Source organism: Lysobacter sp. HA18, from assembly GCF_054057595.1.
In genome coordinates this window covers 2846413-2959840 of record NZ_JBSRZL010000001.1, presented here as the reverse complement: position 1 = coordinate 2959840, position 113428 = coordinate 2846413, and the positions used below count along the sequence as shown (strand labels likewise).

The following is a 113428-nucleotide window of genomic DNA, read 5'->3' as shown; positions in this document are numbered from 1 at the left end:
CAGGTCGGGGGACATGGGCCGGGCTCTATGGGAATTAACCGACTATATAGACGATTAAGCGCAAAGGGCCAATCCCGTCACTGTTCGGTTTTGTAACCCGTTCCACGCCCGATGCCGTGTCGTTCCCGGCCGTTCGTTCCCCCATCACCCCGCTTGCCCCATAATCCCGCGCCTTCGATCAGTCATCGGGATCCACCCACGTGGTCAAGCCACTGCCGCGTCTGCGGCTCCAGGGTTTCAACAACCTGACCAAGGCGCTGTCGTTCAACATCTACGACATCTCCTACGCCGCGTCCGAAGATGAGCGCCAGCGCTACATCCAGTACATCGACGAGGCCTACAACGCCGACCGCCTGACGCAGATCCTGACGGACGTCGCCGAGATCATCGGCGCCAACATCCTCAACATCGCGCGACAGGACTACGACCCGCAGGGCGCGTCCGTCACCATCCTCATTTCGGAGGAGCCGGTGATCGACAAGAAGGATGCCGGCAAGGAACTGATCTCCGACGCCGTCGTCGCGCACATGGACAAGTCGCACATCACGGTGCACACGTATCCGGAAACGCATCCGGACAACGGCATCGCGACGTTCCGCGCTGACATCGACGTCGCTACCTGCGGCGTGATCTCGCCGCTGAAGGCGCTGAACTACCTGATCGAGAGTTTCGAGTCCGACATCGTCGTGCTCGACTACCGCGTGCGCGGCTTCACCCGCGACATCAAGGGCAAGAAGCACTACATCGACCACAAGATCAATTCGATCCAGGACTACCTGGCGAAGAACATCCGCAACCGTTACGAGATGATCGACGTCAACGTCTATCAGGAAAATATCTTCCACTCGAAGATGCACCTGAAGGACTTCGACCTCGACACGTATCTGTTCGAAGAGAAGTCGAAGAACCTCTCGTTCAAGGATCGCCTAAAGATCGAAGCGCGGCTGAAGCGCGAAATCGAAGAGCTGTACCACGGCCGCAACCTAGTCGATTGATCAGGTTCGCGACGCAAAGAAAAGGCCGGCATCTCGCCGGCCTTTTTCGTTGCGGTGATGTGTGTCTTCAGATGCGGTAGGCGACGGTCTTCATCACGTTCGACGCCGCGGCCATCAGCTGCGGAATCGGCATCGGCAGCACGCGCGCGCCTGCGGCTTCGGCGTCGTCGGCATGGCGGACCTCGTCGTCCTTCATCACTTCGAGGATCGCGCGGCTGCGTGCGTCCGCTGCGGGCAGCGACGCGAGGTGCTCGTCGATATGCGCTTCGACCTGGCGCTCGGTCTCGACGACGAAGCCGAGGTTCCAGCCGTCGCCGCGCAGGCCGGCCGCGAGACCGATCGCGTACGAACCGGCGTACCACAGCGGGTTGAGCAGGCTGGGCCGGCTGTCGAGTTCGCGCAGGCGTTCGGCGCACCAGGCGAGGTGATCGGTTTCCTCCTGCGCCGCGTGCAGCAGGTGCTCGCGCGTGCGCGCGTCACGGGCCACTGACGCTTGCCCGACGTACAACGCCTGCGCGCAGACCTCGCCGACATGGTTGATGCGCATGAGCCCGGCGGCGTGCCGGCGTTCGGCGTCGTCGAGCACGAGGTCGCCCTGCGTGGCGGCCGGACTCGCGCGCATCGCCGGCGGATCGCCTGCGACGGTTTCGAGCGCGCGCTGCGCGGTGTCGATCCAGCGATCGAGTGGCGAAAGGCGTCGGGTCTGCATGGGTGCAGTCTACCGGGGCGCTAGGTCCGGACTGTCGAGGTGGGCGGCGGGGGACCGGGCGAATGGCGCACGGACCAAGCGGCACTTGGCTGCCTCCGTCGGGCGGGCTGCGAGCTAGTGTGGCCAAGAGGCGGGCACGGCCGCCGCTCCCGGCGGCGTCTTGACGCGGCTTGCACAGGGTGGGGCAGGCCGGCTAGAATTCCGCTTCTTTGTTCGCGGGACTCCGGTCCCCCACAACGCGCGGCGAAGTTCGGAGGCCCTCCGGGGTTCCCAATCAGCCCGACCAGGCACCTACTCAAGAGTTTTGTCATGAAAACCTTTATCGCCAAGTCCGAGACCGTCCAGCGCGACTGGTATCTCGTCGACGCTTCCGGCAAGACCTTGGGCCGTCTGGCCTCGGAGCTCGCCCGCCGTCTTCGCGGCAAGCACAAGCCCGTCTTCACCCCGCACGTCGACACCGGCGACTACCTCGTCGTCGTCAATGCCGACAAGATCGCGGTGACCGGCAACAAGCTGCAGGACAAGAAGTACCACCGCTTCACCGGCTACGTCGGCAACCTCAAGACCGAGTCCCTCGCCCAGGCGATGGAACGTCATCCTGAGCGCGTGATCGAGATCGCCGTGAAGGGCATGCTCCCCAAGGGACCGCTGGGCCGCGCGATGTACCGCAAGCTCAAGGTCTACAAGGGTGCCGAGCACCCGCACGCCGCGCAGCAGCCGCAGCCGCTCGATATCTAAGGTCCGACGAACATGGCAACCCAGCAGAATTACGGCACCGGCCGCCGCAAGTCCTCCACCGCCCGCGTGTACCTGCGCAAGGGCGACGGAAAGATCACCGTCAACCAGCGTCCGCTCGACGAGTTCTTCGGTCGCGAGACGGCGCGCATGATCGTGCGCCAGCCGCTCGAACTGACCAACTCGACCGACAAGTTCGACGTCGTCGTGACCGTCGCCGGCGGCGGCATCACCGGTCAGGCCGGTGCGATCCGCCTCGGCATCTCGCGCGCGCTGGTCGAATACGACGAAGCGCTGAAGACCGACCTGCGCCGCGCCGGCTTCATGACGCGCGACGCCCGCGAGGTCGAGCGTAAGAAGGTCGGCCTGCACAAGGCACGTCGCGCCACGCAGTTCTCGAAGCGCTAATCGCGCTTCGCAGGATGCTGACGGGCTTGCCGTCAGCATCCACCGCGTTAGAATTTGCTCCATAGCCCCGTCGCCAAGCGGTAAGGCACCTGACTCTGACTCAGGCATTCGGTGGTTCGAATCCATCCGGGGCTGCCAAACACGGCTGAACAAGCCAACCGAAGACCCGCCGCGTGCGGGTCTTCGCGTTTTCGGGGTCAGGAGCCGCCATGGTTGCCCGCTTTCCACCGCCCGTCGTGCCGCTGGACGTCGCCAGTGAGCGATTGCGCGAGCGCGGTTATGCGGTGGTCGACGCCGATTCGATCGCGACGCTTGCCGGTTCGCGCATCGATGCATTGCGCACGATCGATACGTCCTGGAATTCGCTGCCGCCCGACACCTATCTGCGCGACGGCGGTCGTTATCGCTATCGCCGGCACTCGTGCTTCGTCGTCGACGGCGATTCGATCGCGCAGGCGCCGCATCGCGCGCACTGGCAACCGCTCGACTACAACGCGCTGCACGGCGGCATGCATCGCTGGTTCGAGCCGATCGGCGATGACGTCGCCAATGCCTCCGGTTTCGCCGGACTGCTGCACGGGCTCGGCACGCTGTTCGCATCGATCCGCAAAGAGCCGCGCTGGTTTGTCGAAGCGCACCAGTTCCGTATCGACACCGCGGGCGGGCTCGGCCGGCCCACGCCGGAGGGCGCACATCGTGATGGTGTCGATTTCGTCGCAGTCGTCATGGTTGGGCGACATCACATCAAGGGCGGCGAGACGCGCGTGTTCGACGCGAACGGCCCCGCGGGCGAGCGCTTCACGCTCGAGGAGCCGTGGTCGGCCCTGCTGCTCGACGACACGCGCGTGATCCACGAGTCGACGCCGATCCAGCCCGGCGATGGCGACGACGCTTCGGGTCATCGCGACACGCTGGTGCTCACCTACCGCGCGCACGCGTTCCAAGGCGACGACTGACCCGGCGTCGCGCGTTCCGGGACGACCGTTACAATTGAAACCATCGCGCCGCGGGCGCCCGTCTCTGGAGCATGCGATGAAGCTGGGATCCCTCAAGGAAGGCGGCCGCGACGGCACGCTGATCGTCGTTTCGCGTGACCTGTCGCGCGCGGTTCGCGCCGACGGCATCGCGCCGACGATGCAGCGCGCGCTCGAGGATTGGTCGAACACCGCGCCGCGCCTCAACGCGCTGTACGAGTCGCTGAATGCCGGCACCGCCGACGGCGCGTTCGACGTCGACATGGCCCAGCTCGCCGCGCCGCTGCCGCGTGCGTATGAATTTGTCGACGGCTCGGCGTACCTGCCGCACGTCGAGCGCGTGCGTCGTGCGCGTGGCGCCGAGGTGCCGCAGAGCTTCTACGTCGATCCGCTGATGTACCAGGCGACCAGTGCCGGCTTCTACGGCCCGCGCGATTCCGTGCGCGTGCCGAGCGAGAGCTACGGCATCGATCTGGAAGCCGAAGTGATCGTGATCACTGATGACGTGCCGATGGCGGCGACGCCTGACGAAACCGCCGCGCACATCCAATTGATCGGCTTGGTCAACGACGTCTCGCTACGCAACCTGATTCCGGACGAGCTCGCCAAGGGCTTCGGCTTCCTGCAGAGCAAGCCGCGTTCGGCGTTGAGCCCGGTGTTCGTCACGCCGGATGAGCTCGGCGACGCGTGGCAGGGCAACAAGGTGCATCTGGCGATGGTGACGCATATCAACGGTGCATGGTTCGGCGCGCCCGAGGCCGGCGTCGACATGCAGTTCGACTTCGCACAGCTCGTCGCGCATGCCGCGAAGACGCGTCCGCTGTCGGCTGGCACGATCGTCGGTTCGGGCACGGTGGCGAACGAGGACACGTCGCTCGGTGCGTCCTGCTTCGCCGAACGCCGCGTGGTCGAGACACTGGAGCAGGGCAAGCCGTCGACGCCGTTCATGTCGTTCGGCGACACCGTGCGCATCGAGATGATCGGCCGCGACGGCGCGAGCGTCTTCGGCGCGATCGAGCAGCGCATCGAGCCGCATACCCGCTGAGGCAGCGCGGACGGCCGGCACGCCGCCTTCGCGCCGGCCGGTTAAGGTGGCCCTCTGTCTTCGCGGAGACGTGTCGTGAGCGAACCGCTGCGGCTTTATTCGTACTGGCGATCGAGCGCCGCGTATCGCGTGCGCATCGGGCTGGCGCTCAAGCAGCTGGCGTACGAGATCGTGCCCGTGCACCTGCTGCGCGACGGCGGCGAGCAGCACGCTGATGCGTATCGCGAGACCAATCCGCAGGAACTCGTGCCGGTGCTGCAGCATGGCAACCGGCTGTACCGGCAGTCGATGGCGATCCTCGAATACCTCGACGAGACCTGGCCGGAACCACCGCTGCTTCCTGCACTCGCGCGCGATCGCGCCCGTGCACGTGCGCTGGCACAACTCGTCGCCTGCGACGTGCATCCGCTCAACAACCTGCGCGTGCTGCAGTACTTCGAGCGCGAATGGAACGTGCCGCAGGCCGAGCGCGACGAGTGGGTCAAGCACTGGATCGTGATGGGACTCGAGGCGATGGAAGCGTCGCTGATCGATCATCCGGCGACCGGCGAGTTCTGCGAAGGTGACATCCCGACGCTCGCCGACTGCTGCCTGGTGCCGCAGCTCTACAACGCGCGACGTTTCGGCGTCGACATCGACCGCTGGCCGACGATCGCGCGCATCGAGACGGCCTGCCTCGCGTTGCCGGCGTTCGACAACGCGCGACCGGAGAAGCAGCCCGACTGTCCCGAAGCGCAGCGCGCGTAGCTCGACGTCTCCATCGATGAAATAAAAACGGCGGCCCGAAGGCCGCCGTTTTCGTATTGCACCGCGAACGCGTCAGAGCGCCGGGTTGTACATGTCCGCGTACGGATCGTGCTCCGCGCCCGCGCCTTCGGAGAGACGGAACTTGAGCGCGAGGCCGTCGCGCGAATCGGCCGCGCGCAGCGCGCTTTCCATGTCGACGCGGCCTTCCTTGTAGAGCCGGAACAGGCACTGGTCGAACGTCTCCATGCCGTCTTCCAGCGACTCTTCCATCGCCTGCTTGATCTCGTGCACCTGACCGCGACGCATGAGGTCGCGCACGTGCGGCGTGTTGATCAGCACTTCGGTCGCAGGCAGGCGGCGGCCTTCGACACCGACCACGAGACGCTGGCTCACCACCGCCTTGAGGTTCAGCGCGAGGTTCATCAGCACGTTCTTGTGCGCGGGTTCCGGGAAGAAGTTGAGGATGCGCTCGAGCGTCTGGTCGGCATTGTTCGAGTGCAGCGTCGCCAGGCACAGGTGGCCGGTTTCGGCGAAGGAAATCGCCGCTTCCATGGTCGTCGCGTCGAGGATCTCGCCGATCAGGATCACGTCCGGCGCTTCGCGCATCGCGTTCTTCAGCGCGTTGTGGAAGGTATGCGTATCGAGACCTACCTCACGCTGGTTGACGATCGACTTCTTGTGCTTGTGCAGGAACTCGATCGGATCCTCGATGGTGAGGATGTGGCCGGCCATGTTGCTGTTGCGATGGTCGATCATCGACGCGAGCGTGGTCGACTTGCCCGAGCCCGTGCTGCCGACGATGAGCACCAGCCCGCGCGGCGAGGTGATGATCTCCTTCAACACCTGCGGAAGCTGCAATTCCTCGATCGACGGGATCACGTTCTTGATCGCGCGGATCACCATGCCGACTTCGCCGCGCTGCTTGAACACGTTGACGCGGAAGCGCCCGGAGTCGGGAATCGCATATGCCATGTTGAGCTCGAGGTTCGTCTCGAACTCCGGAACCTGGCCTTCGTCCATCAGCGAATAGGCGATTTTCTTGACCATGCCCGAAGGCAGGCCTGTATTGCCCAGCGGCTGAAGCTTGCCTTCCACCTTGATGTAGACCGGAGCCCCCGTCGTCAGAAACATGTCCGACGCATTCTTCTCCGTCATCAGCTTCAGGAAGTAGCCGATGTCCATGCAATCTCCTTTGTATGGCAATGCAGGTTTGCGCCGGTACAGCCGGCATGGCCACAATGACCGCGCGTCCCCCAACGCCACGATCCGGGTCCCCAATGCGTCCAAGCTTCGCATATCCGCGCAACGCGCTTCTTGCTGCCGTTCTCACCGTGGCACTCGGAGGTTGCGCGACATTGCCGCCCCCGACCGGCGAGCTGACGGCGGCCCAGCAGGCGGTGGCGCGGGCGGCACAGGCCGATGCGGACCAGTACGCAGGCGCCGACCTGGCCACCGCGCAGCGCGAGCTGTCGCAGGCGCAGGCCGCGATGTCCGCCGGCAAGGACGACGATGCGCGCCGCCTCGCGGTGATGGCGGCCGCGGACGCCGACCTCGCGTCCGCACGCAGCCGCGCCGCCGTAGTCGCAGCCGCTCGCGCTCAACGCCAGGCCGAAGTCGCCGACCTGCAGGCCAAGCTGCAGGTCGACGCCGATACCGCGGCTCCGCTTCCGATGGCCCCGGCCGACGCCACCGGCAACTACGCCGGCCGCCTGCAGGCGCTAGCCGCCGATCCGCGTCTCGCCGACGCCGCGCCGCTCGAACGCTCGCAGGCGCAGCAGGCGGTCGACGCACTGGTGACCGTCAAGACCAAGCAGCGCCCGGCCGCCGAGGCACTGGCCGAGCGCCGGGTCCGCGCCGCCGAGCTGGCCGCTTACGCCCAGGCCATGCAGCGCGACAGCGACCGTCTCGAGCGTACCTATTCCGAGCTGCAACTCGAAGCCACCCGCCGGGAAGCCGCGGCCGCCCGCGCCGAGGCCGATCGCCTGCGCATGGAGGCCCAGATGCAGGCCGAGGAAACCGAGCGCCTGCGCCAGCAGGCCGCCGAGCAAGAGCAGGCCCGCGTCGACGCCGAGACCGCATTGCAGGGCGCGACCACCGCCCAGGTGGCCAAGCTGTCGGCCGCCCGTGAGAAGGAGCTGAAGCTCGCCCGCGAGGAGGCCGAACTGGTCGCAGATGCCAAGCTCCCGCCGATGAAGCGCGACCTGCGCGGCGAAGTCTTCACGCTGGCCGGCGATGCCTTCGCATCCGGGCAGGCGACCCTGACCGCGGCCGCTTCGGCCAGCCTGAAGGCGCTCGCGCACTACATCGACGTCTCGCGCGCTGCCGCCGTCCGTATCGACGGCTACACCGACAACCAGGGCGACGCCGCGGCGAACGAACAGCTGTCGCAGCGCCGCGCCGCCGCGGTCCGGCAGGCTCTCGCCGCGGGCGGTGCAGGCAGCGTCCGCATCGATGTCGCGGGCCACGGCGCGGCACAGCCGGTCGCTGACAACGGCAGTGCGGCAGGACGCGCGAAGAACCGCCGGGTCGAAGTGGTCCTCACGCAGAAATAGCGCGTTTTTAGCGGGTTTAACGGCGTTTTCGCATCGCCTTCAGGCACGTGACGACCGGCTGTCGGCCTCGTCCCAGTGCTGCTTGCCGGACCCGGAATGCGGGAGTACGGTCGATTCGTCGGAGCCATTTCCGCTCCGTCGCAACGCCGGGTCGCGCACCGCCGGCAACTCCAAGCGGGCATGCGGCCTGGCCATCACCGTCTCCGGCGGTCGATGCCGCCGGATGCATGTGCCGAGGAGGTTTGCATGTTCGAAGAACGGTCCGCGAACGAGCTCGACGGGCTCATCAACGCCCATCCCGAGTTCAAACAGCTCTATCAGCGCCATCAGGATCTCGACCGTCGGGTCATGAATGCCGAACTCGGCATCAGTCCCGTCGATGACCTCGAACTCACGCGGATGAAGCGCGAAAAGCTCCACGCCAAGGACCGCCTGGTCCGACTGGCCGACACGCTGCTTCACTGACGGGTTCGCCGCGCCGTCGCCAGCGCACGTTGGCGACGGTCGCCGGGCCGCTAACGCGCGGCCGGTAGAATGGCGCGATTCCCGGCAGCACGGATCCGCCATGCCTGTACATCAGTCTGTTCTCGAGTTGATCGGCGCGACGCCGGTCATCAAGGCCCAGCGCCTCGACACCGGCGTCTGCGAGCTCTACCTGAAGCTCGAGAGCCAGAACCCCGGCGGGTCGATCAAGGACCGCATCGGCCTCGCCATGATCGAGGCCGCGGAAAAACGCGGCGACATCAAGCCCGGCGACACGCTCGTCGAAGGCACCGCGGGCAACACCGGTATCGGCCTCGCCCTCGTCGCGCAGCAGAAGGGCTACAAGCTCGTGCTCGTCGTGCCGGACAAGATGAGCCGCGAGAAGATCTTCAACCTCAAAGCGATGGGCGCGCAGGTCGTACTGACCCGCAGCGACGTTGCCAAAGGTCATCCCGACTACTACCAGGACATGGCCGCGCGCATCGCCGCGGAAACGCCCGGCGCGTACTTCATCAACCAGTTCGGCAATCCGGATAACCCGTCCGCACACGAGTTCGGCACCGGGCCGGAAATCCTTGCGCAGATGGCGGATGTGGGCGGCGTCGATGCGATCGTGTTCGGTTGCGGCAGCTCCGGCACGATGACCGGCCTGTCGCGCTGCTTCGCCGAGAAGTCGCCGCATACCGAGCTGGTGCTGGCCGATCCGGTCGGCTCGATCCTCGAGGAATACATCAACCGCGGCACGCTGTCGGAGAAGTCGGGCAGCTGGATGGTGGAAGGCATCGGCGAGGATTTCCTGCCGCCGATTTCCGACTTCACCCGCGTCAAGAAGGCGTACGCGATTTCCGATCGCGAGAGCTTCCTTACTGCACGCGAGTTGCTGGAAAAAGAGGGAATTCTCGGCGGTTCGTCGACCGGTACATTGCTCGCCGCTGCGCTCAAGTACTGCCGCGAACAGACCACGCCAAAGAAGGTTCTGGTGTTCGTCTGCGACACGGGTAACAAGTACCTGTCGAAGATGTACAACGACTACTGGATGCTCGACAACGGCTTCATCCAGCGCGAGCAGGCCGGCGATCTGCGCGACCTCATCCTGCGCCCGTATTCGCAGCGCGATACCGTCGTCGTCGGCGCGAACGACCTGCTGGTCACCGCATACCAGCGAATGAAGCTTTACGACGTCTCGCAGCTGCCGGTGATGGACGGCGACGAACTCGTCGGCATCGTCGACGAATCCGACGTGCTGCTGCACGTGTACGGCGACGAGCAGCGCTTCCGCGATCCGGTATCGACCGCGATGGTCAGCAAGCTCGACAAGATCGACGTTCGATCCCCGATCGAAGCGCTGCTGCCCGTGTTCGATCGCGGGCACGTGGCGATCATTTCCGACGGCCCGCGCTTCCTGGGCTTGATCACGCGTATCGACCTGTTGAATTACTTACGCCGACGCGTGCAGTGACGAGCCCAGAGGCGCGACGGTTCGTCGAGGCGAAGGCTGTTGTTGTCGCAAGTCGAAATGTGAAGGCCGCGGGCCCTATGTGAATTGGGGCCGGCTAACCGGCCGGTGGTAGAATCGTCGGTCGCCGTAAGGACCTCGCGACCGTATGCAGAACGACCGACCCACGCCCGGATTGGGCACGCTCGCCATTCATGCGGGCCAGTCGCCGGACCCGAGCACGGGTGCCGTGATGACGCCGATCTACGCGACGTCCACCTACGTGCAGAGCAGTCCCGGCGAGCACCAGGGCTTCGAATATTCGCGCAGCCATAATCCGACGCGCTTCGCCTACGAGCGCTGTGTCGCCGCACTGGAAGGCGGCACGCGCGGCTTCGCGTTCGCGTCCGGCCTCGCCGCGACGTCGACGATCCTCGAGCTGCTCGACGCCGGCAGCCACGTCATCGCGATGGACGACGTCTACGGCGGCACCTATCGCCTGTTCGAGCGCGTGCGTCGTCGCAGCGCCGGCCTCGATTTCAGCTGGGTCGACCTGACGGATCCGGCTGTGTTCGAAGCCGCGATCCGACCCGAAACGCGCATGGTCTGGATCGAGACGCCGACCAACCCGCTGCTCAAGCTCGTCGACATCGAAGCGATCGCCGCGATCGCGCGCAAGCGGGGCTTGATCATCGTGGTGGACAACACGTTCTGCTCGCCGATGCTGCAGCGCCCACTCTCGCTGGGCGCGCACATCGTCATGCACTCCGCCACGAAGTACCTCAATGGCCACTCCGACATCGTCGGCGGCATGGCGGTGGTCGGCGACGACACCGAGATCGCCGAGCAAATGGCATTCCTGCAGAACGCCATCGGCGGCGTGCAGGGCCCCTTCGACAGCTTCCTAGCGCTGCGCGGCCTCAAGACGCTGCATCTGCGAATGAAAGCGCATTGCGAAAACGCGATGGCGCTTGCGGAATGGTTGCAGTCGCATCCCGCGATCGAACGCGTGATCTATCCGGGTCTTGCGTCGCATCCGCAGCACGAACTCGCCAAGCGTCAGATGGACGGCTTCGGCGGCATGGTCACGATTTTCGTGAAGGGCGGGCTCGAGGCTGCGAAACGTTTTTGCGAACGCACCGAGTTGTTCGCGCTCGCCGAATCGCTTGGCGGGGTGGAGAGCCTAGTGAACCATCCAGCGATCATGACGCATGCTTCGGTGCCGCCTGAGCGTCGTGCGCAGCTCGGGCTATTCGACAATCTCGTGCGGTTGAGCGTGGGAGTTGAGGACGTCGCCGACCTCAAGACTGACCTCGAAAAAGCACTCAACGGGTAAGCGAGGATGGCGTTGAGTTACATCCTCGCCACCGCGCGCGGGTGGTTGCGAGACCTGCCCGTCGCGATGTCGGCATATCGACGTCTGCCTGAGGCGATCAGGATGGGCCTGTCCTCGACTTTCGCACGACGGATGGTCGCCGACCTTCGGTTTCCGCCACTTCCCGACCCGCGGGGCGATCGTCCGCCGTCGCGGACCACGTCGCGGAACGTCGACGATCGCGCGGACGGCGCGGGAGTAGGCGTCAACCTGTTCGCGTATTTCCAAGGTCGGTTCGGCCTGGCGGAGGCTGCGAGAAATTACGCAGATGCGCTCGTCGGCGCCGACTATCCAGTCGCACTGTGCGATGTGGACTTGGACCTGCCTCACGACTTCGGTGAAGATCGACTGTTGGCGCATTGCGCCGACACAGCGCCATTTCCTGTCAGCATCATTTTCGTCAACCCTGACTACTTCGACGAAGCCGTTGCACACATCGGTAGCGATAGGTTCGAAGGCACATACTTGATCGGGTGTTGGTTCTGGGAGCTCGAGCGCGTGCCGGACGCCTGGTTAGCCGCCGTGGCGCGCGTGGACGCAGTGATGGTGGCTTCGGAATTTGTAGCGTCAGCGTTTCGTCGCATCACGACGAAGCCGGTGTTCATTGTCCCGCTGCCGTTGACGCATCGGCACGACAGTGGACTCGTGCGTGCGGACTTTGCGTTGCGCGATAACTCATTCCTGTTTCTTGCAAGTTTCGACTTCAACTCGTGGATCGAGCGCAAGAATCCCGCGGCAACGATCGCGGCGTTCCAGAAGGCTTTTCCCGGTGGCGAGAACGTGCAGCTCGTCCTGAAAACCAGTAACGGCGAGCGACACCCGGAGGCGTTGGCCCAGTTGCTCGTGACAGCCGGCGGCGACAGCCGCATTCTGATTCGCGACGGCGCGATCGCGGGGGCGCATCTCGCTGCCTTGCAGCGCTGCTGCGACGCGTATGTGTCACTCCATCGTGCGGAAGGCTTTGGCCTTGGCCTCGCGGAGTGCATGTCGATCGGAAAGCCGGTTATTGCGACTGCGTGGTCGGGGAACCTCGAATTCATGACATCTGAGAACAGCTGCCTCGTCGACTACCGGCTGGTGCCGGTACCCGACGATCACTACCTGCACACGAAGGGACAGCGGTGGGCGCAGCCCGATATCGCCCAGGCGGCGACCTTCATGCGCACGCTCTATTACGACCGGAGTGTCGCTCGCACATTGGGCGAGCGCGCGCAACGGGATGTCGCGGGGCTTCTCTCTGGGAGCCGTGCGGCCAAGACGATGATTGATTGGCTGGACGCGCGTGATCGCGCCTCTGCAGGGGCGTTGAATCGATGAAAGAACTCGTTCGCGCGATATGGGCATATCGCTTTTTCGTGGTTTCGTCGATTCGGAACGAACTGAAAGCGCGCTTTGTGCGCAGCAAGCTCGGTGGCTTGTGGATGATTATCCATCCGCTCGCACAGGTACTAATCTTCGCCACGATTCTGTCCGAGGTCCTCTCTGCGAAGCTGCCTGGAATCGACAACAAATATGCATACGCGCTGTACCTGATGGCCGGCACGCTCGCCTGGAATCTGTTCTCTGAAACGCTCGGTCGTTGCATGACATTGTTTATCGACAATGGCAACCTGATGAAGAAAATGGCGTTCCCACGCATCTGCCTCCCGTTCATCGCTGCGGGAACGGTCCTAGTCAACAACCTTCTCCTGCTGCTGGCGGTGTTCGGTGTTTTCGCCGTGCTCGGTCATCTCCCCGATTACCACGCGTTGTGGCTACCGCTCCTCATGTTGATCACGCTGGCGCTATCGCTGAGTCTGGGCATCATTCTTGGCGTTCTGAATGTTTTCATGCGCGACATCGGCCAAGTGGTGCCCGTCGTTTTACAGGCGCTGTTTTGGCTCACTCCGGTCGTCTATCACCTCTCAATCTTGCCCGCCGGCTACCAGCGTTGGTTCCGTTTCAACCCGCTCTACGCTTTGGTGACCAGCTACCAGAACGTACTGGTGTTCGGGACGCAACCGCTCTGGCATTCGCTCGGCATCGTATTCATCGGATCATCCACACTCGCCGTGATCGCGCTCGTTCTATTCCGTAAGGCGAGCCCAGAATTGGTAGACAGCCTGTGAGCGGGCGGCTCTGCGTCAAAGGTGTCGGCAAGGCGTATCGACGCTGGTCGAGCGAGTGGCTGCGCGCCGCGTCGTGGTTCGGTGTTCCCGTGCGTCCGATTGAGGAACAGTGGGTGCTGCACGACGTCAGCTTCGAGCTCGACCCCGGCCAGACAGTCGGCGTCGTCGGACAGAACGGGGCAGGCAAGAGCACGCTCCTGAAGATCATCACCGGCACCACGCAGCCCACGTCTGGCGCGGTGTATCGCACCGGCCGTGTGGCGGCCATCCTCGAGCTGGGTATGGGTTTCAACTCCGACCTCACAGGGCGCCAAAACGCAAAGCATTCTGCAGGGCTGATGGGCTACACCGCGGCCGAAATCGAGGCCGCGATGCCGGAGATCGAGTCATTCGCCGAAATTGGCGAATACTTCGACGAGCCCGTGCGGACGTACTCCAGCGGCATGCAGATGCGCGTGGCCTTCAGTGTCGCTACCGCATTTCGTCCCGATCTGCTGATCGTCGACGAAGCGCTTTCCGTCGGCGACGCCTACTTCGCGCACAAGAGCTTCGACCGCATCCGCCAGTTCCGTGATGCGGGCATCTCGATCATGCTGGTCACCCACAGCATGTCTGACGTGCGCAGCATTTGCGACCGCGTCATCCTGCTCGACAAGGGGCGTGTGCTGAAGGACGGCCCGCCGGACGAGGTCGTTGACTATTACAACGCAATCATTGCCGAGAAGGAAAACGCAAAGCTCGACATCGAGCAGCGGCGCGCCAAGAGCGGGTGGATGATGACGCGCAGCGGCACTGGCCAAGCCCGAGCGGCGTCGCTCGTGCTGCACGACGCGGACAGCGACAACGAAGTGGCCGTCGCACGCGTGGGGCAGCGCTTAGTACTGCGACTCTGCGCGCAGGTCAATGAGGACATCCCGCGCTTGGTGCTTGGCTACATGATTCGCGACAAGCAGGGGCACGTCGTTTGGGGCAGCAATACTTGGCACACACGCCAGGTCGTCGAACGCCTATGCGCTGGCGAGACGGTCCAGTTTGACCTGACCTTTGATTGCACGCTTGGCCCTGGTTCGTATTCGGTCTCTCCCGCGCTGGTTAGTTCCGACACGCACCTCGCGGACAACTTCGAGTGGGTCGACAACCTGCTCGTGTTCGAGGTGATCAACGCGGATCGTCCTGTTTTCATCGGATCGAGCTGGCTCGACGCGACGTTCGGCATCAAGCGCAACCAGAGTGAACGCTGACATGCAGTACCGCATTTCCCACGCGCAGAATTTCGAAGACGTGATGTTGTGGCGCGCGTTGTCAGGCGTCGCGCAGGGGCGTTACATCGATATTGGCGCCCAGAGCCCGGACATCGACTCGGTGAGCCGCCTGTTCTTCGAGGCTGGGTGGCGCGGCGTACACGTCGACGCGTGCGCGGACTACGCGGAGCAACTACGCGCTGCTCGCCCGAACGACACCGTCGTCGAGGCCGCCATCACTGATCACGATGGCACGTTGCGCTTCCACGAGATCACGGGCACTGGGCTGAGCACTTCTTCTGACGCCATCGCGAAACGCCACGCCGAGGCGGGGTTCGCAGTGCACGACACGGAAGTCAAGGCGATGACGCTGGACTCGCTGTTCGAACGCGTGGGCTCTCGGGAGATCCATTGGCTCAAGATCGATGTGGAGGGGAGCGAGGCAAGCGTGCTGCGTGGATGGCGCACGTCACCCGTGCGCCCGTGGATCGTCGTGGTGGAGAGCACGCGGCCGCTAAGCCAAATTCAGTCGCATGAAGAGTGGGAGCCATTGCTGACCGACAAGGGCTATCGCTTTGTGTGGTTCGACGGGCTCAACCGATTCTACGTCTCGTCCGATCATCCCGAGCTTGCAACAGCGTTCACCGTCCCACCAAACATATTCGACGACTTCGCGCTGAGCGGCGAGGCCAACGCGCCATTCGCGCGCGTGGTCGCCAGGCAGCGCGACGAAGCGCAGGCGCAAGCCGAACGTGCGCGCCGCGACGCTTCGCTTGAGCGCGCTGAGGCTGCGCATCAGCGCGAGGGGCGCGAGATGGACCGTCAGGCTGCTTCTGCCGCGCTCGCGCGGGTGCACGCCGAGGCCGAGGCGTCGTTGTCCGCGGCACGGGCGGACGCCGAAGCCGCGCTGGCTGCCGCAAACGTGCACGCCGAAGCGGCGTTAGCTGCGGAGCGGGAGGGCGCGCAGGCACGTTTCGACGCGCTTCGTAACGCTTCGATGATGCGCGAACAGCAGATGTCGTCACAGCTGGCGGCGGAACGCGAAGAGCTTCGTCGGACGCAGGACTTGTTGCATAGCACCCGCAGTCGGCTTGAGGAAGCCCGCGTTGAGGCGCATCGCTGGTGGAGCGCCGCAGAGGCGCTGCGCGCTGAGCGCGACTCGCTGCTGCGCAGCCTGTCGTGGCGGCTTACGGCGCCTCTACGCGCGGCTCGGCGTCTGTTGTCAGATCCCCGTAATGCATCGCGGATGTACGCACGCCGCGGGTTGTCGTTCGCCATGCGCCGCGTGGTGGCGTCGTCCCATCGCAGCAAAGTGCAGAGCCTGCTCGGCCGCATTCCAGGAGCGCGCGATCGCATGCGTGCAATCGCAATTGCTGACGGTGTGATTCCGGGTGAGTCGAAGGCGGTGGTGTTCCAGCCGGCCCCAACGTCGAGGCATCCCGGACTGTCAGCCGAAGCACGTCGGGTGCACGCGCGCCTCCGCGACGCGATGTCGGTAAGGAACTGATGCGCATCGTCATCGACCTGCAGGGCGCGCAGACCGGCAGCCGCTTTCGCGGCATCGGTCGCTACTCCACAGCCTTGGCTGAGGCGACGGTTCGACAGGCTGGCGAGCACGAAGTGTGGTTGCTGCTGAACAACCTGCTGCCCGACAGTATCCCGCCTTTGCGTGCTCGGTTCGGGGCGCTGATGCCGCCCGAGCGCATCGTTGCGTTCTCCGCACCGGGCCTCACACATTGGGACGTCGGTGACCCTTGGCGCCGGAGGGCGGCGGAGCACATTCGTGAGTCGGTCCTAGCCGGGCTGCAGCCCGACATCGTGCACGTGTGCAGCCTGTTCGAGGGCGCGCAGGAAGACGCGGTCATCTCCATTGGCCGAGGCGGCGCTCACATTCCAACGGCGGTGACGCTGTACGACCTCATTCCGCTGCTCAACCCTCAGGAGTACCTCGGGTCCGGATGGGGCCGGGACTGGTATATGGATCGTGTTGCGAGCCTGCGCAATGCAGATCTTTTGCTGTCGATTTCTGAACACGCGCGCGACGAAGCGATCATGGCGCTTGGCGTCCCCGCCGAGCGCATCGTCAACATGTCGTCGGCCGTATCAGACGAGTTTCGGCCGGTGCCAGTCGACGAAATTCTGGGCCAACGCCTTGCGGCACACGGTGTTCGCACGCCCTATGTGATGTACAGCTGCGCGTTCGAGTCGCGAAAGAACGTCGACCGGCTGCTGCACGCCTTCGCCGCGCTGCCCGTTGGCCTCGCCGGCGCGCATCAGCTCGTCATTGCGGGCAAGGTGAATCCTGTCGAGCGCGAGCGTCTGGTGAGCCTAGCGGGCCAACTCGGTATCGGTGAGCGCTTCGTGCTGCCCGGTTACGTTGAGGACGACGACCTGATCCGTTTGTACAGCGCAACCGCGTTGTACGTTTTTCCGTCACTGCACGAAGGCTTTGGCTTGCCTGCGCTAGAGGCAATGGCCTGCGGTGCGCCGACCATCGGCTCGGGCACGACGAGCGTGCCGGAGGTCATTGGCCGCGAGGATGCTCTGTTCGATCCGACGGACGTGCCGGCAATGACCGCGCTGATGGCGCGTGCGTTGTCGGATAAGGATTTCGCCGACAGCCTGCGTGCATTCGCCCCGCAACAGGCTGCCCGCTTCTCGTGGGACGCCAGTGCGCGCGTCGCAATCGACGCGTTCGAGCGCTTGCACGCGGAGCAGGTGGCAGCGGGTAGGCGCGTCGTGAACCCGCATTTGTCGACTGCCCGCGGTCTGGAAGACCAGTTGCAGGCGATTGCCAGCATCGCCAGCGGGCACGAAGTGCCCGACGACGACATCGCGCAGGTCGCGGTTGCGCTCGCGCATAACCGCGTGACCCTGGAATCGATCGACCGCGGCTCACCGTTGCCCGAACACATCGCATGGCGCGTCGAGGGGCCCTTCGACACCAGCTACAGTCTCGCGCTGGTCAATCGCGAACTCGCGCGCGCGCTCTCCGATGCTGGGCATGACGTCGCCTTGCATTCGACCGAGGGCCCCGGCGATTTCGATCCGGACTCCCGGTTCCTGCGTGCGCGGCCCGACATCGCCGCGTTGCATGCGCGCGCGGCGTCAATGCCCGCGCCCGCGGCGGACGTTTCCAGCCGCGATCTGTATCCGCCGCGCGTGGCCGACATGGTCGCGCCTCTCAACATGCTGCATTGCTATGCATGGGAGGAAACTGGTTTCCCGCACGAATGGGTCGATGCGTTCAATCGCCACCTGGACGGCATTACGTGCCTGTCTGTGCATGTCGAAAAGGTGCTGATCGACAACGGTGTCGGCGTGCCGCTCGCCGTCGCTGGCTGCGGAACCGACCATTGGGAGCGCGTCGTCGCTGATCGCGCGAGCAAGGCACCAGGCAAGGCGTTCCGATTTCTGCACGTGTCCTCGTGTTTTCCGCGCAAGGGCGCTGACGCACTCTTGCAGGCGTGGGGTCGCGCGTTCCGGGCGTCCGATGACGTCACGCTCGTAATCAAGACCTTCGCCAATCCGCATAATCGCGTTCACGACTGGCTGGCCGATGCGCGTCGCGGTGATCCAGGGTATCCGGACGTTGCCATCATCGAGGAAGACCTCGACGACGCGCACCTGAAGGCCCTTTACGAGGATTGCCATGCATTGGTTGCGCCCAGCCGCGCCGAAGGCTACGGACTTCCGCTTGCGGAGGCGATGCTGTCCGGCCTCCCCGTGATCGCAACGGGATGGAGCGGGCAGCTCGATTTCTGCAACGCAGATACTGCGTGGTTGGTCGACTACACGTTCGCGGCGGCTGAAAGCCATTTCGAACTTGATGGCTCGGCCTGGGCGAATCCGGATGTCGACGACCTTGCGCGGGTCATGCGCGCTGTTTACGTCGCGACGCCTGAAGAGCGGGCGGCAAAGAACAACGCTGCAGTTTCGCTGTTACGCGCTTCGCACACGTGGCCAGCCGTCGCCGATCGCCTGGTCGACAGTGCTCGCACGTTTGCCGAACGTCGTGGTGCATCGCCACCCCGGGTGGGCCTCGTGTCCAGCTGGAACACGCGATGCGGTGTTGCGACATACTCGGCGCACCTGTTCGCCGAGACCGATTTAGCGCCAACGATCTTTGCACCGCGTGCCACCGCCGTCCTTAAGCCGGACGACGCATCAGTGCTGCGCTGTTGGGAGGGCGAGTCGACGTCCCTCGACGCTCTCGCGGCCGGCATCGACGAGCACCAGATCGACGTGCTCGTCGTGCAGTTCCAATACTCGTTCTGGGATTTCCCCACGTTCAACGAGTTTCTTAAGTGGCAGCAGGCTCGTGGCCGCACGGTTGTGGTGGTGATGCACGCAACGTCAGATCCCGGTGGAGAGCGAAAGCGCCTGAGGCTGCTTGCCGAGGGACTGCGTGGCTGCTCCCGGGTACTCGTGCATTCGATTGGCGACCTCAATCGATTGAAGGACATCGGCATCGTCGAAAACGTTGCGCTGTTTCCGCACGGTGTGCTCGACGCCGCGACGCGGCCGATCACCCCATTGGGGACCAAATTCACCCTCGCGACGTACGGGTTCTTTCTGCCGCACAAGGGGCTACCGGAAATCGTCGAGGCCGTCGCACTCCTCGCGCGCCAGGGACACGATGTCCATCTGCGCATGGTCAACGCGGAATTTCCGGATCCATCGTCACGCGAGCACATCGCTCTCGTTCGCAGCCGCCTGCAGGCGCTTGGCGTGCGCAACCGCGTGAGGATGGAAACCGAATTCCTCAGCGACGCGGAGAGCTTGGAAGCGTTGGCCGAAGCCGACGCCATTGTGTTCCCGTATCAGCGAACCGGTGAGTCGGCCAGCGGCGCGGTACGCTACGGGCTGGCAGTCGGCCGTCCGGTTCTCGTCACGCCTATCCGAATTTTCGATGACGTCCGCAGTGCAACATTCTCGCTGCCGGGGACGACCGCTGCGGAGATCGCCGCCGGCATCGAGGCGTTCATGAGCGAACAGCGGAGAAGTACGTCTGCGTTCGAGGCCACGGCGGCGAAGGCCGCGCGCTGGCGCGACGCGCACCGCTACTCCCGCCTCGGCGCACGCCTCGAACACATGCTGCTGCAGCTGCACCGTCGCGCGGCTACACAACGGAATCCAAGGAAAACATGACGATGAAGAAGGCAATAATCACCGGCGTCACCGGACAGGATGGCGCTTACCTCGCCCAGTTGCTTCTAGAGAAGGGTTACACCGTCTACGGCACCTATCGGCGCACCAGCTCGGTGAATTTCTGGCGCATGGAGGAGCTTGGCGTTACCAAGCACCCTAACCTTCACTTAGTTGAGTTCGATCTGACCGATCTCGGCACCACGATCTCGCTTGTCCAGAAGACGCGGCCGCAGGAAATCTACAACCTCGCCGCGCAGAGCTTCGTCGGGGTGAGCTTTGAACAACCCTCAACTACCGCGCAGATCACAGGCATCGGCGCACTGCACCTGCTCGAGGCGATCCGTCTTATCGATCCGTCGATCCGATTCTACCAAGCGTCCACCTCGGAAATGTTCGGCAAGGTGCAGGCGGTGCCGCAGAAGGAAGACACGCCCTTCTGGCCGCGCAGCCCGTACGGCGTTGCCAAGCTCTATGCGCACTGGATGACGGTGAACTACCGCGAGAGCTATGACCTGTTCGCTTCCAGCGGCATCCTGTTCAACCATGAGAGTCCGCTGCGCGGCCGCGAATTCGTCACGCGTAAGATCACGGACTCGGTTGCCAAGATCGCGCAGGGAAAGCTCGATTGCCTGGAACTTGGCAATATCGACGCCAAGCGCGATTGGGGCTATGCGAAGGAATACGTCGAGGGCATGTGGCGGATGCTGCAGGCCGATTACTCTGACACCTATGTACTCGCCACCAATCGTACCGAGACCGTCCGCGACTTCGTGCAGATGGCATTTCGCGCTGCCGACATTGAGGTGCGCTTTGAGGGTGAGGCGGAGGCCGAGCGGGCGATTGACGTGAAGGGCCGAACGGTGATGCGGGTCAATCCGCAGTTCTATCGCCCCGCAGAAGTGGACCTGTTGATCGGCGACGCCACAAAGGCGCATACCGAACTAGGTTGGGAACCCAAGACCACGTTGGAAGAGCTCTGTGACCTTATGGTGCAGGCGGACCTGCGGAGGAATGAGCGTGGCGTCTCGTTCTGACCGTCGCGTCGCGCTGGTCACCGGGGCGGGAGGATTCACCGGGCGCTTCGTTTCGCAGGCGCTCACCGAAGCTGGCTTCGATGTCGTCGGCTGGACGCACGCCGGTGGTGCCGGCAACGGTCTGCGCTCGGTGGAACTACGCGATGCTGCGTCGGTGCGCGAAGCCGTTGTCGACGCCGCGCCGGACGTGGTCGTGCACTTGGCCGCCATTGCGTTTGTCGCGCATGGCGACGCAGATGAGTTGTATCGCGTAAACCTGATGGGCACGCGCCACCTGCTCGGCGCTCTGGCATCGCTCGAGGCAGTACCGCATAACGTCATTCTTGCCAGCAGCGCGAATGTCTACGGCAATGCCGAAGGCCGCCTCGGCGAGGACACGCCACCGTCGCCCCAGAACGACTACGCGGTCAGCAAGCTGGCCATGGAGCACATGGCGCACCTCTGGACCGACCGCCTGCCCATCACCATCACGCGACCATTCAACTACACAGGCGTTGGCCAAGGGGGCCGCTTTCTGATCCCGAAGATCGTGTCGCATTTCCGCGCGAAGGCATCGACGATCGAACTGGGCAATCTGGACGTGTGGCGCGAATTCAACGATGTGCGCGACGTGGCGCAAATCTACGCGCGACTGGCGGCGCGAGTCGGCAGTGGCGAAGTCTTCAACCTGTGCTCCGGCGTCGAACATTCCCTGCGCGACGTGCTCGTTCAGATGGAGACGATTTCAGCGCACGCGCTGGGCGTTCGTATTAACCCCGACTTCGTGCGCGCCAACGAGGTCTTCCGGCTTCGCGGAGATGATTCGAGGCTTTGCTCCGCGCTCGGCGCGCTGCCGCGGCGGCCGCTGTCCGACACGTTGCGCTGGATGTATGAAAGCGCAGCGTAAGAATTCACCGAGACCTTCTTACATGATCAAGACTCCAACCACGGGTCCACTCGCACGGTGTTTGCCGGCGTTTGCCCGCGCTTCCAAGGTCACGATCGCCGCGCTGCTATCGGTGAACGTGCTGTTGCTTGGATGGTTCATCGCTACGGGCTACCGGGGATATTTCCACAGCGACGCCGCAGCCAAGAGCCTGCTCGCGCAGGAGATGCTGCGCAGCGGCCGCGTGTTCCCGCCGGATTGGAATTACGTCAACGGCGATCTGATGGTGTTGTTCGGCCAGTGGTTCGTCCTGCCTTTCCTTTTGGTCATGCGCAACGGATGGGCCGCGTACGCGGTGAGCATGCTTGTGTCGGCGATCCTGATCCTGCTCTCCACATGGTGGGCCGCGCGTTTGGTCGTGCCGGGTCGCTGGCCGCGACTGGCGGTGCTCGCGATCGTGGCCAGCGGCTTGTCCGTCGTCACCACGGATAACCTCTTCGGCCAAGTCTCTTACGGCAATGTGCACTTCCTCGCTTGTTTCGTGCTCGTGCTCGCGTGGCGCGCCATTGTCACGCAAGGACGCGCGCGGGCCGTCGCTTCTGTTGGAGTGGGACTGCTGGCGGTTGGTCTTTTCTGGGGCAATCCGCAACGCGCCGCGGCCTCGCAAGGCCTGCCTCTTCTCGCAGCGTGCGCGCTGCACTTGGCGATGGCGCGCGACTGGCGCCAAGCCGCCCGTGACGTTCGCTGGCCAACGGCGGCGCTCCTCGCGGGCCTGATCGTCGGCAGCGGCCTGCATGCGTACACGCTGGCGCACGTACAGAACCATCTCGGCGCAGGCAACGCGCGCTGGCTGGACTTCAATGGCATGCAGGCGAACGCGTTCCATGCAATCCATGGCCTGCTCGCGCTGCTCGGCTGCATGCCAACGCCTGGGCGGGCGGTGGTGGGAGTCGTTGGTGCATGGGAGGCTATCCGTCTGCTCGCTGGTATCGGCGCGCTCGTACTCATGCCGGTAGCCATGGCCTGGTCGCTGCGCTCGGTCCGCCCGGCTAGCGTCCGCTTCTTCGGAGCCTTCACCCTCGTGTCGTTCGCGCTGGTGTTCGTGTTGCACGTCACGACGACGATCCCGGACATGGTCGATCCCGCAGGCTCGGCGCGCTACCTCGTGCCGCCGCTCTTGTTCTCACTCGTACTCGTGGCCGGAATGGTAATTGACGTCGCCGTCGCAGCCACTTGGCGCGGGCTGGGGGGCGGCACACTTCTGGTGCTCGCGGCGAGTGCGTTCACTGGCCCCGTGAGCGATGTTCTTCGCACGCAGCGCCCCGATCCGCGCGTGGCGCTGATCCACGCGCTGAAGAACGCCGGTCTTGTCGACGGCTACGGGACGTACTGGAATGCTGGTGCCGTGACCGTCCTCAGCGGTGATCGACTACACGTGCGCCAGATCTATCTTGAACACGGCCTGCCTGTGCCAATGCGGCACCTTGGGTCCAACCGCTGGTATCGACCTGACGGCAGGCGGGGGCCGACGTTTCTTCTGCTCACGGCGGAGGAGGCCAAGACTGTCGACTGGGCCTCCATGCAACGGTTCCTCGGCGCCCCGGCGCGCCGCTTCAGCGCAGGCTCCTACGAAGTTGTTGTCTACGCGCGCAACCCTGCGGAAGCGCTGCCGAATTGGAACGAGGACTTGTCGCATCCGATCTCGATCGTGATGTCCGGCGCGTCGCCGCACCAGGTCGGCCAGTACGACCAGCCGGGTCGCGCGCTTGTCGCGCAGGTCGGCGAGGTGGGAGCACTGCATTTCGGGCCGTACCTGCCGATCCCAGAAGGGCACTACGAGGCCAGCTTCGACGTGGAATGCGACAGGCCGGCGCCGGGGGGCTGCGGAAAGGTCGACGTCGCCGGCGAAGGCGGTACCGTCGTGTTCGGCGAAGCGGCGATTCCCGCGGGCGCGCGCGCGCGCGTGCTAGTACGGTTTGACGTCGCACGCTGGTTGAACGACGCAGAACTGCGCGTCTTCGTCGACGGTGCGGGAAGGGTTAGGCTTCGCGGAATCTCGGTGCGCCCGGTAACGGACGCCCGCTAGAGCGCTAAGAGCACCGCGTCCGCTGCCTCGAGGACGCGGTCGAGGTCCGCCTCCAGGCCCACCCACAAAGGCATCCGCACCAAGCGATCGCTCATCTCGTCCGTAACTGTCACCGAGCCGTGCGCCCGCGCGAATTCGCGTCCCGCCGGCGCGCTGTGCAGCGGAATGTAGTGGAACACAGTGCCGACACCACACTCCTTCATGCCGGCGATGAAGCGCGTGCGCACGTCAAGATTCGGCAATAGCAGGTAATACATGTGCGCGTTGTGCGTGCAGTGCTCAGGCACGATTGGACGACGCACTCGGCCAGCGCTCTCGTGCGGTGCGGCCCAGGCGTGGTAGCGATCCCAAAGAGCGAGGCGGCGCTGCGTGATCGTGTCCCCGGCCTCCATCTGCGCCTGCAGAAATGCGGCAATGATTTCGCCGGGCAGGTACGAGGAGCCAATGTCGACCCACGTGTATTTGTCGACCTGGCCGCGGAAGAAGCGGCTGCGGTTGGTGCCTTTCTCCCGCACGATCTCAGCGCGTTCAGCGAGCTCGGCGTCGCGCACGAGCAACGCGCCGCCTTCGCCGGAGATGATGTTCTTGGTCTCGTGGAAGCTCATCGCGCCGAGCTCTCCGATCGCGCCGAGTGGGCGGCCCTTGTAGCGCGAGTAGATTCCCTGCGCTGCATCTTCCACCACCTTAAGGCCATGGCGGCGCGCGATGTCGCAGATCGCGTCCATCTCGCATGCCACGCCGGCGTAGTGAACGACGCAGATCGCCTTCGTGCGCGGCGTGATCGCCGCCTCGATCAGGTGCTCGTCAAGATTTAGCGTGTCAGGGCGAATATCGATGAACACCGGTACGGCGCCGCGGAGCACAAACGCGTTCGCGGTGGAGACAAACGTATACGACGGCATGATGACTTCGTCGCCGGGTTCAAGGTCAAGCAGCATTGCCGCCATTTCCAATGCAGCGGTGCACGAGTGCGTCAGCAACGCCTTACTTGCAGACGTGTGCGCTTCGAGCCACGCATGGCACGCGCGGGTAAACGCGCCGTCGCCCGATAGGTGCCCGTTGCTGTGCGCCTGCGCAATGTATGCGAGCTCGCGACCGGTCATGAAGGGCTTGTTGAACGGGATCATCGGGTGCCTGCGACGATGTGGCGAGGGGTCACGTTGGCGGCGGATTGCATCACTTCGTGCACTCCATCACCGCGTGGGAGTAGGGGATATGCAGTAGGTCATGCCGGACGGCGAGGTGGCTTGAGGAGAACCCGTCCGGAACCAGCGCAAGGTAGCCCGCCGCGTCGCGAACGTTTTGCCCACGGTCCCTCGCAAGAATCGAGCGTGCGATCGGGGACTGCCCGGTTTCCCACACGCCGTCGACTGTCAACAGTCGGCCTCCTGGAGCCAGGCGCTTTGCGAGATTGGCCAGCAGCGCACGCGCGCCGTCATCATCCAGGTGGTGTAGCAGCCCAATTGCAATTGCCAAGTCGCATGGCGGGATCGCCTCGGCCGGTAGCGAGGTGATGTCCGCGCACTCGAAGCGCCCGCGATCGCCGTGCTTGGCGCGCGCTGCCTCGATGTAGTTCGGATCCAGGTCGAATCCGTGGTATTCGATGTCGCATGGGAGAAATTCGAGGATCTGCCCCGTTCCGCATCCGACATCGACGATGCGCTGCCCCGGCGAGACGCGGAAATGATCACGCGCCAGTCGGCGACGCGAACGATTAGCGCCGAATACCACCTGAGAGAAATCGTAGACGAAAGGGATCGAAAGGACGCGTCGGATGCCGGTGGTGACTTGGGCCATGACGAAATGTGCTCAGCCGTAATATGCGACGACGCAGATGCCGGAAACGATCAGCGCAGCTCCGCCGAGTTTGCCGGGCGTAAGCGTCTCGCCAAACACGAGTGCACTGGCCGCGAAAATGAGCACGAGACCTAATGCTGTGAAAGGATACGCGCGACTCAGTTCGAGTCGGGTAAGCGCCAGCATCCAACAGATGGATGCTACGAACGCCGCCGCGAGGCCTGAAATTACCCACGGCGACAGCAACAAGTGCAGTACGTAGGTCACAATGCCGCTGTCTCGTACTGGGCCGATACGCGCGACCTGCCACTTCAGCACGAGTTGTCCATACAGCGTCAGCGCTAACATCATCGCGATGTATACGTAGCCCATTCGTTCAACTCCGCTTTAGGAGATCGCTGTAGCACAGTACGCACAACGCGCCCTCGGCGTCGTGCACGGTTGCAACCGCGGGCACGTACCCGTGCGGTTCGCCACCTGCCGCGTTACGCACGCGCAGGCGGTAGGGGCGGTCAGGGAATATCGGGCTTATGAACACCAGATTTGCGCGAAGGAACAGCGTTCCGGGACCCGGCGTCTCGGTTCCAAAGATGCGCGACAGTTCGCCACCGACGAGCATTCCGTGCGAAATACGCGCCGGAAAGCCTGCGGCACGCGCCGCGTCGTCGTCGAAGTGCACAGGATTTGCGTCTCCTGTGGCGTCAGCGAAACGGGCGACCTGCATAGTGTCGAATTCGAGCGTGCGGTCGACCAGAGTTGCGCCACCGGCGAGCATCGCGTTTACGTGCCAGGTGTCATACGCGCGCACCAGGGCGAATCCTTCGCGCGCCCAGACTTTCTGCACCGCGTAGTTCCAGACCTGCGTGGAAACCTCCATGGTCGCGAAGCCGCGCTCGCGAAACTTCGCTTGGGTGTGTCGGACGAGGTCTCCGTACAGACCGCCGCCCGCGTGCGCGGGGTGCACCCCGTACAGCACGCCTTCGCATGAATCGGCGCCTTCGTCAAAGCTGCAGCACGCGAAGGCGACAATGACACCGCCACGACGTGCCACCCAGGTCACCCGGCCGGGCGAATCGCTCGCGATGTAGCCCGTCGCCCACTCCATGTACCCGGCGAGGACGCGCGCGGGATCGAACGTGGGATTGGCGTGGTAGTGGCTTACATAGCCGTCGAAAGCCGTGCGTACGAGCGAGGCAAGCGAATCGCGATCCGCCGAAGTGGCTTCAACGAACTCGAGATCACTGTTGCGTAACGCATTCGGCTGATACCTGCGCAGGTCGACGGCGTAGTACACGAGCGTATCAGCGTGAATTGTTTGCAGGCCATAGCGCGACAACCGGGTCCAACCACCCGTACCGGCGGGCGTCCGCACGATTGCGATGTCGACGTCTTGCGATACGAGCGTCTTGAAGAACAGGCGATCGTCGAGTTGGTCGCCGTGGCCCCGGAAAACCCGCATACCGAAACGCGCAGAATCGAGGGGTGACTGCTGGAGCGTTATCGGCTGCGTCATTGCACGACACCGCATGCGTCGGTGGTGTCCTGCACGATGTAGTAAGGGCGGCCCTTCATGTCGTTGAACAGGCGTCCCAAGTAGAGGCCAGTGACGCCGACACACAGAATGATGAGCCCGCCGAGGAGCCAAATGGACGCGATAATGCTGGTAAAGCCGGCGACCTGGACGTCACCCGCGGCATAGCGGTAGATGCTGCTCGCAGTGATCGCCATTGAAAGGGCAGAAACCACGATCCCCATTTTCACGACGAGCCGCAGCGGCTTGTCCGAGTAGGACAGCACGATGTTGAGGCCGAGTCTGATCAGCTTTCGAAGGCCGTAGCTACTACCGCCTGCGGCGCGTTCGGCGTGCCGCACGGGCACGCCTATTGGGTCAAATCCAGTCCACTTGACCATGAGTGGGAAGCAACGATCGCGCTCGGGCATAGCGTTCACCGTGTTGATGACACGACGGCTGAAGACGCCGAAATTGGCTGTGGTGTGATCCTGCCCAACGTCCGTCAAATAGGTGAGCAACCGGTAGAAAGCGAACGAACCAAGCCGCTTCAGGACTCCGTCCTGCCGTTCCAGCCGGCGTGCAAACACAATATCGTGGCCGCCTCGCGCAACCGAGACGAGTTCCGGAAGCTCTTCGGGCAAATCCTGGAGGTCGCAATCCATTACGGCGACCCATTCGCCCCGGGCGTGCTCGATGCCCGCTGCGATCGCGTAGTGCTGTCCGAAGTTGCGTGAGAGGCGCAGTCCTCTTACCTCGGGATAGAGAGCAGCTAGCTCTTGTATCCGCGCCCACGAGTGATCGGGGCTACCGTCGTTGACGAGCAACAGCTCGAGCTGCATGCCAGTTCGTGCAACTGCATCCCGAACACGCGTCACAAGTTCCTCGAGGCATGTGTCGCAGCCATAGACGGGCGACACGACGGATAACAGCCCCGGGACTGCGCAGTCGCCCCGCTCACCAGGGCGATATTTGTTAGTCATCGGAGTGGTCCGGATACAGGTGTCCGCGGAATCGCATACGCCAAGCGATTTGAGGGATCGTAACGTCGGGTTGCCAGATGCCGCGCATGGGCAGTCCGGATCGGATTGGCCCCCCATCAAGGGCGGCAGTGGAGAACGAAGGCGGCCGCGAACACTGTAAACCGCACAAGACTTCCGGTGGCTCGGCGCTTGATCCGTTCACGGCGACGCACCATTGTCGCGGCTGGTCGAACCGCGCACGCTGAGGGATTTGCGCTAAGCGGAACCAGACGCGCAGTCCGGTTCCAGCGCCGCTCCTGGTCCACATCCGATACGGACGTGGCTCGATAGGCGTCCCAAACACGCTGCGACGAGTCGCGTCAGTCGCGGAGGCCAGCCGAGGTCGCCTTACATTCTGACGTCACTGCTTCCTCGCAATTGTGTACGACTCGATCCGGACGGAAGCGCCTTCGGTAACTTCAGCGCGCAACTCGAGATCGCTCACTGCCTCGGCGACGGTGAAATCGAACTCGGCGATCGTGCCGCTGGACGGGACAGTCGATTTGACAACCTGACTGCCAAGTATTGACGCGGCCTTCGATGCAACCGCATCGAAGTGGACTTCCGCGCCGTTCTTCAGGCTCGGAATGCTGCCCTTCACGGTCGCCCGATAGGTTCCTGGGGCGAATGCGACATAGGGGCCGTACATCATGTAGCCAGGCGAACCAGTACTGGCGATCGCATTGCCGTCGATCTTGGCGACCGTTGGCTGGAACGGAATGTTGTCGGCAACGACATTTCGCGACAGACTCTCGACCGGGGAGTTCGCGGGTGTGCTGGCCGCGGCGTCTGGCTTCGGTGCATCAACGCTAGCTTCCGGCGCGCTGCCGTTTGGAGTTTCCCCACAGCCTGCAATTGCGAGCGAGGTGAGAAGTATTGCAGTTAGTCGGCTGCGTTTCATGGCGGGTCCAATGCGATGGGTACGGGCAGTATTTACTACACGAGTTGCTGAAGCTCGGGCAGGAGTTGGAACAAATCCCCCACCAATCCGATGTCCGCGATCTCGAAGATCGGTGAGTCGAAGTCCTTGTTTATGGCGACGATGGTTCCGGCGTCCTTGATCCCGGTCAGATGTTGGATTGCACCGGAAATGCCGACGGCGATATAAAGCTCCGGCGCAATGATCTTGCCCGTCTGGCCGACCTGCATCTCGTTCGGCACGTAGCCGGCGTCCACTGCCGCGCGTGATGCGCCGACGGCAGCACCGAGCTTGTCGGCCAGGTCGTAGATGATCTTGAAGTTCTCCGCCGAGCCAACACCGCGACCGCCCGACACGACGCGCTTAGCGCTCTGCAGGTCGGGACGATCGCTGGAGCCTGCCGCGAGACCGACGAAACGCGTATGCGTCGGCAGCGCGGCGTCGACGGTGATCGCTTCGATCGGCGCATTTGCGTCGCGCGTGGTTTCCGCAAACGAGGCAGTGCGAATGGTCGCGACGACGATTACGCCTTCCGGCGCTTCGACCGTCACGATCGCGTTGCCGGCATAGATGGGGCGCTTGAACGTGCGCGGGCCTTCGACGGCCATCGCGTCGGACACCTGCGGCGCGTTGAGCAATGCGGCGACGCACGGCATCAGGTCCTTGCCGAACGTCGTGCTCGGTCCGAACACATGTGTGTAATTGGCGGCGACCTTCGCCACCTGCGGCGCCAGCACCTGCGCGATCGGATTCGCATTCGCAGCGTTCGACACCGCCAGCACACGCGACACGCCGTTGAGCTTCGCGGCTTCGGAGGCGACCGCGGTCGCGTCGTCCCAAAGCACGAGCACGTCGATGGATTCGGGTGACAGCGCCTTCGCGGCGGTCACGCACTTCGCGGTGGAAGCGTTGAGGTGGCCGCCCAGGTGTTCGGCGACGATCAGGACCTTCGACATCGGAATTTCCTCAGGTAACGATGTTCCCGCGGGAACCTTCGTGCGAGGCGGTCGCGCGCTGCGCGGTCCGCCGGCGGTGCGTTACAGCAGGCCGCGCTGCTTCAGCGTGGCGACGAGCTCGGCGGCGTCCTTGACCATGATGCCCTTCGAGCGCTTGGCCGGCGCCGCGTACGAGGTGGTCTTCAGCCCCGCGCCCGCATCGACGCCCAGTTCGGCGAACTGCAGCGTCTCGAGCGGCTTGCTCTTGGCCTTCATGATGTCGGGCAGCTTGATGAAGCGCGGCTCGTTGAGGCGCAGGTCGGTGGTGACCACCGCCGGCAGGTCGACCTCGAGCGTTTCGAGGCCAGCGTCGACCTCGCGCGTCACCGTCGCCTTGCCGTCGGCGACGTCGAGCTTCGACGCGAACGTCGCCTGCGGACGGCCCCACAGCGTGGCGAGCATCTGGCCGGTCTGACTGGCGTCGTCGTCGATCGCCTGCTTGCCGAGGATCACGAGGTCGGGCTGCTCGCGCTCGACGAGCTTGAGCAGCGTGCGCGCGGCGGTCAGCGGGGCGACTTCGGTGCCCGCGTCGACGACCACGTGGATCGCGCGGTTCGCCCCCATCGCAAGGCCATTGCGGAGGTGCGGCTGGGCGTCCGCGGGCGCGATCGTTGCGACGATCACTTCCGTCGCGATGCCCTTATCCCGCAGGCGCAGCGCTTCTTCGAGCGCGATCTCGTCGAACGGGTTCGGCGACAGCTTGACGCCCTCGGTGACGACGCCACTGCCGTCGGGCTTGACCTGGATGCGGACGTTGTAGTCCACCACGCGCTTGTAGGCGACGAGGATCTTCATCGGGCGGGATTCCTGGAAACGATCGGGGCCGGTCGGGCCAAGACGGGAATTCTAGCCGACGGCCGTGGGCGCGGCGTTCAGGGCTGTCGGAGCCGCGTGAAATCGATCGGGTACGCTATAGCGCCTCGTGAAAGTGGAAAGCCCATGCTCCATCCCGTGATCCTGAGCGGCGGAAGTGGCTCGCGTCTCTGGCCGCTGTCGCGCCAGAACCAGCCCAAGCAATTCCTCGCCCTGATCGGCGACCGGTCGCTCTTCCAGGAAACCGTGCTGCGCGCCAGTCGCCTCCACGGAATGCAGGCACCGGTGACGGTCTGCAGCGAGGATCACCGGTTCATGGTGGGTGAGCAGCTTCAGGAAATCGACGTCGCAAATGGCGGGATCCTGCTTGAGCCCGAGGCCCGCAATACCGCGCCGGCTATTGCATTGGCGGCGCTTCACCTTCGGGCCCGCGATCCGGACGCCGTGATGTTGGTGATGCCAGCCGACCACCTGATCGAGGACGAGGCCGCTTTCCGCATCGCCGTCGAGCAGGCTGCGGGTGTTGCCGCCGAAGGCTGGTTGGTGACGTTCGGGATCAAGCCGGATTACCCCGAAACCGGATACGGATACATACGGCGCGGCGAAGCGGTCAGCGCCGACGTCTATCGCGTGGATCGGTTCGTGGAAAAGCCGGATGTCGAGACCGCCGAAGGCTACGTCGCAGACGGCAGTTACGCTTGGAACTCCGGCATGTTCATGTTCCGCGCCGATCGTTACCTCGAAGAACTCGCGCGCCTGCAGCCGGAAATGTTCGCAGCTTGCGAGCGCGCCTGTTCCAACGCGAAGCGCGACCTCGACTTCGTTCGCGTCGACAAGGCCGCGTTCGCGCAGAGCCCGAATGATTCGATCGACTACGCGGTCATGGAAAAGACTGGGCATGCAGCGGTCGTTCCAGTGAGTTGCGGCTGGAGCGACATCGGCTCGTGGTCATCGCTCTGGGCTGCGGCACCGCGCGACGCCGATGGCAATCGTTTCGAGGGCGACGTGCTGGCGATCGATACGCGCAACAGTCTCGTGCGCGCCTCCGATCGCCGCATGATTGCAACCATCGGCGTCGAGGATCTCGTCATCGTCGATACGCCTGATGCGACGCTGGTGGCACGCAAGGATCGCGTGCAGGACGTCAAGAAGGTCGTCGACCGGATCAAGAGCGCGGGGCGTCAGGAACACTTGTTCCATCGCAAGGTGTACCGCCCGTGGGGCAACTACGATTCGATCGACATGGGTGATCGTTTCCAGGTCAAGCGGATCGTCGTCAAACCGGGCGCAGCGCTGAGCCTGCAGAAGCACCATAAGCGCGCCGAGCACTGGATCGTCGTGTCGGGCACAGCGGAAGTGACGTGCGACGAGCGCGTGTTCGACCTCAATGAAAACGAGAGCACGTACATTCCCCTGGGAAGCGTGCATCGCCTGCGTAACAACGGCACCGAGCCGGTCGAGCTGATCGAAGTCCAGTCTGGTCACTATCTCGGCGAAGACGACATCGTTCGACTCGAAGATGTGTACGGGCGCTCATGATCAGCAAAGCAGACGGCGTTCGCGCCGCGTTCAAGGCTTATGACATCCGTGGCCGCGTGCCGGACGAGCTCAACGAAGATGTAGCGCGTGCATTGGGTGTCGCGCTCGCCGATCTGCTTGATCCAGGCGAGGTTGTATTGGGTCGCGACGTGCGCCTCAGCAGTCCTGGCCTCCAGGCGGCACTCGCCGACGGCCTTGCCCGAAAGGGGCGCAATGTCGTCGACATCGGTCTCTGCGGCACCGAAGAGGTCTACTTCCAGACGGCGCATCGTCACGCGGCTGGAGGCGTGATGGTGACGGCCAGCCATAACCCGATGGACTACAACGGCATGAAGCTGGTGCGGGACGGGAGTCGTCCCATCAGCGGCGACAGCGGGCTTCATGCACTCCGCGACGCGGTGATCGCCGGCGTTCCGATGCCGGAGCCTGCGGCTGGTAGTGTTCGGGTTGCAGACGACAAATCGGCATACATTGAGCATTTGTTGGGCTACATCTCGCCGGACGCATTGCGTCCATTGCGGATCGTCGTCAACGCCGGCAATGGCGGCGCGGGCGCGGTCATTGATCAGTTGCAGCCCCATGTCCCGTTCGACTTCGTATGCATACAACACGAGCCGGATGGTACGTTCCCGAACGGGATTCCGAATCCCCTCCTGCCTGACAGTCGGGCAGCGACCGCCAACGCCGTGCTGGAGCACGGTGCGGATTTCGGTGTGGCTTGGGATGGGGACTTCGACCGGTGCTTCTTCTTCGATTCGGATGGCCGCTTCATCGAGGGCTATTACCTCGTGGGGCTGCTTGCGCAAGCGCTGCTCGCACATCATCCGGGCGGGCGCGTCATCCATGACCCGCGCCTTGTCTGGAACACGATCGAAATGGTGTCGGAGGCCGGCGGCGTCCCGGTGCTGTCGAAAACCGGCCATGCGTTTATCAAAGAGCGCATGCGAGCCGAGGACGCTGTCTACGGCGGCGAGATGAGCGCTCACCACTACTTTCGCGACTTCGCCTACTGCGATTCCGGAATGATTCCGTGGCTCCTCGTCGCAGGGCTTATTTCGTCGACGGGAAGGTCGCTCGCAGATCTCGTCGAAGCGCGCATCGCGCGCTTCCCGTGCAGCGGCGAGATCAATTTCCGCGTCACCGATTCGGCTCTCGCAACCCGCGCGGTCATGAGTGCATTGGGCGGTGATCCTGCGCTCGACTATACGGACGGGCTGTCTGCCGACTTCGGCTCTTGGCGCATGAACCTGCGCAGCTCGAACACCGAACCGCTGCTGCGGTTGAACGTCGAGTCTCGCGGTGACGCCGGGCTTGTCGAAGATCGCGTCGGCCAGATCCGGCGTGCGTTGGCGACGTTTGCGAGCTGACCGAAAGTACGGTGTTCCTCCCTGGGGCAGCGGGCTAGACTTCCATTCCCTCGTTTATTGGTTCGGACGCCATGGCCCACTCCGGCACTCCGGCTAGCAAGGTCTACCCCGATGCGAAGACGGCGCTCGCCAATCTCGTCGCCGACAACCAGACGCTCGCCGTCGGCGGCTTCGGTCTCTGCGGCATTCCCGAGGCCTTGATCGCCGCGCTGCGCGATTCCGGCGTCACGGGCCTGACCGCGATCTCGAACAATGCCGGCGTCGACGGCTTCGGCCTCGGTCAGCTGCTGTCGACGCGTCAGATCCGCAAGATGATTTCGTCGTATGTCGGCGAGAACAAGGAGTTCGAGCGCCAGTTCCTCGCGGGCGAGCTCGAGCTCGAATTCAATCCGCAGGGCACGCTCGCCGAGCGCCTGCGTGCGGGCGGCGCGGGCATCCCGGCGTTCTTCACCCGTACCGGCTACGGCACGGTTGTCGCGGAAGGCAAGGAAACGCGCGAGTTCGACGGCCACATGTACGTCATGGAGACTGCGCTGCGCGCCGACGTCTCGCTGGTGAAAGCGTGGAAGGCCGACAAGGCGGGCAACCTCGTATTCCGCAAGACCGCGCGCAATTTCAATCCGGCGTGTGCGATGGCCGGCAAGGTCTGCGTTGCCGAAGTCGAGCAACTCGTCGAGATCGGCGACATCGATCCGGACCACGTGCATCTTCCCGGCATCTACGTCGATCGAATCGTCGTCAACGCTTCGCCTGAGAAGCGCATCGAACAGCGCACCGTGCGCGCCGCCTGAGGACTACGACATGCCCTGGACCCGCGACGAAATGGCGCAGCGCGCCGCACGCGAACTCACCGACGGCGCTTACGTGAACCTCGGCATCGGCCTGCCGACGCTGGTGGCCAACTACATTCCGGACGGCATGGACGTGTGGCTGCAGAGCGAGAACGGCCTGCTCGGCATCGGCCCGTTTCCGACCGAGGAGGAGATCGACGCCGACCTCATCAACGCCGGCAAGCAGACCGTCACCACGGTGCCCGGCGCGAGCTTCTTTGGCAGCCACGACTCGTTCGCGATGATTCGCGGCGGGCACATCGACCTCGCGATCCTCGGCGCGATGCAGGTCACCGACAAGGGCGACCTCGCGAACTGGATGGTGCCTGGCAAGATGGTCAAGGGCATGGGCGGCGCGATGGACCTAGTCGCCGGCGTCAAGCGCGTGGTCGTGCTGATGGAGCACACCGCCAAGAACGGCGAGCACAAGATCCTGCCCGAATGCACGTTGCCGCTGACGGGCGTGGGCGTGGTCAACCGCATCGTTACCGATCTGGCGGTGATGGACGTCACGCCGGACGGGCTGAAGCTCGTGGAGCTCGCGCCCGGCGTTTCTGTGGACGACTTGGCGGTTCGGACGGGTGTGGCTGTCGCGCCGCTTAGCGGCTGACGCAAACGGCTTGTAGCAGCGTTAGAGCGGACTTAGGGTAGGGGCGTCGGGCGAGCTCGGGGAGAGCCGCCTGCCCCTCCAATAGGGCTCCACCATGCGCAAGCTTCTGCCTCTCGTCGCCCTGGCCGCCGCGCTGGCCGGGTGTGTCGGCTCCGATCATCCGAATTCATCCAGTGCATCGGCGGCGAAAACCCCCGCCGCGGCTGTGCGGACCCCGCGCGGGGCCGCGACGGGGCTCGCTGCAATCCGCGCGCGCGTCGTGCATGGCGATCGCTACGCATCGCTTCCGGATCGCGGCGAGCTGCTCGCGTACACGGCGGGCGCGGCGGACTTCCGCACGCAGGCGTACACGTGGAAGCAGGTGCACCTGAGCGAGGCGCACGCGCTCGACGCGATTGGCGGCACGATGACCGTCGAGTCGCCGGATGGACATCTGATCCGCCTGCGCTATGACCACCACGTCGAACATCCGAACGGAGACTGGACCTGGGTGGGTCGCCCGGCAGGCGCGAAGCCCGGCACGGAAGCGCTGATCACGTTCGGCGAGAAAGCCGTCTTCGGCTCGATCCCGGACGGTGCGGGCCCGCCGCTGCGCATTATGCAAGCGAACGGCGTGTCGTGGATGGTTAAGACGGACGCTGCCGCGCTTGCATCCTTGCCCGCGGCACATCCATCGGGGACAGACGCTATTCCGATTCCGCATGCAGCCTCGCGTCCTGCGGCCGACGCAGCGTCGCCGGCGTCCGCTGCCGCCCCGACCAGTGCCGCGGCAAGTCCGGCAGCTTCGACCGCCGTGGATCTCGTGCTCGGCTACACGACCGGTTTCGCAGCGCGCCTCGGCGGCCAGTCGCAGGCGAATACGCGGCTCAACAACATGGTCGACTTCGCGAATCAGGCGTATCAAAACAGCGGCATCGACGCTCGAGTGCGGCTTGTCAACACGATTCAGGTCGATTACGCCGACAACACCGACAACGATCAGGCACTTTACGACCTGACCGGTTACGACTGCTCGGGAAGCGGCTCGTGCGTACGCCGCACGATTCCGGCATCGTTGCAGCCGCTACGCAATGCGCGCGACAAGTACGGTGCGGACCTGATGTCGCTCGTGCGGAACTTCGATAACACCATGAACGGAAGCTGTGGCGTCGGCTGGATCCTCGGCGGTGGACAGACGCCGATCGATAGCTCCGATGCGGCGTGGGCGATGTCGGTCGTCAGCGACAGCAACGGTCGTGGTTCGGGTTCGTTCCCGAGCGGCGGCTACGTGTGCCGCGACGAAACGCTCGCGCACGAGATGGGCCACAATATGGGCGCCCAGCACGATGTCGCGGCCGCGAAGGGCGACAACGGCGTGCTCGATGCGAATGAGTATGGTCGCTTTGCGTATTCGTTCGGCTACAAGACCGACGCGAGCAACGGCAATTTTTATACGGTGATGGCTTACGGCGATTCAGGGCAGAACGCGTACCGCGTTTTCTCGAATCCGCGGACCGCGACGTGCAGTCTTCCGGGCGAGGCGCCCCATGCGTGCGGTACGAGCGACGCGGACAATGCCCAAACCCTAAATCAGACGATACCGGTAATTGCCACGTTCCGAGGCACGGTTATCCCTGTAGTCATGCCGTCGGTCGGTGACGGAAACGCGGACGGCCGCGCTGACATCTTTTGGCAGTCGCCTGGCTCGCAAGCCTTTCAAAGCTGGCTGATGAACGGTGCAGCTTGGTCGTATAGCGCCGCGAGCAATGTCGGTAGTCAGTTTCGGGTGGCGGCAATCGGTGATTTCGATGGCGACAACCGCGCGGATATCGTTTGGTACGACACATCCAAAACGCAACTTTGGATGTGGAGAGCCAATGCCGACGGCTCGTATGCGGTGGTGTATCTCCGTTCATATCCTGCAGGCTGGGAGCCGGTAAGCGTCGCCGATGCAAACGGCGACGGGCGCGCGGACATCTTCTGGCACAACCCAGGCGCGCAGGCGCTCCAGATCTGGTACATGAATGGCTCGTCGTGGAATTACAGTTCCGTATATGCCATCGCCAGCCAGTATCGAATTGCGAGTACCGGCGACTTCAACGGCGACGGCTACGCAGACGTACTCTGGCGCGATACGTCCAACACGAGGCTCTGGCAGTGGCAGGCGCAAGCCAGTGGCGCGAGCTACTCGGTCATCTACATGCGCGACTATCCGCCGGGATGGAGCATCGTAGGGACCGGGGACCTCAATGCCGATGGTCGAGCGGATGTGCTGTGGCACAGCCCGTCACAGCAGGCCGTCCAACCTTGGTACATGCAAGGCGCGAGCTGGACTTATGGAACGGCCTCTTCCATTCCAAGCCAATACCACGTCGCAACTACCGGTGATTTCGACGGAGACGGCCGAATGGACATCCTTTGGGCCGACAGCACAAGCGTATGGAACTGGCTTTCGACCGCCGGCGGTGGGTTTTCGGTCAACTATCTTCGGTCCTATCCGAGCGGCTGGTATGTCTGGAATTACGGAGCACCAAACTACGGGGGCGGAGTGTACGGCGGCTTGTAGCGCGCCCGTTACGTTAGCGGCGGGACAAGTAGTTGGTAGAGGCTCCCACGCGTGGTTGCAATGACCGACGGTAGAGTTCACGTCGAGGCGCGCGCTGTTCCAGGTGCATAACGGTACGGTCCAGTGGGCCGTGCCCCGCCGGTGAGCTCTATCTCATAGCCCCTCTCTTGAGCGACATGTGCGACGAGCCGCTCAAGCGCATGCGCAAAAGTGCCATCGATTTGGCCTTGTTCTGACTCAAAGTCGGACATATGCAAGTCAGCTGCAAAGATCGAGTCCAAAGCAGCCAATCGAATCCAATACATGCTTCCTGCGGCAAATAGGCCCTGATCGCTAGGGGCGCGTAAGCCAAGGTGCGCGCAGACGCTCGCCGCCGCTTCTTGATTTCCGCCCCAGTGATCACCGTTGGGAATTGCATGGGCCCTTGCAATGATCATTCCCAGCGTGGAAGTCGAAGAGATTTTTGCATGCAATCGGCGCCCATTACCGTGCGATAGCAGTGTTTCGACGAGCTCCTTTCGCCACGCTTCACCGTCGCTGCGATGTGAAGATTTTTTCGTGTGAAGTTTAAGGACCGCGTCCTCCCCCTCGCTTCGTAGGCGCTGTGCAACTCGCAAGAACGGCAGCATGTCGCGCCCGCGATTGGGGCCCTCGACTATTTCCGCGTCTGTGAAGTGTTCCGCTGTGATGGCCCGTATTTCTTCTGCGCTATCGCTGCAACACGTGATGACTACGCGGGAGTTCGGCAATTCGTGCTGGATTTCGGTTATGAGGTCGGAAAAGACGTCCAGATGCCACGCATGGACAACAACGCATGGTCGATGGTGTTCGCGGCTTTTTGGGAGAGCGCTTCGAGTCGCGCTGAGGTAGGCATATCCGCGCGCAGCATCGGGTTCCAGATAGGCTGCTTCAGCCCACTCGTTCCAGGCATTGATGAAAACTGCCTTGGTTGGTTCGCGCGCGATGGCGCCGCGCAGCCAGTCGCGATATTCGCCCGGGCTACTATTAATGAATGCACGTCCTGCTCCGGGCCGTCGCGCTTCATTGTCCCAGCCGCAGGTCACACCCCGATAGAAGACGTAGTCAGCAGGCGGGCGGTTGATGAAATACTGGGTCAGCGCTCGCCAATCACGAGCTACACCGGCGAACTCAGGATTAAGCAGACGTAACCCAGAAGTCGCGTCCTTCTCAGTACCTAAATTCGGCGGAAACTCCACCGCCGCATCAAACCCGATGTCCCGCGGATCCGGTCTTTCGAACGACTGCACGTATGCGAGGTGGATTTCACCAACGCCATTCTCGCGACACCACGCGCGCCATCGCTCCGCTGTCGCTCTCGGGTCGGGTAACAACATCGGCCGATACAGCAGCAGCATCGGCTTGCCGTCGACGCGCAGGTAGCGTGGATCGCGCAGGTAGTCCGCGACGTATTCGATGAACGCAATGTCGTCTTCGGGCGAGTGCTTTTGTGCGATGAGGACATCGTCTTCGCGGCCGTCCCAACGACGGGTCCAGTTTTCGTTGGCCCAGCAGAGGCAATACTGGAAGTCGATCGACTTGTCGTTGAGCCAGTTCCGGACGGGCTCTTCCAGCAGCGTCTTGCCGCCGAACCAGTAGAAGTAGAAGCAGAACGCGGATAGGCCATACGTCTTCGCGAGCTTGGCCTGGTCGCGCATGACCTGGGGATTGCGCAGGTCGTAGAAGCCGAGGTCGCCGGGCAGGCGTGGTTGCAGGTGGCCTTCGAACTGCGGCAGCGCGCGCGTGACATTGCGCCATTCGGTGAAGCCCTTTCCCCACCATTCGTCGTTCTCGGGAATGGTGTGGAACTGCGGCAGATAGAACGCGACGAGCGTTGCTGGCAGCGGATCGGGCAGCGGTTCTTCGCTGTATTCGACGTAGCCAATGCAACGTTCGTCGGCGCGAACGCGCGGGCGTCGTTCGTAGGTGGACGACACCTGTCCTTGCGCCGGCAGCGGGCGGACTGTCGGGAACTCGCGAAGGAATCGCGAGCGGAGCATGTCACGCGTCGATTCTTTCATCGGCACCGCGCGGAACGCAGCGCGAAGTGCCTTGAACAGCGCGCTACGTGCGCGGCGGGAGACCGGTGGCGTCGTCATGATGTGCACAGGCCCGTCAGTGCGACGAACGCTGTCGACTTACCCATACCATCCCACTTGATCGACCGATTCGTCATCACGTCAAAGCATCTGGTAATTCGGACCCGATCCACCTTCTGGAGTCACCCAGTTGATGATTTCGTACGGGTCCTTGATGTCGCAGGTTTTGCAGTGCACGCAGTTCGCCGCGTTGATCTGCAGTCGACGGCCTGCGCCTTCGCTCGATGCGTCCTCGACGATCTCGTAGACGCCTGCCGGGCAGAATCGTGTGCAGGGGTTGCCGTATTCGACGGTGCAGCGGGTGACGCAGATCGAGGTGTCGAGCACCTTGAGGTGCACGGGCTGGTCTTCATCGTGCTCGGTGGCGGCGAAGTAGACGCCGGCGAGGCGGTCGCGCGGTGCGAGCGTGCGGTCGCCCCATTCGCGATCGGGTGATTCGTACTCGGCCAGTTTTTCCATCTGGCACCAGTCGGGCTTGTTGCGCAGCGTCCACGGCGACTTGCCGCGCGTCACGGTTTCCCACGCGGCATTGAGCATGCCGAACCACAGGCCGCGCTTGAATGCGGGCTTGATGTTGCGCACTTCGTGCAGCTCGGACATCGCGTCGGACGCACGCAGCTTCGCGTTCCAACCCTTGGGCGACAGTTGCGTCGCAACGAGATGTTCGGCAGCGAGCATGCCGGAGCGGATCGCCTGGTGCGTGCCCTTGATCTTCGGCACGTTGAGCAGGCCGGCGGTGTCACCGATCAGGATGGCGCCGGGCATTTCGCAGGTCGGCAATGACTGCCAGCCGCCGGTGACGATCGCGCGCGCGCCGGCGGACACGATCGTGCCGCCTTCGAGCAGCGGCTTCACCGAAGGATGGTTCTTCCACTGCTGGAAGGCTTCCCACGGCTTGTAGTTCGGGTCCTTGTAATCAAGGCCGCTGACGTAGCCGAGCGCGATGCGGCCCTTGTCGAGGTGATACAGGAAGCTGCCGCCGTACGTCGCGTTGTCGGCCGGCCAACCGAGCGTGTGCACGATCTTGCCCGGCGTGACGCGCTCTTCCGGCACCTGCCACAACTCCTTGATGCCGATCGAATACGTCTGCGGGTCGTGGTCTTCGTCGAGCTTGAACTGACGCACGAGTCGCTTGGTGAGATGGCCGCGCGCACCTTCGGCGAGCACGGTGACCTTCGCGCGGATGTCGATGCCCGGCGTGTAGCCCGACTTGTGCGAGCCGTCCTTCGCGACGCCCATGTCGCCGATGCGCACGCCCGTCACGGCGCCGCTTTCGTCATGCAGCGTCTCGGCGGCCGCGAAGCCCGGATAGATCTCGACGCCCAGCGCCTCGGCCTGCGGCGCCAGCCACGCGCACATCGCGCTCAGGCTGACGATGACGTTGCCGTGGTTGTTCATGCCCGGCGGCACCGGCAGCTTCCGTGCGCCGGTCTTGGACAGAAGCCAGAACTCGTCGTCGGTCGCCGGCACGCAGACCGGCGGCGGGTTGTCGCGCCAGTTCGGCAGCAGCGCATCAAGCGGGCCGGTCTCGATCACCGCGCCCGAGAGGATGTGTGCGCCGATCGTCGACGCCTTCTCGATCACGCAGACCGAGATCTCCGGATTCAGCTGCTTCAGGCGGATCGCGAACGCCAGGCCCGACGGCCCCGCGCCGACGGTGACGACGTCGTACTCCATCACGTCGCGTTCGATCTCGGGGGTCTCGTTCATGGGGCTCTCCGCGTGCAGACCGGTCATTGTCGCGGTTCGCGCCGTGCGAGCCAATCGGACGCCGCGAGGCGCGTGCTAGCGTCGCCGGATGCTGCGACCGCTTGTGCTCCCGGACGCCGACGTCCGCCTCAATCCGGACTGGCTCGCGCCGGCGGAGGCGGCGGCACTGTTCGACGCGCTGCAGGACGGGGTCGCCTGGGAGAACCACCCGGTCCGCCTGTTCGGCCGCGAGCTTCCCGCGCCGCGCCTGAGCTCCTGGGTCGGCGACGCGGACGCCGTCTACCGCTATTCCGGCCTGCTGCGCGCGCCGCACCCGTGGACGCCGCCGCTGACTGAGCTGCGCGACCGCCTGCGGTCCGAGCTGGGCGTCGACTTCAACAGCGTGTTGGCCAACCTGTACCGCGACGGCCGCGACGCGATGGGCTGGCATTCGGACGATGAACCGGAACTCGGCCCGGGGCCGGTGATCGCGGCGGTCAGCCTCGGGGCGACGCGAAGGTTCGTCTTGAAGGCGCGTCGCGGTGATACGCGCCTTGCACTCGAGCTACCGCCCGGCAGCCTGCTGGTCATGCAGGGCGCGACGCAGGCCAACTATCGCCACGCGCTGCCGCGAACCGCACGCCCGGTAGGGCCACGCATCAATCTGACGTTTCGCGAGGTGCGGGCGGTGCGTTAATCGAGTGGAGATGTCGATTCGGATTCGCGGACGTGCTGCATCCGTTCCGCCGCATCGACGCCCTCGGAACCGACGTCGGTCGCAGCGGACGAGCGATCAGCGCGTCAAACGCCTTCCGAAAACACACCCAGCGACCGCTCGCTCACCGTCAGCCGTTCGCATTCCCGATCCAGCTTTTCGTACTGCTCACCGAACGCGGCGCGAAACGCATCGAACGCCTGCTCGTCACACCAGCGATCGACGGTGACGTAGCGATCCGGCGACGTGCGGTCGTTCAGAAGCAGCGTCTCGACATGGCCGTCGGCTTTCCGGAAAAGCTGCACCCACGTGCCGTGCGGACCGTAATGACGTTCGAATTCGTTGTGCTGCCCGGGCGCGACGTGGAACTCCCAGATGTACGCGTAGCTCATCGTCGGCTCCGCCATCGAACGTCGCGCGAATCGCCTTTAGTGACGCCCGCTCATCGACATCAGCGTCCAGCCCGCGACGTCGCGATCAAGCTTCACCATCGCGCGATCGAACGCGTCGACCACCTGCGGCACCGCGGTGCTCGACGCGGGCTCGACAGCGATGAACGTGCGCGATGCGAGCACGTCGGCAGCATCCGGGCGCAGTAGCTTCGCGCTGACTTCGATCGTCGCCTGTGGCAGCGCGCCGCCGGCGTAATCGGCCTCGAAGCGGCGCACGTCCAGCAGCAAACGGTAGTCGCCGTTAATGCCGGCACCGGAACGCGCGGCGGCGCGCAGCTTTCCGGACTCCTCGAACGTGCGCAGCAGCGAATTGGTGAGCATCTCGGATGGACGCTGCGCCCATACGCCTTCCTTGTAGACCTGCAGTTCCTGCGGCGTCGGGCGTACCGCGATGCGCAGGCTGTCGTAGGGACGCGCGATCTGCACCGGTGCGATCGTCAGCTGCGCATCCACGTGTGGCCACGAAGCATCGGGTGCGACCGTCGCCATCGGAGCGAACTGCTGCGGCGGTTCTTTCTTGCCGCCGAGGATCGAACACGCGGGCAGCGCGAGCACCGCGGCGAGCGCGATCACGCGGGCAAAGGACGTCTGGGTCGACATGCGCGCACTCATTTGGGTTCGAATTCCTTCGGACGATCGCGACCGAGCAGGTAACTGGTCGGGCCGTTGTCGAGGCGGTCGGTGACCTGACGCAGGTCGCGCACCAGTGCACGCAGTTCAGTCAACGTCGGGCCGACCTGGCCGAGGCCATCGTTCGCGAAGCTGTGGATGGCTGCGCGATTCTCGTTGACGATGCCGTTCGCGCCATTCGCTGCCGACTGCAACTTGTCGAGCGTGCCGTCGAGCTTGTTGACGAGGCCCGGCAACTTGTTCGCGAGGTCGCGATCGACATCGTTGACGACGCCATGCGCCTGCACCAGCGTCGCATTGAGTTCGGCGCTCGATGCCTTCGCGTTGACGATGATCGCGCGCAGGTCCTCGCGTTCGGCCGCAAGCGAACCGGTCAGCTGGTCGATGTTGTTGAGCGTGTTCGACACATGCGCGACGTTCTTCTCGCTTAGCACCTGGTCCAGTCGCGCGACGAGCCGGTTCGCGGTGTCGGCGATGTTCTGCAGCGCGGACGATTCGGTGACGATCACCGGGATGTCGCGATGGTCGACCGTGACCAGCAACGGCGCGCGCGGACTGCCACCGGTGAGCTGGATGAAGGGCGGGCCGGTGATGCCGCTCTGCGACATCTTGGCGCGCGTGTCGGTCTTGATCGGCGTGTCGGACTGGATCTTCAGCGTCGCAAGCACGCGTCGCGGATCTTCCGGCGCAAGCCGCAGGCTTTCCACGGTGCCGACCGAGATGCCGTTGTATTGCACGGAGCTGCCTTCGGACAGGCCGGTGACCGGCTCGTTGAAGACCACTGAATATTCCTGCCAGTCCTTCTCGGACGAGTACTTCGCGGCCCACAACGCGAACAGCAGCAGCACCGCCGTCACGATGATGGTGAAGGCGCCGATGAGGACGTAATTGGCCTTGGTTTCCATGGGCGCGGTCCTGTGATGCGGTCAGTCGTTACGGGTGCGGTCGCGGCCGGCTTGGGCGGCGCGTGCGCGGGGGCCGTGGAAGTACTCGCGTACCCAGGGGTGGTCGAGCTGTTCGATCTCCTCGATCGGCGCGGTCGCGATCACCTTGTGGTCGGCGAGCACGGCCACCCGGTCGCAGATAGCGTAAAGCGTGTCCAGATCGTGTGTGATGAGGAACACCGTGAGCCCAAGAGCCTGCTGCAGCGTGCGGATCAGGTGATCGAACGCCGCGGCGCCGATCGGGTCGAGGCCGGCGGTGGGCTCGTCGAGGAAGAGCAGTGGCGGATCCAGCGCGAGCGCGCGCGATAGGCCGGCGCGCTTGCGCATGCCGCCCGATAGCTGCGACGGAATCTTGTCGACCGCGTCGGCGGGCAGGCCGGCGAGCTTCACCTTGAGCAGCGCGATCTCGCGACGCAGCGAATCGGGCAGGTCGCGGTGGTACTCCTTCAGCGGCACCTCCACGTTCTCACCGACGGTGAGCGACGAGAACAGCGCGCCGTCCTGGAACAGCACGCCGGTATTGCGTTCGATATGGCGCCGCGCCTTGAGGTCGCTGGTGCGTGCATCGACGCCGAGCACCTCGATCTCGCCTTCGTCCGGCGTGCGCAGGCCGAGGATCGATCGCATCAGCACCGACTTGCCGGTACCCGAGCCGCCGACCACGCCGATAATCTCGCCCGGCATGACGTCGAGGTCCAGCCCGTCGTGCACCACCTGGTCGCCGAAGCGATTGACCATGCCCCGCACGCGGACGATGGGGGAGGGCGCGTCGCGCGCGTCGTCGGTCGCGTCGTTCGTCGCCATCAGATGTCCATCACCATGAACCACAGCGCGGCGACGGCATCGAGGATGATCACCAGCGAGATCGCCTGCACCACGGCAGACGTCGTGCGTTCGCCGACCGACTGCGCGGTGCCTTCGACCTGAAGCCCCTCGAGACAGCCGACCAGCGCGATGATCATCGCGAACAGCGGCGCCTTCGCCAGGCCCACCCACATGTGGCGCACTTCGATGGTGTCCTGCATTCGCGCGAGGTACTGCTGCGGCGGAATGTCGAGCGCGTAGGCGCCGACAGTGAGGCCGCCAAGCAGGCCGGCGATCATCGCGACGAACGTGAGAAGCGGAAGCATCGTCAACAACGCGAGCACGCGCGGGATGACGAGCAGGTCGATCGGGTCCATGCCCAGCGTGCGAATGGCATCGACTTCCTCGCGGCTCTTCATCGCGCCGATCTGCGCGGTGAACGCGCTCGCGGTGCGGCCGGCGAGGATGATCGACGTGAGCAGCACGGCGAACTCGCGTAGGAACGAAACGTTGACGAGTTCGACGACGTAGATCTCCGCGCCGAAGTCGCGCAGCACGTTCGCACCGAGGAACGCGACCACCGCGCCGACGAGGAACGACAGCAACGCGACCAGCGGCGTCGCATCGAGGCCGACCTGCTCCATGTGGTGCACGAGCGCAATCGGGCGGAAGCGCGAGGGCTCCTTGATCGTGCGCACCATCTTGACCAGCACTTCGCCGAGGAAGGCGACCAGCGCCATCGCTTCCTTCGCGTTGTCCTGCATCGCGAAGCCCAGGCGCCCGAGCGCGGCGACGAGGCCGTACTCCTTCTTGCGCTTGGGACGTTCGTCGGCGACGTCCTCGATGGCCGCGACCAGCGCGCGGTGCTCGTCGCGGAACGCGAACGAATCGAACTCGACGCCACAGCGGCGCGACCAGCGCAACAGTTGCAGCACGCCCAGCGAATCGAGACGTTCGATGCCGCGTGCGTCGACCTGCTGCACCGGGCAGGGCGCGTCGGCGAGCGTGTCGCCGATCTGCACCGCATGTTCCAGCGTCCAATGCCCGCCGAGGCGCACGCCGCCGTCATCGGCGCCGGCGTCCAGGGTAGGCGGGCTTGTAGTGGGTTCGGTCATGCTCGCGGCGGAGCATACCGGCTCGGCCGTGCGGGGAAGGCATGCGATCCTTCACCCATGACCGCGCCCCTCAGCGAAGCCGCCTACGTCGCGCGAATCGACTTCATGGTCGAGCTCGCGTCGCGCCTGCACCGCTACGGCACCACCGCCGAGCGCCTCGAGGGCGCGCTGATCGCCGTGGCGTCGCGCCTGGGGCTCGACTGTGAACCGTGGTCGAACCCGACGGGCCTGATCCTCACCTTCGGCGATCCGGGCCGCGCGACCGGCCTGCGCGACATCACGCGCGTGCTGCGCCTGGAGCCCGGTGATGTGGACCTGCATCGCCTCGCCGAAACGGACCGGATCGCGGAAGAAGTGCTGGCCGGCACGCTGGACGTCGGCGACGCGCGCGTGCAGATGCGTGCACTCGACATGCCGCCGACGCGCACGATGCGCTATGCCGAAGTGGTCGCGTTCGGCCTCGCTGCCGCGGCGGTGGCGGGGCTGCTGCGATTGCCATGGCTCGACATCGGCGTCGCCGGACTCACCGGCCTGCTGATCGGCGTGCTCGACCTGCTCGCGGAGACGCATCCGCGCGTGCGTGCCGGCTTCGAGGCGCTGTCGGGCATGCTCGCGGGCACGATCGCGGTGCTGGTCGGCAGCTTCATCGCGCCACTGAACCAAAACACGGTGATCATCGTCTCGCTGATCGTGTTGTTGCCGGGGCTCGCGCTCACCAACGCGGTGAACGAACTCACCGGCCAGCAACTCGTGTCGGGCACTGCGCGTTTTGCGGGCGCGCTGACGACAGTGCTCAAGCTCGCGATCGGCGTGCTCGTCGCGGTCTATGCGCTGGAAGTGTTCGGGCTTGACCCGGTCGCGCATGCATCGCGGCCGCAGGCGGCGTGGACGGAATGGCTCGCGCTGGCGGTCGCGTCGTTCGCATTCGCGGTGCTGTTCCGCGCGAGTTACCGCGACTACCTGCGCGTGATGGGCGCCGCCGCGGCGGGTTACCTGATCTCGCGTTTCGTCGGCTCGACCGTCGGCAGCCCGGCCGGCGTGTTCATCGCCGCGCTGTCGATCACCGCCATGGGCAATGCCTACGCGCGCTGGTGGCATCGTCCCGGCGCGATCATCCGCGTGCCGGGCATCATCACGCTGGTTCCCGGTAGCACGAGCATGCGCGGGCTCCTGAGCCTGATGCAGAGCCAGGATGTCGGTGCCGGGCAGAGCGCGGTGCTTGCGGTGATGAATGCGCTTGCCGCGCTCGTCGCCGGCCTGCTGTTCGGCAACTTGCTGCTGCCGCCGCGACGCAATCTCTGACTCAGGCGTGGTGCGCCCGCCAGAGGCCGTAGCCCCACATCGCGACGAATGCGATCACGACGATCCAGATCCCGGCGATGACGACCGCCATGCCGCGACTCGCCGGCCGCGCCGCCACCTCCGCGGCGTGCGCATGCGAATCAGCTTTCACCTCGGCCGGCAGCCAGCGCATGACTAGCGCAATTCCGAGCGGGACGATCAGCAGGTCGTCGAGGTAGCCGAGCACCGGGATGAAGTCGGGAATCAGATCGATCGGGCTCAGCGAGTAGGCCGCGACGCCCAGAGCGAACAGGCGCACCGCCCACGGTGTGCGCGGATCACGCGCCGCGAAGTACACGACCAGCGTGTCCTGCTTGAGTGCGCGGGCCCAGCGGCGAATGCGCGAAATCATCGACATGGCCGGCAGGTTCCGGGCGCGGTGGTGAGCATTCGATGAGCCGCAAACGACGACGCCGGCACGTGGCCGGCGTCGCAAAACCGTGGTGCTGCGATCAGCGGATCAGGAAATCGTCGAGCACGCGGCCCTTGCTGGTATGCGCCTGCAGCCAGCGCGGCTGCTTGCCGCGACCGCTCCAGGTCTCGTTCGCGTTGTCCGGGTTGCGGTACTTCGGCGCGACCTTGGTGCCGGCCATCTTCGACGGCTTGCGCGTGCCCTTGGCGCGCGGCGCGGCGGCTGAGGACGTGGTGCCCGGGCCGCTGCGCGTGCCGAACAGTTCGCTGATGGAATAACCCTCCGCACGGGCAATCTGTTCGAGGCGGGTGCGCACCGTCGCGATCGGCTTGCGCTTGCTCAGCACACTGCGGCGCTTCTTGGCCTGGTTGATCAGGGCCTCGAGTTCCTTTGCCGACATGCTGTTCAGATCGACTGCCATGCTGCTGCCTCCAGTTACCGAAAAAGAAAATGGGCCGCCCGATCGCGGACGGCCCATCGTAACCATCGATATTAATCGCGTAAATGCACGCAGATAATCAGGCGCCGGTGACGCGCGCGATCGCGGCGTCGCGATCGAGCTGTTCGGCCTCGCTGGCGCGGCGGTGGCGGTATTCGTACGTGCCCGCCTGCAGGCCTCGCTCGGACACCACGATGCGGTGCGGAATGCCGATCAGTTCGATGTCGGCGAACATCTGGCCCGGGCGCAGGCCGCGATCGTCCAGCGCGACGTCGACGCCGGCCTTCTGCAGGTCGCGATACAGCTCGAGCGCGGCGTCGTTCACCGCATCGCTGTTCTTCGGATTGATGACGCAGACCACCGCCTGCCACGGCGCGATCGCGTCCGGCCAGATGATGCCGGCGGCGTCGTGGTTCTGCTCAATGGCCGCGGCGACGATGCGCGACACGCCGATGCCGTAGCAGCCCATCGCGGGCGTCGCGGCCTTGCCGGTTTCGTCGAGCACCGTGCACTTCATCGCCTCGGCGTACTTGCGGCCGAGCTGGAACACGTGGCCGACCTCGATGCCGCGCGCGATGCCGAGCGTGCCGGCGCCATCCGGCGACGCATCGCCTTCGACCACGTTGCGGATGTCGGCAATGAGCGCGGGTTCCGGCAGGTCGCGACCCCAGTTCACGCCGGCGATGTGGAAGCCGTCCTCGTTCGCACCGACGACGAAGTCCGCCATCGCCGCGACGTCGCGATCGGCGACGACGAAGATGTCCTTCGCCGGCGACACGGGGCCGAGGAAGCCGGGCGACGCGTTGAGGTGCGCGCGGATCTCGTCTTCCGTCGCGAGGCGGTATTCGGTCATGCCCGGCAGCTTGGCGAGCTTGATCTCGTTGACCGCGTGGTCGCCGCGCACCAGCGCGAGCACGAAGCGCGGATTGTTTTCGGGGTCGACACCCATCGCCGCGATCGACTTCACCGTGCGCGTGAGCGGAATGCCCATCAGCGCGGCGACGTCCTCGCAGGTCTTCTGCGTCGGCGTGTCGATCTTGCGCATGCCTTCGGTCGCGGCGGGGCGCGGAGCCGGCGCGGCGGCTTCGGCGCGCTCGACGTTCGCCGCGTATTCCGAGCCGGTCGAGAAAGCCAGCGCGTCCTCGCCCGAGTCGGCAAGCACGTGGAACTCGTGGCTCATCGCGCCGCCGATCGCGCCGGTGTCGGCGACCACGGCGCGGAACTTCAGCCCCAGACGCGTGAAAATGCGCCCGTAGGTGTCGTACATGTTGCGGTATTCGCGCTCGAGGTCCGCGTCGGTCAGATGGAAGGAGTAGGCGTCCTTCATCAGGAACTCGCGCGCACGCATCACGCCGAAGCGCGGGCGGATCTCGTCGCGGAACTTGGTCTGGATCTGGAAGAAGTTGACCGGCAGCTGCTTGTAGCTCGACAGCTCCTGGCGCGCGAAGTCGGTGATGACTTCCTCGTGCGTCGGGCCGTAGCAGTACCAGGCGTCCTTGCGGTCCTTGATCTTGAGCAGCTGGCCGCCGAATTTTTCCCAGCGCCCCGTCTCTTCCCACAGCTCGCGCGGCTGCACCGACGGCATCAGCATTTCGATCGCGCCGGCGTTCGTCATTTCGTCGCGGACGATGCGCTCGACCTTGCGCAGCACCCGCAGGCCCAGCGGGCTCCACGTGTACAGGCCGACGGCCAGCTTGCGGATCATGCCCGCGCGCAGCATCAGCTGCTGGCTGACGATGTCCGCGTCGGCGGGCGTTTCCTTGGTGGTGTGGAGATGGAACTGCGACAGGCGCATCGGCGGGATTTCACGCGCGGAAAGAGCGGCATTCTGCCACGCGGTGCGCGGCAGCCGGCCCGATGTGTCGATGGCATCGCGCGTCGCGCAGGGCGACGCGCGCGGATCAGCCTTGCTTGGCGGTCGCCACGCTGGTCGACGGCGCGTTGCAGTACAGCTCGACCTGGCCTTCGGCCACCTTCAGGCGCGCGGCGCGCTCGGCGGCGGTGAGTTCGCGGTCGGCCTTGCCGTCCTTGTCCTCGTCGACGCCGACCTTGCCGTTGCCCTGCAGCAGCGTGAGGTTGCTGCGCGAGTTGCTGCAGTCGGAATTGGCGACCGCCTTGGGCGCGGCCGGGGCGACCGGATGCTCGCCGAAGGTGCGGGCGGCCATCTTCTGCCCGGCCGGCGGAGCGTCGGCGTAGTGGGTCACGCCCTTGGCGTCCTTCCACGTATAGACCTGGCCGGCCACGGCGGGCAGGGCGGCGACGAAGAGGAGCGGGAGGGCGAGGCGGGCGAGGGTCGAGAGCCGGCGCATGTCGGCGTTCCAGTAGGTAAAGGGGGATCCCGGTCCGATTGCAGCACCGCCGGGGCGACGGGGCAAGCGATACACTGAACAAATGGAATCCATGCCACCGCCCGCGCCGGCCCGACCGCGCGCCCGCGGCATCTATCTGCTGCCGAACCTGTTCACGACCGGCGGCATGTTCGCCGGCTATTTCGCCGTCATCTCGGCGGCCCAGGGCCGCTTCGCGGACGCCTGCATCGCGATTTTCGTGGCGGCGATCCTCGACGGGCTGGACGGCCGGGTCGCCCGGCTGACCAACACCCAGAGCGAATTCGGCGTCCAGTACGACTCGCTGGCGGACCTGGTCAGCTTCGGCGTCGCGCCCTCGCTGGTCATGTACCACTGGGCGTTGTCCTCCCTGCGGCTGGACGGCGCGACCCCCGGCAAGCTCGGCTGGATCGGTGCCTTCCTTTACGCCGCCTGCGCCGCGCTGCGGCTGGCGCGCTTCAACGCGCAGGTGGGGCAGGTCGACAAGCGCTGGTTCATCGGGCTGGCCAGCCCCGCCGCCGCCGGACTGGTCGCGAGCTTCGTCTGGAGCTGCACGGAATTGCAGCTCGACCCGCGCGACCTGCGCTATGCGGCCCTCGGCGTCACCGTCTTCGCCGCGCTGCTGATGGTCAGCCGCATGCGCTACTTCAGCTTCAAGGGCGGCGGTCCGCGCAACGATCGCGTGCCGTTCCTCGCGATCGTGGTCGTGGTGGCGGTGCTGGTGGCCGTGGCGATCGATCCGCCGATCGTGCTGTTCGCGGTGTTCGCGTTGTATGCGCTGTCGGGCCCCGCCTACTGGCTGTGGCGACGCACGCGTCGCACCGTCGAGGTCGCGGCGTGAGCCTGCCCTGGAGCGCGCAGCAGATCGAATGGCTGCAGGCGATGGGCCTCGAGGTGTTGCAGCCTCCGATGGATGCGCCTGCGTCTATTCGGTCCGCGACGTCGTCGACTGATGTGCCGGCGGGGCTGATGCGCGCGGCACGCGGGGTCGATGTCGCATCGCTCGTCGCCGCGCAGGGGATGCCCCGCGATGTCGTAACGCGTCGCGCGTTCTGGCGGGCGCTGCGTCCGCTTCGCAAGGCGGCGCGTAGCGCATGAGTGCGCAGCCGTCCGCGAGCAGTCGTCCGGCGTCGCTGCGGCCGATGCGCGAGCAGGACGTGGATGCGGTGTTCGACGTCGAGCGTCGCGCCTATGAATTCCCGTGGACGGCCGGAATCTTCCGCGACTGCCTGCGTGCTGACTACCTCGCCTGGGTGCTCGACGTTGGCGGCTCGATCGCGGGCTACTTCCTGCTGAGCCTCGCGGCTGGGGAAGCGCATGTGCTCAACATCTGCGTAGCGCCGGAATTCCAGGGCCAGGGCCATGGCCGACGCCTGCTGCGTTCGCTCGTGCAGCTGGGCCGTTCGCGCGGCGCGCAGCGCATCTTCCTCGAGGTGCGACCGTCGAACCGCGGCGCGATCAAGTTGTACGACGAGGAAGGGTTCAACGAGATCGGGCGCCGCCCGCGCTACTACCCGGCGCGCGACGGTCGCGAAGACGCGATCGTAATGGCGATGGAGTTGTTGCCGCCGGAGTAGGATCAGCGCTCGGTCACCGCAACGGATCTGCCATGCGCCGCATCTGCCTGTACCTCCTTTCTGCCCTGATCATGCCCGGCCTCGCCTCCGCGGCGGTTCCCGTGCTGTCCGGCTATCCCAGCTGCGCCTACGATCGCGTCGGCAACGTACGCGCGTCCGACGGGCGTCGGCCGGACGGCAGTCCCGACGACGACAGGTTGCGCCTCGTGAACTACGCCAGCGTTTTCGGTCGCCTTTCAGATCAGGCGGAGAAGCTCGGCGCGAACGCCGTGGTGGCCAACACCCATGAGGCGGCGTTCTATACCAGCGGTGGCAAACGCTCTGCTCGTCCGGTGTATGTGTCGATCAGTGGTGGCGCGATCCGGCTGAAAGATCCGGAGAAATGCCACGCGGCCGTCATGAGCGCCGCCGCGATGCAGGAACGCGCGTTCCACGGCGACGTCCAGCAGATCTCGCTCGACCGCTCGCAACCGCCCACCAACTGACGGGCGCTGCGGGCGTCTAGCTCAGCCCAGCTTCGCTCGCTGCGCAGTAAGCGCGTCGCGCTGAGACGCCCAGTCGACCAGTCGCTTGCGTTCCTGCTCGACCACAGCGGCCGGCGCGTTGTTGACGAACGTGTCGCTCGCGAGCTTGCCCTGCGACTTCGCGAGTTCGCCCTCGGCGCGCTTGATTTCCTTGTCCAGACGCGCGCGTTCGGCGCCGAGATCGACCAGGCCTTCGAGCGGCACGAGCAGCTTGAGTTCGCCGACGACGCCTGCCGCCGATGCCGGTGCGGCGTTCGCATCGTCGATAACGTCGATCGTTTCCAGCTTGCACAGGAAGCGCAGCTGCGAGTCGAAACCGCGTGCGCGCTCGCGGTCGGTAGCGTCGCCACCGGCAAGCAATAGGGTGACCTGCTTCGACGGTGCGACGTTGAGTTCGCTGCGGATGCGGCGGACGGTCGAGATCACCGCCTTCAGCCATTCGACCGCGACTTCGGCCTGCGCATCGGCGTCCGGAAGTTCGGCAGCGCGTGGATACGGTCGAAGCATGATCGTCGTTTCCGCGATGCCGAGCTTCGGCGCGACGGCCTGCCACAGCTCTTCCGTCACGAACGGAATCAGCGGATGCAGCAACGAAAGCAGGCGCTCGAGCACGAACAGCAGCGTATGCCGCGTGCTGTTCGCGGCCTCGGCGTCGTCGCCGTTGAGCGCCGGCTTCGCGAGTTCGACGAACCAGTCGCAGAACTGGTTCCATGCGAATTCGTATAGCGACTGCGCGAGCAGGTCGAAGCGGTAGTCGGCGAAATGCTGTTCGGCTTCGGCGGATGCGCGCGCGAGCTGCGCGAGGATCCAGCGCTCGGCGTCGGTGGTCGGCTGCGGCACACCCGAGGCGCTGAAGCCTTCGGTGTTCATCAGCACAAAGCGCGTCGCATTCCACAGCTTGTTGCAGAAGTTCTTGTAGCCCTCGGCGCGGCCGAGATCGAACTTGATGTCGCGGCCGTGCGTGGCGAGCGCGGAGATCGTGAAGCGCAGCGCGTCGGCGCCGAACGCGGGAATGCCGTTCGGGAATTCCTTGCGCGTCGCCTTTTCGATCTTCGGCGCGTCCTTCGGGTTCATCAGGCCCGTCGTGCGCTTGGCGACAAGATCATCGAGCGAGATGCCATCGACGAGGTCGATCGGATCGAGCACGTTGCCCTTGGATTTCGACATCTTCTGGCCCTGCGCATCGCGCACCAGGCCGGTGATGTAGACGTCCTTGAACGGCACTTCGCCGGTGAAGTGGTCGGTCATCATGATCATTCGGGCGACCCAGAAGAAGATGATGTCGAAGCCGGTGACGAGCACGCTCGACGGCACGAAGCGGTCGAAGCCACGCTCGGCCATGAGTTGTTCGTTCGGCCAGCCCTGCGTGCTGAACGGCCACATCGCCGAGGAGAACCACGTCTCCAGCACGTCGGTGTCCTGCGTGAGCGGCATCGTCGCGTCGATGTCGTGCTTCGCGCGAACTTCCGCTTCGTCGCGGCCGACATAGACACGGCCCTGCGCGTCGTACCACGCGGGAATGCGGTGGCCCCACCAGAGCTGGCGCGAGATGCACCAGTCCTGGATGTTTTCCATCCAGTGGCGGTAGGTGTTGATCCAGTTCGGCGGGACGAACTTCACCGCACCGCTTTCAGCGAGTTCCAGGCCGCGCGCGCCGAGCGTGTCCATCTTCACGAACCACTGGTCCGTGAGGTAGGGCTCGATCACCTGCCCGGTGCGATCGCCGCGCGGCACCTGCAACTTGTGCGGCTTGGTCTCGACGAGCAGGCCTTGCGCTTCCAGATCCGCGAGCACGACCTTGCGCGCGTCGAAGCGATCGAGCCCTCGATAGTTCTGCGGCACGCCGGTTTCGTCGGCGAGCACGCCGTCGACGATCTTCGCGTCGGGCGAAAAGATGTTGATCAGCGGCAGCGAATGACGCTGGCCGACCGCGTAGTCGTTGAAGTCGTGCGCAGGCGTGACCTTGACCACGCCGGTGCCGAACGCGCGATCGACGTAGTCGTCGGTGATGACCGGAATGCGACGGCCGGTCAGCGGAAGCTCGACGAACTTGCCGTGCAGCGCGGCGTAGCGTTCGTCGTCCGGATGCACCATCGCGGCCGTGTCGCCGAGCATGGTTTCCGGGCGCGTGGTGGCGACGACGACGTAGTCGCGCATCTCGCGCAGCACTTCGACGCCGTCCGCGTCGCGCTCGACGTATTCGTAGGTGACGCCGTCGGCGAGCGGATAGGCGATCGACCACAGCGAGCCGTCTTCTTCCTCGTTGACGACTTCGAGGTCGGAGATCGCGGTCTTCAGCACTGGGTCCCAATTGACGAGGCGCTGGCCGCGATAGATCAGGCCTTCCTCATGCAAGCGCACGAAGGCTTCGCGCACCGCATCGGCGGCCATCGGGTCCATCGTGAAGACGCTGCGCGTCCAGTCGCCCGACGTACCGAGTCGGCGCATCTGCCGCTCGATGGTGTCGCCGGACTTCTGCTTCCACTCCCAGACTTTCGCGATGAACCCTTCGCGGCCGAGCGTGTCGCGCGATTCACCCTTGCCTTCCAGCGCGAGGTTGCGCGAGACGACCATCTCGGTCGCGATGCCGGCGTGGTCGGTACCCATCTGCCACAGCACGTCGAAGCCGCGCATGCGGTGGTAGCGGATCAGCGCGTCCTGCAGCGTGTGCTGGAACGCGTGGCCCATGTGCAGCGTGCCGGTGACGTTCGGCGGCGGCAGCAGGATCGAGTACGGCTCGCCCGTTCCGCGCGGCTTGAACACGCCGCTGGCCTCCCACTGCTGGTAGAGGCGCGTCTCGAACTGGGTGGGGTCGTAACCGGGGGCGAGGGACATGGCGGCGAACAGTCGGCGCTCCGCGGTGCGGAGCTATGAAAAATGCGGGTGCGGCGAAGTACGCCGCGCGGACTGCGCAGGATACCGGACCGGCTCTTGCGGTCGTCGCGTCAGCCGGACAGATCGCCCTGGTGGTACGGCGGGCCGCAGCGCCGGATGACCTGCAGGTTGGTACCGGCCGGGGTGATGCCCAACGCGCCGCCACCGAACTCGATGGGCGCTCCGACCCGATAGCGCCTTTCGCTGCCCTCGCGATGCAGGAAGTACCCGTGCTCGTCGTAGTCCAGGCGCGTGTTCTTCGACCACAGCACGGTGCGGATTTTCTGGTCGCTCTTCACCCGCACGCAGCCGTGATTGACGACCAGAACGCCGTACTCGCCGGCGGTCAGCGCGATGGCCTGCAGGCCGCGCGGCGGTGGCGCTTCCAACGGTAGAAGCGGTTGGGCGGGCGGCCCGTGCGTCGTGCACCCGGCCACCAGTGTCGCCACTAGAGCGATGGCGAGACGTGACTCCATGTCGTGTCTCCAACGAACTGCGGTGGAATGCGAAGCGCGCGGCTACGCGTCGCGCCTCACATATCGTGCTTCTTCAACTCCAGCCCGCGCGACTGGTACTGCTTCCAGCGCTCGCGCAGCGGCCCGCGCGACGACTCGTCGGCCGGCACGACTTCCAGCACGCGGTCGAACGCACCATCGACCGCCGCGTCGCGCAGGTTGATCACCAGCGGGCGCAGCGCGACGTCGGTATCGGGCGAGGCGATCAGCACTTCGGCTTCGTCCTCGTCTTCTTCCGCTCCGACGATCTGGTGCGGGATGTAGACCTCTTCGCCCATGTCCCAGAGCAGGTCGTCCAGCGCTTCGGCCTGCTCCTGCGAGCGCGCGAGCACCAGCGTGGGCAGGCCGGCGTCGAACGCCTTGCGGGCGAGCTCGCAGACCAGGCGCAGCGGCTCCGAGCGGAACCGCGGCGTGGTGATCAGGTAGAAATCGGCGCGTGCCATCGGGTCGTGACTGTCCGGATCAGGCCTGCGCGGCGCGATCCATCAGCCACTGCGACAGCAGGCCGACGGGGCGTCCCGTCGCCAGGCCGCGCTTGCCTTCGTCGTTGGCGACGCCGGCGATGTCGAGGTGCGCCCAGCGCTGGCCTTCGGTGAACCGCGCGAGGAAGCAGCCCGCGGTGATCGCACCGGCCCAGCGGCCGCCGATGTTGTAGACGTCGGCGAAAGTCGACTCGAGCTGCGTCTGGTACTCGTCCCACAGCGGCAGGCGCCAGGCGCGATCGAACACCGCTTCGCCGGCGTCGACGAGTTCTGCGGACAGGTCGTCGTCCTTGGTCATCAGGCCGGTGGCGTACTTGCCCAGCGCGATGACGCAGGCGCCGGTGAGCGTGGCGACGTCGACGAGTGCGGCCGGCTCGAAGCGCTGCGCATAGGTCAGGGCGTCGCACAGGATCAGGCGGCCCTCGGCGTCGGTGTTGCCGACTTCGATGGTCTTGCCCGACATCGAGGTCAGCACGTCGGACGGGCGATACGCGTTGGCGTCGGGCATGTTCTCGACCGCCGGCACCACCACGGTGAGGTTGATCGGCAGCTTCAGCCCGACCGCGGACACGAAGGTGCCCATGACCGTCGCCGCGCCGCACATGTCGAACTTCATTTCCTCGACGCCGCCCTGCACCTTGAGGTTGATGCCGCCGGTGTCGAAGGTGATGCCCTTGCCGACCAGCACGTAGGGCTTGGCGTCGCCCGCACCGGTGTACTTGAGGACGATGAGCTTGGGCGGGTTCGCCGAGCCGCGCGCCACGGCCAGCAGCGAGCCCATGCCGAGCTCTTCCATCTGCTCGCGCTCGAGCACTTCGCACGAACACTCGGCGAAGCGCGACGCGAACTCCTGCGCCTGCTGCGCGAGGTAGGCGGGGTTGCAGATGTTCGGCGGCAGATTGCCGAGCTCGCGGGCGAACTGCACGCCGGCCGCGATCGCGCGGCCCTGCGCGAGCGCCTGCGCGTCGTCGCTCGCCACGGTGAGGCGGGTCAGGCCCGGCTCGATCTTGGCGCGCGATTTCTCGCCGAGCGTCGCGGTGTAGCGGTAGGCGCAGTGGTCGGTGCAGGCCACGGCCTGACGCACGGCCCAGGCGGTGTCGCGGCCCTTCACCGGCACCTGCGGCAGCGTGGTGACGGCATGCGCCACCGGGCCTGCCTTGAGCGCGCGCGCGGCGTCGCCGACCGCTTTGATGTACTGCGGAACGCCGAACTTGGCCGAATCGCCGAGGCCGACGACCAGCACGCGCGGCGTCTTCACGTCCGGCAGGTCGTGCAGCAGCGCGGTCTTGCCCGCCTTGCCGCTGACGTCGCCGCGCTCGATCAGGGCCGACAGGCGCCCGTTGCTGGCGCGGTCGATCGCCGTGGCGGCCTCGCTCAGGGACTTGTCGGCGAACACGCCGACGACGATGCAGTCCGCGGCAACGGACGCAACGGCGTCGGAGGTGAGATCGAATTCGAGGGCCATCCAGGGTTCCCGGGGGTGTGAAAGGGGATTTACGTACAATCGCCGACCCTTGTGGGCCGCAGCCGGCAGTCGATGCCGGCCCATGATCCCGAACGCGCCGGAAAAGCGCCGCGACGGGCCGTTGAACGAACGACGAGTCTAAAACAGCCCCCGCGAATGCTGAAATTCGATCGCTACCTGCTCTCCGAATTCGTCCAGGCCGTGCTGGCGACCACTCTGGTACTGCTGATGGTGGCCTTCGGCGCGGTCTTTGCCGACGTCCTGCGCGACATCGCCGAGGGCCGCTTCCCCGCGGACATGCTGCTGCCGCAGCTGGGCCTGCTGTTCCTCAACTGGCTGCCAATCATCCTGCCGCTGGCGCTGATGCTGGGCCTGATGCTGGCGCTGGGCCGGCTCTACCGCGACTCGGAGATGCCGGTGCTGGCGTCGGTCGGTATCGGCCCGAAACGCATGCTGCGACCGCTGATCGGGCTGGTCGCGCCCATCGCGATCATCATCGCCGTCTGCTCGCTTTGGCTGGCGCCGTGGGCCGAGCGCACCTCCAAGCAGATGGTCAACGAGGCCACACGCAACCTGCTGGTCGCCGGGCTCGAGCCCGGCCGCTTCACGCCGATCGGCAGCGGCGGCGTGGTGTTCGTCAGCCGCATGTCGACCGACGGCACCCGGTTCGAACGCGTCTTCATCTATCGCCAGAAGAACGATCGCCTCGACGTCACCACCGCGAACGCCGGTCATCTCGAGGTCGACAACGACGGCCACCGCATCCTCGTGCTCGATAACGGATTCGAGGTCGAAGGCCCGCGCCAGGGCCCGAATCGCGACTACCGCCTGATGCGCTACCGCGCCAACGAGGCCGAGATGCCGGCATCGAAGGGTCGCTACGACCCCGATGACCCGCGCATGCTCTCGACGCCGCGACTGATCGCCGACGCACGCCCCGCCGCCAAGGCGGAGCTGCATTCGCGCATCGCGCCGCCGCTGCTCGCGATCGCGTTCGCGCTGCTCGCCGTGCCGCTCGCGCGCAGCTCGCCGCGCGAGGGCCGCCTCGGCCGCATCTCGGTCGGCTTCCTGATCTATCTCGTCGCCACGATGCTTTCGCTGGCCAGCGTCAACTGGATCACCCGCGGCAAGATCCCGGTGGGGCTCGGCCAGTGGTGGCTGGTGCTGCCGCTGCTCGCGCTGGGTGCGTGGATGTATTCGGTGGACGGTCGCATCCGTGCGCCGCGCCTGCGTGGAGCGACGCGATGAAGCCGTTCCCGAAGATCCACGATGTCTACGTCGCGCGCGCCGTGCTCGGCACCGTGCTGCTCACGTGGATGGTGCTGCTTGGCCTCGACGTGATGCTCGCGCTGGTCAACGAGGTCGGCGACATCGGCAAGGGCGATTACGGCTTCGGCAAGGCGGTCGCGCATGTGGCGTACACCGCGCCGCGTCGCGCGTACACGCTGTTCCCGACCGCCGCGGTGATCGGCGCGCTGATGGCGCTCGGCCAGCTCGCATCGTCGTCCGAATTGACGGCGCTGCGCGCGGTGGGCCTATCGCGACGCCGGCTCGGCGTCAGCGTCGCGGGCGCGGTCGCACTGCTCACGCTGCTGATGGTGTTGAACGGCGAGACGCTCGGCCCGTGGGGCGATCGCATGTCGAACATCGTCAAGCAGACGGCGACCAATCGCGACACGGTGGTGGCGCGCTACTCCGGCCTGTGGGCGCGCGAGGGTGAAGTCATCCTCAATGCGCAGGGCGGGCAGGAGCGCAGCGAGAACGGCAAGCAGTGGCTCGAATTGCGCGACGTACGGCTGTACGAGTTCGAGGCCGACGGCCGACTGAAGTCGATCTCGCATGCGGCCGTCGCCGAGCATCGCCCTGGAAGCTGGCTGCTGCGCAACGTCGAACGCACGCTGTTCGATGCGAAGTCCGTGCGCACCGAGACGATCCCGGAACAGCAGTGGGCCTCGCGCCTCGATACCGCCGCGCTGACGGCGGATCTCGACAGCCCGCGCTACCTCGCATCGAACGAGCTGCGCGACGCGATGGAATATCGCGAGCGCAACGGTCTCGACGCCAACGAGTTCGAAGAGCACTACTGGGGCCGCTGGTTCTATCCGCTCAACGCGCTCGCGCTATGCCTCGCCGCCGTGCCGTTCGCGTTCGGCACGCTGCGTAGTGGCGGCCTCGGGCGCCGGTTGTTCCTCGGCATCGTGTTCTCGCTCGGCTTCTGGCTGGTGCAGGAAGTCTTCGTCCGCGCCGCGCGTGCGTTCCAGATGGACTACCGCGTTGCGTATCTCGCACCGACGCTGCTGATGATCGTGCTGTCGGCGGTTCTGTTCAGACGGCGATCGGGGTAGGCAGGACCGCTTGCGCGGCACTGCCGCGCGGTCCTTGCGATAGACGAACACGCATTGCCGCGCGGGCGTCGCGAACGCACGCCGCGCTGCGGCGGGCCGGGCAAGTGTGTTGGTGACGACGCAAAGCATTTCCAGTTGCGGCGCCAACTCGCGCTGAACTTTTTACGCGCGCACCGACTTCAATGAACTAACCAACGGTCGAGCGATGCGTCGCCAAGTCTTCTGACGACGTCGCACGTTCAACGCTTCGCTATCCGCTCCACCCGCGAACCACTCGCGCGGTCATGCCACGTCAGCCGGTCGCGATCGAACCACGCCCACCAGAAGCCCATACCGCCGAGCAGCAGCGACGCCGTGCCCACAACGTAGCGTCGAACCAGCGCACGTCGATCGACAACGCCATCGACTCCGACGACGCGCAGCCGCCACGCACGCATGCCCAGCGTCTGCCCGCCGCGCGACCAGCTCACCACCGCGTATACGCCGGCGATCAGCCAGCACACGACCCACAACAGCAAGGCCGCCCACGACACCGGCCGCACGTACGCGCGCTCGCTGTGCATCACGATCGAATAGCCGACGTTGAACAGTAGCGACGTGACCATCCACAGCGCGGCCACCGCCCAGAAGTCGTAGAACAGCGCGAACAGGCGCCAGCCGATCCAGGGGCGCGCGGAAGAAGTCGATGCCATGCGATCAGGATAATGGCTAAGCTGCCGCGCATGGATGCGGATCGGGGAACGCGACGCGCCGGCGCGGTGGCCGCGCGGCGACAGGCGGCGAGGGCGCTGCCGGAACTCGGCGCGTCGGACGCGCAACTGATCGATCGCCATCTCGACGCGATCTGGGCCGAAACCGGCCTGTCGACCTCGTCGCGCGATAGCTACCGACGCGACCTCGCCGGTTTCGCGCGTTGGCGTGGACGCGACGGTGCACTCGCAGCCGCGATGCCCGCCGATCTCTCCGATTACCTCGCCAGCCGCGCGCGCGACGGTTACTCGCCGCGGAGCAATGCGCGACTGCTCTCGGCGTTGCGTGGCTTCTTCGCGTGGTGCATCCGCCAGCGCCTGCGCAGCGATGACCCGACCGCGTTGCTCGGCACGCCGACGTTGCCGCGCCTGCTGCCGAAAGCGCTCACCGAATCGCAGATCACCGCGTTGCTGGCTGCGCCCGACGTTGAAACGCCGGCCGGCCTGCGCGACAAGGCGATGCTCGAACTCATGTACGCGACCGGCCTGCGCGTCAGCGAGCTGGTCGGCCTGCCCGCGCAGTCGGTGAATCTGCGGCAGGGTGCATTGCGCGTCACGGGAAAGGGCAGCCGCGAACGCCTCGTCCCGATGGGCGAGGAAGCGCAGCATTGGCTCGAACGCTATGCCGCGACTGCGCGGCCGTTGCTCCTCGGCAAGGGACGCACGTCGCCGTTCCTGTTCCTCGACGCGAGGGGCGAAGCGCTCACACGCCAGCATTTCTGGTCGACGGTGAAACGCATGGCAGCGGTCGCCGGCATCGACCCCGCGCGCATCTCGCCGCACGGCCTGCGCCACAGTTTCGCCACGCACCTGCTGAACCACGGCGCCGACCTGCGCGCATTGCAGATGCTGCTCGGCCATAGCTCGTTGTCGACCACGCAGATCTACACGCTGGTGGCGCGGGAGAAGCTCAAGCAGCTACACCGGATGCATCACCCGAGAGGGTGACGGCAGGCCGCTTACGCGGCACTGCCGCGTGGCCTGCCGGAACGCCCGCCGCGCTGCGGCGGGCCGGACGATCGCCCAAGTCGAGTCGCGACAAGAAAATCGATAGCGATGGCGGCATCGCCGCGTGGCACGCCGAACGCCCGCCGCGCTGCGGCGGGCCGGAGTTCGCTGAAGCCGAGTCGCGAAAACAACATCGACAGCGATTGGCCGATGGCGTCGCGCGTCCTTTTCACGCCCGCCGCGCTGCGGCGGGCAGGGCGATCGCCCAAGTCGAGTCGCGACAAGAAAGTCGATAGCGATGGCGGCACCGCCGCGTGGCTCGCCGAACGCACGACGCGCTGCGCCGGACGATCGCTGAAGGCGAGTCGCGAAAGAAAAGCCGACAGCAACGGCGTACGGCCCGCGCGTCCTTGTCACGCCCGCCGCACTGCTGCCAAAGGCCCGCAATCCCGCACCCCACCACCCACTGAACCCCAAAATTCGTTCTCACGGCCGCTCCCCACCCGCATGCAACAATCCGGGCTCCCTGCTGCGTTCCCGGGTTCCGATGCGTCCTCTCCGTTCCTCGATCCTCCTCGCCGCGCTCGGCGTTGCCAGCCTCGCCGCCTGTGCGAAGGTTCCGTCGGACAGCACGACCGCGAAGGTCGCGACGCCGCTCGCACGCACCGCCGGCTCGACCGTCGAAGCCAAGCCGGCCGCCGGCACGCCCGACGCACGCGCCGTCGAGGCCATCCACAAGCTCGAACCGCGCGCGGTGGTCGAACACGTCGGCAGTGCGCCGATGCCGGGCTTCCGCGAGGTCGTGGTCGGCGGGCAGGTCGCGTACGTCAGTGACGACGGCCGCTACATGTTCGTCCCCGGCTCAGGCGGCGCGCTGTACGACACCGCCAAACAGGACAACCTGACCGAGGCCTCGCTCGGCCATCTGCGCCAGAAGCTTCTGCAGCAGATCCCGGCCAGCGACCGCATCGTGTTCTCGCCAGCGAACCCGAAGCACCGCGTCACCGTGTTCACCGACATCAGTTGCGGTTTCTGCCGCAAGTTCCACAGCGAGATCGCCGACTACAACCGCCAGGGCATCGCGGTGGAATACGTCGCCTTCCCGCGCGCGGGCATCGGCAGCGACGACTACCGCCAGATGGTGTCGGTCTGGTGCTCGGCCGATCGCAAGAAGGCGCTGACCGACGCCAAGAACGACCGCGCGGTGCCACAGCGCAGCTGCAAGAACCCGGTCGACATGGAGTACGACATCGGCCAGCGCGCCGGCCTGACCGGCACGCCGATGGTGATCGCGGCCGACGGCACGCAGCTCGGCGGCTACGTCCCGCCGGACAAGCTGCGCGAGATCCTCGACAAGATGGAGCCGGCCAAGCCGGCCGGCTGAACCGGGCGCCTGCCGCAGGCGGGTACAATGGCGGGCCCTGCCGTCGCACGGTCCGTCGGACATGATCGTCCTCGAGGGCGCCCCCGCCCTGTCGCCGTTCCGCCTGGAGCGGCTCCAAGCCCGTCTCCGCAGCCTCCACCCTGAGATCCGCCTGCTCGGCGCCCGGCATACCTACTGGGTGCTGCCGGAGCCCGGGGCGCAGCCGGACGTCGCCAAGCTCGGCCAGATCCTCGAGGCCGGCGACGCGTTCGCCGACCGCGACGCCTCCGCCGTCTCGCGCTTCGTGACGCCGCGCCTTGGCACGCGCTCGCCGTGGTCGAGCAAGGCCACCGAGCTGTTGCAGGGGGCCGGGCTGCCGGTGCAGCGCGTCGAGCGCGGCATGCGTGTCGACGTCGCCGGCTGGCCGACCGATGCCGCGACGCAAGGCGCGCTCGCCAAGGTGCTGCACGACCCGATGACGCAGTCGCTGCTCGATGCGCGCGAAGACGCGGTCGCGCTGTTCGAAGCACCATCACGCGGCGATCTCGAGCGCATCCCGCTCGACGATCTCGAAAACGCGAACACGCGACTCGGCCTTGCACTGGCCGACGACGAGATTGCCTACCTGCGCGAACGTTACGCCGCGCTCGGCCGCGCGCCGGCCGACGTCGAGCTGATGATGTTCGCCCAAGCGAACTCCGAGCACTGTCGGCACAAGATCTTCAACGCGACGTGGACCATCGACGGTGTCGATCGTCCGAAGTCGCTGTTCGGCATGATCCGCCACACCCACGCCACGACGCCGCAGCACACGTTGAGCGCGTACAGCGACAACGCCGCGGTGGTGGCGGGTTATCGCGCGAAACGCTTCCGTCCTTCCGGTCCCGACTTCACGTATCGCAGCGAAGGCGAAGTCGAGTCCGCGTTCTGCATCAAGGTCGAGACGCATAACCATCCGACCGCGATCGCGCCATTCCCGGGCGCATCGACGGGTGCGGGTGGCGAGATCCGCGACGAAGGCGCGACCGGTCGCGGCGGCAAGCCCAAGGCCGGCCTCGCGGGCTTCTCGGTATCGCACCTGCGCATTCCGACGCTGCCGCAGCCGTGGGAAGCGCCGCGCGCGCTCAACCCGCGCATGGCGCCGGCGCTCGAAATCATGCTCGACGGCCCGATCGGTGCCGCGGCGTTCAACAACGAATTCGGCCGGCCGAACCTGCTCGGTTACTTCCGTAGTTTCGAGTTGCCGGAAGGCGACATCGCGCGCGCCTACGACAAGCCGATTATGCTCGCCGGCGGCCTCGGCGCGATGGATCGCATCCAGGTACAGAAGCACGGCCTGCGCGACGGCGACGCCATCGTCGTGCTTGGCGGCCCGGCGATGCTGATCGGGCTCGGCGGCGGTGCCGCGAGTTCCGTTGCGTCCGGCGAAAGCCAGGAATCGCTCGATTTCGCCAGTGTGCAGCGCGACAACCCGGAGATGGAGCGTCGCTGCCAGGAAGTGATCGACCGCTGCGTCGGGCAGGGCGACAACAACCCGATCGCGACGGTGCACGATGTCGGCGCCGGCGGCCTGTCGAACGCGATTCCCGAGCTGCTGCACGACAGCGACCTCGGCGGCGTGATCGATCTCGATCGCGTGCCCAGCGACGATCCGTCGCTGTCGCCGATGCAGTTGTGGTGCAACGAATCGCAGGAACGTTACGTGCTCGGCCTGCCCCCGGAGCGCGTCGATGAATTCGCCGCGATCTGCCAGCGCGAGCGTTGCCCGTTCGCTGTGGTCGGTTATGCGACGTCGGAAGAACGACTCGTGGTCGGTCACGGCGCCACGCGCGAACGCGTCGCCAACGGCGAAACCGGTTGGGCCATCGACATCCCGATGGACGTGCTGTTCGGCAAGCCGCCGAAGATGCATCGCGACGCCGTGCATCCGCCCGCGCCGAAGTGGCCGTCGCTGAAGTGGGCCGGGCTCGACCTACGCGACGCGGGCCTGCGCGTGCTCGCGCATCCGACTGTCGCGTCGAAGAGTTTCCTCATCACGATCGGCGATCGCAGCGTCGGCGGGCTTACGGCGCGCGACCAGATGGTCGGGCCGTGGCAGTTGCCGGTGGCCGATTGCGCGATCACGTTCAGTGGCTTCGACACGCATGCTGGCGAAGCGATGGCGATCGGCGAACGCACGCCGCTCGCACTGCTCGATTCCGCGGCGGCCGCGCGCATGGCAGTCGGCGAGGCGATCACCAATCTCTGCGCCGCGCCGGTCGAATCGCTGGACCGCATCAAGCTTTCCGCGAACTGGATGGCTGCCTGCGGGCATCCGGGCGAGGACGCGTTGCTGTTCGACGCGGTCAAGGCGATCGCGATGGAGCTGTGCCCCGCGCTCGAACTCGCGATTCCGGTCGGCAAGGATTCGCTGTCGATGCAGGCGCAGTGGCATGCGGACGGCGCGCAGCAGAAGTCGGTATCGCCGGTGTCGCTGATCATCACCGCGTTCGCGCCGGTCACGGACGTGCGCCTGCAGTCGACGCCGCTGCTCGATCGCGAGGTCGACAGCGATCTGTGGCTGATCGGTCTCGGCGCGGGCAAGCAGCGCCTTGGTGGTTCGGTGCTCGCGCAATGCCATCCGCAGGCCGGTGGCGATGCCGCGTTTCCCGCGTTCGCCGGTGCATCCGAGCACGACGACTTCGGCGTGCCGGATGTCGACGACCCGCAGCGCATCGTCGAGTTCTTCGAACTCATCCGCGCTGCGCGTCAGGCGAATTTGATCCGCGCGTACCACGACCGTTCCGACGGTGGTGCGTTCGCCGCGTTCGCGGAAATGGCGTTCTGCTCGCGCACCGGCCTCGACATTTCGCTCGATGCCTGGGGCGACGACGCGTTCCGCTGCCTGTTCAACGAAGAACTCGGCGCGATCGTGCAGGTCGCGGTGGAGGATCGCGCGGAGTTCGCCGATCTCGTCGCGCAGCACGGGCTCATCGACTGCGCGCAGCGCGTCGCCAAGCCGACCACGTCGCCGCAGATCCGCGTGCGTCGCGACGGCGAAACGCTGGCCGAGTGGAGCTGGCAGGAACTGTTCGATGCGTGGTGGTCGGTGTCGCACGCCATGCAGCGCCTGCGCGACAACCCGGACTGCGCCGACGAAGAACGCGAGATCGCGCGCGACTTCGACGCGAAGGGCCTGGTGCCGAAGCTGACGTTCGATCCATCGGATGACGTCGCGGCGCCGTACGTCAACATCGCATCGCGTCCGAAGGTGGCGATCCTGCGCGAGCAGGGCGTCAACGGGCAGATCGAAATGGCGTGGGCGTTCGACAAGGCGGGCTTCACCGCGGTCGACGTGCACATGAGCGATCTGATCGCCGGGCGCGTCGACCTCGCGCAGTTCACCGGCATGGCGGCCTGCGGCGGCTTCAGCTACGGCGACGTTCTCGGCGCGGGCCGCGGCTGGGCGACCAGCGCACTCGAACGCGCGCCGGTACGCGATGCGTTTACCGCATTCTTCCTGCGCGAGGACACGTTCGCCCTCGGCGTCTGCAACGGCTGCCAGATGATGGCGTCGATGGCGCCGGCGATTCCGGGCGCGGAGTATTTCCCGCGTCTGCTGCGCAACCGCAGCGAGCAGTTCGAGGCGCGCCTCGCGCTGCTGCAGATCAACGAATCGCCGTCGATCTTCCTCAAGGGCATGGAAGGGTCGCGCATTCCGGTCGCCGTGTCGCACGGCGAAGGCCGCGTGCATTTCGACGACCCGGCCGCCCGCATGGCGATCGCGGTATCGGCGCGTTATGTCGACGGCGACGGCGAGCAGGCGTCGCAGTACCCGCTCAATCCCAACGGCTCGCACGACGCGATCGCCGGCTTCACCAGCCGCGACGGGCGCGTCACCCTGCTGATGCCGCATCCCGAACGCACGCTGCGCACCGCCAACCTGAGCTGGGCGCCGCGCGATTGGCCCGCCGATTCGCCGTGGCTGCGGATGTTCCGCAACGCGCGCGCATGGGTCGGCACGCACTGATCGACACGGAGATCGACATGGACGTCAACGCCGCACCGCCGACCGACTTCGACTTCGCATTCGGCGACTGGACCGTCGTCCATCGTCGCCTCGCCGCGCGGCTTCAGGGCTGCACGGATTGGGTGGAATTCCCGGGCACGATGTCGACGCGCCCGGTGCTCGGCGGCTTCGGCAACGTCGAGGACAACCTGCTCGACATGCCGGACGGCGCGTACCGCGCGATCGCGGTGCGTTCGTTCGATCGTGAACGCGGCACCTGGTCGATCTGGTGGCTCGATGGCCGCGCACCGGGTGACCTCGACGTCCCCGTCGTCGGCGGTTTCGAAAGCGGCGTCGGCACGTTCTTCGCCGATGCCGAACTCGATCGCCGGCCCATCCGCATCCGCTTCATCTGGACCGCGGTCGACCCCGAGCATCCGCGCTGGGAACAGGCGTTCTCGGCCGACGGCGGGCGCGAGTGGGAAACCAACTGGACCATGGACTTCACGCGCGTGAACGGCGCCGGTCGCGGCTGAGCATGGCCTCGGCTGCTACAGTCCGGCGGTCGTCAGGGAGGTGCGGGTGAACGCGGTCGTCGATCCCATCGAGGAACCCATCGGCGGAGATCCCGTCGAAGCGCGCGTCGTCGCGTTGCTGATCGAGCGCGGCCGTCTGAAGGACGCCGACCTCGCGCGTGCGCGTCGTCTCGAAGCCGAAACCGGCGGCTCGCTGCTTGCATTGCTCGGTCGACTCGGGCTGGTGTCCGAGCGCGACCACGCGGAAGCCGTTGCCACCGTGCTCGGCCTGCCGATCGTCGCAACGAAAGACCTTCCGGACCTGCCGCCCGAGAACGTCGCGCTATCGCCGAAGTTCATGCGGCAATTCCATCTCTGCCCGATCCGCGAAGGCGACACCGCGATCGACGTGCTGATGGCCGATCCGCAGGACGCCTACCAGCTCGACGCTTTGCGCCTCGCGCTGGCGCGACCGCTGAATTCCGTCGTCGGCCTGCGTTCGGAAATCGATGCGCTGATCGAGCGCTGGCACGGCCAGGGCCGCAGCGCGATGGGCGCGATCGTCGACACCGCGGAAGGCGAGGGCGGCGAACTCGACGACGTCGAACACCTGCGCGACCTCGCGTCCGAAGCGCCGGTCATCCGGCTCGTGAACCTGGTGATCCAGCGCGCCGTGGAATTGCGTGCGTCGGACATCCACATCGAGCCGTTCGAGAACCAGCTGAAGGTGCGCTACCGCGTCGACGGCGTGCTGCACGAAGGCGAAAGTCCGCCGTCGAACCTCACCGCCGCGGTGATCAGCCGCATCAAGATCATGGCGCGTCTCAACATCGCCGAGCGCCGCCTGCCGCAGGACGGCCGCATCCAGATGCGCGTGCAGGGCCGCGAACTCGACCTGCGCGTCAGCACCGTGCCGACCGCGCACGGCGAAAGTGTGGTGATGCGACTGCTCGATCGCGAGTCGATCGTGCTGAGCTTCGAGAAGCTCGGTTTCACCGACAACTTCCTGCCCGAGTTCCAGCGCGTACTCGACCAGCCGCACGGCATCCTGCTCGTCACCGGCCCGACCGGTTCGGGCAAGACGACGACGCTGTACACCGCGCTGAGCAAGCTCAATACGCCGGACGTCAAGATCATCACGGTCGAAGACCCGGTCGAGTACCAGATCGAAGGCATCAACCAGATCCAGGCCAAGCCGCAGATCGGGCTCGATTTCGCGCACGCGCTGCGATCGATCGTCCGACAGGATCCGGACATCATCATGATCGGCGAAATGCGCGACCTCGAGACCGCGCGCATCGCGATCCAGTCGGCACTCACCGGCCACCTGGTGCTGTCGACGCTGCATACCAACAACGCGGCGGGCGGCATCACGCGACTGCTCGACATGGGCGTCGAGGACTACCTGCTGACGTCGACGATCAACGGCATCCTCGCGCAGCGCCTGGTGCGTCGACTGGAACCGACGCACGCCGAGCGTTATCGCGCGTCGCCGGAAGAGATCGAGAAGTTCGGCCTGCGTCGGCTTCAGCCGCAAGGCGACATCTATCTCTACCGCCCGCGTTCGTCGGCTATCGCGCCGACCGGTTATGCCGGCCGCACGACGATCATGGAATTCCTCGTCATGAACGACGAGCTGCGTCGGGCGGTGATGCGCCATGCGGGCATGGGCGAGGTCGAACAGATCGCGCGCGCCGCCGGTATGCGCACCATGTACGAGGACGGCATCGCCAAGGCACTCGCCGGCGAGACGACCATCGAGGAAGTGCTGCGCGTGACGGAAGAGGCCTGATCAGCGCATGGCGCTGTTCCGCTACAAGGCGCTGAACCCACGCGGCGAAATGCTCGACGGCCAGATGGAGGCCGCGAGCGTCGACGAAGTCGTGCAGCGCCTGCAGGGGCAGGGGCATCTTCCCGTCGAAGCGAAACCGGCGAGCGAAGGCGGCGGCCCCGCGTTCTGGCACGGCCTGTTCAAGGCCAAGCCGTTCGCCGGCTCGCGGCTCGTGCAGTTCACGCAACAGTTGTCGACGCTGCTCGGTGCGGGGCAACCGCTCGATCGTGCGCTGTCGATCCTGCTCGAATTGCCGGATGACGAAGCCGCGCGCCGCACCATCGCCGACATCCGCGAAGCCGTGCGCGGCGGCGCTGCATTGTCGACCGCGCTGGATCGCCAGCACGGCGCGTTCTCGCGTCTGTACATCAACATGGTTCGCGCGGGCGAAGCGGGCGGCAACATGTCCGACACGCTCGCGCGCCTCGCCGACTACCTCGAACGCGCGCGTGCGCTGCAGGGCCGCGTGATCAACGCGATGATCTACCCGGCCATCCTGATGGTGATGGTGACGCTGAGCCTGCTGTTCCTGCTCGGCTACGTGGTGCCGCAGTTCGCACAGATGTACGAAAGCCTCGGCGCGCAGTTGCCGCTGTTCACCAAGATCATCCTCGGGATCGGCAATTTCGTTCGCGATTTCTGGATCGTGATCGTCGCCGCGCCGGCCGCGCTGCTGTGGTGGATCGAGCGCAAGCGTCGCGATCCCGCGTTCCGCATCGCGTTCGACGGCTGGGTGCTGCGACGCAAGTTCGCGGGCCTGCTCATTGCACGCATCGAAGTCGCACGCCTCGCACGCACGCTCGGGACGCTGGTGCGCAACGGCGTGCCGCTGATCACCGCGCTCGGCATCGGTCGCAACGTGCTCGGCAACCGCGTGCTCGCCGGCGACGTCGAAAAGGCGGCGGACGAGGTGAAGAACGGCGTCGCGCTGTCGACCGCGCTGGGTCGCGGCAAACGCTTCCCGCGCCTCGCGCTGCAGATGATCCAGGTGGGCGAGGAATCCGGCGCACTCGACACGATGCTGCTGCGCACCGCCGAAACGTTCGAACACGAAACGGGGCTGGCGCTTGATCGCATGCTCGCCGCGCTGGTGCCGATCGTGACGATGGTGCTCGCGTTCGTGATCGGCACGGTGATCCTCGGCATCCTCGTCCCCATGTACGACCTGACCGGGCAGATTGGGTAAAGGGGGCCTGTTTGCGCGGCACTGCCGCGCGGGCCTTCTTTACGCCCGCCGGACTGCGGCGGGCCGGGCCGACTTGGTGAGCCGCAGGCGAGCCTAGTCGGAGCCGATGAGGCAAAGCCGAATCGCGCCGCGTGGCGCACACGCGGTGACGTGCCAGAACGTGCCATCGCCGACTTCCACCAATGCCTCGTTCGGAACGATTCGATTGTGGACGGTCAACCGCGAACCGCGAACGCGGATGCGGATGCGGATGCGAGTTATCGGACTGGCCAGCTCACTAAGTTGCCTGTGCACAACCACCACCCGATCACTCCATCCGCCCCCGAATTGAAAAACCCGCGGGAACCGACCCGCATCCCAAAGGTCCATCCATTCAGCGTCCCCGCACGAAAAAGTCCTGAACAGCCCGGCCAAATTTCCCGCTTCACGTCACGAATTTGGTAAACAGTCGCCCTTTCCCCCGAAACCCTTCGCCATGCGCAATCGCCGTTCCCTGACCCGATCGCCCGCCCCGCGCGCCAGCCAGCGCGGCATGAGTCTCATCGAGATCATCATCGTCATCGTGTTGATCGGCGTGGTGCTGACCTTCGTCGGCAGCCGCATCCTCGGCGGCGCGGATCGCGCCAAGGCCAACCTCGCGAAGTCCGAAGTGCAGACGCTCGCGCAGAAGATCGACCAGTACAAGGAAGACGTCGGCAAGTACCCGACGTCGCTGTCCGACCTCGCGGCCGCGCCTCAAGGCGCGACGGGCTGGCTCGGCCCGTACGCGAAAGAGGGCGAACTTAAGGATCCGTGGGGCAACCCGATCAGCTACAAGGCGCCGGGCGATGAAGGCCACGCGTTCGACCTGATCATCCTCGGCAAGGACGGCAAGCCCGGCGGCACGAGTTACGACGCCGACCTGCGCAACGAATGATCCGCACCGCGCCACGTCGGACGGCAGGACCCGCCGCCCGTCGTGCGCGCGGCGTTTCGCTGATCGAAATCATCATCGTCATCGTGCTGATCGGCGTGATGAGCGTGCTCGCCGCGGCCGCGATGACCGGTGGCTTCAAGGGCATGCAATTGCGTTCCGCGGCGAAGGACATCGCCGCGCAGCTGCGCTTCACCCGCACGCGTGCGATCGCGACCGGGCAGGCGCAGCGCTTCGTGATCCAGCCACGCACGCATGCCTGGCAGGCACCGGACGGACGTCACGGCGAGATCCCGTCGACGCTGAAAGTCTCGTTCATCGGTGCGCGACAGACGCAGCCCTCGCCCGACGAAGGCGCGATCACATTCTTCGCCGACGGCGCGTCCACTGGCGGACGCGTGCAGGTCGCGCGCGACGCGGCGGCATGGAACATCGACGTCGCATGGCTCACCGGTGAAGTGAAGCTCGCGCAGGCGGACGCACGCTGATGCAGCGCCAGCGCGGCTACACGCTGATCGAAGTCGTGGTTGCGTTCGGCATTCTCGCGATCGCGCTGACGTTGCTGCTGGGCACGCTGACCAATTCGAGCCGCCAGGTGCGGTGGTCGGCCGATGCGGGACGCGCTGCATTGCTTGCGCAATCCATCCTCGACCAGGTCGACACCGACGGCCCGCTGCACGAAGGCGAGCGCGACGGCGAGCTGGAAGACGGCCGTTACCACTGGCAATTGCACGTGCATCGCTATCAGACGAACGCGCCGACGACGCAGCCCGTCGATCCGAACGCGCCGGTGCTGCTGGCGCTCGACCTGACCATGCAATGGGGCGACGGCGGCCCGCGCGAGCGTTACGAACTGCATTCGCTGCGCCTGGTGCCGGCGAATCTCTCCGGAGCGCCGCAGACGTGAAGCACGCGCGCGGATTCACGCTGGTCGAAATCCTGATCGCGACGGTGCTGCTCGCGCTCGGCCTCACGCTCGCGTTCGCAACCATCACCGGCGCGACCGGTGCCGCGCGTCGCGGCGAAGCGATCGCCGCCAGCAGCGAACACGTTCGCGCCGTGCAGGGTTTCCTGCGTCGTCGCATCGCGAGCGCGCGCGCCGTGCCGTTCCAGATCGATTCGTCAACCGGCCAGCCGATGCGTTTCGCCGGTGATCGTGAACGCATGCGCTTCGTGTCGGACCTGCCGGACTACATCGGTCGCGGCGGCCCGAGCGTGCACGACCTGCGCATCGAACGCATGCCGTCGGGCGAAGGCGTGCGCCTCACGCTCGGTCTTGCGGTCGTGCAGCCCGGCGATGCGACGCCGCATGTCGACCGCGATCCCGAAGTGCTCGCCGACAAACTGCGCAGTGTCGAATTCCACTATCGCGGCGTCGGCGAGGACGGCAAGCCAGCCGAATGGCAGGACGACTGGACGACGACGACGGAACAGCTTCCGTTGCTCGTCGAAATCCGCGTCACCGGCGAGGACGGCAAGCCGTGGCCGGTGCTCGACGTCGCGCCTCGCCTCGCTGCCGCGTACGCCACCGGGATCACCCGATGACGCGGCGGACGCGCGGCGCCGCGCTGCTCCTCGTGCTGTGGCTGATGGTGCTGCTGATCGCGCTGGTCGGTGCGTTCTCGCTCACCGCGCGCACCGAAGGCATGCAAGGCCGCGCGCTGGTCGACGGCGTGCAAGGGGATGAGATCGCGCGGGCCGGCTTGGAGTACGCGCTGACCCGGGTGTCGCAGGCCGATCCGCGCCAGCAATGGCGGCCCGACGGCCGCGTCTACAAATGGGTGTTCGAAGGCGCCGACGTCGAGATCCGCATCGTCGACGAGGATGCGAAGGTCGATCTCAACCACGCCGACCCGCCGTTGCTGGTCGGCCTGTTCACGGCGGTGGGCATCGACCGCCAGCGCGCCGAGAAGCTCGCGAGCGCGGTCATCGACTGGCGCGACGCCGACCAGCTCACGCAGCCGTCGGGCGGCGCGGAGGACGCGGACTACGCGTCGGCCGGCCGCGACTACGGCGCGAAGGATGCCGACTTCGAAAGCACGGCCGAACTGCTGCAGGTGCTCGGCTTCACCGGCGATGACTTCCGCAGGCTGGCGCCGTACGTGACGGTGTTCAGTGGTCGCGGCCGACCGGAGCCCGCGTTCGCGGCCGCGCCGGTGCTCACCGCGATGGGCATGGACGGCAAGGCGATCGTCCAGCAGCGCGACGCCTGGGATCCGTCGACGGGGCAACCGCTTCCGGCGATTCCGGGCGGCGAAAGCCTGCAGGCGTTCGGAAGCGGAACGTATAGTATCGAGAGCCGGGCCCGGCTTCGTGGCGGACGCATCGCCACGCTGGGCGCGGTAGTACGCACCGGGGGCAGCGCCATTCCGGGGATGGCCTACACACCGTTGCGTTGGGAGGAGGGGATTCCGTCACCATGACCTCGATTCTCGAGGGCCCGATGCGCGGCCTCGGGCGTTTCATCGCCCGTCTCGGCCCGCAGGCCACCAGCCTGCGTGGATTGCTCGCCTGGTGGGGCCATGCGCTCGCCGCGTGGCTGCCTGCGCGCGTGCGCCGCGCGCTGGGCGTCGATCGTGGCCGTCTGCTGCTGATGCCGCTCGCCGATGGCGAAGTGCGCCTGCAACTTCAACGCGAAGGCGAGCTGCGCGACCTCGGCCGGCTTCCCGCGCTCATCGATGCACCCGGTGACGATCCGCTCGCGACCGTGCTGAGCTCCGGCGCCGTCGACCTGCCGCGTTGGCTCGTGCTGCCCGCTACCGCCGCGCTGGTGCGACGCCTCGCTCTGCCCGCCGCCGCCGCCGAGCGTCTGCGCGACGTCGTGCGTTTCGAACTCGATCGCCAGACCCCGTTCGCCGCCGAGGACGTGCTGTACGACGCGCGCCTCGTCGGTCGTCGTCCCGATGGACAGCTCGACATCGAACTCGTCGCCGCGCCGCGCCTGCGCGCCGAACCGATGCTGGGCGCACTCGGCCCACTGGCCGGGCGCCTTGCCGGCGTCGACGTGCTCGACATCGACGGCACGCCGCGCGGCGTCAACCTGCTCGATCCGGCGGCGCGTCGTCGCCAGCGTGACCCGTGGCAGGTGTGGAACCGCGTGCTCGCCGGCGTCGGCATCATCGCCATCGCTTTCATGCTGGTCACGGTGCTCGACAACCGTCGCCAAGCCGCCGACCAGCTCGAGCAGGCCGTGCGTGCACGCAGCGGCCCCGCACGCATGGCCGCGCAGCAACGCGAGGCGCTGGTCGAACTCATCGCCGGCCAAGCCTTCCTCGACAAGCGTCGTGCCGAACGGCCGACTGCGGTCGAGGTCATGAACGAGGTCAGCCAGCGCCTGCCCGACGGCACGTATCTCGAGAAGCTCGCCATGGAAGGTGACCGCCTGACGCTGATCGGGCTCAGCAACGCAGCGCCGTCATTGGTGAACCGCCTTGAAGGCGCGCCGCTGTGGCATTCGCCCGCGCTCGCCGGCGCGCTGCAGCCCGATCCCGCGACCAACCGCGATCGCTTCACGCTGACGGCCGAACTCGGTCGCAGCGATGCGAAGACGACCGAGGCGTCGCGATGACGCCGGTCGTGACCGATCGCGAACGCTGGCTCGCACTCGGCCTGCTCGTCGCCCTGCTGCTGATCGCCTACGGCGTGCTGATCCATCCGTGGTGGACGGTGCCGATGCGCGAAGTCGGCGCACGCATCGAGCAGTTGCAGGAACGCGACGCGCGTCTTCGCGCCGAACTCGCGCAGGCGCCCGCCGTGCAGCGTCGACTGCAGGAAGCGCAGCAGCGCCTCGCGACGCGCCCGGGTTTCCTGTCGGAAGCCACGCCTGAACTCGCCGTCGCCGGTCTCGTGCAGCGCCTCGAGACGGTGGTGTCGCAGGCAAGTCCCGGCAATCGCAGCTGCCAGATCAGCAACCGCTCGCCACTGCAGAACGAATCGGGCGAGGCGTACACGCGCGTCGCCGTGCAGGTGCGCCTGCGTTGCGGCACGCCGGAACTCGCGGCGGTGCTGCATGCGCTCGAAGCCGGCACACCGCGACTGTTCGTCGAGAACCTCAACATCCTCGCGCAGCGCTTCTTCGGCGGGATGGATGCGAACAATCGCGACGGCGGGCTTGACGTGAGCTTCGACCTCGTTGGTTACCTGCGGCCCGCCGGCTCGATGGTCGAAGGCATGGCGGTTGCGCCGGTCGTGATGCCGGTGTCGACGCCGCCACCCGCGCCGATGTCCGCGGGCCCAGTCGTCGCGCCATCCGCCGGGCCGTCGGTGATGCCGAGCAGCCCGCCGCCGAATCCTGCGGACGTCGCGCCGCCGCCGCGGTCGATGATCACCGGTCCGTCGTTGCCGCCGCCCGCGCCGTTGCCGGTGCCGACTGCGCCGCAGGGCGCGCCGGCGGATTCGTCGAACGCCACGCCGCCATCGGGAGGTCCCGGTGCGCCTTGACCATGTCGCCCCGCGCACGCTGTTGCTCGGCGCGTTCGCCGGCTGGGCCGTGCTCGCCTGGGTGCTGGCGCTGGCTGGCATGGGCGGCCATCTGCCGGAAGGCAAGGGCGGCGCGATCGAGGGCAGCCGCATTCCGACGCTGCCTGCGAACGATGCATCCCCCGGCCTCGGTCCGATCGGCCAGTACGGCGAGATCGCCGCGCGACCGCTGTTCGCGACGGATCGCCGTCCGCATCCGTTCTCGCTCGTGACCGAAAACGGTCAGGCCGACGCGCCGACCGATTTCGACCTGGTGCTGACCAGCGTGCTCATCTCGCCGCAGGCCAGCATCGCGATCGTGCAGAAGCTCGACGGCACCGAGTCCTGGCGCGTCAAGATCGGCGACGCCGCGGATTCGCGGCCGAACTGGCGGCTCATCTCGCTCAAGCCGCGTAGCGCCGTGTTCGAAGGCCCCGAAGGCCAGAAGGAGCTCACGTTGCGCGTCTACGACGGCAAGGGCGGCAGCTCGCCCACCGCGTCGACGTCATCCGCGCCCGTCAACACGACGATGATGAATTCGCCAGCGCCATCCACGCCCGTGCCGCCACCGACCGATGCGTCGCCCGCGCCGGATCCGGCGCAGATCGAGCAGATCCGCCAACGCATCGAAGCCCGCCGCGAGGAAATGCGCCGGCGCGCCCAGAACGCCAACCCGCCCGCGACGGCCGTGCCGCCGCCGACGACCCGCTGAGTCCCGCGATGACCTTCCTGCCTGATTCCTCCGTCCTCCGTCCGGCGCTGCGCCATTCGACGACCGCATTCGCGATCGCATCGATCCTGGCCGGCTGCACCACGGTCACGCCACCCGTTGTCCGTCGCGATGGCCGGCTCGACGGCCCCGTCGCGGGCACCTCGTCGGCACCCGCGGGCGACACCATCGTCACGAACGCGAACGGCGTGACCACCGCACCGCTGCCCGCCCGCGACGAAGGTCCGCGCGCGCAGATCCGACGCGGCACCGGCACGGTGATCAACAACCGTGTCGCGAGTGCACCGCCGTCGCGCCTGGGCGGCAGCAGCGGCGCGGCGACGTTCAACTTCGAGGGCGAGTCGGTGCAGGCCGTGGTGAAAGCCATCCTCGGCGACATGCTCGGCCAGAACTACGTGATCGCGCCGGGCGTGCAGGGCACCGTGACGCTCGCGACGCCCAAGCCCGTCAGCCCCGCCGAAGCGCTGAACCTGCTCGAGATGGTGCTGGGCTGGAACAACGCGCGCATGGTGTACAGCGGCGGCCGCTACAACATCGTTCCGGCCGACCAGGCACTCGCCGGCACCGTCGCGCCGCGCACCGGCCCGGCGTCGACCGCGCGCGGTTTCGAAGCGCGCACCGTGCCGCTGAAGTTCGTGTCCGCCACGGAGATGGAGAAGATCCTCAAGCCGTACGCGCGGCCGAATGCGATCGTCAACGTCGACAACGCACGCAACATCATCACCGTCGCGGGCACGCGCGCCGAGCTCGAGAACTACCTGCGCACCATCGAGACGTTCGACGTCGACTGGCTCGCCGGCATGTCGGTCGGCGTGTTTCCGTTGCAGTCGGGCCGTGCCTCGCGCGTCGTCGCCGATCTCGAGAAGGTGTTCGGCGAGACCAGCAAGTCGCCGGTCGCCGGCATGTTCCGTTTCATGCCGCTGGAAGGCGCGAACGCGGTGCTGGCGATCACGCCGCAGGCCGCGTACCTCGACGACATCCAGCAGTGGCTGGAGCGCATCGACGGCGCCGGCAGCGAGCCGCGCCTGTACTCGTACGAACTCAAGTACATCAAGGCGAAGGATCTCGCCGATCGCCTGTCGGAAGTGTTCGGCGGTGGCGGTGGTCGCAGTGGTGGTGACACCGGCGCGCAGCCGTCGCTGATGCCGGGCCTGGATTCCACCGAACTGCGCGATAACGGCAACGGCTCCAGCGCGAGCATCGGCTCGACGCCGTCGAGCGACAACGGTATGGGCAGCACGGGCGGCACAGGCAGCGACAGCGGCGGCATGTCGTCGTCGCTATCGCTGGATCCGCGTCGTAACGGCAACGGGTCCGTCGCGTTCGATGTCGACGGCCAGCATGTCGGCGTATCGGCGGTCGACGAAACCAATTCGCTGCTGGTGCGCAGCACGCCGCAGGCGTGGGCGTCGATGCGCGACGTCATCGAACGTCTCGACGTCATGCCGATGCAGGTGCAGATCGAAGCGCAGGTAGTCGAGGTGCAGCTCAGCGGCGCACTGCAGTACGGCGTCAACTGGTTCTTCGAACAGGCGGTGAGCGATCCGACATCCGCCGGCGGCGCAGGCCTGCCGAACGCGGCGGGCCGCAACATCTGGGGCGATCTGAAGGGCAGCATCCGCCCCAGCAGCGACATCAACGGCAACGGCATCGTCAACCCGGGCATGGCGTGGACGTTCCTCGGCAAGAACGCCGCGGCGGTGATCAGTGCGCTCGACCAGGTTACCGACCTGCAGCTGCTGCAGACGCCGTCGGTGTTCGTGCGCAACAACGCCGAAGCCACGCTCAATGTCGGCAGCCGCATTCCGATTTCGTCGGTGACGGTCGATCCGGGCACCGGCACCGGCGGCGTCACCTACAGCCAGGTGCAGTACCTCGACACCGGCATCATCCTGAAAGTACGCCCACGCATCACGCGCGACGGCATGGTCTTCCTCGACATCGTGCAGGAAGTGAGTTCGCCTGGCACCGTCGCCGATCGCAACGGCAACGTGCGCATCGACACGCGCAAGGTGAAGACCGAAACCGCGGTGCAGAGCGGCGACACCGTGATGCTCGCCGGCCTCATCAGCGACGGCGTGCAGCGTGGTTCGTCCGGCTTCCCGGGCCTGAGCCGCATTCCGGTTGTCGGCGGCCTGTTCGGCAAGCAGAACTCGCGCACCGATCGCAACGAAGTCATCGTGCTGCTGACGCCGACCGTCGTGCGCAACCCGCAGGAAGTGCGCGACCTCACTGACGACTACACGCGGCGCTTCCGCGCGATGGAGCCGCTGCACCGCAAGCAGAAGGTGCGCGGCGGGATCGAGGTTCGCTGACACGGTGACCGACATCGCCGCGGCGGCGCATGGTGACGCCCTGCCCATCGTGGTGGTCCCGGTGGGCACCGACGATGCCGTGCTCGACGGCTGCCTCGCCGCGCTCGAAGCCACCACGCCCGCGCGCACGCGCGTCTGGCTCGCCGACGATGCGCGCGGCGGGCCGCGCGTGCGTGCGGTCGTCGATGCATGGCTCGCGACCACGCGCATGAGCGCCGACTACAGTCGTCGCCCGCGTTCGCTGGGCGAAGCGGCGCATCTGGCCGATGTGCTGCGTACCTGCGGCGATGCCGACGTGGTCGTGCTCGCGGACGATGCACGTCCCGCACCGGGCTGGCTCACGCGCGTGACGCGCTGCCTGCACGATGCGCCGCATGCATCGACTGTCACTCCTTGGAGCAATGCCGGCGAGACCGCTGCGTGGCCGCGGCTGGGCGACGTCACGCCGTTGCCAGACGACACCTCGCGTCTGGCCGACGTACTCGCCGAAGCCGCACTCGACCCTGCGCCACTGCCCGCTGCGGTCGGCCACGCAGTGCTGATTCGCGGTAGCGCGTGCCGCAAGGCCGGCGGAGTCGATGCGACGAGCTATGCATCGTGGTACGCCGCACTTATCGACCTCTGCCTGCGCCTGCAGGCGTTCGGCGGCAGCGACCTGCTGTGCACGCAGGCTTTCGTCGGTCGGCTCGACGAAGGGCATCCGGCCGACGGCGACCTCGATCGCGTCGCCGCGCGCTGGCCGCACTGGAACACGCGCCTCGCGGAATTCCTGATGGGCGATCCGTTGCGCGAGCAGCGCGAACGCATCGCTGAAGTGATCGCACAACGCGCAGGCGCTGACGCGCAGGCCGACCTGTTCGGAGTCGCGCCATGAGCGACGGCATCGCGGTCGTCGTCGTCACGTATCGAAGCGCGGAGACGATCGAGCTCTGCCTGCAACGATTGCGCGGCGCCGACGGCGTCACCGCGATCCGCGTGATCGACAACGCCTCCGACGACGGCACGCTCGCGATCGTGCAACGCATCGCCGCGGGCGAGCCGCGCCTCAAGTTCGTCGCGAATCCCGACAATCCCGGCTTCGCCGTCGCCTGCAACCAGGGCGCGCGCGATACCGACGCAGCGTGGATCGCGTTCGTGAATCCCGATTGCCTGGTCGAGCGCGACACGCTGGCGCGGTTGCGCGCGATCGCGACCGGTATCGCGCCCGCGCTGCTCGGTTGCGAACTCGTCGACGATGACGGCATTCCCGACGCCGCCGCGCGACGCCGCGATCCCGACTTCGCGCGCATGCTCGCAGGCGAGGGTACTGATCTCTCAATTGCATCAACGGGCGAACCGATCCAGCGCGTCGACGCGATCTCCGGTGCACTGATGCTGATGCCGCGCGCGCTGTTCGACGCTGTGAACGGCTTCGACGAAGGCTATCGTCTGCACGCCGAAGACCTCGACCTGTGCCGGCGTGTGCGTGATGCGGGCGGCACGGTCGCGATCGCGAACGGCGTACGCGTTATGCACGTGCGCGGCGTGTCGAGTCGCTCGCGGCCGTTCTTCGTCGAATGGCACAAGCACCGCGGGCTGTGGCGCTACTTCTCGCGCTTCGAGGCGCCACATCGCAGCGGACCGCTGCGTGCGCTGGTCGCCGTCGTCATCGCGACGCGTTTCGTCATCGCGTCGCTGCGCGCCTGGTGGCGCAGCGTCAGCTGATCACGGGCTCAGCTTGAACTTCAGCTGCAGGCCAAGCGTGTTCGGCGTCGAGCCGGGAATGCGCGGCAGGTAGATCAGGTTCATGCCGACGCGGCGGTATTCGATCTTCGCCACCAGTGCACCACCCGGAGCCGCATTGCCGTTGTTGTAGCCCGGATACCCGCTCACCAGCCCGACCATCGCACCCAGACGAACATGCTGGCCCAGCGACAGCGGCGTGTAGTGATACAGCGCGTACCACGAGTCCTCGTACACCGAGTTGCGGTAGTAGCCGACCGATGCACCATGCCGCGGCTGCCATTGCACTTCGACGCCGGCGCCGTAGTTGTTCTGGTTGAAGTGCTGGCCGGGGCCGAGATAGTCGTCCGCGCTTTCGAAGTGGTACGAGGCGACGTTGACGTCCGCCCACCATTCCGGCGAAGGCTTCGATGTCGACTCCTGCGCGAGCGCGGGCAGCGCGACGGCGAGAAGCAGCGGCGACATCCAGCGTGCGATGCGATGGGACATGGCGGGCTCCGTCGTTCCCAAGCACGCTAGCAGCCGCGACCGTGCCGCCGCCTCACGCGGACGCCGCGAAGCTGAATCAGGCCAGCGGGTACTCGTAACGGATGAAGCCGCGGTGCTCGGCGATGCGGTCGTACAGCGCGCGTGCGGTGGTGTTGTGCGCCTGCGTCAGCCAGTAGAGGCGGGTCGCGTCGCGACTGCCTGCATCGTCTGCGACGGCTTGGATCAGGGCACGGGCGACGCCGCGACCGCGTGCCGCCTCGTCGGTGAACAGGTCTTGCAGGTAGCAGGTGCGCTCGGCCCAGACCGTTGGGTGGAACAGGTAATGGACGATGCCGACGAGCCGGCCGTCGAGCTTCGCGCCGAGGCCGTGCACCGCGTTGTCTTCGAGCAGTCGCGCCCATGCGGCGTCGTATTCGGCGGGCGTGGTGGGCGTCGCGTAGAACGCCTTGTAGCCCTCGGCGAGGCGCTGCCAGTCGTCGCGATCGTCGGCGGTGAATGGCGCGATGACGACCGCGTCCTCCACGTCAGCGGCTCGCGTTGATCAGGTCACGAAGTGCGCGTGCAGCGTCGCCGGCCGCAGCCATGTAGTCGTCGCCATTCGATGCGTAGAGCACCGCGCGCGACGAGCTGATCATCAGGCCGGTGCCGTCGGGCGTCTTGGCGTTCGACACGACTGCGGCAGCGTCGCCGCCCTGTGCGCCGACCCCAGGCACCAGCAGCGGAACGTCCTTCACCAGAGCACGAACTTCGGCGAGCTGCTCCGGCCACGTCGCGCCGACCACAAGCGAAACATTGCCGTTCGTATTCCATTCCAGCGCCGCCTTCTCGGCGACGTGCTGGTACAGCGGTCGTCCTGCGACGAGCATGTCCTGCAACTCGCCCGCACCCGGATTCGACGTGCGGCAGAGAATGATGACGCCGCGATCGGCGCGATCGAGGAACGGTTGCAGCGCGTCGCGGCCGAGATACGGATTCACCGTCACCGCGTCCGCGCCGTAGCGGTCGAAGGCTTCCGTCGCGTAATGCTGCGCGGTGCTGCCGATGTCGCCGCGCTTGCTGTCGAGAATGACCGGGACGTCCGGATGCGCGGACTTGAGGTGCGCGATCAAGCGTTCCAGTGCGTGTTCCGCACCCAGCGCCGCGAAATGCGCGATCTGCGGCTTGAACGCGCAGGCGTAGTCGGCAGTCGCATCCGCGATGTCGCGGCAGAACGCGAACACCGCGTCCGTATCGTTCGCGAAGCGCGCCGGGAACTTCGACGGCTCCGGATCCAGGCCTACGCACACCAGCGTGTTCGCCTGCTGCCAGCGATTGCGCAATGCCCGCATGAAGCCCATGCCGATCTCCGTTTCAGTGCAGTACGAGGACAACCGCGACGGATACCACTGATGCAACGAGTGCCACGATCGCGCTCGCCTTCATGTCGAGCCCGAGCGCAAGCCGGAAGCCGAGTACATACGCGGCGAACAACACACCGGCGAACGCGAGCGTTGCCGCGGTCGCGAGGTGCACGCCGCCGGTGCCCAGTGCGAAACCCGAGAACGCGAACAGCACGATGACGGGCAGCAGCGAGGACCATGCGACTGCCCGCAACGAAGCGCCCCAACCGGGCGCTTCCTGCGCGACGGCGGCGGTCGAGAATCGCGTCGCCGTCGTGGTCGCTGCGATCCAGGCCGCCAACTTCGCCGCTGCTACGGGCGAGAACGCCAGCAGCGCGATGAAGGCGACGACCAGGATCAGCACCTGCATTACTTCAGTGCCTTGAACCGCAGGCGATGCGGCTGTGCGCCTTCCGCGCCGAGGCGACGCTTCTTGTCTTCCTCGTACTCGCGGTAGTTGCCCTGGAAGAACTCGACGTGCGAGTTGCCTTCGAACGCGAGGATGTGCGTCGCGATGCGGTCGAGGAACCAGCGGTCATGCGAGATCACGAACGTGTTGCCCGGGAACTCGAGCAGCGCGTCTTCGAGCGCACGCAGCGTTTCGATGTCGAGGTCGTTGGACGGTTCGTCGAGCAGCAGCACGTTACCGCCCTGCAGCAGCGTCTTCGCCATGTGCAGTCGGCCGCGTTCACCGCCGGACAGCGCGCTGACGATCTTCTGCTGGTCCTGGCCCTTGAAGTTGAAGCGCCCGATGTACGCGCGCGACTGGATCTCGATGCCGTTGATGTTGAGGATGTCGAGGCCGCCCGACACTTCCTGGAACACGTTGTGGTTGCCTTCCAGCGCTTCGCGGCTCTGGTCCACGTACGCGAGCTTCACCGTCTGACCGGTTTCGATCGTGCCCGAATCCGGCTGCTCCTTGCCGATGATCATCTTGAAGAGCGTGGACTTACCCGCGCCGTTCGGACCGATGATGCCGACGATCGCGCCCGGCGGCACCGAGAACGAGAGGTCGTCGATCAGCAGGCGGTCGCCGAACTTCTTCGAGACGTTCTTGAACTCGATGACCTTGTTGCCCAAGCGCTCGCCCGGCGGAATGAAGATCTCGTTCGTTTCCTGGCGACGCTGGTAGTCGACCGACTGCAGTTCCTCGATGCGCGCAAGGCGTGCCTTGCCCTTCGAGCGGCCGCCCTTCGCGTTCTGCCGCGCCCATTCCAGTTCCTTCTGGATGGCCTTCTGGCGCGACTTTTCCTGGTTCTCTTCCTGCTTGAGGCGCTCGTCCTTCTGCACGAGCCAGTCGGTGTAGTTGCCCTTCCACGGAATGCCGCGGCCGCGGTCCAGTTCGAGGATCCACTCGGCCGCGTTGTCGAGGAAGTAGCGGTCATGCGTCACCGCCACCACGGTGCCGGTGTAGCGCGCGAGGAACTGCTCCAGCCATTCGACCGATTCGGCGTCGAGATGGTTGGTCGGTTCGTCGAGCAGCAGCATGTCCGGCTTCTGCAGCAGCAGGCGGCACAGCGCGACGCGGCGCTTCTCACCACCCGACAGCTTGCCCACGATCGCGTCCCACGGCGGCAGGCGCAGCGCGTCGGCGGCGACTTCGAGCTGGTTCTCCAGCGTGTGCGCATCACCCGCGGCGAGGATCGCTTCGAGGCGTTCCTGCTCCTTGGCCAGCGCGTCGAAATCCGCGCCTTCCTCGGCATAGGCGGCGTAGACCGCTTCCAGCGCGGCCTGCGCGTTGATGATGTCGCCCAGGCCTTCCTCGACCGACTGGCGCACGGTGTGCTCGGCGTTGAGCTCGGGCTCCTGCGCGAGGTAGCCGACCTTGATGCCCGGCTGCGGGCGCGCTTCGCCGACGAAATCGGTGTCGACGCCGGCCATGATCTTGAGCACGGTCGACTTGCCGGCGCCGTTCAGGCCGAGCAGGCCGATCTTGGCGCCCGGGAAGAACGACAGCGAGATGTCCTTGATGATCTGGCGCTTCGGAGGAACGGTCTTGCTGACACCGTTCATCGTGTAGATGTATTGCATGGGGGCTCCGGTGAAGCACGGCGCGCCGGGCGCGGCGTGGGGCAGGCGACGGCCGCCTGCGCAGGGCAGGAGCCGTGGGATTCGGAATAGCCCGAAATTATAAGGCCGGGCGGGCCTTCGCGGGCCCGGGGAAGGGCGCCGCCGGGCTAGAATTCACGTCTCCCCATGCCCCTCCGGAGCCACCTGATGTTCGCTCGCGACGCCCGTATCGAAGGATTCGACCCCGAACTGGCCCAGGCGATCATGGACGAGGCCCGGCGGCAGGAAGACCACGTCGAACTGATCGCGTCGGAGAACTACGCCAGCCCGCGCGTTCTCGAAGCGCAGGGCTCCGTGCTCACCAACAAGTACGCCGAGGGCTACCCCGGCAAGCGCTACTACGGCGGCTGCGAATACGTGGACGTCGCCGAGCAGCTCGCGATCGACCGCTGCAAGCAGCTGTTCGACGCCGATTACGCGAACGTGCAGCCGCATTCGGGCTCGCAGGCCAACCAGGCCGTCTACTTCGCGCTGCTCAATCCGGGCGACACGATCCTCGGCATGAGCCTCGCTCACGGTGGCCACCTCACCCACGGCGCGAAGGTCAACCTGTCCGGCAAGATCTACAACGCGGTGCAGTACGGCGTCGACGAGAACGGTTTCATCGACTACGCCGAAGTCGAGCGACTCGCGCAGGAACACAAGCCGAAGATGCTGGTCGCGGGTTTCAGCGCGTACTCGCAGATCGTCGACTGGGCGCGCATGCGCGAGATCGCCGATTCGGTCAGCGCACTGTTCTTCGTCGACATGGCGCACATCGCCGGCCTCGTCGCTGCGGACGTCTACCCGTCGCCGCTGCCGCACGCGCACGTGGTGACGTCGACCACGCACAAGACACTGCGCGGCCCGCGCGGCGGCATCATCGTCGCGAAGAACGCGACTGAAGAACTGACCAAGAAGCTGCAGAGCATCGTATTCCCCGGCATCCAGGGCGGCCCACTGATGCACGTGATCGCGGCGAAGGCCGTCGCGTTCAAGGAGGCGCTGGGCGATGACTTCAAGGCCTACCAGCAGCAGGTCGTCAAGAACGCGCAGGCCATGGCCGAAACGCTGGTCAAGCGCGGCTACAAGATCGTCTCCGGCGGCACGCAGAACCACCTGATGCTGGTCGACATGATCGGCCGCGACGTCAGTGGCAAGGACGCGGAAGCCGCGCTCGGTCGCGCGCACATCACCGTCAACAAGAACTCCGTTCCGAACGACCCGCGCTCGCCGTTCGTGACCTCGGGCCTGCGTCTGGGCACGCCCGCGGTCACCACGCGCGGCTATCGCGAAGCCGAGTGCATCGCGCTCGCCAACTGGATCGCCGATGTCCTCGACAATCCGAAGGATGAAGCAGTGATCGAACGCGTTGCGGATGCGGTGCAGTCGCAGTGCGCGAACTTCCCGGTGTATGGAGCAAAGGCATGATCCGCATCCTGTTGCTCGCCGCCGTACTGGCACCCGCGCTCGCCGTTGCGCAGGACGCCGCCGCGCCCGTGGATGTGACCGGCGAGGACATCTCCTCGCAGCGCGACTACACCGATCCCGCGCAGCGCGATCGTCCGGTCGCCTGTCATGCCGGCGATCAGGAGCGTCATGCCGGCGCAACGCTCGGCCAGGTGTTCGGCGACGCATGGCCGGCGCCACCTGCCGCTGCCACCACGCGCGAGCGTCCGATGGTCGACCGCTGGGGCAAGCTCGTGATGCCCGACGGACTGGCGCCGAAGAACGTCACCGTCGTGGTCGCCGCGCTGGTCGGCCCCGATGGCCAGCCGCAGCGCGCCGAACCGCTGTGCACCACCGATTCGCACTTCGACATGGCCGCGGCGCGCACCGTGATGCGCAGCCACTTCACGCCGGCGCGTTACGACGGTGCGGCGTCGACCGGCGTCACCGTGGTGGTGGTCGACTACACGCGCGGCGGCCCTGCGGTGCAGGGCGCGCACCACGCCCGCTGATGCACTGCCCGTTCTGCCAGCACCAGGACACGCGCGTCATCGATTCGCGCGTGTCCGAGGACGGCGCGACGATCCGTCGTCGCCGCGTCTGCGAAGCCTGCGGCGAACGGTTTTCCACGCTCGAGACCATCGAGCTGAAGCTGCCGGCGATCGTGAAGAGCGACGGCCGGCGTGAGGCCTTCGATGCGCGCAAGCTGCGCACCGGCTTCGATCGCGCGCTGCAGAAGCGCCAGGTCGCTGAAGAACAGATCGAGGCGGCGGTGCGTTCGGTGGTGCATCAATTGCGCATGACGACGGAACGCGAAGTGCCGTCGCGACGCATCGGCGAGTTCGTGATGGGCGAGTTGCGCAAGCTCGACCACGTTGCCTATGTGCGTTTCGCGTCGGTGTATCGCGCGTTCGAGGACGTCGCCGATTTCCGCGAGGAACTCGACCGCCTCGAACGCGACGTCGCGCCGGCGGAAGGTCAATTGCCCCTGCTCGCGGATGACGAGCCGAAGCCCGAGAAGGGCCGCCGCCGTTGAGTCCGCGCGCGCCGCGCATGATGTTCGGCGCGCATGTCGCGCCACGTTCCAACGACGCCTACAACTTTTCGGCGAATGCGACGTGCCCGCAGGCCTCGCATCACCTCGACATCGAGCCCAACGCATGACCGACGCCGCGTTCTCCGCCCTCGACCACGCGATGATGGCGCGCGCATTGCGTCTCGCCGAACGGGGTGCATACACCACGCGGCCGAACCCGATGGTCGGCAGCGTGCTGGTGCGCGATGGCGAAGTCGTTGGTGAAGGGTTCCACGAACGCGCTGGTGGACCGCATGCGGAAGTATTCGCGCTGCGCGAGGCGGGCGAGCGCGTACGCGGCGCGACGGCGTACGTCACGCTGGAACCGTGCGCGCATACCGGACGCACATCGCCATGCGCCGACAGCCTGATCGAAGCTGGCGTCGTGCGCGTCGTCGCCGCGATGCGCGATCCGTTTCCGAAGGTCGACGGCGCGGGGTTCGAGAAACTCCGTGCGGCAGGCATCGAAGTCCAAGCCGGATTGATGGAAGCGCAAGCGCGCGAACTCAATCGCGGTTTCCTGTCGCGCGTCGAGCGTGGCCGCCCTTGGCTGCGCATCAAGCTCGCCACGAGCCTCGACGGCCGCACCGCACTCGCGAGCGGCGATTCGAAATGGATCAGCGGTGAAGCCTCGCGCATGGACGTGCAGCGCTGGCGCGCGCGTGCGTCGGCATTGATGACGGGCGCCGGCACCGTGCTCGCCGACGATCCGCAACTCACCGTTCGCCTTGGCGACGACACGCCGTTCGTGCCGCCTTTGCGCGTGGTACTCGATCCCGGCCTTGCGACCATTCGTCGCGGCCGGGTTCGCGAAGGTGACGCGCCGACGCTCTACATCCACGCTCCCGACGTACGCGTGCCGAAGGAGTGCGACGCGCAGATGGCCGCGGCGCCGGTGCATGACGGACGTTTCGATCTCGACGCGGTGATGAAGCTGCTCGGCGAGCGCGGCATCAACGAAGTGCAGCTCGAAGCGGGTGCGACGCTCGCCGGCGGATTCATCGCCTCGGGTCTCGTCGACGAACTTCTGCTCTACGTCGCCCCGGTGCTGCTCGGCGCGGGAGCGCGTCCGCTGTTCGACGGCCTCGACATCCAGCAGATGAGCGAACGCCTTGCGATGCGCATCGTGGACTCGCGGCATACCGGCGACGACCTGCGCCTGCTGATGCGGCCCGCGCGATGAGCATCAAGGACCATTTCTCCGGCGTCGCGCAGGCCTATGCCGCTGCGCGTCCCGAATATCCGGCTGCACTGTTCGACGCGATCGCGGCGCACGTGCCGTCGCATGCGCATGTCTGGGAGCCTGGCTGCGGCAGCGGGCAGGCGACGCGCGACCTCGCCGCGCGCTTCGCGCACGTGCATGCCACCGATCCGAGCGCGCAGCAACTCGCGCAGCACTGGGCGAACGACGCGGCGGTCGACAACGTCACGCTGACGGTCGAGCCCGGCGAACACACGTGGATGTTCGACAACTCCGTCGATCTGGTCGCGGTCGCGCAGGCGATGCACTGGTTCGACGTGCCCGCGTTCTTCGCCGAATGCGATCGCGTGCTGCGGCCGGGCGGCGTGCTCGCCGCGTGGGGCTACGACGACTTCGATGTGCCGGTCGGCATGGAGTCGGCGGTCGCGGCGTTCCGCGCGGCTATCGAACGCGACTGGCCGCCGGAGCGCGAGCTCGTGCTGCGTCACTACCGCGATTACGACTGGCCGTTCGAGCCTCTCGACGTGCCGCCGCTGCAGCTTGCGGTCGACTGGAACTTCGATCGGCTCATCGGCTACATGAACAGCTTCTCAGCCGTGGCGCGTCATCGCGAACGTACGGGTGGCGATCCCGTCGCGCGTCATCGCGACGTACTGCGCGATGCATGGGGCGACCCTGCAGCGGTGCGACGCATCACCTGGCCGCTGTTCCTGCACCTGCGCCGCAAGCCTGCCTGACCGCGCACGCAACGCTGCGTCCGCCGGGTGTCCGAAAGCCGGGTGGTAAACTTCGCGCGCCGGTTCGCCGGCTTCCATGACGTCTTCAGGGCGGGGTGCGATTCCCCACCGGCGGTAGGCGCGAAAGTGCAAGCCCGCGAGCGCCTCCGTGATGCGGAGGGTCAGCAGATCCGGTCGAATGCCGGAGCCGACGGTTACAGTCCGGATGAAAGAAGACGGCGTTCGCATGCAGGCTTCGGCGTCGCGTGCGTGCGCCTCATGCCTTGGGTCGTTTTTCGCCACTTCATTCGCGAGAAACGTTTCATGCCCAGCTATCACGATCACAGCGTCGCCGCGTCCCTGCAGGAGGCGTGCTGATGTTCACCGGCATCATCGAAGGCGTCGGCGCGATCGCCGCCGTCGAGCCGCGCGGCGGCGACGTCCGTCTGCGCGTCGCCACCGGCACGCTCCCGTTCGACGACGTGCGCCTCGGCGAGAGCATCGCGGTGAACGGCGTCTGCCTCACCGTCGTCGCGTTCGATACGTCGTCGTTCGAGGTCGATGCGTCGACCGAAACGCTTGCGCTAACCACGCTCGGCCGCCTCGCGGCCGGTGCGGCCGTCAATCTCGAACGCGCGATGCGACCGAACGATCGCCTCGGCGGGCATCTCGTCAGCGGCCACGTCGATGGCGTCGGTGCGGTGGTCTCCGTGCACGACGACGCGCGTGCGCAACGCTGGCGTTTTTCAGCGTCGACCGCGCTACTGCGTTACATCGCGAAGAAGGGCTCGATCTGCGTCGATGGCGTGAGCCTCACCGTCAACGAAGTCGACAATGAAGGCTTCGACGTCGCACTCGTTCCGCATACCGTTTCGCACACCGCTTTTTCCTCAACGAATATCGGCGACGCGGTGAACCTCGAGATCGATCTCGTCGCGCGCTACGTCGAACGCCTGCTCACCGGAGAGCGCGCATGAGCTTCGCGACGATTCCCGAACTGCTGGAAGAAATCCGCGCCGGCCGAATGGTCGTCATCGTCGACGACGAGGATCGCGAGAACGAAGGCGACCTGATCATGGCCGCGGAACTCGTGCGGCCGCAGGACATCAACTTCATGGTCACGCATGCGCGGGGGCTGGTGTGCATGTCGCTGACGCGCGAGCGTTGCCGACAACTCGGCCTGCCGCCGATGGTGCGGCGACAACACCTCGCCGCACCACACCAACTTCACCGTCAGCATCGAAGCCGCGGAAGGCGTCACCACGGGCATTTCGGCGTACGACCGCGCGCATACCGTGCGTACCGCAGTGCGTCCGGACGCCGCGCCGCACGACCTCAGCCAGCCGGGCCACATCTTTCCATTGATGGCGCAGCCGGGTGGCGTGCTCAGCCGTGCGGGTCATACCGAAGCGGCGAGTGACCTCGCGTTGCTCGCCGGCCTCGAGCCGGCCGGCGTGCTGGTCGAGATCCTGAATCCCGACGGTTCGATGGCGCGTCGTCCCGAGCTCGAAGTGTTCGCGCGCGAGCACGGGCTGAAGATGGGCTCGATCGAGGCGCTGATCCGCTATCGGCTCGAGAACGAACACACGGTCGAGCGCGTGGAGTCTCGCGTCATCGAAACCGAGCACGGCCCGTTCAACCTTGCCGTCTACCGCGACCGCGTCAGCCATGCGCTGCACTACGCGCTGGTGCGCGGCGACGTCGATCCGGCCACGCCGACGCTCGTGCGCGTGCACATGCTCAATCCGCTGGCCGACGCGCTGCACTGGCGTCGCGCCGATTTCGGCCCGGCGGTGGGCGACGTGCTGGCGCGGATCGCGGCGGAAGGTCGCGGCGCGCTGGTGCTGCTGTCCGAGCCCGCGGGTGCTGACGCGCTGCTCGCGCGCATCCGCGAGCAGCCGGCGGAGGAGGGCGATCGCGGCGGGCTCGCCGAGTGGCGACGCAATGGCGCGGGCGCGCAGATCCTGGCCGACCTCGGCCTCGGGCGGCTGCGCGTGATCGGCACGCCGCGCAAGCAGATCGGCCTGGCGGGCTTCGGCCTGGAAGTCGTCGAGTACGTGGACGTGGCCCGCTGAGGCCACGTCTCACCGGCCGGACCGGCCCCACCCGTTAGAATTGCCGACCCTCTCCGGAAGCCCCGGCCCATGCCGCATCTCGAAGGCGATCTGCGCAGCCCCGCTGGCGCGCGCTACGCCATCATCGCCAGCCGCTGGAATCCGCGTATCACCGACACGCTGGTGGCCGGCGCGCGCAAGACGTTCGCCGACCATGGTGTCGACGACGCGGCGGTGGACGTGATCCGCGTACCGGGTGCGTGGGAGATTCCAGTGGCCGCGGCGCGACTTGCGCAGGCGCGCTCGCATGCCGCGATCGTCGCGCTCGGTTGCGTGGTGCGTGGCGACACGCGTCACTACGAGCAGGTGGCCGACGGCTGCTCCGACGGGCTGATGCGCGTCGCGCTCGAGCACCGCGTGCCGGTCGCGAATGGCGTGCTGGCGGTCGATCGCTTCGAAGACGCGGAAGCGCGCGCGGGCGGCAGCCATGGCAACAAGGGTGAGGAAGCGGCGCTGGTCGCCATCGAAATGGCGCACCTGCTGACGCAGCTGCCTGGAGCGAACGAATGAACAAGAGTCCCCGCCGCGACGGCATCGATCCCGTACTGCGTTCGCGCGCGCGTCGTCGCGCACTGCAGGCCGTGTACGCCTGGCAGCTGTCGGGCGCGCCGGTGCGCGAAGTCATCGCCCAGTTCGCGCACGAGCAGGCGCGCGAGATCGCCGACCTCGAATACTTCGAAGACATCGTGCGCGGCGTCGACGCCAACCACGTGACGCTGGACGAAGCGCTGCAACCGTTCCTCGATCGCGATGTCGACCAGGTCGATCCCGTCGAACGCGCGGTGCTACGCATCGCGGCATACGAACTGCGCATGCGCCCGGACGTGCCGTACCGCGTCGTCATCAATGAAGCCATCGAAACCGCCAAGCGCTTCGGCGCCGAGCACGGCCACACGTACATCAACGGCGTGCTCGACCACGCGGCCGCCGACTGGCGCGCCCCGGAAGTGCAGGCCGCGCGCCGTCCGCGCTGACGCACGACACCGCCGCGCACGCCCGCATGACCGCGCCCGGCGAATTCGACCTGATCGACCGCATCCGTCGCCGCGTCATCGCGCGCGACGACGTCGTGCTGGGCATCGGTGATGACGCCGCGCTGCTGAGCGTTCCGAGCGACCGGCAGCTCGTCGTCGCGATGGACACGTTGAACGCCGGCGTGCATTTCCCGCTCGATACCGCGCCTGCAGAGATCGGCTGGAAGGCGCTGGCGGTGAATCTGTCCGACCTTGCGGCGATGGGTGCAGAACCCGCGTGGTGCACGTTGTCCCTGTCGTTGCCTGCTGCGGACGACGTTTGGCTGGGCGAGTTTCTCGACGGCCTCGATGAACTCGCGTCATTGCACCGAGTCGCGCTTGTCGGTGGCGACACCACGCGCGGGCCCCTGTCGATCTGCGTCACCGTGCATGGCTTTGTCGAGTCGGGCCGCGCATTACGTCGCGACGGTGCTCGCGTTGGTGACGACGTTTGGGTGAGTGGCACGCTTGGCGACGCGGCCGGCGCGCTTGCGTTGCGCGGCATCGGGCCTGTCGCCGCGCCGGCTGCCGTCGATTCGGATATTGCGAGCGTGCTGCAGCGCCGGCTCGATCGGCCAATGCCACGTATCGTGCTCGGTCGAGGGCTCGTTGGTGTCGCGACCTCGTGCATTGATGTATCGGACGGGCTGCTTGCGGATGTCGGGCACATCGCGAAGGCGAGCGGGGTATCCGTGCATATCGATGTCGATGCTTTGCCGGCATGCGGGCAATTGCGTGCGGCGTTCGGCGGCGACGACCTGCGCCGGTTGCAGGCGAGCGGCGGCGATGACTACGAGCTGTGCTTCACCGCGCCGGCCTCTGCCAGGATGGACATCGAGTCGATCGCAGGCGATGCGAGCGTCTCCGTAACGCGGATCGGCACCGTTGATAGCGGCCGCGGCGTCATCGCGATCGATGACGCGGGCGATCCGTGGTCGCCGACACGCACCGGCTTCGATCATTTCGTGACACCTGATCAGCGATAGCGCGCTGCACGCTCGAGCACGGGTGCGAGGGCTTCGGGCGCGAGCACGTAGACGCTCGCAGGCTTTACCGGCAGTCCTGTCTCGAGCGGCACGCGCGGATCGATCGCTGCGGTGAGCGGCAACAGCGGCACGTCGATGCGCAATGTCACAGGCACGGGCGGCGTCCCCGCAATGACCTGGTAGAGCTGCGCCGCCATGACGAGTGTCGCGCCCAGCGATGGATGTATACCGTCGGGAAACGTCGCGGCACGAGACGTCGCCCGTGCTTGTGCCTGCAACGCGTCACCGGCATGCACGACGGTCGCCCCGATCCGACCGGCGATGCGCAAGGCTCCTTCGTGCTGCGCCGGTTGGCCGCCGGCATCGGGCGACCAGGTTTCGAGCAGCACCACATGCGTGCCGAGTTCGCGAGCGAGTGTCGCGAACGCACGATGCGCAACGAGCGCGTCACGGCAGTCGCTGGACACGCGGTCGACGTCGGACTGCATGCAGCCCAGAACCGCGCCGCGCTCCTGAAGCACGAGAACGTCCACGTGGTGATCGCGCAACGCGGTCGCAGCGACGCCGTCCTCCCAGCGCTCGTGCAGCGAGCCACCGGGCGCGACGTACGTGACGGTCTCGATCGCAGGTCCGTTCGGCTGTGAGCGCGCGAGAGCGACAACCACGCCCGGAAGGTTGTTTACGTACGTCAGGCTGTTGCCGACGAACATCACCCGAATGGGCGCACGCTCGGCGGCGCTGAGCGGCGCGATCGTAAAGAGTGTCGCGATGACTAGAGCTGCCAAACGGCGCATGGAAGTCTCGATTGGGCGACTTACCTTAGCCGGTGCCGTGCCGCTGGCGAGCACCGTCCAGCAGCAACCTCGCACGCTTACGAAGTGTGGGCAGGATCTCGGCCTCGAACCACGGATTCGCCTTGAACCAAGCCACGTTGCGGGGGCTGGGATGCGGCAGCGGGATGACATCGGGCGCGTAGTCGCGCCACGCGCGCACGGTGTCGGTGAGCGTGGCCTTGCGGCGATCGCCGAGGAAATAGGCCTGCGCGTACTGGCCGATCAACAGCGTCAGACCAAGGTTCGGCAACAGCGGCAGAAGTTGTCCGTGCCATGTAGCGCGGCATTCCGGACGCGGTGGTGCATCGCCGCTGCCTGCACGTCCCGGGTAGCAGAAACCCATCGGCACGATCGCGATGCGTGCTTCGTCGTAGAACGTGTCGGTATCGACCTGCAGCCAGTCGCGCAGGCGCCGGCCGCTGGCGTCGTCCCACGGCACGCCGCTGGCGTGCACGCGCGTGCCCGGCGCTTGGCCGACGATCAGCAGGCGTGACGTCGGCGACGCGCGCAGTACGGGGCGCGGGCCCAGCGGCAGATGCGCTTCGCACAGGCGGCAGGCGCGGATCGAGTCGAGGAGGGCGTCGAGGGCGGCGTCGAGGGCCATGGGCGAACGATGCACGATGGCGCTGGAACTTGCGCTTTATGCGGTGCGTGGCAGTGCTTTGCCAAGGTCAAGGATGCGGTCCGAGTCGATACGCCAGCGGTTGCCAAATAGCGCGGCGGGTCGCGCCTGCACCGATGCCGGAGGCGTACTTACGCGCGTCGCCGAAAGGCTCTCGCGGCGAATGCGAGCAGCAGCGCCGGCATGACCACCCAGACCAGCTCCGACATCACGACGTCCAGCCCGCGCGCGCTGAAGAACGCCGCACCAATCGGCGAGACCTCGATCGGCCGCCACGGCGCGAACACGCGCGCGTTCGATAGCGGCCAGCCGATCATCACGCCCGGTCCGCCGTTCGTGCAGAGATCGAGCAGCGGATGCGAGATCGCGCAGGCGAACACGAATGCGCCGGCGCGTCGCGCGGTTGTCTGCAGCGCGCTTGCTGACGACATCGCGATCAACGCGACGACGAGCGCGAAGGCGAACGAATGCGTGATGCCTCGATGCGCGAACAGCGTGCCGCGCTCGACACCGAACAGCATGCCCACGGTGTCCGCATCCGGAAGCATCGATGCAACGAAACCGACGGCGAGCAAGCGCGGTGGCATCGCGCGCGCGATGCGAACCGCGAGCGGCACCGCGAAATGGCCAACGATGCTTGGCATCAGGCGTCATCCGCGCGGAACGCGTCGCGCAGCCAGGTGAGCGTCGGGCGTTCGACGTCACCGCTCGCGTCGATGACGTCGAAACGGCACGACGCATCGGACCAGCGCGGATGCGCAGCAAGGAACGCGCTCGCGGCCTGCACCAGCTTGCGCCGCTTCGCGTGGGTGATCGATTGCGCGCCGCCGCCGAAGCGGTCGTCGGCGCGGTAGCGCACTTCGACGAAGACCAGCGTTGCGCCATCGCGCATCACCAGGTCGAGTTCGCCGAAACGGTAGTTGGCGTTCGCCGCGACGGGTGCGAGGCCCGCGCGGATCAGGTGCTCGCGCGCTGCCGCTTCCACGCGCGCGCCGCGCGAGCGCGTGGAAGCAAGTGGCACGTCAGCGTGCGGCGTCGGCCAGCGGCGCGGGGTCGCCGTTGGTGAAGGTCGACCACGCGGGCGTGCGCTGCACGTTGCCGAAGCCGTCGAGACGCAGCACGCCGGTCGCGCCTTCGACGGATGCATCGGCCTGGTGACCGAGCGAATCGAGATACGCGGTGAGCAGCCACGCGTCGAAACCGAATGCGAACAGCTTGCCGGCGGCGCCCTTCGCGCTCGGAAGGCGTGCGCCCGTCGCTTCGGCGGTGGCGAGGCCGTGCACGCCATGCGTCACCCAGGATTCGCTGGGGAACGCGATGCCGTCGAGCACGCGGTCATCTTCCGCCTTGCCGGTTCCGGAGAGGATCTGCGACGTCGCCGTGCGCGGCTTGTCGGCCAGGCCCGCAGCGGATAGGCGCGGCACGATGGCGCGCGCGATGTTGCCCTTTGTGGCGAGGAATACCGCGTCGATCTGCTTGCCCGCGGCGACGGGCGCGAAGTCCGTCGCGCTGTCGTCGGCCACCGCAACCACGCTGCCGCCGCGTGCCGCAAGGCGATCGCGCAGTGCAGCGACGGCACGACGTTGCGTCTCCTCGTTCGACGCGATCACCAGCACGTTGTGCGCGTTGCGACGCATCAGGAAGTCGGCGGCCGCGAGGCCTTCGTCTTCCGGCGACAGCGAGAAACTCGACTGGCCCTGCGGCGGAGACTGCGTGCCGCGATTGAGCGCAAGCATCGGCACCGCGAGTTCAGTGCGACCGAACAACGCGCCGACTTCGTCGCGACCGAGCGGGCCGACCACGAAATCGTTGCCGTCGGTGCTGGCGCGGTCGTAGGCCGACATCGCACCGGCCGGCGTGCCGGCGGTGTCATAGAAACGCACTTCGGGACGACGACGCGTTTCACCGTAGTAACCGGCGAGGAAACCATCGCGGACCGGGCGCGCTGCCACCGAGAGCGGGCCCGACAACGGCAGCAGCACCGCGAGCTTCACCGGCGGGCGATAGCCGTCGCGATCGGCAGGCGGGCGGTTGTCGAAATTCCAGCCGGCGCGTGCGAACGCATGCGGCAGCGGCAGACCGCGACGCAGCAGTGCGCGACCGACATAGCTGTACAGCGGATCGTCCGCGCCGAGTCGCTGCGCTTCGCGCTGCAGCGTCGCGTCGTCGAGCTGGCCGATCAGGCGATCGATCTGCGCTTCGGCGTCGTGGCGTTGCGTGCCGGTCTGGGTCGACAGCGCGGCCGCGAGTTCGCTGGCCTGGCGGATCGTGTCGCGCGTCGCCGAATTCTCGGCGGCAACCGGCGTGGTCGGCCGCGTGGGCGACTGCGCGCAGCCGAAGACGAGCACGGTCGCCAGCATGAGCGTGGCGATGCGGGTGATCGAACGGAATGAAACGGGAGCGGCGTTGAGCATCGCGCGGGCATCGGCGTGGACCGGGTTACGATTCTACCCGCGCCCCCGTGCAGGACCACGATGCAGACTTCCGGCACGCTCCACGTCGTCGCCACCCCGATCGGCAACCTTGGCGACTTCGGTGCCCGCGCCCAGGAGGTGCTCCGCTCGGTCGACGCCATCTGCGCCGAGGACACGCGCCACACGCGCCAGTTGCTGGCCCATTTCGGCATCGAGAAGGCGCTGGTCGCCCTGCATCAGCACAACGAGGACGCGCAGGTCGCGCAGCTGGTCGGCCGTCTGCGCGACGGGCAGTCGCTGGCGCTGGTCAGCGATGCGGGCACGCCGCTGGTGAGCGATCCGGGCTTCCGGCTGGTCCGCGGCGCGCGCGAGGCGGGCATCCGCGTGTCCCCGGTACCCGGCGCCTGCGCGGCGATCGCGGCGCTGAGCGTGGCGGGCATCGCGTCGGACCGCTTCGCGTTCGAAGGGTTTCTGCCGGCGAAATCCGGCGCACGCCGCGAAAGGCTGACGTCGCTCATCGCCGAGCCACGCACGCTGATCTTCTACGAAGCTTCGCATCGCATCGAGGAAGCGCTGGCCGACTTCGCCGAGGTTTTCGGCCCGCGTCGGGCCGTTCTCGGTCGCGAACTCACCAAGCTGTTCGAGACGGTGCTCGACGGCGACCTGCCGGCGCTGCACGCGGCGGTGGCGGCCGATCCCAACCAGCGCAAGGGGGAGTTCGTGCTGATCGTCGAGGGCGCGCCGGAAGATGCAGACGCCGTGCTCAGCGAAGGCCGTCGCGTCTACGCCACGCTGTGCGCGCACCTCAAGCCGTCGCAGGCCGCCAAGATCGCCGCCGAGCTCACCGGCGCGCCGCGCAAGGCGCTCTACGGCGGCGAGGGCTGATCGACGAATTCAGGCCCGACCAGTGCTGCGCCGCTACACTGCGCGCGGCGGAGTCGGCCAGACAGTCGCGTCATTCGCAAGAATGCCGAGGAAAGTCCGGGCTCCACAGGGCACGGTGCCAGGTAACGCCTGGGCGGCGCGAGCCGACGGAAAGTGCAACAGAGAGAGACCGCCGATGGCCCTGCCGCTTCGGAACACTTGTCGGACGTAGTCCGACCAAGTGCTTCCGGACCGCCGAAAGGCGGGGGCAGGGCACAGGCAAGGGTGAAACGGTGCGGTAAGAGCGCACCGCGAGTCCGGCAACGGACCGGCACGGCAAACCCCACCGGGAGCAAGACCAAATAGGGAGACGATGCCGCGGCCCGCGGTGTCTCCGGGTAGGTTGCTTGAGCGGCGCGGTGACGCGTCGTCTAGAGGAATGACTGTCCACGACAGAACCCGGCTTACCGGCCGGCTCCGCCACTTTCCTTTGCGATCAACCACTTGAGCCAAGCAGCCGTAGCCCGCCCCGCCGACGGGCGGTTAGCTCCGTGAAGCCGGCTGTAGAGCCTGTGGACATTCGGTGACGATCCGCGTCCAAGTGATTGTTGTCTCAACATTTGAGACAAAACAGCAGCTTGTGGATAAAGCTTGAACAAGTCTCTCAAGTGCGCCGCAAGTTGTTGACTTCACTTACAAAAATGACTGCTCAGGATTGTTGACAACCCTCTGGACGGGGCATAAGGTGGCTCCACGTGGGAAAACCGGGTATTTCGTGGTTTCCCCGTCACCATCAAGCCCGCGTGAAGACGGGCGACCGGAAGGGGCAGGTCCGTGTTCCAGGGCGAAAGCGCCATCACCATCGATGACAAGGGTCGGCTCGCGGTTCCCACCGCGTACCGCGATGTCATTGCGCGTGAGTGCGGCGGCCGTCTGGTGTTCACGTACAACCCGTTCGAGTCCGGGTCGCTTTACCTCTATCCGCAGCCGGTCTGGGAGCGCGTGCGCGATCAGGTCAATGCGCTGCCGAAGACCAAGCGCACCAGCCGCATATTCCAGCTGAAGCTGGTCGGTGCCGCGACCTTCGTCGAGCCCGACACCAACGGCCGCATCAGCGTGCCCGCGAGCCACCGTGCCGCGGTCGGCATCGAGAAGCGCGCCGTGCTGCTGGGGATGGGCGACAAATTCGAGTTGTGGAGCGAGCAGGCCCACCACGCGCAGATCCGCCAGACCATCTCTGACGACGATCTGAGCGACGGGCTGCTCGATCTGACGCTGTGACGGCCGGTGGCATGGAGCGCGCCGCGCTCACAGGCCACCTCCCGGTGATGTACGCGCAGGTCCTGGATGGTCTGCGTGTCGTTGGGGATGGAACGTATCTGGATGGCACGTTCGGTCGTGGCGGGCATGCCCGCGGCGTACTGGAGCGGCTCGGACCCGAAGGTCGCCTGCTCGTGATGGACAAGGATCCCGACGCGATCGCCGTCGCCGAACGAGAGTTCGGTGGCGATCCGCGCGTGGCCATCCACCGCGGCAGCTTCATCGACCTCGCGCATTGGGACGCGGCGGCGAACGGCCTCGACGGCATCCTGTTCGACCTCGGCGTGTCATCGCCGCAGCTGGACGTCGCCGAGCGCGGCTTCTCGTTCGGCAAGGACGGCCCGCTCGACATGCGCATGGATCCCGACGCCGGCGTCAGCGCTGCCGAGTGGATCGACAGCGCGACCGACCGCGAGATCGCCGACGTGCTGTGGACCTTCGGCGAAGAACGCCAGAGCCGCCGCATCGCACGTGCGATCGTCGCGCGCCGCACCGAAACGCCGATCGAGCGCACCGCACAACTCGCCGATCTCATCGCGTCGGTCGTTCCGCGTGGCGACCAGAAGATCCATCCGGCCACGCGTTCGTTCCAGGCGATCCGCATCCACATCAATCGTGAACTCGGCGATCTCGAAGACGGACTCGACGCGGCGATGGCGCGCCTGAAGCCCGGCGGTCGCCTCGCGGTGATCAGCTTCCATTCGCTGGAAGACCGCATCGTCAAGCAGTTCATCGCGCGTCATGCGAAAGCGCCGGCGGGCAATCGCCGCATGCCGGTCGAAGTCGAGTTCACGCCGACGCTGCGTGACATCAGCGGCGCGATGAAGGCCGACGACGCGGAAATCGCGATGAATCCGCGGTCGCGCAGCGCGGTGTTACGCGTGGCAGAAAAACTCCCGGAGGCCGCGTGATCCTGCGCGTCCTCCTCGCCATGCTGATCGTCGCGAATGTCGTGACGGCGCTGGCCATCGTCGAAACGCGCCAGCGTCATCGCCAGCTGTTCGTGCAGGCGTCGAAGCTCGAGCGTGCGCGCGACGATCTGAACATCGAATTCGGCCGGTTGCAGCTCGAGCAGGCGACGTGGGCCGAATCCAACCGCATCGACCAGGTCGCGCGCGACCGGTTGGGCATGAAGTTTCCGGAAGGCAATGACATCGTGGTGATTCGCCCATGAGAACCGCGGGCGATTCCCGTCGCGATCGCAACCAGCGCACGAAGGGCGGCGAGCTGATGCGTCGCCTGCGCGTGCTGGTCGGCGGTGCGTCGACCACGCGCGGTGGCCGCGCACGCATGGACGTTCGCATGCGCCTGCTGTGCCTCGTCGCGGCGATGGGCCTGTGCTCGTTCGCGCTGGTCGCGCGTGCGTTCTACATCCAGGTGCTCGATCGCGACTTCTACGTCGCGCAGGGCGAAGCACGTTCGTTGCGCGAGATTCCGATCCCGACCTCGCGCGGCATGATCACCGACCGCAACGGCGAGCCGCTCGCGGTATCGACGCCGGTCGAATCCGTGTGGGGAAACCCGCAGGAACTGCTGAAGAATCCTGATCGCCTGCCGCAGCTCGCCGACGCGCTCGACGTGCCGGTCGACGTGCTGCAGCGCAAGCTCAGCCAGAAGGCCGGCAAGGAATTTCTCTACCTCAAGCGCCGCATCAATCCGGACGAAGCGCAGAAGATCCTCGCGCTCGGCATTCCGGGCGTGGCGAGCCAGCGCGAATACCGCCGTTTCTACCCGCAGGGTGAAGCGATGGCGCACGTGCTCGGCTTCACCAACGTCGACGACGAAGGACAGGAAGGCCTCGAGCTCGCGTTCGACGAATGGCTGCGCGGCAAGCCGGGCGCCAAACGCGTACTGCGCGACGGTCACGGCCGCATCATCGAGAATGTCGACCTGGTGCGCGCGGCGGAACCCGGGCGCGACCTCACGCTCACGATCGACCGCCGCATGCAGTTCCTCGCGTATCGCGAGCTGCACAACGCGTTGCTCGAACACGGCGCGGCGAGCGGTTCGATCGTCGTGGTCGACATCGCCACGGGCGAAGTGTTGGCGATGGCCAACCTGCCGGCGTTCAACCCGAACGCGGTCGGCAGCACCGATCCCGACGCGCACCGCAATCGCGCCGTCACCGACGTGCTCGAACCCGGCTCGACGATGAAGCCGATCACGATTGCCGCCGCGCTGACCGCGGGCGTGGTCACGCCGACGACGCCGATCGACCTGTCGCCGGGCTGGCTCAAGCTCGGCCGGTACACGATCCGCGACCACCAGAACTACGGCCTGCAGACGGTCACCGGCGTCATCACCAAGAGCTCGAACATCGGCGCGACGAAGATCTCCGCCAAGCTCGACGACCACTATTTCTACGACTTCGTCCGCAAGTTCGGTTACGGCAGCAAGCCGGGCAGCGGTTTCCCTGGCGAGTCGGCGGGTGTTTTGCCGTCGCCTGCGCGCTGGAGCGGTACGTCGAAGGCGACGATCTCGTATGGCTACGGCCTGTCCGCAACGCCGCTGCAGATCGCGGTGGCGTATGCGGCAATCGCGAACAACGGCGTCATGACCGTGCCGACCTTCGTCAAGGGCGAGCACGGCCAGACCAAGCAGGTGCTCGACCCGAAGATCGCGCACGAAGTCATCAAGATGATGCAGACCGTGACCGAGAAGGGCGGCACCGCGACGCAGGCCGCGATCCTCGGTTATCACGTCGCCGGCAAGACCGGCACGGCGCGCAAGTTCAACGGCCGCGGCGGTTATTCGCAGCGTTACGTCGCGTACTTCGCCGGCATCGTGCCGGTCGACAACCCGCGCTTCGCGACCGTCGTCGTCGTCAACGATCCCGATCCGGGCAAGGGTTACTTCGGCGGTCTTGTGTCCGCACCGGTGTTCAAGTCGGTGATGGAAGGTTCGCTGCGTCTGATGGACGTACCGCCAGACGACATCGACACCTGGCTCGCCGCGCAGAACAAGAACGCGCCGGCGAACGGTGTGGCTCCGAAGCAGGTCGCCGCCGTCGTGCCGGATGCATCGGACGATGACGTCGACACGCCGCTCGACACGGCACCGGTGACGCCATGACGCACACGATGCGACTGGTCGAGCTGCTTCCCGACGTCGACGGCATCCCCGTCGACCTCGTCGTTTCCGGGCTCGTGCAGGACAGCCGCGAAATCAACGCCGGCGATGCGTTCGTCGCGATCGGTGGTTTCGGTGCGCACGGCCTTGGTTTCGTCGACGCGGCGAAAGCGCGCGGTGCGTCCGCGGTGCTGTTCGAGCCGCCGGCACCCGAAGAACATCCTGCGCCGGCCGAGGCGATCGCCGTGCCGGGCCTGCGTTCGCGCCTCGGCGAAATGGCGCATCGCTTCCACGGACGCGCCACCGAATCGATGACCGTCGTGGGTGTCACCGGCACCAACGGCAAGACGTCGACGGTGCAGCTCATTGCGCAGGCGTGGACGTTGCGTGGCGTGACCGCAGGCACCGTCGGCACGCTGGGCGTCGGCCTGTACGGCCACGCGGTGCCGACCGGATTCACCACGCCGCTGGTGCTCAAGCTGCACTCGGCGATCGGCGAGATGCGTGCCGATGGCGCCGAAGCGCTGGCGATGGAAGTGAGCTCGCACGCGCTCGACCAGGGCCGCGTCGACGGCGTGCGTTTCGATGTCGCTGCGTTCACCAATCTCACCCGCGACCATCTCGACTATCACGGCACCATGGCCGCGTACGGTGCCGCGAAAGCGCGCCTGTTCGGCTGGCCGGGCCTGAAGGCGGCGGTGGTCAATCTCGACGACGAGTACGGCGCGCAACTGTTCGACGCGTTGCCATCGCATGTGCGCGGCATCGGTGTGAGCTCGCGCGCCGCGGCGAATGCGTCGCTGCAGGCCGATGCAATCACGCTCGACGCCGGCGGCATCGCATTCGACCTGGTAAGCGATGGCGCGCGCGCCGCGGTGCGTTCGCCGCTGCTCGGCCGTTTCAACGTCGACAATCTTCTGACCGTCGCCGGCGTGCTGCACGCACTCGGCGCCGACGTGCGCGACGTCGCCGACACGCTCTCGCGGCTGCAGCCGATCCACGGCCGAATGAATCGCCTCGGCGATGCCGGCCAGCCGCTCGTCGTCATCGATTACGCGCACACGCCCGACGCGCTCGAACAGGCGCTGTCGACGCTGCGCGCTCACACCGCCGGTCGACTCGTTTGCGTGTTCGGTTGCGGCGGCGAGCGCGATACCGGCAAGCGCCCACAGATGGGTGCGATCGCCGAGAAGCTCGCGGATATCGCGATCGTCACCGACGACAACCCGCGCGGCGAAGACGGCGATGCGATCGTCGCCAACATCCTCGAAGGCTTCGCCGACCGCGCGCGCGCGACCGTGATGCGCGATCGTCGCGCCGCGATTCGTCATGCGGTGCAGGGCGCCGACGAACACGACGTCGTGCTGATCGCCGGCAAGGGTCACGAGCCCTACCAGGAGATCGCGGGCGTGAAGCATCCGTTCGACGACACGCGCGTCGCGCGTGAAGCGCTGGAGATCCGCGCATGAGGCCGTTGCGTCTGTCCGACATCGCGGCGATGACCGCCGGCCGCGTGGTCGGCGAGGACATCGTGGTCGATCGCCTGCTCACCGACACGCGCGGGCTGACCAGCGTAGAGCCGTCGGTGTGCGCGTCCAGCCTGTTCGTCGCGCTCAAGGGCGCGCGTTTCGACGGGCATGACCATGTCACCGTTGCGGCGGAGGCGGGCATCGGTGCCGCACTCGTATCTCGCATTGTCGGCGACATGCCGCAGGTGCTGGTCGGCGATACGCAGCTTACGCTCGCCGACATCGCGCGCGGCTTGCAGGCGTCGCGTTCAACGAAAGTCGTCGCGATCACCGGCAGCAACGGCAAGACCAGTGTCAAGACGCTCACGCTCGCCGTCCTCGAACTCGCCGGTCGCACGTACGGCAACCCCGGCAACCGCAACAACGAGATCGGCCTGCCGCTCGCGGTGATCGAAGCGCCGGAAGACGCGGAGTTCGCGGTCTACGAAATGGGCGCGGGTCAGCCGGGCGACATCGCGAATCTCACCGCGATCGCGCGCCCCGACGTGTCCATCGTCAACAACGTCGCGCCGGCGCACCTCGAACGCATGGGCTCGCTGCTCGGCGTCGCCGACACCAAGGCGGCGATCTACGACGCGCTGCCGACCGGCGGCGTCGCGGTGATCAATGCGGACGACAGCTTCGCGCCGCTGTTCGCCGAGCGCGCGAGCGGGCGTCGCCACATCCGCTTCGGACTCGACACCAGTGCGGACGTGACTGCGCGTGACGTGCGCACGACGGAAGCGGGTTCGACTTTCACGATCGTGACGTCCGACGGCGAAGCTGCAGTCGAACTCGCGATGCCGGGTCGTCATAACGTGCGCAACGCGCTCGCCGCGGCATCGCTCGCGATCGGCGCGGGCGTTCCGCTGTCGACGATCGCGCAGGGTCTTTCCGCTGCGCGTCCGGTCGCCGGTCGCCTGGTCACGCATCGCCTGCGCAGCGGCACAACGCTGATCGACGACAGCTACAACGCGAACCCGGGTTCGCTCGCCGCCGCGATCGACACGCTCGCCTCGATGCCCGGCGCGTCGTGGCTGGTGCTCGGCGACATGCGCGAGCTGGGCGACGACGCGGTCGCGCTGCATGCGCAGGCGGGCACGCGTGCACGCGAAGCCGGTATCGCGCGGCTCTACACGCTTGGGGCATTGAGCGCAGCGGCGGCCGACGCATTCGGCGCGAACGCGCGTCATTTCGACACACACGAATCGCTTGCCGAGGCACTGCGCGCGGACCTGTCCGCCGATGTGCGCGTCCTCGTCAAGGGATCCCGCGGCAGTGCGATGGATCGCATCGTCGCTGCGCTCCTCAACGGACAATCCCATGCTGCTTGAACTCACCCGCTGGCTCGAACAGCTGCAGAGCCACTTCGGCCTGTTCGGCTACCTCACGTTCCGCGGCATCCTCAGCGCGCTGACGTCGCTGTTCCTCTCGCTGTGGGTCGGCCCCGGCGTGATCCGTCGTCTGGGTCAGCTCAAGGCCGGCGGCCAGCCGATCCGCACCGACGGTCCGCAGTCGCATTTCTCCAAGGCCGGCACTCCGACCATGGGTGGCGCGCTGATCCTGCTCACCGTTCTCGCGTCGGTGCTGCTGTGGGGCGACCTGCGCAACCGCTACGTGTGGCTGGTGCTCGCGGTGATGGTCGCGTTCGGCGCGATCGGCTGGTGGGACGACTGGATCAAGATCGTGCGTCGTGACCCGAACGGCATGAAGTCGCGCACCAAATACTTCCTGCAGTCGGTCGCCGGCCTCGCTGCCGGCCTGTTCCTGTACTACACGGCCGACGCGCCGGCGGCGACGACGTTCTACATCCCGCTGTTCAAGCAGGTCGCACTGCCGCTGGTGAGCGTGTCGTTCGTGTTCATCGCCTACCTGTGGATCGTCGGCTTCTCGAACGCGGTGAACCTCACCGACGGACTCGACGGCCTCGCGATCATGCCGACGGTGCTGGTCGCCTGCGCGCTCGGCGTGTTCGCGTATGCGTCGGGCAATGCGGTGTTCTCGAACTACCTGCAGATACCGCAGATCCCGGGCGCCGGTGAACTCATCGTCATCTGCGCGGCGATCGCGGGTGCGGGCCTCGGTTTCCTGTGGTTCAACACGTATCCGGCCATGGTGTTCATGGGCGACATCGGTGCGCTCGCGCTTGGCGCGGTGCTCGGCACGATCGCGGTGATCGTGCGTCAGGAACTCGTGCTGGTGATCATGGGCGGCATCTTCGTCATCGAAACGCTGTCGGTGATGATCCAGGTCGGCAGCTTCAAGCTCACCGGCAAGCGCGTCTTCAAGATGGCGCCGATCCACCACCACTTCGAGCTCAAGGGCTGGCCCGAGCCGCGCGTGATCGTGCGCTTCTGGATCATCTCGGTGGTGCTCGTCCTGATCGGCCTCGCGACGTTGAAGGTGCGCTGATGGACATGTCCCGCCAGGCCACGCGTCTCGACGCGATCACCGGACGCTTCGATCCCTGGCTGCTCGGCCTGATCGGCGCGCTGCTCTGCCTGGGCATCGTGATGGTCGGTTCCAGCTCGGTCGCGCAGGCAACGAGCCCGACCTACTACCTGACCAAGCACCTGGTGTTTGTCACCGCCGGCTCGATCGCGGCGGCGTGGGTCATGCGCATGGAGCTCAAGACCATCGAGCGCTACGCGCAGTGGTTGCCGATCGTCGGCCTCGTGCTGCTGCTGATGGTCGCGGTGCCGGGCCTTGGCGTGACGGTGAAGGGCGCCAAGCGCTGGATCAATCTCGGCATCACCAACTTCCAGCCGGTCGAAGCCGTGAAGCTGATGATGGTCGTGTGGCTCGCGGCCTACCTCAAGCGTTTCAGCGAGGAAGTCAGCGCCAGCTGGAAAGCCATCATCAAGGTCATCGGCGTCGCGCTTGCATTCGCCGGCGTGCTGCTCGCGGTGCAGAAGGATTTCGGCTCGTCCGCACTCATCCTGGCGATGACCGCCGGCATGCTGGTGCTCGGCGGTGCGAACCTACCGCGCCTGGTCGGACCGGTGCTGGCGCTGGTGCCGATGGCGGGCGCGATGATCCTGCTCGAGCCGTATCGCGTGCGTCGCCTGACCTCGTTTACCGACCCGTTCGCCGATCCGTTCGGCGACGGCTACCAGCTCGCGAACGCGCTGATGGCGGTGGGTCGCGGTGAATGGTTCGGCGCCGGCCTCGGCGCCTCGGTACACAAGCTCTCGTACCTGCCGGAAGCGCATACCGACTTCATCATGGCGGTGATCGCCGAAGAACTCGGCTTCGTCGGCGTCTGCGGTGTGATCGCGCTGTACTCGGCGCTGGTCGCGCGCGCGCTGTGGGTGGGCCTGCAGTGCATCGAGATGCGTCGTCATTTCGCGGGCTACTGCGCATTCGGCATCGCGTTGTGGATTGGCATCCAGAGCACGGTGTCGATCGGCGTGAACCTCGGCCTGCTGCCGACCAAGGGCCTCACGCTGCCGCTGATCTCGTACGGCGGCTCGTCGATCGCGATGACGATGGCGGCGATGGGCCTGCTGCTGCGCATCTCGTACGAACTCGAGCGCGCGCGTCGTCAGGTTGCGCTGCGCCGCGACGCCGTCGGCACGACGCCGGTCGCGAGCAAGATCGAAACGCCGGTCGCGCGTCCGTCGGCTGCAGCGCCTGCCGCAGCGCCGGTCGGCCGCGTCGATCCGCGCGGCACCAGCCGCCTGCGTCCGCGCATCGAACCCTTCTTCGGGCGTCACAGCGCATGACGGATGCGCGCGCCAATGCGAACGCAGAGGTCGGCGTGATGATCCTCGCCGGTGGCACGGGCGGGCACATCTTCCCGGGCCTCGCGGTGGCGCACGAGCTGCGACGTCGTGGCGTCGCGGTCGGCTGGCTCGGCAGCGAAGGCGGCATGGAAACGCGGCTGGTCCCGCAGCACGGTATCGACGTCGACACGATCGCGATTCGCGGCGTGCGCGGCAAAGGCGCGGCCACGTTGCTCGGTGCACCGTTCAAGCTGATGTCGGCAGTGTCGGCCGCGCGTGCAGTGCTTGCGCGTCGTCGCCCGAAAGCGGTGATCAGCTTCGGGGGGTTCGCCGCAGGCCCAGGTGGCCTTGCCGCGAGGCTTGCGGGCGTTCCGCTGTACGTGCACGAACAGAACCGCGCACCCGGCATGACGAATCGCGTGCTTTCGAAGATGGCGCGTCGCGTGCTCACTGGTTTTCCGGGCACGTTCGCGAAGGAAGAAGTGGTTGGCAATCCCGTGCGCAACGAGATCGCGGACGTTGCCGCGCCGTCGGTGCGCTTCGACGGCCGCGAAGGTCCGCTGCGCCTTCTCGTGCTCGGCGGAAGCCAAGGCGCGGCGGCGCTCAATCGCGCCGTACCGACCGCGATCGCATCGCTGCGTGATCGCTCGCGCTGGCAGGTGCGTCACCAGTGCGGCGAGAAAATGCTCGACGCGGCAACTGCCGCCTATCGCGACGCCGGTGTCGATGAATCCGTCGAAACGTTCATCGCCGACATGGCCGCCGCATACGCATGGGCCGACCTCGTGGTCTGCCGCGCCGGCGCGCTGACGCTCGCGGAAGTCTGCGCGGTCGGCGTCGCCAGCGTGCTGGTGCCGTTCCCGCAGGCGGTCGACGACCACCAGACCAAGAACGCGCAGTTCCTCGTCGACCGCGGCGCCGCGCGCCTGCTGCCGCAGAACGACCGCCTCGCGTCGGCACTCGCCGACACCCTCGAATCTTTCGAAACGCGCCACGCGCTTCGTCCGATGGCGGACGCCGCACGCGCGCTCGCCAAACCGGATGCCGCATCGCGCGTGGCCGACCTCGTCATGGAACAGATCGTCATGGACCGCGCCGCATGATCGCCACGCATCGCCACCGCCTGCACGACAACGCGGCCGATGGTGGCGCGCGCGTGCACTTCGTCGGCATCGGCGGCGTCGGCATGAGCGGCATCGCCGAAGTGATGTGCACGCTCGGCTACGAGGTATCGGGATCCGACAATGCCGACAACGCGGTGACGCGTCGCCTCTCGCGTCTCGGCATCACCGTGCATCGCGGCCACGACGCTAACAACGTCGACGGCGTCGAATGCCTCGTCGTGTCGAGCGCGATCAAGGCCGACAATCCGGAGCTGATGGCGGCGCGCGAACAGCGAATCCCCATCGTTCCGCGTGCGGAGATGCTCGCCGAGCTGATGCGCTTCAAGCGCGGCATCGCGATCGCGGGCACGCACGGCAAGACCACGACGACGTCACTTACCGCCAGCGTGCTGGGCGAGGGCGGCATCGACCCGACGTTCGTCATCGGCGGCCAGCTGCTCGCGGCCGGCGCGAACGCGAAGCTCGGCGGCGGCGACTGGCTGGTTGCCGAAGCCGATGAATCCGACGGCAGCTTCCTGCGCCTGAACCCGCAGATCGCCGTCGTCACCAATATCGATGCCGACCACCTCGAGAACTACGGCGGTGACTTCGCCAAGGTGCAGGCCGCGTTCGACGAGTTCCTGCATCGCCTGCCGTTCTACGGCCTTGCAGTGCTGTGCATCGACGACGACGAAGTCGCGAAGCTCGCGAAGAATGCGACGCGCCATGTGCTGACGTACGGCTTCTCGGAGCTCGCCGACGTGCGCGCCGAGAACGTCGTGCAGCAGGGTGCGCGCATGCGCTTCACCCTTTGCATGCCCGATGGTTCGCGTTGCGAGACCACGCTCGCGCTGCCGGGCCGTCACAACGTGCAGAACGCGCTCGCGGCGGCCGCGGTGGGTTGGCAACTCGGCGTCGAACAGCCGGCCATCTGCCGGGCGCTCGAGAACTTCGCGGGCATCGGCCGTCGCTTCAACCTGCTCGCGCAGGTGCCGGTGGACGGCGGCACGGTGACCCTCGTCGACGACTACGGCCATCACCCGAAGGAACTGGACGCGGTGTTCAAGGCCGCGCGCGGTGGCTGGGCCGACAAGCGCCTGGTCGTTGCGTTCCAGCCGCATCGCTACAGCCGCACGCGCGACCTGTTCGATGACTTCGCCGCCGTGCTGTCCGAAGTCGACGTACTCGTGCTGACCGACGTCTACGCCGCGGGCGAAGCGCCGATCGCCGGCGCCGATGCGAAATCCCTGGCCCGCGCCATCCGCGCGCGCGGCCGCACCGAACCTGTCGTCGTTGCACGCGCCGCCGATCTCGCGCGCGTGCTGCCCGACGTCCTCCGTGCCGATGACCTGCTGCTGATGATGGGCGCGGGCGACATCGGCCATGCGGCACAGCACATCGCCGCGCATGGTTTTGAAGGAGCCGAGTCGTGAGCATCACCATCGTCCCGTCGCGCGTCACCGATCCGGCCGCATTCGGCCGCGTCGCAGTGCTCATGGGCGGCACCAGTTCCGAGCGCGAGGTATCGCTCGACTCCGGCCGCAACGTGCTGGAAGCACTGCAGTCCAAGGGCGTCGATGCATTCGGCGTCGATGGCATCGATGCGCTGGTCGATGCGATCCGCGACGGCCGCGTCGATCGCGTGTTCAACATCCTCCACGGCAACAAGGGCGGCGGCGAAGACGGCGTGCTGCAGGGCCTGCTTGAAGCGCTGCGGGTGCCGTACACCGGTTCGGACGTGCTCGGTTCCGCGTTGTCGATGGACAAGATCCGCACCAAGCAGGTGTGGCTGAGTCTTGGCCTGCCGACGCCGCGCTACGTGCGCCTCGCCAAGGGCGACGACGTGCATGCCGCGGCGCGCGATCTCGACCTGCCGGTGATCGTGAAGCCGTCCTGCGAAGGCTCGAGCGTCGGCGTGTCGCGCGTGCATGACGACGCCGGCCTCGACGATGCCGTCGCGCTCGCCGCGCATTACCCGGGCGAGATGCTGATGGAGCAACTTGTCGTCGGCGACGAACTCACCGTCGCGGTCATCGCGAACGGTGACGACTTCATCGCGCTGCCGTCGATCCGCATCGTGCCCAAGGGCGAGTGGTACGACTACAACGCCAAGTACATCGCTGAAGACACGCAGTATCTGTGTCCCGGCCTCGACGGTGATGCGGAAGTCGAGATCCGCCGCATCGCGGTCGCCGCGTTCAAGGCGGCGGGTTGCGAAGGCTGGGGTCGCGTCGACGTCATGCGCGATCGCGGCACCGGCAAGTTCTTCCTGCTCGAAGTGAATACGGCGCCCGGCATGACCAGTCATTCGCTGGTGCCGAAGGCCGCGCGCCAGGTCGGCATCGAATTCGCCGACCTGTGCTGGCGCGTGCTCGAGTCGAGCCTCACGCGCGGAGGTGCCGCGGCGTGAACCCGATGCTCCGTCTCGCAGGCTGGTTGATCGCCGTAGCGCTCGTCGCGCTGCCGGTGGTCGCCGTGCTGCGCGGATGGATCGGGTCCGACCGCTGGCCGCTCACGCATCTGCGTGCGACGGGTGCATTCGAACACGTTGACCCGCAACTCGTGCAGCGTGCGCTTCTGCCGTACGCCAAGCGCGGGTATTTCGCGGTCGACCTGCAGCAGGCGCAGGCGGCGATCGCGCGCCTCCCATGGGTCGACCAGGCGCAGGTGCGCAAGCGCTGGCCCGACGTTCTCGAAGTGTCGATCACCGAACATCGCCCGTTCGCACGTTGGGGCAACGATCGCCTGCTGTCCGATCGCGGTGCGTTGTTCGATGCGCGTGGCGCCGCTGTGCCGGCCGGCCTTCCGAATTTCAACGGCCCCGATGCGCGCACGCGCGACGTGGTCGAGCTGTACCAGCAGGCGCGCACGCTGTTCGCGCCGATCGGCATGCAGGTCGACACGGTGGTGCTCGATCCGCGCGGCAGTTGGTCGATCGTGCTGCTCGACCGCGCGCATGGCGGCATCCCGACTCAGGTGATGGTCGGCCGCAACGAAGCGCGCGCGCGCATCGGTCGCTTCGTGCGCCTGATGCCGCAGCTGCTCGTCAATCCCGAGCGCCACATCGAGCGCGCCGATCTTCGCTACACCAATGGTTTCGCACTGGTCTGGGCGGGCACTGCCGCGCCGGCTGCTGCGAAGCCGTCCGCGGGCAGCCGTTCCGGCGCCGACCTCGCGACGCCGTTGAAGGCGGCCATCGCCGCGCTGGCGCCGCATCGACTTTTCTTTCCTGACGTGACCACATGAATCGCAAGGGCGACAAATCGCTGATCGTCGGCCTCGACATCGGCACCTCCAAGGTGACCGCGCTGGTCGGCGAATACCTGCCGGGCCAGCCGATCGAAGTGATCGGCCTGGGCTCGCACGAATCGCGCGGCATGCGTCGCGGCGTGGTGGTCGACATCGACTCCACGGTGCAGTCGATCCAGCGCGCGATCGAGGAAGCCGAGCTCATGGCGGGCTGCGAGATCCGCTCGGTCTACGCGTCGATCTCCGGTAGCCACGTGCAGTGCCGCAACTCGCAAGGCATCGCACCGATCCGCGACGGCGAAGTCACCTACGCCGACCTCGATCGCGTGCTCGATGCGGCCAAGGCCGTCGCGATCCCCGCCGACCAGAAGATCCTGCACGCGATCCCGCGCGACTACGTGCTCGACGATTCGCAGGAAGGCATCCGCAACCCGGTCGGCATGACTGGCGTGCGCCTCGAAGTGCATGCGCACCTGGTGATCTGCGCGCAGTCTGCGGCCGCCAACATTTCCAAGTGCGTGCAGAAGTGCGGCCTCGCGGTCGACGACCTGATCCTGTCGGTGCTGGCGTCGTCGCAGGCGGTGCTGACGCCGGACGAACGCGAACTGGGCGTCGTGCTGGTCGATCTCGGCGCGGGTACCACCGACATCGCGGTGTTCGTGCAGGGCGCGATCGCGCATTCGGCGTCGCTGCCGATCGCGGGCGACAAGGTTACCGAGGACATCGCGCACATGCTGCGCACGCCGACGCCGGAAGCCGAGCAGATCAAGGTCCGCTATGCCTGCGCGCTCGCGCAGATGGCGACCGCGGAAGAATCCATCCAGGTGCCCAGCGTCGGCGATCGCCCGCCGCGACGCATGCCGCGTGCTTCGCTC

107 protein-coding genes, 1 tRNA gene, 1 other RNA gene, 2 pseudogenes and 1 riboswitch (2 of these 112 running past the window's edge) are annotated in these 113428 nt (G+C 66.5%); of the genes and pseudogenes, 74 read left to right on the top strand and 37 right to left on the bottom strand.

Annotated elements, in window-relative coordinates; genetic code table 11:
- On the bottom strand, positions 1–15 hold the 5' portion of the coding sequence (gene crp / locus ACVWWW_RS14420; protein WP_027081789.1) for a cAMP-activated global transcriptional regulator CRP. 672 nt of this gene lie to the left of the window's left edge; only the first 15 of its 687 coding nucleotides appear in the window; the start codon lies at positions 13–15; its stop codon lies off the left edge, out of view.
- Positions 16–200: 185 nt separating this feature from the next.
- On the opposite strand from crp, the gene speD reads away from it, so the two are divergent.
- The gene (gene speD, locus ACVWWW_RS14415; protein WP_027081790.1) at positions 201–995 is read left to right on the top strand and encodes an adenosylmethionine decarboxylase; all 795 of its coding nucleotides are present in this window, start codon (positions 201–203) and stop codon (positions 993–995) included.
- 67 nt (positions 996–1062) lie between these two features.
- Here speD and coq7 read toward each other — a convergent pair whose 3' ends face one another.
- Entirely contained in the window at positions 1063–1704 is a 642-nt protein-coding gene (coq7, locus tag ACVWWW_RS14410) for a 2-polyprenyl-3-methyl-6-methoxy-1,4-benzoquinone monooxygenase (RefSeq protein ID WP_027081791.1), read from the bottom strand.
- A gap of 309 nt (positions 1705–2013) precedes the next feature.
- Between coq7 and rplM the strand changes: the two genes are divergently transcribed.
- The 6 genes from rplM (at position 2014) to maiA (ending at position 5613) form a co-directional block, all read left to right on the top strand.
- Complete coding sequence (gene rplM / locus ACVWWW_RS14405; protein ID WP_027081792.1) at positions 2014–2442, top strand: 50S ribosomal protein L13; 429 nt, start codon at positions 2014–2016, stop codon at positions 2440–2442.
- 12 nt (positions 2443–2454) lie between these two features.
- The gene (gene rpsI / locus ACVWWW_RS14400; protein WP_027081793.1) at positions 2455–2847 is read left to right on the top strand and encodes a 30S ribosomal protein S9; all 393 of its coding nucleotides are present in this window, start codon (positions 2455–2457) and stop codon (positions 2845–2847) included.
- Positions 2848–2910: 63 nt separating this feature from the next.
- Positions 2911–2985, top strand: a tRNA-Gln gene (locus ACVWWW_RS14395).
- Between the two features lie 71 nt (positions 2986–3056).
- Positions 3057–3803 (top strand): 2OG-Fe dioxygenase family protein, encoded by a 747-nt coding sequence (locus ACVWWW_RS14390; protein ID WP_051234666.1) that lies wholly within the window; start codon positions 3057–3059, stop codon positions 3801–3803.
- 76 nt (positions 3804–3879) lie between these two features.
- Positions 3880–4866 (top strand): fumarylacetoacetate hydrolase family protein, encoded by a 987-nt coding sequence (locus ACVWWW_RS14385; protein ID WP_027081795.1) that lies wholly within the window; start codon positions 3880–3882, stop codon positions 4864–4866.
- Positions 4867–4941: 75 nt separating this feature from the next.
- Positions 4942–5613, top strand: coding sequence for a maleylacetoacetate isomerase (gene maiA / locus ACVWWW_RS14380; RefSeq protein ID WP_027081796.1), 672 nt, complete (start codon positions 4942–4944; stop codon positions 5611–5613).
- 72 nt (positions 5614–5685) lie between these two features.
- Here the strand turns inward: maiA and ACVWWW_RS14375 are convergent, their stop codons facing one another.
- Positions 5686–6795 carry a PilT/PilU family type 4a pilus ATPase gene (locus ACVWWW_RS14375; RefSeq protein WP_027081797.1) on the bottom strand — a complete coding sequence of 370 codons (1110 nt, stop codon included), beginning with the start codon at positions 6793–6795 and terminating at the stop codon, positions 5686–5688.
- 20 nt (positions 6796–6815) lie between these two features.
- Here ACVWWW_RS14375 and ACVWWW_RS14370 point away from each other — a divergent pair, with 20 nt between their 5' ends.
- The 12 genes from ACVWWW_RS14370 (at position 6816) to ACVWWW_RS14315 (ending at position 23943) form a co-directional block, all read left to right on the top strand.
- A complete protein-coding gene (locus ACVWWW_RS14370) occupies positions 6816–8165 on the top strand; it encodes an OmpA family protein (RefSeq protein WP_456998724.1) in 1350 nt (449 codons plus the stop codon).
- A 246-nt stretch (positions 8166–8411) separates the two neighbouring features.
- Positions 8412–8630 carry a YdcH family protein gene (locus ACVWWW_RS14365; protein ID WP_027081798.1) on the top strand — a complete coding sequence of 73 codons (219 nt, stop codon included), beginning with the start codon at positions 8412–8414 and terminating at the stop codon, positions 8628–8630.
- Between the two features lie 100 nt (positions 8631–8730).
- A complete protein-coding gene (locus tag ACVWWW_RS14360) occupies positions 8731–10107 on the top strand; it encodes a pyridoxal-phosphate dependent enzyme (RefSeq protein ID WP_027081799.1) in 1377 nt (458 codons plus the stop codon).
- Between the two features lie 145 nt (positions 10108–10252).
- The gene (locus ACVWWW_RS14355; protein ID WP_027081800.1) at positions 10253–11419 is read left to right on the top strand and encodes a cystathionine gamma-synthase; all 1167 of its coding nucleotides are present in this window, start codon (positions 10253–10255) and stop codon (positions 11417–11419) included.
- A gap of 12 nt (positions 11420–11431) precedes the next feature.
- Positions 11432–12775: a glycosyltransferase family 4 protein gene (locus ACVWWW_RS14350; protein WP_456998723.1), complete on the top strand. Its 1344-nt coding sequence runs from the start codon at positions 11432–11434 to the stop codon at positions 12773–12775.
- Positions 12772–13566: an ABC transporter permease gene (locus ACVWWW_RS14345; RefSeq protein ID WP_027081801.1), complete on the top strand. Its 795-nt coding sequence runs from the start codon at positions 12772–12774 to the stop codon at positions 13564–13566. The genes ACVWWW_RS14350 and ACVWWW_RS14345 overlap by 4 nt, the downstream gene beginning before the upstream one ends.
- Complete coding sequence (locus ACVWWW_RS14340; RefSeq protein ID WP_027081802.1) at positions 13563–14807, top strand: ABC transporter ATP-binding protein; 1245 nt, start codon at positions 13563–13565, stop codon at positions 14805–14807. The genes ACVWWW_RS14345 and ACVWWW_RS14340 overlap by 4 nt, the downstream gene beginning before the upstream one ends.
- A gap of 1 nt (position 14808) precedes the next feature.
- Complete coding sequence (locus tag ACVWWW_RS14335) at positions 14809–16314, top strand: FkbM family methyltransferase (RefSeq protein WP_051234669.1); 1506 nt, start codon at positions 14809–14811, stop codon at positions 16312–16314.
- Complete coding sequence (locus ACVWWW_RS14330; RefSeq protein WP_051234671.1) at positions 16314–19958, top strand: glycosyltransferase; 3645 nt, start codon at positions 16314–16316, stop codon at positions 19956–19958. The genes ACVWWW_RS14335 and ACVWWW_RS14330 overlap by 1 nt, the downstream gene beginning before the upstream one ends.
- The gene (gene gmd, locus ACVWWW_RS14325) at positions 19955–20992 is read left to right on the top strand and encodes a GDP-mannose 4,6-dehydratase (protein ID WP_027081803.1); all 1038 of its coding nucleotides are present in this window, start codon (positions 19955–19957) and stop codon (positions 20990–20992) included. Before ACVWWW_RS14330 ends, gmd begins: the two co-directional genes overlap by 4 nt.
- Positions 20970–21878 carry an NAD-dependent epimerase/dehydratase family protein gene (locus tag ACVWWW_RS14320; RefSeq protein WP_027081804.1) on the top strand — a complete coding sequence of 303 codons (909 nt, stop codon included), beginning with the start codon at positions 20970–20972 and terminating at the stop codon, positions 21876–21878. The genes gmd and ACVWWW_RS14320 overlap by 23 nt, the downstream gene beginning before the upstream one ends.
- Positions 21879–21900: 22 nt before the next feature.
- A complete protein-coding gene (locus ACVWWW_RS14315) occupies positions 21901–23943 on the top strand; it encodes a hypothetical protein (RefSeq protein ID WP_155914089.1) in 2043 nt (680 codons plus the stop codon).
- Here ACVWWW_RS14315 and rffA read toward each other — a convergent pair.
- The 8 genes from rffA to ACVWWW_RS14275 all read right to left on the bottom strand — a co-directional run bounded on the left by rffA (position 23940) and on the right by ACVWWW_RS14275 (position 30981).
- Entirely contained in the window at positions 23940–25070 is a 1131-nt protein-coding gene (gene rffA, locus ACVWWW_RS14310; RefSeq protein ID WP_027081806.1) for a dTDP-4-amino-4,6-dideoxygalactose transaminase, read from the bottom strand. The genes ACVWWW_RS14315 and rffA overlap by 4 nt on opposite strands.
- A 49-nt stretch (positions 25071–25119) precedes the next feature.
- Positions 25120–25740: a class I SAM-dependent methyltransferase gene (locus tag ACVWWW_RS14305; RefSeq protein WP_027081807.1), complete on the bottom strand. Its 621-nt coding sequence runs from the start codon at positions 25738–25740 to the stop codon at positions 25120–25122.
- 12 nt (positions 25741–25752) lie between these two features.
- Positions 25753–26112, bottom strand: coding sequence for an EamA family transporter (locus ACVWWW_RS14300; RefSeq protein WP_027081808.1), 360 nt, complete (start codon positions 26110–26112; stop codon positions 25753–25755).
- A gap of 4 nt (positions 26113–26116) precedes the next feature.
- On the bottom strand, positions 26117–27253 hold the full coding sequence (locus tag ACVWWW_RS14295) for a bifunctional GNAT family N-acetyltransferase/hotdog fold thioesterase (RefSeq protein WP_196804304.1): 1137 nt from the start codon (positions 27251–27253) through the stop codon (positions 26117–26119).
- The gene (locus ACVWWW_RS14290; RefSeq protein WP_051234675.1) at positions 27250–28233 is read right to left on the bottom strand and encodes a glycosyltransferase family 2 protein; all 984 of its coding nucleotides are present in this window, start codon (positions 28231–28233) and stop codon (positions 27250–27252) included. Before ACVWWW_RS14290 ends, ACVWWW_RS14295 begins: the two co-directional genes overlap by 4 nt.
- A 400-nt stretch (positions 28234–28633) precedes the next feature.
- Positions 28634–29173, bottom strand: coding sequence for a hypothetical protein (locus tag ACVWWW_RS14285; protein ID WP_155914093.1), 540 nt, complete (start codon positions 29171–29173; stop codon positions 28634–28636).
- A gap of 35 nt (positions 29174–29208) precedes the next feature.
- Complete coding sequence (locus ACVWWW_RS14280; RefSeq protein ID WP_027081811.1) at positions 29209–30147, bottom strand: electron transfer flavoprotein subunit alpha/FixB family protein; 939 nt, start codon at positions 30145–30147, stop codon at positions 29209–29211.
- 81 nt (positions 30148–30228) lie between these two features.
- On the bottom strand, positions 30229–30981 hold the full coding sequence (locus ACVWWW_RS14275) for an electron transfer flavoprotein subunit beta/FixA family protein (RefSeq protein ID WP_027081812.1): 753 nt from the start codon (positions 30979–30981) through the stop codon (positions 30229–30231).
- Positions 30982–31125: 144 nt separating this feature from the next.
- Here ACVWWW_RS14275 and ACVWWW_RS14270 point away from each other — a divergent pair, with 144 nt between their 5' ends.
- The 5 genes from ACVWWW_RS14270 (at position 31126) to ACVWWW_RS14250 (ending at position 37890) form a co-directional block, all read left to right on the top strand.
- Complete coding sequence (locus ACVWWW_RS14270) at positions 31126–32538, top strand: mannose-1-phosphate guanylyltransferase/mannose-6-phosphate isomerase (RefSeq protein ID WP_027081813.1); 1413 nt, start codon at positions 31126–31128, stop codon at positions 32536–32538.
- Positions 32535–33905, top strand: coding sequence for a phosphomannomutase/phosphoglucomutase (locus ACVWWW_RS14265; RefSeq protein WP_027081814.1), 1371 nt, complete (start codon positions 32535–32537; stop codon positions 33903–33905). Before ACVWWW_RS14270 ends, ACVWWW_RS14265 begins: the two co-directional genes overlap by 4 nt.
- 71 nt (positions 33906–33976) lie before the next feature.
- Positions 33977–34696 carry a CoA transferase subunit A gene (locus tag ACVWWW_RS14260; protein WP_027081815.1) on the top strand — a complete coding sequence of 240 codons (720 nt, stop codon included), beginning with the start codon at positions 33977–33979 and terminating at the stop codon, positions 34694–34696.
- 10 nt (positions 34697–34706) lie between these two features.
- Complete coding sequence (locus ACVWWW_RS14255) at positions 34707–35345, top strand: CoA transferase subunit B (RefSeq protein WP_027081816.1); 639 nt, start codon at positions 34707–34709, stop codon at positions 35343–35345.
- Between the two features lie 94 nt (positions 35346–35439).
- Entirely contained in the window at positions 35440–37890 is a 2451-nt protein-coding gene (locus ACVWWW_RS14250) for an FG-GAP-like repeat-containing protein (RefSeq protein WP_155914095.1), read from the top strand.
- Positions 37891–37967: 77 nt separating this feature from the next.
- Here ACVWWW_RS14250 and ACVWWW_RS14245 read toward each other — a convergent pair whose 3' ends face one another.
- Positions 37968–40007: a glycoside hydrolase family 99-like domain-containing protein gene (locus tag ACVWWW_RS14245; RefSeq protein ID WP_027081818.1), complete on the bottom strand. Its 2040-nt coding sequence runs from the start codon at positions 40005–40007 to the stop codon at positions 37968–37970.
- A gap of 81 nt (positions 40008–40088) precedes the next feature.
- On the bottom strand, positions 40089–41717 hold the full coding sequence (locus tag ACVWWW_RS14240) for an electron transfer flavoprotein-ubiquinone oxidoreductase (RefSeq protein WP_027081819.1): 1629 nt from the start codon (positions 41715–41717) through the stop codon (positions 40089–40091).
- 88 nt (positions 41718–41805) lie between these two features.
- Between ACVWWW_RS14240 and ACVWWW_RS14235 the strand changes: the two genes are divergently transcribed.
- Positions 41806–42393: an alpha-ketoglutarate-dependent dioxygenase AlkB family protein gene (locus tag ACVWWW_RS14235; protein WP_036140991.1), complete on the top strand. Its 588-nt coding sequence runs from the start codon at positions 41806–41808 to the stop codon at positions 42391–42393.
- Between the two features lie 104 nt (positions 42394–42497).
- Here the strand turns inward: ACVWWW_RS14235 and ACVWWW_RS14230 are convergent, their stop codons facing one another.
- The 5 genes from ACVWWW_RS14230 to ACVWWW_RS14210 are packed head-to-tail and all read right to left on the bottom strand — an operon-like array spanning position 42498 to position 46356.
- Positions 42498–42803, bottom strand: a complete 306-nt coding sequence (locus ACVWWW_RS14230) for an antibiotic biosynthesis monooxygenase family protein (RefSeq protein ID WP_196804305.1) — start codon at positions 42801–42803, stop codon at positions 42498–42500.
- A gap of 36 nt (positions 42804–42839) precedes the next feature.
- Complete coding sequence (locus ACVWWW_RS14225) at positions 42840–43463, bottom strand: ABC-type transport auxiliary lipoprotein family protein (RefSeq protein ID WP_036141253.1); 624 nt, start codon at positions 43461–43463, stop codon at positions 42840–42842.
- 8 nt (positions 43464–43471) lie between these two features.
- Positions 43472–44398, bottom strand: a complete 927-nt coding sequence (locus ACVWWW_RS14220) for an MlaD family protein (RefSeq protein WP_027081823.1) — start codon at positions 44396–44398, stop codon at positions 43472–43474.
- Between the two features lie 21 nt (positions 44399–44419).
- A complete protein-coding gene (locus ACVWWW_RS14215; protein ID WP_027081824.1) occupies positions 44420–45241 on the bottom strand; it encodes an ABC transporter ATP-binding protein in 822 nt (273 codons plus the stop codon).
- Positions 45241–46356, bottom strand: a complete 1116-nt coding sequence (locus ACVWWW_RS14210) for an ABC transporter permease (RefSeq protein ID WP_027081825.1) — start codon at positions 46354–46356, stop codon at positions 45241–45243. Before ACVWWW_RS14210 ends, ACVWWW_RS14215 begins: the two co-directional genes overlap by 1 nt.
- Positions 46357–46413: 57 nt before the next feature.
- Between ACVWWW_RS14210 and ACVWWW_RS14205 the strand changes: the two genes are divergently transcribed.
- Positions 46414–47658, top strand: coding sequence for a threonine/serine exporter family protein (locus ACVWWW_RS14205; protein ID WP_027081826.1), 1245 nt, complete (start codon positions 46414–46416; stop codon positions 47656–47658).
- 1 nt (position 47659) lies between these two features.
- On the opposite strand, the gene ACVWWW_RS14200 is transcribed toward ACVWWW_RS14205, so the two are convergent.
- The 4 genes from ACVWWW_RS14200 to ACVWWW_RS14185 form a co-directional block, all read right to left on the bottom strand.
- On the bottom strand, positions 47660–48055 hold the full coding sequence (locus ACVWWW_RS14200; RefSeq protein WP_036140993.1) for a YkvA family protein: 396 nt from the start codon (positions 48053–48055) through the stop codon (positions 47660–47662).
- 94 nt (positions 48056–48149) lie between these two features.
- Entirely contained in the window at positions 48150–48530 is a 381-nt protein-coding gene (locus tag ACVWWW_RS14195) for an H-NS histone family protein (RefSeq protein WP_036140995.1), read from the bottom strand.
- Positions 48531–48627: 97 nt separating this feature from the next.
- A complete protein-coding gene (locus ACVWWW_RS14190) occupies positions 48628–50343 on the bottom strand; it encodes a proline--tRNA ligase (protein ID WP_027081828.1) in 1716 nt (571 codons plus the stop codon).
- Positions 50344–50449: 106 nt separating this feature from the next.
- The gene (locus ACVWWW_RS14185; protein ID WP_051234677.1) at positions 50450–50857 is read right to left on the bottom strand and encodes a DUF4124 domain-containing protein; all 408 of its coding nucleotides are present in this window, start codon (positions 50855–50857) and stop codon (positions 50450–50452) included.
- An 82-nt stretch (positions 50858–50939) separates the two neighbouring features.
- Between ACVWWW_RS14185 and pssA the strand changes: the two genes are divergently transcribed.
- The 4 genes from pssA to ACVWWW_RS14165 are packed head-to-tail and all read left to right on the top strand — an operon-like array spanning position 50940 to position 52937.
- Positions 50940–51716, top strand: coding sequence for a CDP-diacylglycerol--serine O-phosphatidyltransferase (gene pssA / locus ACVWWW_RS14180; protein WP_027081829.1), 777 nt, complete (start codon positions 50940–50942; stop codon positions 51714–51716).
- Positions 51713–51973: a hypothetical protein gene (locus ACVWWW_RS14175; RefSeq protein ID WP_155914099.1), complete on the top strand. Its 261-nt coding sequence runs from the start codon at positions 51713–51715 to the stop codon at positions 51971–51973. Before pssA ends, ACVWWW_RS14175 begins: the two co-directional genes overlap by 4 nt.
- Positions 51970–52452 carry a ribosomal protein S18-alanine N-acetyltransferase gene (gene rimI, locus ACVWWW_RS14170; RefSeq protein ID WP_027081831.1) on the top strand — a complete coding sequence of 161 codons (483 nt, stop codon included), beginning with the start codon at positions 51970–51972 and terminating at the stop codon, positions 52450–52452. The genes ACVWWW_RS14175 and rimI overlap by 4 nt, the downstream gene beginning before the upstream one ends.
- 32 nt (positions 52453–52484) lie before the next feature.
- Complete coding sequence (locus tag ACVWWW_RS14165; protein ID WP_027081832.1) at positions 52485–52937, top strand: hypothetical protein; 453 nt, start codon at positions 52485–52487, stop codon at positions 52935–52937.
- A 21-nt stretch (positions 52938–52958) separates the two neighbouring features.
- Here the strand turns inward: ACVWWW_RS14165 and ACVWWW_RS14160 are convergent, their stop codons facing one another.
- From ACVWWW_RS14160 to ACVWWW_RS14145, 4 genes are all read right to left on the bottom strand, one after another.
- Entirely contained in the window at positions 52959–55811 is a 2853-nt protein-coding gene (locus ACVWWW_RS14160) for a valine--tRNA ligase (protein ID WP_027081833.1), read from the bottom strand.
- A gap of 110 nt (positions 55812–55921) precedes the next feature.
- Complete coding sequence (locus ACVWWW_RS14155) at positions 55922–56326, bottom strand: hypothetical protein (RefSeq protein WP_155914101.1); 405 nt, start codon at positions 56324–56326, stop codon at positions 55922–55924.
- A gap of 56 nt (positions 56327–56382) precedes the next feature.
- Complete coding sequence (locus ACVWWW_RS14150) at positions 56383–56808, bottom strand: DNA polymerase III subunit chi (protein ID WP_027081835.1); 426 nt, start codon at positions 56806–56808, stop codon at positions 56383–56385.
- A 19-nt stretch (positions 56809–56827) separates the two neighbouring features.
- Complete coding sequence (locus tag ACVWWW_RS14145) at positions 56828–58312, bottom strand: leucyl aminopeptidase (protein WP_027081836.1); 1485 nt, start codon at positions 58310–58312, stop codon at positions 56828–56830.
- Positions 58313–58468: 156 nt separating this feature from the next.
- On the opposite strand from ACVWWW_RS14145, the gene lptF reads away from it, so the two are divergent.
- Complete coding sequence (lptF, locus tag ACVWWW_RS14140; protein ID WP_027081837.1) at positions 58469–59560, top strand: LPS export ABC transporter permease LptF; 1092 nt, start codon at positions 58469–58471, stop codon at positions 59558–59560.
- Positions 59557–60657, top strand: a complete 1101-nt coding sequence (gene lptG / locus ACVWWW_RS14135) for an LPS export ABC transporter permease LptG (protein ID WP_027081838.1) — start codon at positions 59557–59559, stop codon at positions 60655–60657. Before lptF ends, lptG begins: the two co-directional genes overlap by 4 nt.
- 239 nt (positions 60658–60896) lie before the next feature.
- Here the strand turns inward: lptG and ACVWWW_RS14130 are convergent, their stop codons facing one another.
- Complete coding sequence (locus tag ACVWWW_RS14130; RefSeq protein WP_027081839.1) at positions 60897–61349, bottom strand: RDD family protein; 453 nt, start codon at positions 61347–61349, stop codon at positions 60897–60899.
- Positions 61350–61361: 12 nt separating this feature from the next.
- Between ACVWWW_RS14130 and xerD the strand changes: the two genes are divergently transcribed.
- The 17 genes and pseudogenes from xerD to ACVWWW_RS14045 all read left to right on the top strand — a co-directional run bounded on the left by xerD (position 61362) and on the right by ACVWWW_RS14045 (position 81357).
- Positions 61362–62354, top strand: coding sequence for a site-specific tyrosine recombinase XerD (xerD, locus tag ACVWWW_RS14125; protein ID WP_456998722.1), 993 nt, complete (start codon positions 61362–61364; stop codon positions 62352–62354).
- A gap of 547 nt (positions 62355–62901) precedes the next feature.
- Positions 62902–63738 (top strand): DsbC family protein, encoded by an 837-nt coding sequence (locus ACVWWW_RS14120; protein ID WP_051234679.1) that lies wholly within the window; start codon positions 62902–62904, stop codon positions 63736–63738.
- A gap of 61 nt (positions 63739–63799) precedes the next feature.
- Positions 63800–67726 carry a phosphoribosylformylglycinamidine synthase gene (gene purL, locus ACVWWW_RS14115; protein ID WP_027081843.1) on the top strand — a complete coding sequence of 1309 codons (3927 nt, stop codon included), beginning with the start codon at positions 63800–63802 and terminating at the stop codon, positions 67724–67726.
- Positions 67708–68241 carry a hypothetical protein gene (locus ACVWWW_RS14110; RefSeq protein WP_456998721.1) on the top strand — a complete coding sequence of 178 codons (534 nt, stop codon included), beginning with the start codon at positions 67708–67710 and terminating at the stop codon, positions 68239–68241. Before purL ends, ACVWWW_RS14110 begins: the two co-directional genes overlap by 19 nt.
- 46 nt (positions 68242–68287) lie before the next feature.
- Complete coding sequence (gene gspE / locus ACVWWW_RS14105; protein WP_027081845.1) at positions 68288–70012, top strand: type II secretion system ATPase GspE; 1725 nt, start codon at positions 68288–68290, stop codon at positions 70010–70012.
- Between the two features lie 7 nt (positions 70013–70019).
- Positions 70020–71237 (top strand): type II secretion system protein XpsF, encoded by a 1218-nt coding sequence (gene xpsF, locus ACVWWW_RS14100; RefSeq protein ID WP_027081846.1) that lies wholly within the window; start codon positions 70020–70022, stop codon positions 71235–71237.
- 475 nt (positions 71238–71712) lie between these two features.
- Entirely contained in the window at positions 71713–72153 is a 441-nt protein-coding gene (gene gspG, locus ACVWWW_RS14095; RefSeq protein ID WP_027081847.1) for a type II secretion system major pseudopilin GspG, read from the top strand.
- Positions 72150–72638 (top strand): type II secretion system protein XpsH, encoded by a 489-nt coding sequence (xpsH, locus tag ACVWWW_RS14090; RefSeq protein ID WP_027081848.1) that lies wholly within the window; start codon positions 72150–72152, stop codon positions 72636–72638. Before gspG ends, xpsH begins: the two co-directional genes overlap by 4 nt.
- On the top strand, positions 72638–73057 hold the full coding sequence (gene xpsI, locus ACVWWW_RS14085; RefSeq protein WP_027081849.1) for a type II secretion system protein XpsI: 420 nt from the start codon (positions 72638–72640) through the stop codon (positions 73055–73057). Before xpsH ends, xpsI begins: the two co-directional genes overlap by 1 nt.
- Positions 73054–73695, top strand: a complete 642-nt coding sequence (locus ACVWWW_RS14080; protein ID WP_027081850.1) for a prepilin-type N-terminal cleavage/methylation domain-containing protein — start codon at positions 73054–73056, stop codon at positions 73693–73695. The genes xpsI and ACVWWW_RS14080 overlap by 4 nt, the downstream gene beginning before the upstream one ends.
- On the top strand, positions 73692–74573 hold the full coding sequence (locus tag ACVWWW_RS14075; RefSeq protein WP_027081851.1) for a type II secretion system protein GspK: 882 nt from the start codon (positions 73692–73694) through the stop codon (positions 74571–74573). The genes ACVWWW_RS14080 and ACVWWW_RS14075 overlap by 4 nt, the downstream gene beginning before the upstream one ends.
- A complete protein-coding gene (locus tag ACVWWW_RS14070; protein WP_456998720.1) occupies positions 74570–75718 on the top strand; it encodes a PilN domain-containing protein in 1149 nt (382 codons plus the stop codon). The genes ACVWWW_RS14075 and ACVWWW_RS14070 overlap by 4 nt, the downstream gene beginning before the upstream one ends.
- A pseudogene (gene gspM / locus ACVWWW_RS14065) lies at positions 75715–76362 on the top strand (type II secretion system protein GspM); the annotation flags it as partial. The gene ACVWWW_RS14070 and the pseudogene gspM, both read left to right, overlap by 4 nt.
- A 217-nt stretch (positions 76363–76579) precedes the next feature.
- Entirely contained in the window at positions 76580–77320 is a 741-nt protein-coding gene (locus ACVWWW_RS14060; RefSeq protein ID WP_051234681.1) for a hypothetical protein, read from the top strand.
- Between the two features lie 8 nt (positions 77321–77328).
- Positions 77329–79653 (top strand): type II secretion system secretin GspD, encoded by a 2325-nt coding sequence (gene gspD, locus ACVWWW_RS14055; RefSeq protein WP_081671922.1) that lies wholly within the window; start codon positions 77329–77331, stop codon positions 79651–79653.
- Between the two features lie 4 nt (positions 79654–79657).
- Entirely contained in the window at positions 79658–80527 is an 870-nt protein-coding gene (locus ACVWWW_RS14050; protein ID WP_456998719.1) for a glycosyltransferase family 2 protein, read from the top strand.
- Positions 80524–81357 (top strand): glycosyltransferase family 2 protein, encoded by an 834-nt coding sequence (locus ACVWWW_RS14045; RefSeq protein WP_036140998.1) that lies wholly within the window; start codon positions 80524–80526, stop codon positions 81355–81357. The genes ACVWWW_RS14050 and ACVWWW_RS14045 overlap by 4 nt, the downstream gene beginning before the upstream one ends.
- Here the strand turns inward: ACVWWW_RS14045 and ACVWWW_RS14040 are convergent, their stop codons facing one another.
- The 5 genes from ACVWWW_RS14040 to ettA form a co-directional block, all read right to left on the bottom strand.
- On the bottom strand, positions 81358–81864 hold the full coding sequence (locus tag ACVWWW_RS14040; RefSeq protein WP_051234683.1) for a hypothetical protein: 507 nt from the start codon (positions 81862–81864) through the stop codon (positions 81358–81360).
- Positions 81865–81940: 76 nt separating this feature from the next.
- Positions 81941–82387, bottom strand: a complete 447-nt coding sequence (locus tag ACVWWW_RS14035; protein WP_051234685.1) for a GNAT family N-acetyltransferase — start codon at positions 82385–82387, stop codon at positions 81941–81943.
- Between the two features lies 1 nt (position 82388).
- The gene (gene pyrF / locus ACVWWW_RS14030) at positions 82389–83201 is read right to left on the bottom strand and encodes an orotidine-5'-phosphate decarboxylase (RefSeq protein ID WP_027081854.1); all 813 of its coding nucleotides are present in this window, start codon (positions 83199–83201) and stop codon (positions 82389–82391) included.
- Between the two features lie 13 nt (positions 83202–83214).
- Positions 83215–83613: a hypothetical protein gene (locus tag ACVWWW_RS14025; protein WP_027081855.1), complete on the bottom strand. Its 399-nt coding sequence runs from the start codon at positions 83611–83613 to the stop codon at positions 83215–83217.
- Positions 83613–85274 (bottom strand): energy-dependent translational throttle protein EttA, encoded by a 1662-nt coding sequence (gene ettA / locus ACVWWW_RS14020; protein ID WP_027081856.1) that lies wholly within the window; start codon positions 85272–85274, stop codon positions 83613–83615. Before ettA ends, ACVWWW_RS14025 begins: the two co-directional genes overlap by 1 nt.
- Before the next feature lie 186 nt (positions 85275–85460).
- On the opposite strand from ettA, the gene glyA reads away from it, so the two are divergent.
- From glyA to thiL, 10 genes and pseudogenes are all read left to right on the top strand, one after another.
- Positions 85461–86723, top strand: a complete 1263-nt coding sequence (gene glyA / locus ACVWWW_RS14015) for a serine hydroxymethyltransferase (RefSeq protein ID WP_027081857.1) — start codon at positions 85461–85463, stop codon at positions 86721–86723.
- A complete protein-coding gene (locus ACVWWW_RS14010; protein ID WP_027081858.1) occupies positions 86720–87253 on the top strand; it encodes a hypothetical protein in 534 nt (177 codons plus the stop codon). The genes glyA and ACVWWW_RS14010 overlap by 4 nt, the downstream gene beginning before the upstream one ends.
- The gene (gene nrdR, locus ACVWWW_RS14005) at positions 87253–87777 is read left to right on the top strand and encodes a transcriptional regulator NrdR (protein WP_027081859.1); all 525 of its coding nucleotides are present in this window, start codon (positions 87253–87255) and stop codon (positions 87775–87777) included. The genes ACVWWW_RS14010 and nrdR overlap by 1 nt, the downstream gene beginning before the upstream one ends.
- A 124-nt stretch (positions 87778–87901) precedes the next feature.
- On the top strand, positions 87902–88999 hold the full coding sequence (gene ribD, locus ACVWWW_RS14000; protein WP_027081860.1) for a bifunctional diaminohydroxyphosphoribosylaminopyrimidine deaminase/5-amino-6-(5-phosphoribosylamino)uracil reductase RibD: 1098 nt from the start codon (positions 87902–87904) through the stop codon (positions 88997–88999).
- Complete coding sequence (locus ACVWWW_RS13995) at positions 88996–89754, top strand: class I SAM-dependent methyltransferase (RefSeq protein WP_027081861.1); 759 nt, start codon at positions 88996–88998, stop codon at positions 89752–89754. The genes ribD and ACVWWW_RS13995 overlap by 4 nt, the downstream gene beginning before the upstream one ends.
- Before the next feature lie 77 nt (positions 89755–89831).
- A riboswitch (FMN riboswitch) is annotated at positions 89832–89975 on the top strand.
- Positions 89976–90110: 135 nt separating this feature from the next.
- Complete coding sequence (locus ACVWWW_RS13990) at positions 90111–90710, top strand: riboflavin synthase (RefSeq protein ID WP_027081862.1); 600 nt, start codon at positions 90111–90113, stop codon at positions 90708–90710.
- A pseudogene (gene ribB, locus ACVWWW_RS13985) lies at positions 90707–91808 on the top strand (3,4-dihydroxy-2-butanone-4-phosphate synthase). Before ACVWWW_RS13990 ends, ribB begins: the two are co-directional and overlap by 4 nt.
- A gap of 69 nt (positions 91809–91877) precedes the next feature.
- The gene (ribH, locus tag ACVWWW_RS13980; protein ID WP_027081864.1) at positions 91878–92357 is read left to right on the top strand and encodes a 6,7-dimethyl-8-ribityllumazine synthase; all 480 of its coding nucleotides are present in this window, start codon (positions 91878–91880) and stop codon (positions 92355–92357) included.
- Entirely contained in the window at positions 92354–92821 is a 468-nt protein-coding gene (gene nusB / locus ACVWWW_RS13975) for a transcription antitermination factor NusB (protein ID WP_027081865.1), read from the top strand. The genes ribH and nusB overlap by 4 nt, the downstream gene beginning before the upstream one ends.
- 26 nt (positions 92822–92847) lie before the next feature.
- Positions 92848–93846: a thiamine-phosphate kinase gene (gene thiL, locus ACVWWW_RS13970; protein WP_027081866.1), complete on the top strand. Its 999-nt coding sequence runs from the start codon at positions 92848–92850 to the stop codon at positions 93844–93846.
- Here the strand turns inward: thiL and ACVWWW_RS13965 are convergent.
- From ACVWWW_RS13965 to ACVWWW_RS13945, 5 genes are all read right to left on the bottom strand, one after another.
- Positions 93837–94640, bottom strand: coding sequence for a hypothetical protein (locus ACVWWW_RS13965; RefSeq protein WP_027081867.1), 804 nt, complete (start codon positions 94638–94640; stop codon positions 93837–93839). The genes thiL and ACVWWW_RS13965 overlap by 10 nt on opposite strands.
- A gap of 25 nt (positions 94641–94665) precedes the next feature.
- Positions 94666–95283: a uracil-DNA glycosylase family protein gene (locus ACVWWW_RS13960; protein ID WP_036141001.1), complete on the bottom strand. Its 618-nt coding sequence runs from the start codon at positions 95281–95283 to the stop codon at positions 94666–94668.
- Positions 95284–95432: 149 nt separating this feature from the next.
- Positions 95433–95945, bottom strand: a complete 513-nt coding sequence (locus ACVWWW_RS13955; RefSeq protein WP_027081869.1) for a metal-dependent hydrolase — start codon at positions 95943–95945, stop codon at positions 95433–95435.
- Positions 95945–96322, bottom strand: a complete 378-nt coding sequence (locus tag ACVWWW_RS13950) for a YraN family protein (protein ID WP_027081870.1) — start codon at positions 96320–96322, stop codon at positions 95945–95947. The genes ACVWWW_RS13955 and ACVWWW_RS13950 overlap by 1 nt, the downstream gene beginning before the upstream one ends.
- A 1-nt stretch (position 96323) precedes the next feature.
- Positions 96324–97715: a penicillin-binding protein activator gene (locus tag ACVWWW_RS13945; protein ID WP_081671923.1), complete on the bottom strand. Its 1392-nt coding sequence runs from the start codon at positions 97713–97715 to the stop codon at positions 96324–96326.
- A gap of 60 nt (positions 97716–97775) precedes the next feature.
- Between ACVWWW_RS13945 and rsmI the strand changes: the two genes are divergently transcribed.
- From rsmI to ftsA, 15 genes are all read left to right on the top strand, one after another.
- Positions 97776–98600: a 16S rRNA (cytidine(1402)-2'-O)-methyltransferase gene (gene rsmI / locus ACVWWW_RS13940; RefSeq protein WP_027081871.1), complete on the top strand. Its 825-nt coding sequence runs from the start codon at positions 97776–97778 to the stop codon at positions 98598–98600.
- Positions 98601–98649: 49 nt separating this feature from the next.
- An RNA gene (rnpB, locus tag ACVWWW_RS13935) (RNase P RNA component class A) lies at positions 98650–99062 on the top strand.
- A 351-nt stretch (positions 99063–99413) separates the two neighbouring features.
- Positions 99414–99860 (top strand): division/cell wall cluster transcriptional repressor MraZ, encoded by a 447-nt coding sequence (gene mraZ, locus ACVWWW_RS13930; protein ID WP_027081872.1) that lies wholly within the window; start codon positions 99414–99416, stop codon positions 99858–99860.
- A gap of 11 nt (positions 99861–99871) precedes the next feature.
- Positions 99872–100810 carry a 16S rRNA (cytosine(1402)-N(4))-methyltransferase RsmH gene (gene rsmH / locus ACVWWW_RS13925; protein WP_027081873.1) on the top strand — a complete coding sequence of 313 codons (939 nt, stop codon included), beginning with the start codon at positions 99872–99874 and terminating at the stop codon, positions 100808–100810.
- Positions 100810–101073: a cell division protein FtsL gene (ftsL, locus tag ACVWWW_RS13920; RefSeq protein ID WP_027081874.1), complete on the top strand. Its 264-nt coding sequence runs from the start codon at positions 100810–100812 to the stop codon at positions 101071–101073. Before rsmH ends, ftsL begins: the two co-directional genes overlap by 1 nt.
- Before the next feature lie 56 nt (positions 101074–101129).
- On the top strand, positions 101130–102971 hold the full coding sequence (locus tag ACVWWW_RS13915; protein ID WP_051234763.1) for a penicillin-binding transpeptidase domain-containing protein: 1842 nt from the start codon (positions 101130–101132) through the stop codon (positions 102969–102971).
- Positions 102968–104437, top strand: a complete 1470-nt coding sequence (locus tag ACVWWW_RS13910; protein WP_027081875.1) for a UDP-N-acetylmuramoyl-L-alanyl-D-glutamate--2,6-diaminopimelate ligase — start codon at positions 102968–102970, stop codon at positions 104435–104437. Before ACVWWW_RS13915 ends, ACVWWW_RS13910 begins: the two co-directional genes overlap by 4 nt.
- On the top strand, positions 104434–105810 hold the full coding sequence (locus ACVWWW_RS13905) for a UDP-N-acetylmuramoyl-tripeptide--D-alanyl-D-alanine ligase (RefSeq protein WP_027081876.1): 1377 nt from the start codon (positions 104434–104436) through the stop codon (positions 105808–105810). The genes ACVWWW_RS13910 and ACVWWW_RS13905 overlap by 4 nt, the downstream gene beginning before the upstream one ends.
- Positions 105800–106888 carry a phospho-N-acetylmuramoyl-pentapeptide-transferase gene (gene mraY / locus ACVWWW_RS13900; RefSeq protein WP_027081877.1) on the top strand — a complete coding sequence of 363 codons (1089 nt, stop codon included), beginning with the start codon at positions 105800–105802 and terminating at the stop codon, positions 106886–106888. The genes ACVWWW_RS13905 and mraY overlap by 11 nt, the downstream gene beginning before the upstream one ends.
- Positions 106885–108201: a putative lipid II flippase FtsW gene (gene ftsW / locus ACVWWW_RS13895; RefSeq protein ID WP_027082064.1), complete on the top strand. Its 1317-nt coding sequence runs from the start codon at positions 106885–106887 to the stop codon at positions 108199–108201. The genes mraY and ftsW overlap by 4 nt, the downstream gene beginning before the upstream one ends.
- Positions 108198–109304 (top strand): undecaprenyldiphospho-muramoylpentapeptide beta-N-acetylglucosaminyltransferase, encoded by a 1107-nt coding sequence (gene murG / locus ACVWWW_RS13890; RefSeq protein WP_036141004.1) that lies wholly within the window; start codon positions 108198–108200, stop codon positions 109302–109304. The genes ftsW and murG overlap by 4 nt, the downstream gene beginning before the upstream one ends.
- Positions 109301–110737: a UDP-N-acetylmuramate--L-alanine ligase gene (gene murC, locus ACVWWW_RS13885; RefSeq protein ID WP_051234687.1), complete on the top strand. Its 1437-nt coding sequence runs from the start codon at positions 109301–109303 to the stop codon at positions 110735–110737. The genes murG and murC overlap by 4 nt, the downstream gene beginning before the upstream one ends.
- Positions 110734–111714 carry a D-alanine--D-alanine ligase gene (locus tag ACVWWW_RS13880; protein WP_027081879.1) on the top strand — a complete coding sequence of 327 codons (981 nt, stop codon included), beginning with the start codon at positions 110734–110736 and terminating at the stop codon, positions 111712–111714. Before murC ends, ACVWWW_RS13880 begins: the two co-directional genes overlap by 4 nt.
- Positions 111711–112550 carry a cell division protein FtsQ/DivIB gene (locus ACVWWW_RS13875; protein WP_051234689.1) on the top strand — a complete coding sequence of 280 codons (840 nt, stop codon included), beginning with the start codon at positions 111711–111713 and terminating at the stop codon, positions 112548–112550. The genes ACVWWW_RS13880 and ACVWWW_RS13875 overlap by 4 nt, the downstream gene beginning before the upstream one ends.
- On the top strand, positions 112547–113428 hold the 5' portion of the coding sequence (gene ftsA / locus ACVWWW_RS13870; protein ID WP_027081880.1) for a cell division protein FtsA. Its footprint extends 354 nt past the window's final position; the window shows 882 of its 1236 coding nt (coding positions 1–882); the start codon lies at positions 112547–112549; its stop codon lies off the right edge, out of view. The genes ACVWWW_RS13875 and ftsA overlap by 4 nt, the downstream gene beginning before the upstream one ends.

Bases quoted from the DNA above. Each gene is read 5' to 3' on its own strand.
- coq7 (WP_027081791.1), bottom strand. From the start codon at position 1,704: ATGCAGACCCGACGCCTTTCGCCACTCGATCGCTGGATCGACACCGCG.
- rplM (WP_027081792.1), top strand. From the start codon at position 2,014: ATGAAAACCTTTATCGCCAAGTCCGAGACCGTCCAGCGCGACTGGTAT.
- rpsI (WP_027081793.1), top strand. From the start codon at position 2,455: ATGGCAACCCAGCAGAATTACGGCACCGGCCGCCGCAAGTCCTCCACC.
- ACVWWW_RS14390 (WP_051234666.1), top strand. From the start codon at position 3,057: ATGGTTGCCCGCTTTCCACCGCCCGTCGTGCCGCTGGACGTCGCCAGT.
- ACVWWW_RS14385 (WP_027081795.1), top strand. From the start codon at position 3,880: ATGAAGCTGGGATCCCTCAAGGAAGGCGGCCGCGACGGCACGCTGATC.
- ACVWWW_RS14375 (WP_027081797.1), bottom strand. From the start codon at position 6,795: ATGGACATCGGCTACTTCCTGAAGCTGATGACGGAGAAGAATGCGTCG.
- ACVWWW_RS14370 (WP_456998724.1), top strand. From the start codon at position 6,816: ATGCAGGTTTGCGCCGGTACAGCCGGCATGGCCACAATGACCGCGCGT.
- ACVWWW_RS14365 (WP_027081798.1), top strand. From the start codon at position 8,412: ATGTTCGAAGAACGGTCCGCGAACGAGCTCGACGGGCTCATCAACGCC.
- ACVWWW_RS14360 (WP_027081799.1), top strand. From the start codon at position 8,731: ATGCCTGTACATCAGTCTGTTCTCGAGTTGATCGGCGCGACGCCGGTC.
- ACVWWW_RS14355 (WP_027081800.1), top strand. From the start codon at position 10,253: ATGCAGAACGACCGACCCACGCCCGGATTGGGCACGCTCGCCATTCAT.
- ACVWWW_RS14345 (WP_027081801.1), top strand. From the start codon at position 12,772: ATGAAAGAACTCGTTCGCGCGATATGGGCATATCGCTTTTTCGTGGTT.
- ACVWWW_RS14335 (WP_051234669.1), top strand. From the start codon at position 14,809: ATGCAGTACCGCATTTCCCACGCGCAGAATTTCGAAGACGTGATGTTG.
- ACVWWW_RS14330 (WP_051234671.1), top strand. From the start codon at position 16,314: ATGCGCATCGTCATCGACCTGCAGGGCGCGCAGACCGGCAGCCGCTTT.
- gmd (WP_027081803.1), top strand. From the start codon at position 19,955: ATGACGATGAAGAAGGCAATAATCACCGGCGTCACCGGACAGGATGGC.
- ACVWWW_RS14320 (WP_027081804.1), top strand. From the start codon at position 20,970: ATGAGCGTGGCGTCTCGTTCTGACCGTCGCGTCGCGCTGGTCACCGGG.
- ACVWWW_RS14315 (WP_155914089.1), top strand. From the start codon at position 21,901: ATGATCAAGACTCCAACCACGGGTCCACTCGCACGGTGTTTGCCGGCG.
- rffA (WP_027081806.1), bottom strand. From the start codon at position 25,070: ATGATCCCGTTCAACAAGCCCTTCATGACCGGTCGCGAGCTCGCATAC.
- ACVWWW_RS14305 (WP_027081807.1), bottom strand. From the start codon at position 25,740: ATGGCCCAAGTCACCACCGGCATCCGACGCGTCCTTTCGATCCCTTTC.
- ACVWWW_RS14300 (WP_027081808.1), bottom strand. From the start codon at position 26,112: ATGGGCTACGTATACATCGCGATGATGTTAGCGCTGACGCTGTATGGA.
- ACVWWW_RS14295 (WP_196804304.1), bottom strand. From the start codon at position 27,253: ATGACGCAGCCGATAACGCTCCAGCAGTCACCCCTCGATTCTGCGCGT.
- ACVWWW_RS14290 (WP_051234675.1), bottom strand. From the start codon at position 28,233: ATGACTAACAAATATCGCCCTGGTGAGCGGGGCGACTGCGCAGTCCCG.
- ACVWWW_RS14285 (WP_155914093.1), bottom strand. From the start codon at position 29,173: ATGAAACGCAGCCGACTAACTGCAATACTTCTCACCTCGCTCGCAATT.
- ACVWWW_RS14280 (WP_027081811.1), bottom strand. From the start codon at position 30,147: ATGTCGAAGGTCCTGATCGTCGCCGAACACCTGGGCGGCCACCTCAAC.
- ACVWWW_RS14275 (WP_027081812.1), bottom strand. From the start codon at position 30,981: ATGAAGATCCTCGTCGCCTACAAGCGCGTGGTGGACTACAACGTCCGC.
- ACVWWW_RS14270 (WP_027081813.1), top strand. From the start codon at position 31,126: ATGCTCCATCCCGTGATCCTGAGCGGCGGAAGTGGCTCGCGTCTCTGG.
- ACVWWW_RS14265 (WP_027081814.1), top strand. From the start codon at position 32,535: ATGATCAGCAAAGCAGACGGCGTTCGCGCCGCGTTCAAGGCTTATGAC.
- ACVWWW_RS14260 (WP_027081815.1), top strand. From the start codon at position 33,977: ATGGCCCACTCCGGCACTCCGGCTAGCAAGGTCTACCCCGATGCGAAG.
- ACVWWW_RS14255 (WP_027081816.1), top strand. From the start codon at position 34,707: ATGCCCTGGACCCGCGACGAAATGGCGCAGCGCGCCGCACGCGAACTC.
- ACVWWW_RS14250 (WP_155914095.1), top strand. From the start codon at position 35,440: ATGCGCAAGCTTCTGCCTCTCGTCGCCCTGGCCGCCGCGCTGGCCGGG.
- ACVWWW_RS14245 (WP_027081818.1), bottom strand. From the start codon at position 40,007: ATGACGACGCCACCGGTCTCCCGCCGCGCACGTAGCGCGCTGTTCAAG.
- ACVWWW_RS14240 (WP_027081819.1), bottom strand. From the start codon at position 41,717: ATGAACGAGACCCCCGAGATCGAACGCGACGTGATGGAGTACGACGTC.
- ACVWWW_RS14235 (WP_036140991.1), top strand. From the start codon at position 41,806: ATGCTGCGACCGCTTGTGCTCCCGGACGCCGACGTCCGCCTCAATCCG.
- ACVWWW_RS14230 (WP_196804305.1), bottom strand. From the start codon at position 42,803: ATGAGCTACGCGTACATCTGGGAGTTCCACGTCGCGCCCGGGCAGCAC.
- ACVWWW_RS14225 (WP_036141253.1), bottom strand. From the start codon at position 43,463: ATGTCGACCCAGACGTCCTTTGCCCGCGTGATCGCGCTCGCCGCGGTG.
- ACVWWW_RS14220 (WP_027081823.1), bottom strand. From the start codon at position 44,398: ATGGAAACCAAGGCCAATTACGTCCTCATCGGCGCCTTCACCATCATC.
- ACVWWW_RS14215 (WP_027081824.1), bottom strand. From the start codon at position 45,241: ATGGCGACGAACGACGCGACCGACGACGCGCGCGACGCGCCCTCCCCC.
- ACVWWW_RS14210 (WP_027081825.1), bottom strand. From the start codon at position 46,356: ATGACCGAACCCACTACAAGCCCGCCTACCCTGGACGCCGGCGCCGAT.
- ACVWWW_RS14205 (WP_027081826.1), top strand. From the start codon at position 46,414: ATGACCGCGCCCCTCAGCGAAGCCGCCTACGTCGCGCGAATCGACTTC.
- ACVWWW_RS14200 (WP_036140993.1), bottom strand. From the start codon at position 48,055: ATGTCGATGATTTCGCGCATTCGCCGCTGGGCCCGCGCACTCAAGCAG.
- ACVWWW_RS14195 (WP_036140995.1), bottom strand. From the start codon at position 48,530: ATGGCAGTCGATCTGAACAGCATGTCGGCAAAGGAACTCGAGGCCCTG.
- ACVWWW_RS14190 (WP_027081828.1), bottom strand. From the start codon at position 50,343: ATGCGCCTGTCGCAGTTCCATCTCCACACCACCAAGGAAACGCCCGCC.
- ACVWWW_RS14185 (WP_051234677.1), bottom strand. From the start codon at position 50,857: ATGCGCCGGCTCTCGACCCTCGCCCGCCTCGCCCTCCCGCTCCTCTTC.
- pssA (WP_027081829.1), top strand. From the start codon at position 50,940: ATGGAATCCATGCCACCGCCCGCGCCGGCCCGACCGCGCGCCCGCGGC.
- rimI (WP_027081831.1), top strand. From the start codon at position 51,970: ATGAGTGCGCAGCCGTCCGCGAGCAGTCGTCCGGCGTCGCTGCGGCCG.
- ACVWWW_RS14165 (WP_027081832.1), top strand. From the start codon at position 52,485: ATGCGCCGCATCTGCCTGTACCTCCTTTCTGCCCTGATCATGCCCGGC.
- ACVWWW_RS14160 (WP_027081833.1), bottom strand. From the start codon at position 55,811: ATGTCCCTCGCCCCCGGTTACGACCCCACCCAGTTCGAGACGCGCCTC.
- ACVWWW_RS14155 (WP_155914101.1), bottom strand. From the start codon at position 56,326: ATGGAGTCACGTCTCGCCATCGCTCTAGTGGCGACACTGGTGGCCGGG.
- ACVWWW_RS14150 (WP_027081835.1), bottom strand. From the start codon at position 56,808: ATGGCACGCGCCGATTTCTACCTGATCACCACGCCGCGGTTCCGCTCG.
- ACVWWW_RS14145 (WP_027081836.1), bottom strand. From the start codon at position 58,312: ATGGCCCTCGAATTCGATCTCACCTCCGACGCCGTTGCGTCCGTTGCC.
- lptF (WP_027081837.1), top strand. From the start codon at position 58,469: ATGCTGAAATTCGATCGCTACCTGCTCTCCGAATTCGTCCAGGCCGTG.
- lptG (WP_027081838.1), top strand. From the start codon at position 59,557: ATGAAGCCGTTCCCGAAGATCCACGATGTCTACGTCGCGCGCGCCGTG.
- ACVWWW_RS14130 (WP_027081839.1), bottom strand. From the start codon at position 61,349: ATGGCATCGACTTCTTCCGCGCGCCCCTGGATCGGCTGGCGCCTGTTC.
- xerD (WP_456998722.1), top strand. From the start codon at position 61,362: ATGGCTAAGCTGCCGCGCATGGATGCGGATCGGGGAACGCGACGCGCC.
- ACVWWW_RS14120 (WP_051234679.1), top strand. From the start codon at position 62,902: ATGCGTCCTCTCCGTTCCTCGATCCTCCTCGCCGCGCTCGGCGTTGCC.
- purL (WP_027081843.1), top strand. From the start codon at position 63,800: ATGATCGTCCTCGAGGGCGCCCCCGCCCTGTCGCCGTTCCGCCTGGAG.
- ACVWWW_RS14110 (WP_456998721.1), top strand. From the start codon at position 67,708: ATGGGTCGGCACGCACTGATCGACACGGAGATCGACATGGACGTCAAC.
- xpsF (WP_027081846.1), top strand. From the start codon at position 70,020: ATGGCGCTGTTCCGCTACAAGGCGCTGAACCCACGCGGCGAAATGCTC.
- gspG (WP_027081847.1), top strand. From the start codon at position 71,713: ATGCGCAATCGCCGTTCCCTGACCCGATCGCCCGCCCCGCGCGCCAGC.
- xpsH (WP_027081848.1), top strand. From the start codon at position 72,150: ATGATCCGCACCGCGCCACGTCGGACGGCAGGACCCGCCGCCCGTCGT.
- xpsI (WP_027081849.1), top strand. From the start codon at position 72,638: ATGCAGCGCCAGCGCGGCTACACGCTGATCGAAGTCGTGGTTGCGTTC.
- ACVWWW_RS14075 (WP_027081851.1), top strand. From the start codon at position 73,692: ATGACGCGGCGGACGCGCGGCGCCGCGCTGCTCCTCGTGCTGTGGCTG.
- ACVWWW_RS14070 (WP_456998720.1), top strand. From the start codon at position 74,570: ATGACCTCGATTCTCGAGGGCCCGATGCGCGGCCTCGGGCGTTTCATC.
- gspD (WP_081671922.1), top strand. From the start codon at position 77,329: ATGACCTTCCTGCCTGATTCCTCCGTCCTCCGTCCGGCGCTGCGCCAT.
- ACVWWW_RS14045 (WP_036140998.1), top strand. From the start codon at position 80,524: ATGAGCGACGGCATCGCGGTCGTCGTCGTCACGTATCGAAGCGCGGAG.
- ACVWWW_RS14040 (WP_051234683.1), bottom strand. From the start codon at position 81,864: ATGTCCCATCGCATCGCACGCTGGATGTCGCCGCTGCTTCTCGCCGTC.
- pyrF (WP_027081854.1), bottom strand. From the start codon at position 83,201: ATGGGCTTCATGCGGGCATTGCGCAATCGCTGGCAGCAGGCGAACACG.
- ACVWWW_RS14025 (WP_027081855.1), bottom strand. From the start codon at position 83,613: ATGCAGGTGCTGATCCTGGTCGTCGCCTTCATCGCGCTGCTGGCGTTC.
- ettA (WP_027081856.1), bottom strand. From the start codon at position 85,274: ATGCAATACATCTACACGATGAACGGTGTCAGCAAGACCGTTCCTCCG.
- glyA (WP_027081857.1), top strand. From the start codon at position 85,461: ATGTTCGCTCGCGACGCCCGTATCGAAGGATTCGACCCCGAACTGGCC.
- ACVWWW_RS14010 (WP_027081858.1), top strand. From the start codon at position 86,720: ATGATCCGCATCCTGTTGCTCGCCGCCGTACTGGCACCCGCGCTCGCC.
- nrdR (WP_027081859.1), top strand. From the start codon at position 87,253: ATGCACTGCCCGTTCTGCCAGCACCAGGACACGCGCGTCATCGATTCG.
- ribD (WP_027081860.1), top strand. From the start codon at position 87,902: ATGACCGACGCCGCGTTCTCCGCCCTCGACCACGCGATGATGGCGCGC.
- ACVWWW_RS13995 (WP_027081861.1), top strand. From the start codon at position 88,996: ATGAGCATCAAGGACCATTTCTCCGGCGTCGCGCAGGCCTATGCCGCT.
- ACVWWW_RS13990 (WP_027081862.1), top strand. From the start codon at position 90,111: ATGTTCACCGGCATCATCGAAGGCGTCGGCGCGATCGCCGCCGTCGAG.
- ribH (WP_027081864.1), top strand. From the start codon at position 91,878: ATGCCGCATCTCGAAGGCGATCTGCGCAGCCCCGCTGGCGCGCGCTAC.
- nusB (WP_027081865.1), top strand. From the start codon at position 92,354: ATGAACAAGAGTCCCCGCCGCGACGGCATCGATCCCGTACTGCGTTCG.
- thiL (WP_027081866.1), top strand. From the start codon at position 92,848: ATGACCGCGCCCGGCGAATTCGACCTGATCGACCGCATCCGTCGCCGC.
- ACVWWW_RS13965 (WP_027081867.1), bottom strand. From the start codon at position 94,640: ATGCGCCGTTTGGCAGCTCTAGTCATCGCGACACTCTTTACGATCGCG.
- ACVWWW_RS13960 (WP_036141001.1), bottom strand. From the start codon at position 95,283: ATGGCCCTCGACGCCGCCCTCGACGCCCTCCTCGACTCGATCCGCGCC.
- ACVWWW_RS13955 (WP_027081869.1), bottom strand. From the start codon at position 95,945: ATGCCAAGCATCGTTGGCCATTTCGCGGTGCCGCTCGCGGTTCGCATC.
- ACVWWW_RS13945 (WP_081671923.1), bottom strand. From the start codon at position 97,715: ATGCTCAACGCCGCTCCCGTTTCATTCCGTTCGATCACCCGCATCGCC.
- rsmI (WP_027081871.1), top strand. From the start codon at position 97,776: ATGCAGACTTCCGGCACGCTCCACGTCGTCGCCACCCCGATCGGCAAC.
- rsmH (WP_027081873.1), top strand. From the start codon at position 99,872: ATGGAGCGCGCCGCGCTCACAGGCCACCTCCCGGTGATGTACGCGCAG.
- ACVWWW_RS13915 (WP_051234763.1), top strand. From the start codon at position 101,130: ATGCGTCGCCTGCGCGTGCTGGTCGGCGGTGCGTCGACCACGCGCGGT.
- ACVWWW_RS13910 (WP_027081875.1), top strand. From the start codon at position 102,968: ATGACGCACACGATGCGACTGGTCGAGCTGCTTCCCGACGTCGACGGC.
- ACVWWW_RS13905 (WP_027081876.1), top strand. From the start codon at position 104,434: ATGAGGCCGTTGCGTCTGTCCGACATCGCGGCGATGACCGCCGGCCGC.
- mraY (WP_027081877.1), top strand. From the start codon at position 105,800: ATGCTGCTTGAACTCACCCGCTGGCTCGAACAGCTGCAGAGCCACTTC.
- murG (WP_036141004.1), top strand. From the start codon at position 108,198: ATGACGGATGCGCGCGCCAATGCGAACGCAGAGGTCGGCGTGATGATC.
- murC (WP_051234687.1), top strand. From the start codon at position 109,301: ATGATCGCCACGCATCGCCACCGCCTGCACGACAACGCGGCCGATGGT.